We start from the raw sequence: 100,065 nt of genomic DNA, 5'->3' as shown, positions 1-100,065 counted from the left end.
TCGTGGTCGCTTGTTTATGCAGCTTGATGTCCATGAACTTGCTCCCGGATGAATTGCTGAAGAAGCTCTCTCGCTGCTAGCAGAGGATAACTTCTATAGGCGATCCTATCATCCGGGACCCTACAGTTAAGCATAACGGCGAGCAACTCGGGGTATCAGGCTACCGGCGCATGCTGGAGAGAGACTTCGCCGAGATCCCTGATCTATCTTTCAATGTTGAATTGCTGGTTTCCGATCCCCCCTACATAGCCAGCCGACTCTGCTTCAACTGCACACCAAAGGGAAAATTTCTTGGCCTGGGTGTTTACGGAAGAAGGGTGTCCTTTGTCGAGAACGTCTTCTATGAGTTCCGCGACGAAAAGATCGTGCAGGTGTGGTCTGTCATCGACAAAGCGGCTATCGAGGCGCAGCTACCACCCCCTGGCGCCCCGAGCCACGCTTAACCCCGCCATCGAACGGACGCTTACCGGCAGGCTTCGCCCGCCGGCAGCCACCGCTCATGCCGAACGTTATGTATTTTAGGGAAACGGATTGAACATTGGCATTTTTATTTACCATGAGGCTGAGGTGCTCGATTTTTCAGGGCCGTTTGAGGTGTTCTCCACCGCTTCGCGCTTGTGTGACGAAACCGACCCCTTCAAGGTGTTTCTAATTTCTTAACACAATACCGTGGTGACGGCTAGAGCCGGTTACAAAGTTCTTCCCGATTACTCTATTGAAGATCACCCGCCGCTTGACGTGCTGATTATTTCAGGTGGAGTGCATGCCTCTGAAATGAAGAACAAAGTGGTTACCGATTGGATCAAGAGCCAATCTCATTCCGTAAAACTCATTGCGACTGTTTGCACTGGTATCTTCCTCCTTGCGCAAGCTGTTCAGTCATTAAGCTGTAAAGTCACCACCCACTGGGAGGACATTCCGGATCTCCGGAAAATGTTCAGCCATCTCACCGTGATAGACGGTGTTCGGTGGGTCGATGAGGGCAACATCGTTAGTTCAGGCGGCATATCTGCTGGAATAGATATGAGTCTCCATTTGGTCAGTCGTTTGCACAGCGAGGATTTGGCGGCGAAAACGGCGCATCAGATGGAGTTCGCATGGACAAGAAACACATAACCAACCGCGTGAGGCGAACGATGGCCCTCCCCTGATAAAATTCGAAAACTTTCATTATGACGATTCGAAATGCCGAGGAGCAGGAGTTAGCGAGAGTCGTGGAAATCTACAATGCTGCGATCCCTTCCAAGCGGTCCACAGCTGAAACTGAGCCCGTCAGCATAGCATCCAAGTCTGAATGGTTTCGTAAGCACAACCCTGAGCGGCACCCACTCCTCCTCAGCAAGCCACGCGACGCTAGGCATGGCGGCAGCGCTTCGCTATGCTGCAAGACGCGAAAGTCAGGTCCGCTCACGAGGCGGTCCCATAACAACACACTGCAAACCCCGTAGAGAGCTTTCCATGAAAAAATTGCTGACCATGACCCTTCTCGGCAGCGCGCTGCTGGCCGGTAGTGCCTTCGCCCAGGACACCTTGCGCATCGGTGTCGACGTGCCGTACGAGCCCATGGAGTACCGTACTGCCGATGGCGAACTCACGGGTTTCGACATCGAGCTGGGCAATGCGCTTTGTGCCGAGATCGGGGCACAGTGCGAATGGGTCGTGCAGGCGTGGGATGGCATCATTCCCGGCCTGATGGCACGCAAGTACGACGCGATCATGTCGTCGATGACCATCAACGAGGAGCGTAAGCAGACCGTTCTCTTCTCCGATCCATACTTCACGCCGCCCTCCGCCTGGTTCACGCCCAGCGACAGCGAGATCGACTTCCCCGCCAAGCAGACGCTCGAAGGCAAGACCATCGGGGTTCAGCGCGGCACACTGCAGGACAACTACGCCACCGACATGTTCGGCGACGTGGCCGATATCAGCCGCTACACCACGGCGGACGATCTCGTGCTCGACATGGATGCCGGTCGTGTCGACATCGCCTTCCTCGACTTCCCGGTGGGCAAGTCCACGCTGCTGGACAGCGATGAAGGGAGCTACAAGGTCGTCGGTGAAATGATCACCGAGCCCAAGAAGTACTTCGGTGACGGCTTCGGGATTGCCTTCCGCAAGCGCGATCAGGAACTCGCGGACAAGTTCAACGAGGCCCTGGCCACCCTGAAAGAAAACGGTACCTATCAGGAGCTCTACAACAAGTATTTCGCGGAAAACGGCAAGTAAGCGTTACCGGAATCTTGTGTGTCATCGGGCGGCCTGCGGGCCGCCCGATGCGTTCATGGCGATGCCGATGACTTCATGGGACGCGCGAAGCGCGCGATGAAGCGCGCCATGGCCGGCCCCACCAGCACCACCGTGAAAAGCCGCAATGTCTGCAGCGCCACCACCAGCCCCACGTCGGCGTGCGTATCGATGGCGATGATGGTCATCGAGTCGAGCCCGCCGGGGCTCGTCGCCAGATACGCGGTGATGAACTGAGTATCCATGAGTCCCACCATCAGCAGCGCCGACAATGCGCACAAACCGATCAGCAGCATCGAGGCGATGACCATCTTGCCCAGCGAGCGTGCGACGGTCGTCAAGGCGGCGCGGTCGAAACGCAGCCCCACATAGACGCCGATACACCCATAGGCCAGCAACAGCAGCGGCGTGGGAATGGTCAGCGAGCCCCAGCCGCCGAGATGCAGCACGCTGCCGATGACCATCGGCCCCAGCAAGGCCCCGGCGGGAAAGCGCCGATCGCACAGCCAGACACCACCGACCACGACGGCCAGCGTGATGGCCAGATCGAACAGCCCGGCGAGATCGCCCGGCCAGCCGCTGCCATCGCTGCGTGCCGCAGGATCGCCGGCCCCCAGCCAGTGGCTCACCAGAGCGCCCACCAGTACCACGCACACCACCCGCACGTACTGCATGGCGGCCACGATGCGTGGATCGGTATCCTCGCGCTCTTCGGCCATGGCCACCATCGCCGCCGCCGCACCCGGCGTGGTCCCCCAGGCCGCCGTGCTTCCTGGCAAGCCGCCATAGCGTACCAGGCCGATCCCCACCAGCAGGCTCAGCAGCAACGTGATGGCGGTCGCGAGCAGCATCACCAGCCAGCCGTCGAGGATGGTCATCAGCACGCTCATCGTCATGGTATGGGCGATCAACACGCCGACCGTTCCCTGACCGAGCTTGAAACAGCGCCTTGGCAGACGCAATCCGCTGCCTCCGACCCCGAAGGCGATCCCCACCAGCATCGGCCCGATGAAGCCCCCGGCAGGCATGTGCCAATAGGTGAGCAGACCGCTGGCCGCGACGCACGCCAGCAGCAGTGCCAGCCACATGCCAAGGCGGCGCAGCCGGGAAGACAAGGAAGAAGACGATGAAGAAGGGGCCAAGGCCAATGCTCCGCAAAAGCTGAGCATTATAGCAAGCTAAAGATCCATCGCGGGATATCGGTGCCATGCATGTCACTGCCGAATCCGGCGAGTCACGCGCCGGCGACGGGTTACACTGATGGCGTCACCTTTCGAGGAGCCCTGTCATGCTAGACCCCGAACGCTGCCGAGTGGCCCGCCTGTCGCGCGACGCACGCTTCGACGGTCGCTTCTTCGTCGGCGTGGTCACCACCGGGATCTACTGCCGGCCGATCTGTCCCTCGCGGCCGCCGCGGGACGACAATGTGCGCTATTTCCCCAGCGCCGTGGCCGCCGCCCAGGCGGGGTTCCGCCCTTGCCTGCGCTGCCGCCCGGACAGCGCTCCGGAGTCGCCCGCCTGGCATGGCAACCACACCACGCTGCACCGCGCCGTGCGGCTGATCAACGAAGGCGCCTTGAACCAGGCCTCCCTGGGCGCGCTATGCGACCGGCTCGGCATCGGCGAGCGCTACCTGCGCCTGCTTTTTCAGCAGCATCTCGGTATCTCGCCCAAGGCCTACGCTCTGCACCGCCAGTGTCTGTTCGCCAAGCAGCTGTTGCATCAGAGCACGCTGCCGATTGCCGATATCGCCCATGCCAGCGGCTTCACCAGCCTGCGACGCTTCAACGACGCCTTCCGCCGCCATGTGGGCCAGGCACCGCGCACGTTGCGCCGCACGCCGCGAGCACCGAGCCAGGACGTCACGCTGATGCTGGCCTATCGCCCGCCGTACGCCTGGGAATGGCTGCGAGACTTTCTTGCCGCCCGGCGTATCGACAGGCTGGAATGGGGCGACGAGCACCGCTACGGGCGCCATATCCAGTGGGGCTCGGCAAGCGGCCATTTCACGGCCGTGCACGTACCCGAGCGACATGGCTTTCGCGTTACGCTGTCGCTCGACGATCTCGGTGCGCTCTTGCCGGTAGTACGTCACATCCGCCGCGTGCTCGATCTGGACGCCGATACGGCACTCATCGAGGCGCAGCTTCGTCGGGCGCTTCCGGCCACGTTCCCGCTTGTCGAGGGCTTGCGCCTGCCCGGCATGTGGACGCCCTTCGAGGCCGGGGTGCGCGCGGTCCTCGGGCAGCAAGTCTCGATATCGGCAGCACGTGGGCATGTCACACGGCTGGTCGAGGCGCTCGGCGAACCCACCGGCGATGACGGCCGCCAGTTCCCCACGGCCGCACGAATCGCCGCCAGCGACCTGGCGTTTCTGCGCATGCCCCAGGCGCGCCGCGACTGTCTGCGTGGCCTGGCGCAGGCCGCGTGCGATCGGCGCCTCGACGATGACCCGCGCCAGTGGACCGCGCTGAAGGGAATCGGCCCCTGGAGTGCCGGTTACGCCGCCCTGCGTGGCACCAGCCATCCCGATATCTGGCTGGGCGGCGACCTGGGCGTCAAGCGAGCGCTGTCGGCGCTGGGTACGGTCGAGCCGGCCCATGCCACGCCATGGCGCAGTTACCTCACCCTGCAACTCTGGAGCCTTTGACATGTCGTCCCTCGAGTCCGCCATCGACTACGTCGTCACGCCCGTACCGGCCTCGCCGCTGGGCACGATACGCATCCGCGCCAGTGCACGTGGCATTCGCGAAATCGCGTTCGTGGAGGCGCCCGACGAGACACCGCACCCTTCAGCGCTCACCGATGCCTGCCGCGCGCAACTGAGCGACTACCTCCAGGGCGAGCGTCGCGAGTTCGACCTCCCGCTCGACCCTGTCGGTACCCCGTTTCAACGACGGGTCTGGGCAGCCCTGGAAGAGATTCCCCATGGGCAGACACGCAGTTACGCGGACATCGCCCGGCACATCGGCAATCTCAAGGCCATGCGGGCGGTCGGCGCCGCCAATGGCCGCAACCCGATCGCCATCGTCGTGCCCTGCCACCGGGTCATCGGCCGCAATGGCCAACTCACCGGTTACGCCGGTGGGCTCGAGCGCAAGGCCTGGTTGCTGGCGCTCGAGCGTCACGGTCATGCAGACAGCGGGGCGCTCGCCGGCGTCCCCGGGCAAGGAGATCATCATCAGGATCATCGGAGGTAAGCCATGACGCAACAGCACGAAGACGCCCGGCAGGTACTGGATTTCTGGTTCGAAGAGGCGGGGCCCAAGCAGTGGTTCAGCAAGAGCACCTCATTCGATCAGGCGCTCACCGAGCGTTTCGGAGCGCTCCACGATGCGGCGTGTCGCTGCGAGCTTTACGCCTGGCGGCAAAGCAGTCGCGGCGCCCTGGCGGAAATCCTGCTGCTGGATCAGTTCTCGCGCAATATCTACCGGGACCAGGCTTCGGCCTTCGCTCAGGACCCGCTGGCGCTGAGCCTCGCCCAGCATCTGGTCGCTCGAGGGGGTGACCAGGAACTGCCGCCGGAACAGCGAGCGTTCGTCTACATGCCGTACATGCACAGCGAGTCGCCCCTGATTCACCAGGAAGCCCTGCGGCTTTTCGATCAGCCGGGGCTAGAGCGCAACCTGCACTTCGAGCAGCGCCACTGGGCGATCATCGAGCGATTCGGCCGTTATCCGCACCGCAACGCGATTCTGGGCCGGGAGTCGACGGAAGAAGAGCAGGCGTTCCTGCGTCAGCCGGGGTCGTCCTTCTAGCTGCGCGCCGATGCGCCCCATGCGGCACGAGCCCGCATGGGGCACCCGGTCCTTCAGGCATCACGCGGGATGGGCCGGCGCCCCGCCACCGGCGTCGTCAACATGCCGAGCAGCCGCCAGCTCAAATAGAGAAAACCGAGGGGAAACACTACCGTTTGCACGATGAACACCGCCGATAACGTCACCACGTTTTCGGTCATGCTATCGAGGCGTGCCAGCAGGTCGCGCACCGGATGCCCCACTGCGCTGTCCCACTTGTCCTTGAAGCGTTGCCAGAGCCCCTCATCGTCGCGCGCGCCGGCCTGCGTCTCGGCGACTTCCTGGAACACCGCGCGATCACGATCCAGGGACGCGTAGAGTCCGTCGCGCTGCTCGCCGATCAGTGCATCCCCCGTCCAGGCGCTCGCCAGGGCCGCGGCGAGGACCGCGAAGCGCAGAAACGCCATCAGCCAGAACGCACGTCGCGCCCACTCCCGCCAGCGCGACGCCGGCCACAGCAAGGTCAACGCCAAGGCGAGGCAACTCAGCGAGAACAATGCCTTGATCAGTGCGTGGCCGGCCACCTGGATCAAGACCTTTTGCATGGCCAGCGAGGCCGTGGACGCGAACATGATCCACGAAAAACGCTCGACGAGATCGTTGGCCGGGTCCAGGGCCTGGCCGAACTGCACCTGCACGACCATGGCATCGGCCGTGGCGCTCTGCATCACCGAGATCGCCGCATTGAGCGCCTTGGCCAGCGCGAAACTCTTGAATGCCGTGGCCAGCGACGCATCCAGCGTGGCGAGCGCGACCTCATGGGTGACGCTCAGCCACGACAGGGCCGACAAGAGCAGCAGCAACGCCACCGCCCAGCGATGACGCGCTACCTGAAGGGACAAGGACATGACACGGGCTCCGGGAACGATGCCAAGACCCTAACCGCTCGTCTCGACCGACGCCAGCCCGGCGCCGCCCATCGTCACATCAGCAGTTGATAGCTCAACGCCGAGCCCACCAGGGTGATGGACCCCATCAGGGCAACGATGAGCGCGTGACGCAGTGTATCGGGTTTCATGACGCGCATGACGATGACCTCGCGTGCGGAAAAGTGGCAACACCTCGTGCGGCGCGATAGCACCGCCATGGGATCTTGATAAGCGATCGTGCCACGACGCTCAATACGCCTTTGGGCGAATCGTTCCCGGTGTCGCCGCTACCGGCCACGCACCGCGAAGTGGTATCGTCTGCGCTTTCCTTCATAGCCACGAGACGAGGTTCGCCATGTCCAGCAAGGTCTACTGCATCGCCCAGTTCAAGCCCAAGCCCGGCAAGGAAGAGGCTGTCTTCAAGGCACTGCAGGCCCTCGAACCCAATGCCCACCGCGAGGATGCCTGCATCCAGTACACCGTGACCCGGAAAATCGACAACCCGTTCGCCGATGGCAGCAGCTACCCCATCGTCTTCCACGAGATCTGGGCCGACCGTGCCTCCTTCGAAGCGCATTGCCAACGCCGCGAGATCCAGGCGTTCTTCGCCGAGCAGGTCGAAGCCGAGGATGGCGATGTCGAGGACGCCAACGTCTGCGTGTACACCGATGAGCCGGTCGATTTCGACGCGCCCAGGCTATAACGCGCGGCGCCATCGGATGAGCGTTCTCGTCTCCCCCGTGTATCGCGAGGTGACATGAAAAGTCGCTGGGACGATCTGGCACTGTTGCTGGCCGTGGTCGATGCCGGCGGCTTCACCGCCGCCGCCGAGCGCCTGGGTACCAGCACGGCACGGCTCTCCCGTGCCGTGTCGCGCCTGGAGCGGCAGCTCGACACCACGCTCGTGCAGCGCACCACGCGACGACTGGACGTCACCGAGGAAGGGGCGTCGTTCATCGCCCAGGCGCGCCAGGCACTCGACACACTGGAAGCCGCCGAGGAAGCCCTCACGGTACGCCGGCGTGAGCCGGCCGGTCGCCTGCGCGTGGACGCCGCCACGCCGTTTCTGCTGCATCAGATCGTGCCGCATCTGGCCGCGTTCCATGCCGCCTACCCCAAGGTACGCCTGGAACTGACGACCCATGAAACCAACATCGATCTGATCGAACAGCGTACCGACATCGCCATTCGGATCGGTCGCCTGGAGGATTCGTCGCTGCATGCCCGTCCGCTGGGACACAGCCGACGCCGACTGGTGGCCAGCCCCGACTACCTCGCCCGCCACGGCACGCCGGCGACTGCCGAAGCGCTATCGGCCCATGTACTGCTCGGCTTCACGCACCTGCCGCAACTCAATCGCTGGCCCCTGCGCGGCGGATGCAGCGTCACGCCCACGCTCGCGTCGAGTAGCGGCGAAGCCTTGCTGCGCATGGCCGAGGCCGGGCTGGGCATTGCCTGCCTGGCGGACTTCCTGACCCGCGACGCCTGTCAGGCCGGACGCCTGTCGTTCGTGCTCGAGGATGCGATACTCGAGCGCTACGAGCCGATTCAAGCCGTCTATTACCGCAATACTGCCCTCGAAGGACGTATCGCGGCCTTTCTCGATTTCCTCGCCGGTCGGCTGACGCTCTAGGCTGATCAGTCGATGCTCTGACCAGACGCGATGCTCACGGCGCCATACCCGACAGCACCGCCTTTTTTGCACTTCCTGCAAGAATGTTTTGCAATTACACCACTTTATCGCAAGGCAGCGACTCGGCAGACTGCCCCACCTTTGAAATCATGTTCACACCGAGTCGAACCCTTCATGAAGATTCTATTGATCAACGGCGCCAAGGCCTTCGCGCATTCCGGCGGCCGCTACAACGACACCCTGCACGACGTGGCACGCGGCGAACTTGCCGAACTCGGCCACGAGATCCGCGAGACCCGTATCGATGACGGCTACGACACCGATACCGAAGTCGAGAAATTCCTGTGGGCCGACGCCATCGTCTACCAGATGCCCGGCTGGTGGATGGGCGCTCCCTGGACGGTCAAGCGCTATATCGACGAAGTCTTCACCGCCGGCCACGGATCGCTTTATGCCAGCGACGGGCGCTCGCGCAAGGACCCCAGCCGTCAGTACGGCAGCGGCGGCCTGCTGCAGGGGCGGCGTTACATGCTCTCGCTGACCTGGAACGCGCCACTCGAGGCATTCGACGAGCCCGGCAACTTCTTCGAGGGCCAGGGCGTCGACGGGGTGTACTTCCCCTTCCATAAATCCCAGGAATTCGTGGGCCTGGCGGCCATGCCGACCTTCATCGCCAACGATGTCATCAAGGCCCCCGACATCGACGGTCATGTCGATGCCTATCGCGCCCACCTGCGCGAGCACTTTGCCAACGCCTGAACGCCGACGACGACTCGCCCCCGGCCGGCGCTCCACGGCGCCGGCTACAATGTAGCTCCCCGGTCCTGCCGGGCGTTTCAGCCTTCAAGGCACGGCAAGCTTTTCAACGAGATGCTAAGATAGCGCGCCCGTTCGCTAAGAAAGCCCTTGCCCATGACCGATCGTCAAACCTCTCAGGCCCCCCTGCCGGCGACGCTGTGGCTGCTGGCGTTCGCCCTGGCGGCGATCAATCTGCGTGCGCCCATCGTGGTGGTGGGACCGGTACTGGAGTCGATCATGCAGACGCTGGCCATCGGCGCCGGCGTCGCCAGCCTGTTCACCACCGGCATGATCCTGTGCTTCGGCGTGCTGTCCCCCTTGGCTCCCGGCGTCGCCGCGCGGATAGGGCTGGATCGCGCCATCGCCCTGGCACTGGCCGCCATTACGCTGGGCGGGCTGCTGCGCGGGATCGAGAACCTTCCGGTGATGCTCGTCGGCACGCTGTTCGCGGGGCTGGGGATCGCCTTCGGCAACGTCTTCATGCCCAGCCTGGTCAAGCGCGACCGACCCGAGCGTATCGGTCAGACGATGGGGCTATATACGGTGGTGATGGGGATCGGCGCCACCCTCGGGGCCGGCACGGCCGTCCCCCTGATGAACCTCAGCGGTCACTGGTCGGTGCCCATACTGATGTGGGCAGGGGTCGGCCTGGTCACCGCGGCACTCTGGATCTGGCTGGCCTGGCGCCGTCCCCGGCGCGCCGACGAAGGGCAATCCACGCGGATCACGCGGCTGTTCAAGAGCCGCACCGCCTGGACCCTGACGCTGTTCATGGGCATGCAGTCGCTGGGCTTCTATACCCTGCAGACCTGGGTCCCCGCCGTGGCCTCCGCCGCCGGCGTCCCCAGCGCCGCCGCGGGCGGGATGCTGTCGATCATCAACCTGACCAGCATTCCCGCCAGCTACGTGATCGCACGCCTCGCCGCGCGCCTGCATCACCATAGCCTGCTGGTGCTGGGGCTTTGCCTGTTGATCGCGCTGGGGCTGGCAGGCTTGTGGCTGGCACCCACGGCGTCCCCCACGCTGTGGGCGATCCTGCTCGGCGCCGGCCAGGGCGGCTGTTTCAGCTTCGCCCTGACCATGATCGTGATGCGCACTCGACGTGCCGACCACGCCGCGATGCTCTCCGGCATGGCCCAGAGCCTGGGCTACCTCATGGCCGCCGGCGGGCCGCTGGTGTTCGGCGCCCTGCACGGCATCACCGGCGACTGGCGGCTGTCGTTGTGGCTGCTGATGGGACTGCTCAGCGTGCAGACCGTCGCCGGGTTGATGATCGGACGGCCCAAACTGGTCACGGTGCGCGAGGGCTGAGCCGCCGGCTCATGACGGTCACAGACTCGCCGCGATAGGTCAGCGCCTCGCGGTCCTCCCATCCCAGCCGGCGATACAGCGCCTGCTGATCGGGCGTGTAGAGATGGAAGTGGTGGATGCCATGGGCCAGCGCTTCCGCCTCGACCCGCTGCACCAGGCGCGATGCGATACCGTGGCCGCGCCATTCGGGCAGCACGAAGACCGATGCCAGCCAGGGCGTCAGCTCGCGGCGAATGCTCATGTCGTCGGCGACCAGGCTTGCCGTGCCCACCGGCGACGCCCCGTGCATCGCCACGAACACCGAGGGCACGCCACCCTCGCCGCACTGCGCATAGAATGCCCGACGATACTCCGCCGCCGAGGTATCAGGGTGCAGATGCCCCCAGGCGTCATGGGTCCAGCCCGCCACGGTCCTGGCGTGGGGCGAGTCGGCCTGCAGCCTGACGATAGCGATATTCTCGATCACGCACATGCTCCTGCTCGCTGGCAGCGGGCTCGCCCCGTGTCGGCGTCGCCCGCCCAGCCTCAGTTCAACTGAAACGGATACACCGCGCCGATGCCCAGCAGCTGCGTCAACTCGTCGAGAGCGGTGAGCGATTCCCGGACAAGCAGCGGATCGGCGAGATCCTCAGGCGCCAGCCGATCGCGGTAATGCCGCTCGACCCACGCCGCCAGGTCGTCGTGCAACGCCTCGTCGAGCAGTACACGACCGGTCAGCGCCTGGCGCTCGCGTGCCGCCAGCGCCACCCGCAGGCGCAGGCACGCCGGCCCCCCGCCGTTACGCATGCTCTGCTTGACGTCCTTGACCAGCACCTCGCCGATCGGGTTGTTCCCCCCCAGCAACAGGTCCTGGATCGTGCGCCAGACAGTCTCGTTCTCCTGGCACTCGCCGGGCACGACCAGCGTCATGCTGCCGTCAGGGTTGGAGAGCAACTGCGAGTTGAAGAGATAGGTCGCTACCGCATCCTCCAGGCTGACCGCCTCGCTCGGCACCCGCACCGGAATCAACGGCGTCGACATGCGGGCGCGCAGCGCCTCCAGCGTGGCCGTCTCGTCGCGGAACGCCATCTCGTGATAGAGCAGCACCGGGCCGTTGCCGACGGCGATGACATCGTTGTGGAAAACGCCGGCGTCGATGGCATCGGGATGCTGCTGGGCGAAGACCGTGCGGGTGTCGTCCAGGCCATGCTGCCGGGCGATCGCCTGGCTGGCCTCCAGCGTCTGGCGGGCCGGATACCGCTTGGGCCCGTGCTCGCCACCGAAGGCCTGGCGTCCGTATACGTAGAGGTGCACGCCCGGTTCGTCGTGATCGCCGCACAAGCGGGTGTGGTTGGCGGCCCCCTCGTCGGAGAACGTCGGCGTGGCCGGCAGCACCGGATGATGCGCGAAATGCGCCGGATCGTGGAACATCGCCGCCAGCACTCGCGCCGTGGTACGCGGCTCGAGATAGCGGTGAAAGCTCGACTGCAGATTCGCGGCGGTGAAGTGGACGCGCCCGTCCGGCGCATCCAGGCTGGGCGTGACGGTGGCGGCATTCGCCGTCCACATCGACGAGGCCGAACATACCGCGCGCAGCAGTTGCGGCGCCTGGCGTGCCGCCTGGGCGAGCACACCGGCGTCGTCGCCGGTGAAGCCGAGGTCGCGCAACGCCCCCAGATCGGGGCGCTGCTGGGGCGGCAGCACGCCCTGCGCGAACCCTGCCTCCATCAGCGACTTCATCTTGGCCAGCCCTTGCAGGGCCGCCTCGCGCGGATTGGCGGTCAGCCCGCCATGGCGCATCGAGGCGACATTGCCGTGCGCCAGCCCGGCATAGTTGTGGGTGGGCCCCACCAGGCCATCGAAATTGACCTCGCGCACGTCCTGGCTCATAGCACCACCCCCGGCGGCAGCGTCTCGGGCAGCACGAGGGTCTCGGCTTCCATCGAGGCCACCGGATAGGCGCAGTAGTCGGCCGCATAGTAGGCGCTGGGACGATGGTTGCCGCTGTCGCCGATGCCGCCGAACGGGGCGTCGCTGGAGGCGCCGGTGGTCTGGCGATTCCAGTTGACGATGCCGGCGCGGATGCGCAACAGAAAGTCATCCCAATCGGCGCGCTCGCCGCCGATCAGGCCGGCCGACAGGCCGTAGCGGGTATCGTTGGCCAGGGCGATGGCCTCGTCCCAGTCCCGGTAGCGATGCACCTTGAGCAGAGGCCCGAAATGTTCCTCGTCGGGGACGTCGCAGCCGGTGACATCGATCAGGCCCGGCGACAACAGGCTGGTGCCCGCCTGCAGACGGCGCATGCGACTCAGCGGCCGACCGCCGCGTGCGACCAGGTCGTCCTGGGCGGCCAGCAGCCCATCCGCCGCCTCGACGCTCGTCAGCCCGGCATAAAACGGCGCGGGCTCGCTGAACGGCGCCGCCACGCGCAGCTCGGCGATGGCGCTCGTCAGCGCGTCGATCAAGTCATCGCCCACCGCGCCATGCGGCACGATCAGGCGGCGTGCACAGGTACAGCGCTGACCGCCCGAGGCAAAGGCCGACTGCAGGATCGACAGTACCGCCGCCTCCCGGTCCGGCACGTCCTTGACCACCAGCGGGTTGTTGCCACCCAGTTCCAGGGCCAGGATCTTGTCGACCTGCCCGCCGAACTGACGATGCAGAAGGCCGCCGACCTTGGCGCTGCCGGTGAACAGCAAGCCATCGATGTCGGCGCTGCCGGCCAGCGCCTGACCGACCTCGGCCGCGCCCTGCACCAGGTTGATCACGCCGGCGGGCAGCCCCGCCTCGAGCCAGCACTGCAGGGTCAAGTCAGCGGTCATGGGGGTCTGCTCGCTGGGCTTGAAGACCACCGCATTGCCGGCCAGCAAGGCCGGGACGATATGCCCGTTGGGCAGATGCCCGGGGAAGTTGTAGGGGCCGTACACCGCCAGCACACCGTGTGGCCGATGGCGCAGTACCGCGCGCGCATCGCCGATATCCCGCGCGCGTTCGCCGGTGCGCTCATGATAGGCGGTGATCGAGATCGCCACCTTGCCGATCATCGCGCCCACCTCGGTCCGCGCTTCCCACAAGGGCTTGCCGGTTTCCTGCGCGATGGCAGTGGCCAGGTGCTCGCGGTGGGTTTCCAGGCATTCGCGGAAACGCTCGACCACGGCCTGACGCTCGGCGAAGGAACGCCGGGCCCAGTCGGGAAACGCCTGCCGGGCGGCGGCCACCGCATGCTCGACTTGGGTGGCACTGGCGGCGGTCGCCGTCCACAGGGTCTCGCCCGAGACGGGGTCGGTCTTGGCGAAGCGTGCCGCGTCGCCGTCGACCCAGGCTCCGTCGATCAGCAATTGCTGCTTGGCTTGCATAATGATCTCCTTGGCACCATGCGCCGAAACGCCGGCGCGTAATGGATGAGTCCGCGTCAGGTCTCGAGCAGGCGCAGCGTATCGCCCTCGCCGACCCCGAGCCGCCGGGCCTCGTCCGAGGTCAACGTGAGCATGCCGTCCGCCCCCGGCCCGCGTCCGATCCAGGCGGCGCGGAAATCGCGCATGCCCGAGGTCGCTACCAGCCAGGTGGGACGCTCGCCCTGCGGGGCGGCATCGTCGAGCTTCACCGGATAGCAGGCCGAGTCGCGCACGGCGCGCACATCGTCGATGTAGGCCTCGACCGTGGGCCCGCCATCGAAGATGTCGATATAGCCTTCCCAGCGCAGCCCTTCCTTCTTGAGCATCTCCAGCGCCGGACGAGTGTGCTCGTGAACGGCGCCGATGCAGGCGCGCGCTTCCTCGGAAAGAAACGGCGTGTAGATCGGGAACTTGGGCATCAGCTCGCCGATGAAGCTCTTCTGGCCGAGACCGGTGAGACGATCGGCCTCGTTGAAGTCCATGGGAAAGAAATGGCTGCCCAGGCAATGCCAGAACGCGCTGGTGCCGTTTTCATCGAAGCGGCCGCGCATCTCGGCCAGCACCTTGTCGGGGAAGCGGTCGCGAAACTCGGCGATGAACAGCCAGCGCGCCTTGGACAGCAAGGCGCCATTGCGATCGCGACGATACTCGGGACGCAGGTATAACGAGCAGACCTCGGCGTCACCGGTATGGTCAGAGCTGAGAAACAGCGTATCGATGGTGCGGTGCAGATCGAGCTGGACCGAGGAATGCGCCAGCGTGCCCAGGCGATAGTTGTAGAACGGCACCTCGCGACCGACCTGCGCCTCGATCGCGCAGCAACCCGCCAGCTCGCCGGTGGCGTCGTCCTCGAGCACGAAGAAGTACAACCGGTCGTCGATGGCGCTGCGTTCCTCGAAGGCGCTCACCGCGTGTTCGATCTTGGCGGCCAGGAAGTCGCGATTGTCGGGCAGCGACGTGAACCCCACGCCGGTCTGCCAGGCCAGGCTCTGCAGGCCGTCGATGTCACGGCGCTCAATGGGACGAATGCGCATCAGGCGTCTCCTTCGTCGACTTCATCCATGACGGCGGGCAACGCCAACGGCGCGGCCAGGACCGCACGCCCCTCCTCGACGCCCAGCAGTGCGGCGTGCTCCGGCGAAAGCATCAACTGCCCCGTGGGCGACAGCGCGTAGCGCGCCACCAGACAGCGGAAGTCGCCCAGCTGTTGGTTGGCGATCAGCGCCGGCTCGGCATCCGGCAAGACATGCCCAGGCCGCAGCCGCACCGGATGCCAGCTCGCCTGACGCACGCTCTGCAGACGATCGCGCTCGCCCCGCACGACGGGGCCGGCATCGAAGATGTCCACGTGGCGCGAGCGCACGAACCCCTCGGCCAGCATCTCCTCGAGCGCCCCTTCGTGATCGGGGTGCTCGCGCCCGATGGCGGCCCGTGCCTGGGGCGTGAGCAGGGGCAGGTACAACGGAAACTGCGGCATGACCTCGGCGATGAAGCTCTTCGAGCGCACGCCCGCCAGCAGGTTGATCTCCTGAAATCCCCGAGCGAAGAAGTGCCGCCCGACGCTGTTCCAGAACGGCGACTCGCCCTGGGCGTCGAGATAGCCCGGGAAGGCCACCGCCAGAAGCGATGCGAAACGCTCCGGGTATTGGGCGATGAACATCAGGCGCGCACGCCGCAGCAGGCTCTCGGCGCTGGTGCCCTTGTAGCGGGCGTCCAGCGACAAGGCGCACAGCAGCGTGGTCTCGGACGTCTCGTGCGAAAGCGACAGCGTCTGCACCTCGCGGCGCACGTTGAGCTGCTGCGAGGCGTGGATCAGGGTTTCCTGGCGGTAGGTGTAATACGCATCCTGCGCACCGGCCTGGGCGCGAATGCTGGCGGTCCCCACCACCTCGTCGAGGTCGAGATCCTCGAGCACGAAGGTGTAGGCCTCATCGCCGGGAAAATCGACCTCGCGTGCCATGGCACGCGTCGAGCGCGCGATGCGCTCCTCGAGACGGTCGCGATGCGCCGGCAGATTGGTCAGACGCGGCGTGGCGCTCCCCGCCAGGCGCTCCAGCGCCGGCAGGTCGCGCGGTTGAACGGGACGGACGACAAGCATGTCAGTGCCTCTTGGTTGCGCGCTCATGCGCCCTGCACGAAGCGGCCGATGGCACGTTCGAGGCGCGCCATCCCCTCGTTGACCTCGGTGTCGGAAATCACCAGCGACGGCGCCATGCGCAGCACGTTGGGACCGGCGACCAGCGCCATCAGTCCTTCCTCCATGGCCAGCGGCAGGATTTCCTTGGCTCGTCCCTCGTAGGCCGGTGCCATCTCGGCCCCGAGCAGCAGCCCCAGACCGCGCACTTCCTTGAAGACGCCATGGCGACGATTGATCGCCTCGAGATGCTCCTTGAACAGAGCATGCCGGCGCATGACGCCCGACAGCACCTCGGGCGTGTCGATGGTCTCCACCGCCGCCAGCGCCACCGCGCAGGCCAGCGGATTGCCACCGTAGGTGGAGCCGTGAGTGCCCACCGCCAGCGACGGCGCGACGCGGTCGGTGGTCAGCATGGCGCCGACGGGGAACCCGCCGCCCAGGGCCTTGGCGGTGGTCAGAATGTCCGGCGTCACGCCGTAATGCATGTACGCGTAGAGATAGCCGCTACGGCCCACGCCGGATTGCACTTCGTCGAAGACCAGCAATGCCTGATGCTCGTCGCACAGGGCGCGCAGTCCATGCAGGAAATCCGCCTCGGCAGGCACCACGCCGCCCTCGCCCTGCATCGGCTCGACGACCACCGCGCAGGTGGCGTCGTCGATCAGCTCGCGCACGCTGTCCAGATCGTTGTAAACCGCATGCTCGATGCGGCCGGGGATCGGCCCGAAGCCTTCGGAATACTTGGGCTGACCGCCGACACTGACCGTGAACAACGTCCGTCCGTGGAACGACTGACGGAAGGAAATGATCTTGTCCTTGTGGGCGCCGTACGTATCGTGGGCCCAGCGCCGGGCCAGCTTGAAGGCCGCTTCGTTGGCTTCGCCGCCGGAGGAGCAGAAATAGGCCTTGTCGGCGAAGGTCCGCTCGACCAGCGACTTGGCCAGGGCCAGGGCCGGCTCGTTGGTATAGACGTTGGAAAGGTGCCAGAGCTTGTCGGCCTGCCCCTTGAGCGCCGAGACCAGCGCGGGATGACAATGCCCCAGCGCGTTGACCGCGATGCCCCCGGCGAAATCGATGTATTCGCGCCCATCCTGATCCCACAGACGGCTACCTTCGCCACGCACCGGAATCGTCCGCTGCGGAGCGTAATTGGGCACCATGTAGCGTTCGAAATCGTCGCGGGTCGGTGACTGGGACATCGTGGGATCCTCCTGAGTGGGTCAACGAATACGGTAGGTTGGCATTGAGTATACGAGCGGGGAGGCCGCCGGGTCTTTCAGCGATGTGACGACGATTTACGAAAAGCGGTTGAGTTTTGCCCTGCTCGCCCCGACCAACTGATTTGCGGACTCACGATCGCGCCGCAGCGGGCGCGACACTCGCGTTAGACGACGCTCACGCAAGACAAGGAGGCTCGACATGCAGATCGATCTCAGCGGCAAATCCGCCATCGTCACCGGCTCCACCGCCGGTATCGGTTTCGCCATCGCCCAGGGACTGGCCAATGCCGGCGCCGAGGTCACCCTGACCGGACGTACCCAGGCACGCGTCGACAAAGCGCTGAGCGACCTGAAAGCCGCGGTCTCCGGCGCCAGGGTTTCCGGTGTCGCCGCCGACCTAGGCACCACTGAAGGCTGTCAGGCGCTGATATCCGCTCGCCCGGACACCGACATCCTGATCAATAACGTGGGAATCTTCGGTCCGCAGGATTTCTTCGAGACCGATGACGCCACCTGGGAACAATTCTTCCAGGTCAACGTGATGAGCGGGGTACGCCTGTCGCGTCACTATGCGCAGGGCATGAAGGCACGCGGCTGGGGACGCATTCAGTTCCTGTCCAGCGAATCGGCCCTCAACATCCCCGCCGAAATGGTGCATTACGGCATGACCAAGTCCGCCGTGCAGTCGATCTCGCGCGGCCTGGCCAAGGTGATGGCGGGCACCGGCGTGACCGTCAACGCGGTGCTGCCGGGGCCGACACGCTCCGAAGGCGTGGTCGACATGATCGCCAAGATGGCCGAGCAGGAAGGCGTGTCCCAGGAGGCCATGGAGGAACGCTTCGTCAAGGAAAACCGCCCCAGCTCGATCATCGGACGGCTTGCCACGCCCGAGGAAGTCGCCAACATGTGCGTCTATGCCGCATCGCCGCAGGCCAGCGCCACCACCGGCGCGCCGCTGCGCGTGGAAGGCGGCATCGTCGACAGCATGGCGTGATCGTGCGCGCATGGCCCGATGTGCCGGGCCATGCCTGCCCCAGACTCCAGGTTGCGCACGGATTGTCTCGCAAGCCCATTCCCGCATGGACGCCCCGCCGGCAACGTGCTAAGACGGCGTTATCCCCTTGCCGGAGCGCCGCGTCATGTTCAACACGACCGCCTGGAATCGCCTGCGATATTCGCTTTACGCACCGGTCTACGATCTGGTGGTCGCACGGGCGTTCCGGCGCGCGCGTCGCCTGGCGCTGGATGCAGTGCACTGGCGCCAGGGCCAGCGCGTGCTGCTGATCGGCGCCGGCACGGGGCTCGATCTGCCTTGTCTGCCGCGCGATGTCGAAATACATGCCATCGACATCTCGCCGCTGATGCTCGCGCGCCTCGAGGCAAGGGCCGATCGTTACGGCCTGGACGTCATCGCCTCGACCATGGATGCCGCCCGGCTCGACTACCCCGACGCGCATTTCGATGTGGTGGTCATGCACCTGATCGTCGCGGTCATGCCCGACCCGCAGGCTGGACTGCGCGAAGCGCACCGGGTGCTGGTGGAGGACGGTCAGCTCTGCGTGATGGACAAGTTCCAGAGCGATGCTCGCCCGGCCGGGGTGGTGCGCCGTCTGGTGAACGTGGTGACCTCGTTTCTGGCCACCGACATCACGCGTCAGGCGCGGCCATTGCTGGAAGGCGCCGGTTTCGTCGTGGAGCACGACACGCCGGTGATGATGGGGACACTGTTCCGCGCCCTGCTGGCCCGCAAGGCATGACACGTCGACGTTGCCTATAGGGCCTGGAGCGCCTTGCTGAGCCGAACGCGGGGAATCCGCTCGCCGGCACGCTCGACCCAGTCCTCTCCATCGTGACGCCAGTCACGGCGTACCAGGGCATCCGCCAGCACCAGACTGGCCTCGATGCGCAGGCAGGTCACACCGCGCTGGCGCATCTCGCCCTCGGCATACTCGAGCAGACTTTTGCCCACGCCTCGACGCGCCAGCGAGGGCCACACATAGAGTGTCTCGATACGTCCGGCTTCGGGGTCGAGCTCGCAGAAGCCGACACAGCGCCCATCGCAGATCGCCACCAGCGTCGGGTACAGCACCTGGCGCGCCGCCCAGGCCTCGGCGTCACGTGGCAGGGCCATGGCCCAGGCATCGCGCTGCGCCAGGGTGTAATACCCGGCGGCGCCCTGCATCACCGCATGGTGGAACACTTCCGCCTGATCGGCGGCATCGCGGGGCTTGGCGGCACGGTAGACGATTCGTTCGATCACCGGAGTCTCTCGTCTTGTCGAAATCGCATGACGGCGGTTCGCGGTCACGACGCATGACGGTTCCCGTCACGAAAAGGGCCGTCACGCGCAGCCTACACAAGCCACGTCCGCCACGCCAGCGCCCCCGTCAACCTCTCCCGAACGCCCTCTCGAACGCCTCGCCGAACGCGCCGGTATTGGGCATAATGCCGCGATGACCGATCGCGACCTTCCCCCTGCCGAACCGGCGGCCGTCACGCTCACGCCCATCGGGCGCATCGCCAGCGACTATCCGGACAAGTTCGGTATCCCGCGCCAGCCAGGGCTGGCCAGCGCCGCCCGCGCCACGCTGCGCTTGTTGCCGCCGTTCGACGACCCACTCGCCGTGCGCGGCCTGGAGGCCTTCAGCCATCTCTGGCTGACCTTCATCTTTCATCACAGTCCCGCCCGCTGGACGCCCCTGGTACGCCCGCCGCGTCTCGGCGGCAATGCCAAGCAAGGCGTCTTCGCGACACGCAGCACGCACCGACCCAATCGCCTGGGCCTGTCGCTGGTCGAGCTGGTCGAGGTCGATACTCGCCGAGGCGTGACATTGCACCTGCGCGGCCACGACCTCGTCGACGGCACCCCGGTGCTCGACATCAAGCCCTATCTGGCCTGGGCCGAATCGCGTCCCGAGGCCCGCAGCGGCTTCGCACCGGCGCCGCCCGCGTCATTGCCGGTGACGTTTTCCGCCGCCGCCGAGGCGACCCTGCTCGCGCGCGAGGATGGCGACTCGCTGCGCGACCTGATCCGCCAGGTGCTGGCCCAGGACCCGCGTCCCGCCTACCACAGGAAAGCGGCCGAGGCCGACGCCCGCCGCTACGGCGTGCGCCTGCGCGATGTCGACGTCCGCTTCCATGCGAGCCTCGCCGACGACATCGAGGCCCTGCACGTGGTGGCCATCGTCCCCGCAGCGCCTGCCGCCTGAACGACAGCGGGGCGCCCGAAGGCGCCCCGCAAGCATGGGTCGACGATACACGACGTTCAGAAGGTGATGCCGATCCGCCGCCCGACTTCTTCATAGGCTTCGATGACGCCCCCGAGTCCCTGACGGAACCGGTCCTTGTCCATCTTCTCGCGCGTATTGGCGTCCCACAGACGACAGCCATCCGGCGAGAACTCATCGCCCAGCATCACCTCGCCGTCGAACAGACCGAATTCGAGCTTGTAGTCGACCAGCAGCATGCCGCCATCCAGGAACAGCTGCTTGAGGACGTCGTTGACCTTGAAGGTCAGCGCCTTCATGGTCGCCAGCTGCTCGGGCGTCGCCCAGCCGAAGGTCTCGGCCAGCGACTCGTTGATCATCGGGTCGCCATGGGCATCGTCCTTGAGGAACAGCTCGAACGTGGGCGGCGTCAGCGTCTGCCCTTCCTCGACGCCCAGGCGACGCACCAGGCCGCCGGCGGCCACGTTGCGCACCACGCATTCGACCGGAATCATCTCGAGATTCTTGACCACGCACTCGTCATCGGCGATCAGCTTCTCGAAATGCGTCGGAATGCCCGCCGCCTGAAGCTTCTCCATGATGAAGGCGTTGAACTTGTTGTTGACCATGCCCTTGCGTGCCAGCGACTCCTTCTTCTTGCCGTCGAAGGCACTGGTATCGTCGCGAAAGTGCAGGATCAGGCGCTGCGGGTCGTCGGTGCGGTAGACGGACTTGGCTTTGCCCGCGTACAGCTCGTCACGTTTTTCCATGAGGTCTCCCCATTGGCCCTCGACGGGCCGGCTGGCTTGTCTGCGCGCGGCTCGCACGAACCCGCGTCGTATTCGAAACATTGTCGCCGTCGACAGGCACTGGCGCCGTCGGCTCGGCCCCTTGTGCCCACGGCCTCACGCGATGGTCTGCCATGCGAACCCATGCGCCTGCGCCGAGACCAGCAGCCGCGACTCATCGCCGGACAGCAAGGGGGTCAAGGCCTCCAGCGCCAACTCGGGACGGTTGTTCTCCTCCGAGATGTGCGAGCAGACGATGCGTTGCAGGCGGTCCAGCCCCAGGCGCGCCAGCAGCTCGGCGGCCTGCACATTGGCCAGATGGCCCCAGTGACCGCCGACGCGCCGCTTGAGCCGGGGCGGATAGGGTCCGACGTCCAGCATCCGGCGATCATGGTTGCATTCCAGAATCAGGGCATCGCATCCCTGGAAGGCCTCGACCACATGCTCGCTCGGATGGCCGAGGTCGGTGAGCACTCCCAGATGGCGGTCGTGGGCGCGAAAGCGAAATTGGACCGGCTCCCGGGCATCGTGCGGCACGGTGACCGGGTCGATGTCCAGGCCCTTGATCGCGAAACGGGACTGGGGCACGACCCATTCGTGACGCGGCACCTCGCCCAAACGGCCCGAGAGCCAGGTGCCCGCGGTCAGGTAGACCGGCATCGCATAACGCCGCGCCAACGGCCCCACCCCGCGAATGTGATCGCCATGCTCGTGAGTCAGCAGGATGGCATCGAGCTGACGCGGATGCAGCCCGAACTGAGCGAGACGTCGCTCGGTCTCGCGCAGGCCGAAGCCGCAATCGACCAGGACGTGCGTCTCGCCGTCGCTGACCAGGGTGGCGTTGCCCTTGCTGCCACTGCCCAGCGAGGCGAAACGAAGCGCCGGTGTGGCCGCGTGTCCCTCTGCCATCCCCGGCGGCCTCTTAGCGCAAGGTCGCCGCGACGGCGTCGAGCAGCTCTCGAGCCTCGCTCGAAGGAACGTCGCCGCCATTCCCGCCGCTGACACGCACCTGCGTCGTGTTCTCCGCCGCGGCACTGACGTCGAGACGATAGCGCTTGGCCGCATCGTCGCCGCCGAACCAGTCGAACCAGCCGCCATCGTCGTCACGCGAGGCGTATTCGATCACGAACTGGCCGGCACTGCGGTTCTGGTCGATCAGAGTGCCACGTTCGGTCTCGAAGTCGTTTTCCAGCTGATAACGCAACTCCGACCAGGCCCGCTCGAGGTTCAGCGACAGGTCGAGCTGCCATTCGCCGTCATGGTTCGACAGACGCACGCGCTCGTCACTGGCGAGCGGCTGCGCCGCCAGCGACACCCCGGCCTGACTGCCGGCATTGGCGGACAGATAACGCTGCAACGCATCCAGGCACTGGACTTCGTTCGCGCTTCCCTCGCAACGCACTTCGCTGGCGCCAGCGCGCAGCCCCTGACGGACGCTCAACGTGCCCTGATCGGTTTCGAGACGCCCACGGTCGACATCGGCACTTTCGACCTGCAACCCCTGCGCGCTCGCGAACCCTTGCAGCAGCGGCCAGACGCCGCCGGGCGACGCGTTGACCACCAGCCAGCGCTCCTGGCCGGCCTCGCGCGACTCGACGAAGGAGGTCTCGCCGTCCCGGCTGGACGCCAGGGGGCGCGGACGCGGCGCCTCGAAGTCGCCATCCGCTGCCACGAAGTCGCTGCTGGCATCGGGCACCGGCATGGCATTCTGGTACTTGGCGGCATTGCGGGAATCGGGCAACGTCAACGGCTCGACCATCTCGGCATTGATGTATTCGTCGTTGCGATCGTAGTAATAACCGGAACGACTGCAGCCGCTGACGACCAGCGTGGCGCCGATGATCAGCGGCATCCATTTCAGGACGGGGTTCATGCATTCACCTTCTTGATGCGTTGGTCGACGCCGAGGCATGCCGCGGGCGCCGTCGGCGCCCACACTCCTCGACGCCTCTCGACGATTGGTCAGCCTTCGGTCACGCCGGCGAGCTGCAGGGCTTCGCTCACCGTGGAGTGATACTTGTCGGAAAGCCATGTCATCGGCAGACGAATGCCCTGCTCGGCCAGCCCCATGCGATGCAGCGCCCACTTCACGGGGATCGGGTTGGCCTCGACGCCAAGCGCGGTATGCAACGGCATCAGGCGGGTGTTGATCTGATGCGCGCGCTCGTCGTCCCCGGCCACGGCGGCCTCGCACAGCTCGTGCATGGCACGCGGCGCGACGTTGGCACATACCGAAATGTCACCATGCCCGCCCATCAGCATGAAATCGCACGCCGTGGGGTCGTCACCGGAATACAGGGCGAAGTCGGTGCCTTTCAGACGATCAACCAGTTCCTCGGCACGCTCCAGGTTGCCGGTGGCATCCTTGAGCCCCACGATGTTTTCGAGCTCGGCGAGCCGGAACACGGTCTCGTTGTAGATATCCGAGCACGTGCGACCCGGCACGTTGTACAGGATGACGGGCAATCCGCCGCCCTCGGCAACGGCCTTGAAATGCTGGTAGAGCCCTTCCTGCGTGGGCTTGTTGTAGTACGGGGCGACGGAAAGACACAGGTCCGCGCCCACCTCGCGTGCATAGCGCGCCAGCTCGACGGCCTCCGAGGTCGCGTTGGCGCCGGTGCCGGCAATCACCGGGATGCGCCCGGCGACTTCCTCGACGACGCAGCGGATGACGTCGAAGTGTTCGGCGAAGGACATGGTGGTCGGCTCGCCGGTGGTTCCCGCCGCGACGATGGCATCGGTGCCGTTGTCGAGATGGAAGCCCACCAGGCGGCGCAGCGCCTCCCAGTCGATCTCGCCACTGGCCTTCATCGGTGTCGCCAAGGCGACGATGCTGCCTGTGATCATCCTGCGGTGCTCTCCTGTGAATCGGGCCAGCGTGCCACCGGCATGCGCGGGCGATAAGAACGGGATATCGCCAACCGGCCTTGCCAAGCGCCGAACCGGCCTGTCCTGTCATGATGTCGATAGGAATTAAATGGTACTCAGCCAGCTTCATCCTGTACAGAAGACACGCGCTTTGACAGTCGCGTCCGGCTGCCATGTAATCTTGCGACCGACCCAGGGTGGCGACACCCTGTCATTTCATGCCCTTCATTTCATGACCCAGGAGACTCCCATGAGCGTCACTATCGGCCACCCCGTTCCCGAGTTCACGGCCGCGGCCACCGGCGATCAGCAGGTATCGCTTTCCGACTATCGCGGCCGACAGCTCGTGATCTATTTCTATCCCAAGGACAGTACGCCGGGCTGCACCACCGAAGGCGGCGACTTCCGCGATCGCAAGGCCGACTTCGACGACGCCAACACCGTCATCCTGGGCGTCTCGCGGGACGGCCTGCGCGCCCACGAGAACTTCAAGGCCAAGCAGGGCTTCAACTTCGAGCTGATTTCCGACAAGGACGAAGCCCTGTGCCAGCTGTTCGACGTCATCAAGCTCAAGAAGTTGTACGGCAAGGAGCATCTAGGCATCGAGCGCAGTACTTTCTTGATCGACCGTGACGGCAACCTGGCGCGTGAATGGCGCAAGGTGAAGGTCAAGGGCCATGTCGAGGAAGTGCTCGAGGCCGCCCGCGAACTCAACGCCGCCTCCTGAGGTCACGCCTCTCCCGTGGGAGGTCGCAGGCCTGGGTCGCGCACGCCGCGCGGCCAGGCCTGCACCAGCGCCTTGAGCAAGGTCGCCAGCGGAATCGCGAAGAACACGCCCCAGAAGCCCCATATCCCGCCGAAGAACAGCACCGCCAGAATGATCGACACCGGGTGCAGGTTGACCGCCTCGGAAAACAGGATCGGCACCAGCACGTTGCCATCGAGCGCCTGCAGCACCGCATACGCGATCAGGACATACGCGAACTGCTCGCTGATCCCGAAGTGAAAGCCGGCCACGGCCGCCACCGGCAGCGTCGCCACCGCCGCGCCGATATACGGCACCAGCACCGAAAGCCCCACGATCAAGGCCAGCAAGGCGGTATAGGGCAGGCCGAACGCCCAGAACGTCGCGAACGCGGCCACGCCGACGATGAGAATCTCGATCGCCTTGCCGCGAATGTAATTGGCGATCTGGTCGTCCATTTCGTGCCAGATGCGGGTCATCAGGACACGTTTTCTGGGCAGCAGCGACAGCAGGAATTGCGTCAGGCGTTCGCGGTCCTTGAGCAGGAAGAACACCAGGATCGGCACCAGCACCAGGTAGATGAGCAGGCCCAGCAGGTTGCCCAGCGACGCCAGCGACAGCGTCAAGGCCCGCTGGCCGAGCTGGGTCGCCTCGCGCCCCGCCGTGGCGATCCAGTCCTCGATCTGCGCCGGCGTGATCAGGGTCGGGTAGCGTGACTGCAGGCCATCCAGCCACGCCTGGCCGCTCGCGAACATGCGCGGCGCTTCCTGTACCAGTTCGACCAGTTGGTTCCAGACCAGCGGCATGATAACCAATGCCAGAGCCAGCAAGGCACTGATGAAAAACAAGAACACCAGCAGCACCGACGCCAGACGCGGCAGTCCCCGACGCTCGAACCAGGCGACGACGCCTTCCAGAAGGAAGGCCAGCACCAGCGCCGTGAAGAACGGCGCCAGCATCTGGCCGAGACAAATGACGGCCGCGAAGCCCAGCACCAGCACGATGAGCAGCACCACGGCTTCCTCATCGGAGAAATAGCGCTCCATCCACCCCTTGAAGAGGCTCTTCATCGTCATGCAGTGCTTCCCTGTTGACCCTTGCGCAGCCAATAATGATACACGCCGTCTTTTTCCTCGCGTGCCTCGAGCCGGTGCGTGCCCTGCGCGGCGAAGGTCTCGAAATCCTGCCACGAGCCCGCGTCGGTCGCCTGGACCTCGAGCAACGCCCCGTCGTCGAGCGTCGACAAGGCCTGCTTGGCCTTGAGCAACGGCAACGGACAATGCAGGCCACGTGCATCGAGCACGCGATCGGGTTGCAACGCCATCTGTGCCCCCAGCAGTTCGGTAGTTGAAAACGCAACGATTTAAAGGCACTTTGCCAGACAGTTCAATGTCGAAACCACGGTAGCACGGCGCGCGTCACGGCGTCGGCCTTCCCGCTTCGTCACGTCACCACGAGGATGCCCATGCCACGCCGCTGGAATCTGCTTCCCGTTCTTTGTCTCGCCCTGGCCGCGTGCGTGGCCACCCCCGTTGCCATGGCGCAGGACGATTACGGGCTGCCCGAGCTCGGCGGGGCCAGCGCGAGCGTTTCCAGCGGCGAGGAGTATCGCCTCGGTCGCGCCTGGCTGCGCCAGTTTCGTGCCCAGACCGACGAGTGGGAAGACCCCATCGCCCGTGACTACATTCATGGCCTGGTCGCCCGCCTGCTGCCCTACACCGACGTTCACGACCCTGTCATCGTCACCCTGGTCGACAGTCGTCTCCTCAACGCCTTCGCCGTGCCGGGCGGCGTGATGGGGGTCAACAGCGGCCTGTTCACCTTCGCCGACAGCGAAGACACTCTCGCTTCGGTCATCGCCCACGAACTCGGCCATCTCTCGCAGCACCACTATGCACGGCGCATGCAGCGCGTGGAAGAAACCCAGTTGCCCACCATGGCGGCGATGCTGGCCGGCATGGTGCTGGCCGCCGGCGGCGCGGGCGACGCCGGCCTGGCCACCATGGTCGGGTCCCAGGCGGCCTTCATCCAGGACCAGCTCGCCTACTCGCGCCGCTTCGAGCAGGAGGCCGACCGCATCGGCCTGGACGCCATGGCCGATGCCGGCTTCGACCCGCAGGCCATGCCGGAAATGTTCCGCGCCATGCAGCACCTGGCCAGCCTGCAGGGCGGCAACCCGCCGGAGTTCCTGCTCACCCACCCGGTGACCGAATCGCGCATCAGCGACACCCAGACGCGCGCCAACCAGCTGCCATCGCCCGCACCGCATACCAGCAAGGTGTTCGCGATGGTTCGCGGCCGCGCGCTGCTCTCGCTCCATCGCAGCGACCCCGAACAGGCCATGACCCGGCTGCGCCAGGACGACCCGCCCGAGGCGGCGGTCCGCTACCTGCAGGCCTTGATCGACGCCCAGCGCGGCAATACCGCCAAGGCCCTCGCCACCCTCGACGCCCTGAGCGAGGCCCAGCCGGACCTTTCCATGCTGCCCGCCAGCGCCGCCGAGGTCGCCCTCGACGCCGGACAGCGCGACGACGCCCTGCGTCGCGCCCGGCGCATTCTCCGCCTGCAGCCGGACTACTACCCGGCACAGCGCATCGAGGCCGAGGTCCTGCTGCAGCAGGCGCCGGACCAGGCCTTCAATGTCCTGCGCGACATGAGCGATCAGTACCCCGAGGACCCGCACGTCTTCGCCCTGCTCGCCGAAGCCGCCGGACGCAGCGGCCGCGACCTGTGGGGCATGCTCGCGCGTGCCGAGCATTTGCAGCTCACCGGCCATATCGACCGCGCCATCAAGCAGATCGACATCGCCGAGCAGACCGCCCGCGACCGCGGCGACTTCGCCATGGCCAGCCGGCTCGGCGAACGTCGACAGGCGTATCTGGGATATCGACAGACGCTGCGCAATTTCTAGCGCCGGCAAGAAGAGAACGGTGCCCCGCCACGCGGCGGCAAGGGAATCAGTGGCGGGGAATGCGTTCGTCGCGGGGGCTGATGCCGAAGTGGTTGCGATACGCCGTGGAGAAATGCGCGCCCGAGGAAAACCCTGTCGCCAGCGCGATATCGCCGACGGCCTGATCGCTGTCACGCAGCAATCGGCGCGCCTGCTGCAGGCGCAGCTCCAGGTAATAGCGGCTCGGCACCGCCTGCAGGTATTTCTTGAACAGGCGCTCCAGCTGACGCCGCGAGATGCCCAGGTGCTCGGCCAGCTCGTGCGTCGTCAAGGGCTCCTCGATGTTGGCCTCCATCAGCGCCACGCCGTCGATCAGGCTTTGCGGCGCGTGGGCAAGCCGCGCGCGCAACGGTACCTGCTGCGGCTCGTCGGCCATGCGGATGCGCTCGCACACGAAGTGCTCGGAGACGCGCTCGGCCAGCCGATTGCCGTGCTGCTGGGCGATCAGCGTCATCATCATGTCCATCGCCGCCGTGCCGCCACCGCAGGTCAGCCGGTCGCGGTCGATCTCGAACAGCTGATGCGAGACACGCACGCCGGGAAAGTCGCGGCTGAAGGCATCGGTGCTGGCAACGTGCAAGGTGACACGATACCCCTCCAGCACCCCCGCCTGCGCCAGGACCTGCGTGCCGCCGGCCACGCCGCCGAGCATGACACCACGGGCGGCGAGGCGCTGCAGCCAGGCATGAAGACCGGTCAGTTCGCTCGCGGGCCCCGGGCTCGTGCCGCATATCACCAGCATGTCGAGCGGCCTGACATCGCTGCCCGCCACGCTCTCCGGCGTCAGTGACAATTCCGCCGCACTCTTCACCGCACGGCCGTCGAGACCGAAGGTACGCGGCATGTACAGCCGCCGCCCGGCCAGCAGATTGGCCACGTGCAACGGCTCGATGGCACACGCCTGCGCCAGCAACGAAAACCCCGGCAGCAGGAGAAACCCGACCTGACGCGGGGCGTCTTGAACGCCGTCACTGGCGAACATCGTGCAGGGCCTCCACCAGGGCGTCCGTCTCCCGATCGATACGCTCGGCGCGGGTCGTCAGCGTGGCCATCTCGTCACCCATGAGCGACACGCGGTCGCCCAGTGCCGCCATGTCACGGGCGTTCTCCTCGTGCTTGAGCAGCAAGGCGGCATCGTCGAGCGTGGCCGTCAACGGCTGCATCTGGTCGCGCGAGGCCCCCAGTGCATCGCGAAGCTCGGCATAACGCGCTCGGGACCGGGCCAGTTGCTGCTCGCTGAGTTCGCGATAGCGGTCATCGCGGTATGCGTCGAGTTCCTCCCGCCACTGGGAGAACACCGCCTCGGCGGCCTCATCCGCCTCCTCGAGCCGCCACGCCAGTTCACGCTGCGCGTCGCGACTCGTCTCGAGCGCCTGGGTCAAGGCCTCCCGCTCGCGGGAGAACGTGCTCGGCGATGCCGACAACGCCAGCTCGAGGCGCGACAAGGCACTGGAGAGAGCCTTCTGCGAGCGGCGCTGGGCGTCGCGCGCCGCATCGACACGCTCGGCCAGCACCTCGCCACGCGAGACGCCGAGACGCTCCATGGACGCGTAATACGGCGATACCTGGCATCCCGCGAGCATCGTCAGCAGCACCAGCAACGCCGTCACGCGCCACCGGTGCCGACCGACGCCGACCACGCGGGTCACAGTTGCACGACGTCGAACTCCGCGACCGGGTCGACGTCCGCTTCGTAATCGACATCGTCACGCTCGAAGCCGAACAGCTTGAGGAACTCGCGCTTGTAGCCGGCGTAGTCGGTGAGCGTGAAGAGGTTCTCGGTGGTCACCTGCGGCCACAGGTCCTGGCAGGCCTGCTGGACGTCATCGCGCAGCTCCCAGTCGTCGAGGCGCAAGCGGCCGGCCTCATCGGTGGCAAGCTCGCCGTTCCGGCCTTGCGTCGAATAGAGGCGCTCGCGGTAGAGACGGTTGAGCTGATCGATGGTGCCCTCATGCAGGCCTTGTTCCTTCATGACCTTGTAGACCATCGAGATATAAAGCGGCATGACAGGAATCGCCGCGCTGGCCTGGGTGACCACCGACTTGAGCACCGCGACATTGGCGCCTCCGCCATGCTGTCCCAGGCGAGCGTCGAGTTCGCCGGCGGCGCGATCGAGATCTTCCTTGGCCTTGCCCAGCGCGCCATGCCAGTAGATCGGCCAGGTGATCTCGGTGCCGATGTAACTGAATGCCACGCTGCGTGCGCCCGGTGCCAGCACGCCCGCCTTGTCCAGCGCGTCGACCCACAGCTCCCAGTCCTCACCGCCCATGACGGTGACGGTATCGGCGATCTCTTCCTCGGTGGCAGGCTCCACCGAGGCCTCGACGATGGCGTCCTTGTTGGTGTCGATGGCCGTGGCGGTGTAGGTCTCGCCGATCGGCTTGAGGGCGGAGCGCTTGAGCTCGCCGCTATCCGGCAACTTGCGCACCGGCGATGCCAGCGAATACACCACCAGATCGATCTGCCCCATGTCCTGCTTGATCAGCTCGATGGCCTTTTCGCGGGCCTCGTGGGAAAAGGCATCGCCGTTGATCGCCTTGCTGTAGAGGCCTTCCGCCTTGGCGAACTTGTCGAACGCCGCCGCGTTGTACCATCCGGCCGTGCCGGGCTTCTTCTCGGTGCCCGGCTTTTCGAAGAACACGCCGAGCGTCGAGGCGCCGTAACCGAAGGCCGCCGTGACACGTGCCGCCAGTCCGTAACCGCTGGACGCGCCGATCACGAGCACGTTCTTGGGACCCTTGTCGCGCTCGCTTTCCGGGATGTTGGCACGCGTGGTGGCGATCTGCTCGGCGACGTTGCGCTCGCAGCCCAGTGGATGAGTGGTGGTGCAGATGAAACCACGAACCTTGGGTTTGATGATCACAGGGGACCTCTTTGCTGACGTCATGCGTTGATCGCGGCCGGTGCCGCCGCTCGGGAAACCGCCAGGCGAACCAACGGTTTCGATATTGGGGGGCATTCTAGCGGGAGATGGCGCCGATGTCCGCACCCGCCCCTTGCTCGCCATCCCTGAGTGATCGAAGATGCCCTCTCACAGCGAAGGTCCGAGACATGCAAGATCCCAACGATCTAGAACGCTTGCTGGAACGCCGCGGCGCCCTGTGGCTGGCGCTGTCGCCGATCTGGCTGGAGCGGGAACCACGCGAGCATGAATACGCACGCATGCTCCAGGTGGTCGAGGCACAAGGCTACACGTCCCAGGAACTGGAAATGATCTACCGCCTGGAAATGGCGCCGGTCATGGCGCGTCGCCAGATGTCGGTCGCCGGCGAGTGGCGCCACTTCGACGAGGACCGCCTGCTGCTCGACCTGGCGCGCCACACGCGACGCCTGCATGGCTGGCGAAAGGGGTTCTGGCTGCTGTTTTCGGGACTGACCACGATGATGAGCCGGCATCGCTTCAATGTTCTGATCGAGCGGCTCCACGCTGCCTCGTCGTGAGGCCTCAGGCCGAGAAGGGAATATCCAGCGCGCGTTCGATGTCGGCCGTCAGGCGACGTGGCGAAACGCGCGGCGAGAAACGCCGGATCACGTGGCCGTCGCGTCCCACCAGGAACTTGGTGAAGTTCCATTTGATCGGCGTGCTGCCCAGCACGCCCGGCGCCTGGCGACGCAGCAGGGTGAACAAGGGGTGCGCCTCGCGGCCGTTGACGCGCACCTTCTCCATGATCGGAAAACTGACCCGATACTCTCGCGCACAGAAGGCACCGAAGCCTTCCGCCGACTCCGGAGTCTGACGCCCGAACTGGTTGCAGGGAAACGCCAGCACCGTGAATCCCTGGTCGCGGTAGCGGCGATACAGCCATTCGAGTTCCTCGAGCTGGGGCGTATAGCCGCAACGGCTGGCGACATTGACGATCAGCAGTACCTGGCCGCGCAGCGCACGCAGATTGAAGGGCTCCATCCGATTGGTGTAACAATCCTGGCTATACAGCGTCATGGCGGTCGCGCATCGCGTTCATGGTGGGTACCTCGTCATTGTCGTCCGCTCGGCGCGGGGCTTCAATCCTCGTGCGTGGCCAGCCAGCCTTGTGCCAGCATGCGCTCGAGCGCGACCCGGCTATCCGGCGTGGCATCTTGCAGGGCCAGCGCCGCCGAGACCGTGAGCCAGCTGGCATCGGCCACTTCGTCGGGCTGCAGCACCAGGGGCCCATCGTAATCGGCCACGAAGACACTGCCATGGATGAAGTTGCCGCCGTCGGCATAGCGAAAGGTGAAACACGGCGTCAGTCGCACGCCTTCGATGCCCAGCTCTTCGGCCAGCTCGCGGCGCGCGGCGACGTGCTCGGCCTCCCCCGCCCCCACCACGCCGCCCGTGGCCAGGTCGTGATAGCCGGGAAAGACCTCCTTGGTCAGCGTGCGGCGCTGCACGCACAATTCTCCCCGGCCGTTGCGCACGAAAACGTAGGTGGCACGGTGCCAGAAATGAAAACGCCGCATGAGCTTGCGCGAGGCACTGCCACAAGGCCGGTTGTGCGCATCGACGAGCTGGATGCGCTCGTCCTTGATCGACGGTTCCGGCAACGCCGGCGAGGCTGCGGAGGTCGGCGACGGGGCCATGGCGTGTCCTGTGGCATTCGGGTGGTGTCGGGGTGCGGTCACGCTTCAGCATGCCAGAGCCCGAGCATGCCGTCATGCCGAATTCGCTAATGGAAATGTCGGGCCGATACCGCGGGCCTGAGGTCACGCGCTGCGTCACGTCACGCCGGAAGGGGCGTATTGACCGTTCGGCACCGGGTGACCATGCTCCAGACATAGGGGTTTGCGCCCACTGGCCACTGGAGTCGCCCTCATGCCGGATCACGCACCTTGTACGCACCTCGCCACCCACGACGTCAGCAATCAACCGCCCGTCAGCGGCGATCGCGATCTGTTGCGCGAGGATCTCCCGCTCGCCGAGGGCCTGGCGCGCGAGGCACCGGCCTGGGTCGCCGAGCGTCTCGCCCCGCTCGCCCGCGACGCCGGCAGGGAGAGCTGGCAAGCGCTCGCCGACGAGGCCAACCGCCACCCACCGGAACTGCGCACGTTCGATCGTCATGGCCGCCGTCTCGACGAAGTGCACTACACACCGGCCTACCATCACCTGATGCACCTGGCATGCGATGGCGGCTGGCACGGCGTGGCCTGGGAACATGAAGGCGCCGGCGGCCATCAGGCACACATCGCCGCGCTCTATCTGCTGACCCAGGTCGAACCCGGCTTCTGCTGCCCGATCACCATGACCCACGCCGCCTACCCGGTGCTGCGCCAGGATTCGGCCGTGCTCGCGACATGGGGGCCGCGCCTGCTGGCGCACGACTACGACCCGCGCGCCCTGCCCGCCAGCGACAAGCGTGCCGCGACCTTCGGCATGGCGATGACCGAAAAGCAAGGCGGCAGCGACGTCCGCAGCAACACGACGCGCGCTACCCCGAACGCCGACGGCAGCGTTCAGTTGACCGGCCACAAGTGGTTCTGCAGCGCCCCGATGTCCGACGCCTTTCTCACGCTGGCCCGGGACGAGGCCGGCATCGGCTGCTTTCTGGTGCCGCGCTTTCGCCCCGACGGCGAGCGCAACGGCATCCTCCTGCAACGTCTCAAGGACAAGTGCGGCAATCGTGCCAACGCCTCGGCGGAAATCGAGTATGCCGATGCCTGGGCCCAGCCCATCGGTGCGCCGGGGCGCGGCATCGCCACGATCCTCGACATGGTGCAGCAGACCCGGCTCGATGCCGCGACCGCACCCGCCGGCATGATGCGTCAGGCCCTGCGCGAGGCCTGGCACCATGCCCAAGGTCGCGAGGCCTTCGGCAAGCGCCTCGCCGACCAGCCGCTGATGCAGCGCGTGATCGCCGACCTGGCGCTTGAAACCGAAGCGAGCCTGGCCTTGTGCCTGCGCACCGCCCGCGCCTTCGACGGCGCCGCCCACGACGACCACGAACGCGCCCTGGCGCGGCTGCTTCCGGCACTCGCCAAGTTCTGGCACAACAAGCGCGGGCCCGCGTTCATGGCCGAGGCCATGGAGTGTCTCGGGGGCATCGGTTACGTCGAGGAGGCGCCGCTCGCACGGCTGTACCGTGAAGCGCCGGTGAATTCCATCTGGGAAGGGTCGGGCAATGTCATGTGCCTCGATGTCATGCGCGTTCTGGGACGACATCCGGAATGCATCGTCGCCCTGCGCCAGGAGCTGGCGCTGGCGCGCGGCGCTCACCATGACTTCGACCGCGCGCTGGGCATGCTCGAGCGACGTCTCGACGCCACGCCGGAAACGCTCGAGGCACAGGCACGCTGGCTGACCCAGCGTCTGGCGCAGTGCCTGCAAGCGGCCTTGCTGTTGCGTCACGCCCCCAACGCCGTCGGCGAGACATTCTGTACGGCGCGTCTCGGCGACGAGGCCACGCCCTTGTTCGGCGTCCTGCCGGCGCAAGCACCGCTGGCGGCCATTCTCGCCCGCATCAACCCATGACGATGCGCAGCGCCAGGCCCAGCAGCAAGACGCCCGTGATGCGATTGATCCAGTGGGCGCGTGCTTGCAGCCAGGGCAACACCGCAGAATGCGAGAGCGCCAGCGCCACCAGCACGTACCAGCCGCCGTCGATCAGCGTCGCGGTCGCCACGATGGCGACCTTGGCGCTTGCCGCCATGTCGGCGCTCACGAACTGGCTCAACAACGCCACGAAAAAGAGAATCAGCTTGGGGTTGGCCAGTGCCACCAGGACACCGTCTCGCGCGGCATGCAGCGGAGGGCTGGCCACGGCACCCGCGTTCAGTGCGCCACCGCGCCCGGCGCGCAGCGCCTTCACACCCAGCCAGGCGAGGTACGCCGCGCCGCCCCAGGTAATCGCCGTGAACACCAGCGGCTGGTGTGCAATGACCGCGCCCAGCCCCCAGACGGTCAACGCCGCGTAGAATCCCACGCCCAGCGCATGCGAGAGCGCCGCGACGACGCCCGGCACACGCCCGCCACCCAGCGTGTGCCGCAGCACCATCGCCAGGCTCGGCCCGGGCGACATCGCGCCCATGGCGCACACGGCCGCCAGCGATAGCCATAGCGTCAGCGGCATGGCGCCCCCGTTAGCGCCCGACGGGCGGCCATCCCGCCCGGGAACCATCGTGACGACAGCCGCAGGTCGTGCTGGGTCGGCATCACGAGATCAACGGTCCGCGTTCTGCGCACGCCCCTGACAGGCTTGTTCGACGACGCGACGTTCACCGTCATCGTCGCGGTACAATGTGCCCGTATCGTCATCGAGCTGCCAGGTATAGGCCAGTCGTTCGTCATCGCTGGCATACTGCGATGCGCCGATGCGGTGCATGGGGATAGAATCGTTGGCGTAACTGAGCATGGCGCGGTCGGTGTCGCCGGCATACTGAAAATAGGTCACCGATAGTGACGTATCGCCTTCGCACTGGTAAATCTGAGTGTGTTGCTCGGCGCGGTCGGCATCGCCGCCTTGCATGGCGCACCCTGTCATCAAGGTGGCAAGCGCAAGCAGGGTAAGACTGGCAGATTTCATCGGAACTCCTTGTCCAGGAAGATCGTGCTCTTGGGTACAACGCCGTGCGCTCGACGACGCATCGCAGGCGCCTCAACATCATACAATACGGATAGAAGACACCCTATCTTAAACGACGCCCGACACGCCCGACACCCATGGCGCGCCAGGCATCGTGCAGGGGTCGAAACACGAGAACATGGAGGTAGGCATGACCCATTGCGCGCGCACCGACCATCACTGCAAGCGTTGCGACCACCCCTTGCCCTTCGCTTTCAGCATGGCCTTTCAGCCCATCGTCGATGTCGCCAGGCAACAGGTCATCACCCACGAGGCCCTGGTCCGTGGCCCCGGTGACGAATCTGCCTACCGGGTGCTCTCCCAGGTATCCGACAGCCTGCTCTACCGCTTCGATCAGGCCTGTCGCGTCAAGGCCATCGAGCTGGCCAGCGGGCTGGACATGAAAAGCGATTTGTCGATCAACTTCCTGCCCAATGCCGTCTACGCCCCCGAAGCCTGCATCCAGGCCACGCTGGACGTCTCCCGACGCGTGGGGTGGCCCACCGAACGCCTGGTCTTCGAAATTACCGAAGTCGAGAACGTGAGCGATCGCGGGCACCTGCGCAGCATCATCGACACCTACCGGCAGATGGGATTCACCACCGCTCTGGACGATTTCGGCAAGGGACACGCCAACCTCGACCTGCTCGCCGACCTGCGCCCCGACAAGCTCAAGATCGACCGCGCACTGGTCATGGGCTGTCATCAGGACACACGCCGCCAGATATTGCTCAAGGCGGTCGCCGATATTGCCACGCAACTGGAGATTGACCTCGTGGCCGAAGGCATCGAATGCCGTGAGGAAGCCAAGTGGCTGCATGAAGAAGCCGGCATCGTGCAGCATCAAGGTTTCTATTACGCGCGTCCGGCGTTCGAGGCCATGCCCGCCGTCGCGGGGTTCACCACGCCGTAAGACAAAACGCCCCGGCCATGGGGCCGGGGCGTTCATCTCGAGTTGCCGAAAACGCGATCAGGCGTCGTCGGGCAAGGCGTAGGCGATCACGTAGTCGCCACTGGGCGTCTGCATGAAGTGGTGCCCGGTGGCGACGATCACCAGATACTGGCGTCCATTCGCCTCGTAGACCATCGGATTGGCCTGACCGCCGGCGGGCAGCGGCGCCTGCCACACGGTTTCGCCACTCTCGATGTCGATCGCACGGATCAGGTCGTCTGTCGCCGCGGCGATGAAGATCAGGCCACCCGCCGTGACCACGGAGCCGCCGTTGTTGGGCGTGCCGATGTCGATGGGCAGCCCCGAGCGGATTCCCCAGGGGCCATTGGCGCGCGCGGTGCCCAGCGGGCGATCCCACAACGTATCGCCACTGGCCAGTTCGATGGCACGAATGTGGCCATAGGGAGGCTGCTTGCACAGCAAGCCCGTATAGGGCACCCGCCAGCCGGCGTTGACGTTGATCGCATAGGGCGTATTGGCCTGCGGATCGCCGGCACCTTCGGCACCGCCACTATCGCTTTCCAGTTCCTCGCGGGGCTTCCAGCCCTTGGCATCGGCCACCGCGCGGGGCACGAGTTCGTTGTAGTTGGGCATGTCGTTGTAGTTGGCGATCATCACGCCGCGGCGCGGATCGATGGCGACACTGCCCCAGTCGGAGCCCCCGTTATAACCGGTGTACTGAATCCACGGCTGGTCGGCGGTGGGCGGCGTGTACATGCCCTTCCAGCTGGCCTGCTGGTACTGAATGCGGCAGAAGAGTTGATCGAACGGCGACATGCCCCACATGTCCTTCTCGTCGATGTCGGGCTGACGCAGCGTGGCATAGTTCGAGAAGGGCTGGGTCTTGCTGCGTTCCTCCGGCTCGGCACCACCCTGGGGCACCGGACGCTCTTCGGCGCCACCGCCCAGCAGTTCGCCAGTCTCGCGATTGAAGACGTAGATCTCGCCCTGTTTGGTGGGCATGACCAGCGCCGGTACCTCACCCTCGTCGGTGGGAAAGTCGATCAGCGTCGGCTGCGAACCGGGGTCGTAATCCCAGACGTCCTTGTGGGCGGTCTGGAAGTGCCACTCGGGCAGCCCTGTCTCGACATTGAGCGCCACCATCGAACTGGCCCACTCATTTTCTTCCGGCGTACGCGAGCTGCTCCAGTAATCGGCAGCGCTGTTGGCCATCGGCAGATAGACCAGACCGAGCTTGCTGTCACCGGCGGCGGTGGTCCACATGTTGGGCGAGCCACGCGTGTAGGTCTCGTCACCGCTGAGCGGTTCACTCCGATCGGGACGTGCCGCGTCCCAGGCCCATTCGAGTTCCCCGGTCACCGCATCGAACCCTTTGATCACGCCGGAGGGCGGGTAACGCCGCTGCCCATCGAGCACCTGGTGACCAGTGACGACGACATCGCGCACCACCACCGGCGCGGAGTTGATGGAGACGTAGCCGTCCGGCGTCTCGCCCATGTTCTCTTTGATGTCGACCTGTCCATCGTCGCCGAAGCCGGTGCACGGCTTGCCGGTGGCGGCATCGACTTCCAGCATGCGGCCGTCGAGCGTCCCGGAAATGATGCGGGCACGGCAATGCTGCGTGTCGCCGTTCGTATCCGCCAGCTCGTCGAGGCGCTCGTCCGGTACTTCGTAGTAGGTGACGCCACGGCAGGCCGCCGTGTAGGGAATGGCATCCTCGGAGACTTGCGGATCGTAGCGCCAGTTTTCCTCGCCGCTGGCAGCATCGAGCGAGATCAGGATATTGCGTGAGGTGCACAGGAACACGTCGTCACCGACCTTGAGCGGCGTGGTCTCGGCCCCCCAGCGATGATCGAGCAAGTCACCGGTGCGATACTGCCATGCTACCTCGAGATCGCCGACGTTCTCCGGCGTGACCTGGTCGAGAGGCGAATAGCGCGTCGCCGCGCTGTCGCGCCCGTAGGCCACCCAGTCCCCGGCATCCGGCGTATCCGCCGGCTGGGCATCGCCGACATCGGTCGCCAACGAGCCATCGGCGACCGCGGGTACCTCCGCGAACTGCTGATAGCCACGCGGCACGAACGCCAAGGCGCCCGCGACGATCAACCCCAGACACAATACCCCCGCCACGGACAGGCCCGTCTTGCGCGACGGCCCGCCCTTGAGCGTCGGCATGATCAAGGCCACCAGAATCGCCAGGATCAACGCCACGTCGAGACGCGGAATCCAGCGCCAGTAATTGAGCCCGGACTCCCAGGCCGCCCAGATGAACGTCCCCACGAACGCGAGGCCATAGAGCCAGGCGCCGGACATACGGCCACGCAGCAATTGAATGCCGGAGACGAGCATCAGCGCCCCCGCGATCAGGTAGTACCAGGAGCCCCCCAGTACCGCCAGATAAAGCCCGCCGCCGCCCAGCGCGAGGCCGACGAGCGCAACGATGATACCCACGAGCTTGGCGAACAGGCCGCCAGCACCGCGGGAAGATGTCGAAGTAGCCAAGTCGTTTCTCCTTGAATGATCGTGATCCCTCACCTCACTCATGAAGGCGGGATACCACGCGGCCACGCCCCAGCGATGTGGTGGCCGCCCTCCACGTGACTCACTCTCAGGATAGAGGATCATTGTCGTCTCTACATTATTGCTTAATAAAAGATATTCTGATATTTGAGCGCACAGCAACGCCATCGCCGACCATGGAGAACGGTGCTCCAACGCGCAGCGGGTGCGGGTATCAAGGACAAAGAGGCAAGAAATATGGCCCGACCATCATCGATGCGGACAAAATGTGGACACTTGAGGAAAAGCAGGTGAAACCAAGCGAAGGAGGGAAATGCTAAGTGCTTGATTTCCTTGGTGCCCGGGGTCGGACTCGAACCGACACGGTGTCCCCACCGGGGGATTTTGAATCCCCTGCGTCTACCAATTTCGCCACCCGGGCAGCGGGGACGTATTATACGGAGCAGGCGGGCGACGTCAATCACCGGGCCTGACTTCGTGGCGCGTCTCGACTATCATAGGCCGCCTTCGTCGAGCGCACGCCGAGCGTGGCTCATTTCCGATGTCCGTTTTCCGATGCCAGGTCGTTCCCTTCAGCTCCCATGCAGCGCGCCGATTTCCATTTCGATCTCCCCGATGAGTTGATCGCCCGTTATCCGTCCGAGACCCGCAGCGATTGCCGGCTGCTGTGCCTGGACGATGCTACCGGCGATATCGCCCACCGCCGCTTCACCGATCTGCTGACGCATCTCGCGCCCGGCGATCTTCTCGTGTTCAACGACACCCGTGTCATCCCCGCCCGGATGTTCGGCCACAAGGCCAGCGGCGGGCGCGTCGAGATGCTGCTGGAGCGGCCGCTGGACGCGCATCGCGGCCTCGCGCACCTGCGTGCCAGCAAGGCCCCCAGGCCCGGGACCGAGCTGATCTTCGAGGGTGACGTGCACGCGGTCGTCGAAGCGCGCCACGACGCCTTGTTCGAGCTGCGTTTCCTGGGCGAGACGCCGATGATCGAGTTGCTAGAGAACCACGGCCACATGCCGCTGCCGCCTTATATCGACCGCGAGGACGAACTCGACGATCGCGAGCGCTACCAGACGGTCTACGCACGGCGCGAAGGCGCGGTCGCCGCGCCCACCGCCGGCTTGCATTTCGATACGCCGCTGCTGGAGGCGTTGCGCGAGCGCGGCGTGGACATGGGCTATGTGACCCTGCACGTCGGCGCCGGCACCTTCCAGCCGGTCCGCGTGGACGACATTCGCGAGCACCACATGCACAGCGAATGGCTGGAAGTCGACGAGACGCTATGTCGGCAGGTCGAGGTCACCCGGGCGCGCGGCGGACGCGTGATCGCCGTGGGCACGACCAGCGTGCGCTGCCTGGAAACCGCCAGCCAGGGGCAGGAAGATGGCCGCATCGCGCCCTTTCGGGGCGACACCGACATCTTCATCTATCCCGGCTATCAATGGCGGTGCGTCGATGCCCTGATCACCAATTTCCACCTTCCCGAGTCGACGCTATTGATGCTGGTCTCGGCATTCGCGGGCTACTCTCAGGTGATGCGCGCCTATCGCGCCGCCGTCGCCGAGCGGTATGCCTTCTTCAGTTACGGCGATGCCATGTTCCTGAATCGGTCGGCGTCCTCACATCCCTTTCCCGAGAACTCTCATGCGTAACGAATGTTTCATGCGTTTCGAGCGCCTGGCCCAGGATGGACAGGCGCGGCGCGGTCGTCTCTCCTTTCCGCGCGGCACGGTGGAAACGCCCGCCTTCATGCCGGTGGGCACCTACGGCACGGTCAAGGGCATGACGCCCCAGTCGGTGAAGGACATCGGTGCCGAGATCATTCTCGGCAATACCTTTCATCTATGGCTGCGCCCCGGCACCGAGGTCATCGAGACGCACGGCGATCTGCATGACTTCGCCCAGTGGGACAAGCCGATCCTCACCGACTCGGGCGGCTTCCAGGTCTTTTCGCTGGGCGACATGCGCAAGATCACCGAGGAAGGCGTGCACTTCCGCTCCCCCGTGGATGGCGCCAAGGTCTTCATGGGCCCCGAGGAATCGATGGCCGTACAGCGTTCGCTGGGCTCGGACATCGTGATGATCTTCGACGAATGCACGCCCTACCCGGCCACCGAGGCAGAGGCCAAGCGCTCCATGGAGATGTCGCTGCGCTGGGCCGAGCGCTCGCGCATCGCGCACGGCGACTCGCCCTCGGCGCTGTTCGGCATCATCCAGGGCGGCATGTACCCCGAGCTTCGCGAGCGCTCCCTGAAGGGGCTTTTGGACATCGGCTTCGACGGGCTCGCCATCGGCGGTTTGTCCGTGGGCGAACCCAAGGAAGAGATGCTCAAGGTACTCGACTATTTGCCGGGCTGGATGCCCGACGACAAGCCCCGTTACCTGATGGGCGTCGGCAAGCCCGAGGACCTGGTCGAGGGCGTACGGCGCGGGGTGGACATGTTCGACTGCGTGATGCCCACGCGCAACGCGCGCAACGGGCATCTGTTCACCGCCGAGGGCACCGTCAAGATCCGCAATGCCCAGCACCGTCACTCGACACAGGCACTCGAGGCGGATTGCGATTGTCATACCTGCCAACACTTCTCGCGCGGCTATCTTCACCACCTGGACCGCTGCGGGGAAATGCTCGGCGCGATGCTCAATACCATCCACAATCTGCGCTATTACCAGCGCGTGATGGCTGGTTTGCGCACTGCCATTGAAGCGGGTACATTGACTGCCTTTGTCGAGGACTTCTACGCACGGCGAGGCATGCCGGTGCCGCCGCTGGCAGCGTGAATGGACACCGTCGAGGCCTTGTCTCGCGCACTCACTTTTCACCCCACCACTATCCGGAGATAACAATCCATGCTGGAGTTTTTCATTCCCGCAGCTCATGCGCAGGACGCCTCCCCGGCGGGCGGCGGCATTGCCCAGATCGTCATGCTGGTCGGCTTCGTGCTGATCTTCTACTTCCTGCTCTGGCGTCCGCAGGCCAAGCGTGCCAAGCAGCACAAACAGCTGATCGGCAACCTTGCCAAGGGTGACGAGATCGTCATCGGGGGCGGCCTGATGGGACGCATCACCAATGTCGGCGATGACTTCATCAGCATGGAAATCGCCGAGGGTACCGAGGTGAACGTTCAGAAGAGCTCCGTTGCCGCGGTGCTGCCCAAGGGCACCCTGAAGTCCATCTGATCCCCTATCAGGAGGGGCGTGAGCGCTCCTCCTCATCGCCACCGGCCCCGGGTCGGTGGTTGTCTTCTGCGTCAGCAACAAGGACAGGGCTTCCATGCTCAACCGTTATCCCCTGTGGAAGTATCTGCTGATACTCGTCGTACTCCTCGTCGGCCTCATCTACGCGTTACCCAATCTTTACCCCGCCGACCCCGCCGTTCAGATCAGCAGCACCGCCAGCGGCGCCGCGCTCGACCAAGAGCGTCTCGACCGCCTGACTCAAGCACTCGAGGACAAGGACATCGCCATCAAGCAAAGCGAGCTGGATGGCAACAGCGCCCTGATTCGTCTCGAACGGGCCGGCCAGCAGGTCGCCGCCCGCGAGATCATCGACGAACGCCTGGGCGACGCCTACACCGTGGCACTCAACCTGGCCGACGCCACCCCCGGCTGGCTCCAGGCGCTTTCCGCCACGCCCATGAAACTGGGGCTCGACCTGCAGGGCGGGGTGCACTTCCTGCTCGAGGTGGACATGGATGCGGCCGTCGAGCAGCGCCTCGAAGCCAATGCCAGCGCCGTGCGCGACCTGCTTCGCGACGAGCGCATCCGGTATCGCGATACCAGCATCGACGGACGCGCGATCACCTTCCAGTTCGCCAACGCCGACGACCGCGACGCGGCGCGTGGCTTGATCACCGACCAGTTCCCGGATTTCGAATACAGCACGCCCGATACCGAACGTGGCGCCAGCCTGACGATGACGTTCACCGATCAGGCCGTGCAGGACCTGCAGGATTATGCCGTCAACCAGAACCTGACCACGATCCGCAACCGTGTCAACGAACTCGGCGTCTCGGAGCCTCTGGTGCAGCGCCAGGGCCCCAGCCGCATCGTCGTCGAGCTGCCCGGCGTGCAGGACACCGCCGCCGCCAAGCGCATCGTCGGCGCCACCGCCAATCTGGAATTCCGCCTGGAGGCACGGCCGGACACGCCGGAGCGCGAGATCGAAACGCTCCCCTTCCGCAATGATGAGGGCCGCAGCGCGGACCTGATGCGTGACATCATCGTGACGGGCGACCATGTGTCCAGCGCCAGCCGGAGCTTCGACGAAAACAACCGTCCGCAGGTCAACATCAACCTCGACGGTACCGGCGGCTCGATGATGAGTCGTGCCACGCGCGCCAATATCGGGCGCAACATGGCGGTCGTCTTCATCGAGCACAAGACCCGCACCCGCACGGTCATGGAAGACGGCGAGGAAGTCGAAAAGCGCGAGGCCTATACCGAGCGCGGCATCATCAGCCTGGCCACCATCCAGAGCACGCTGGGCAATCGTTTCCGCATCACCGGACTCGAATCCGCCAGCGAGGCCGGTGACCTGGCCCTGCTGCTGCGCTCCGGGTCTCTCGCGGCACCGATCTACTTCGCCCAAGAGCGCACCATCGGCCCGAGCCTGGGGGCGCAGAACATCGCCCAGGGCATCATGTCGGTGGAAGTCGGCCTGCTGCTCGTGGTGCTGTTCATGCTGGCGCGCTACAAGGCCTTCGGCGTGGTCGCCAACGTCTCGCTGGGCCTGAACCTGGTACTGCTGGTCGCCGCCATGTCGATGCTCGGCGCCACGCTGACCCTGCCCGGCATCGCCGGCATCGTCCTGACCCTGGGCATGGCGGTGGATGCCAACGTCCTGATATTCGAGCGAATACGCGAGGAGCTACGCGCCAAGATGCCGGTGCAACAGGCCATTCATACCGGCTTCGAGCGTGCCTTCACCTCGATCGTCGACGCGAACATCACCACCTTGCTGGTCGCGGTCATCCTGTTCTCGATCGGCACCGGCCCGGTCAAGGGCTTCGCCGTAACGCTGTCGCTGGGCATCCTGACGTCGATGTTCACCGCCATCATGGTGTCGCGCGCCATGATCAACCTCACCATCGGCGGGCGCCCGCTGAAGAAAATCTGGATCTGAGGAGAGCGAGCGATGCGACAGTTAGATTTCATGGGCAAACGCCGCATAGCCTTCATTGCCTCCGTGCTGATCACGGTGATTGCCGTCGGCGCGCTGGCGTTCAAGGGGCTCAACCTGGGCCTGGATTTCACCGGGGGCACCCTGGTGGAAGTCCGCTATCAGCAGGCACCGGAGCTGGACGAATTGCGTGGCCAGTTGGAAAGCGCCGGGTTCGAGGATGTTCAGGTCCAGACCTTCGGCGCCACCAACGACATTCTGGTGCGTCTCCAGCAGACCTTCGACAACGAGGTCGGCCAGCAGGTCGTCGACATCCTGAACACCGACACCAACTCGGTGCAGCTGGTCCGCGCCGAGTTCGTCGGCGCCCAGGTCGGCGATCAGCTCCGCGATCAGAGCGGGCTGGGCATGCTGCTGGCGCTCGCGGTGGTGATGGTATACGTCGCCTTCCGCTTCCAGTACAAGTTCGCCTTCGGCGCTCTGATCGCGCTGGGCCATGATGTGGTGATCGTGCTGGGGATCTTCGCGCTGCTGGGGCTCGACTTCGACCTCACGGTACTTGCCGCGGTGCTGGCGGTGATCGGTTACTCGCTCAACGACACCATCATCGTCTACGACCGTATCCGCGAGAATATCCGGCGGTCGCAGACCGATGACATGCCCCAGATCTTCAACGATGCGATCAACCAGACGCTGGCGCGCACCATGTCCACTTCGGGGACGACCTTGCTGGTCTTGCTGGCCCTGTTCTTCCTCGGCGGTGACATGATTCACAATTTCTCGATCGCCTTGATCCTGGGCATCGTGGCGGGGACCTTCTCGTCGGTCTATGTCTCCGCCGCCTTGCTGCTTGTGGTCAATCTGGAACGCAAGGACCTGATTCCGACCCAGAAGGAAGATGGCGAGGAAGAGGAACTGCCCTAGAACCGCGGTGGCGATAGCGCGTCGCCGCATCGAGGCAGAGGACGCCTCCCCCCGGGGAGGCGTCTTGCGTTGATCAGGCCGCGCGACGCGACCTTCTGACCATGCCGGTGCCCCGTACGGCTCTGTTATTCTCAGGTTTTTCCATCTTCATCAGGCGGCATGCTCTCATGACTGGCAGCTCCCACAAACGACGCCCCTACCAGGTGGCAGAAACCATCAAACGCTGGATCGTCGAAAGGCAGCTCAAACCTGGTGATCGGCTGCCCGGCGAGGCGGAACTGATGGAGCGGCTGGAGGTGTCGAAAGGTACCGTACGGGAGAGCACCCGAGTGCTGGAGGCCCAAGGGCTGGTGGAGACGCGTACCGGCCCCGGCGGCGGCGCCTTCGTACGTGCCATGAGCGAATCCAGGGCGATCTCGTTGCTGAGTCATTACCTGTTCTTTCAGGACATCTCGATACGCGATATCTACCAGATTCGCCAGGCACTGGAGCCGGAACTGGCGGCGTCACTGGCCGGCCAGGTCGATCCCGCGGACATGGCAAGGCTTCGCGCCAGTCTGGAAAGTTATGCCAATACCGCCCGCGATGCTGAGGAGGAGCGTCAACAGCATCTCGATTCGCTGAACTTCCACCTGATGCTTGCCGAGCTGTCAGGCGACAACCCTCTACTCTGCTTCATCATCCGCTTTACCATTCAAGTACTGTCGGATCTGACTATCTACCGGCGGCTCTATGAGCCCGCCACGCATGATCTCGGCCAGACCGGATGCCGCTTCCATGCCGAATTGCTCGATGCCATCGAGGCCGGAGACGCCGAGCGGGCCAGACGGATCATGCACGAGCACATGCTGTCGGCCCAGGCGGTGATGGACACTCAGGAGGCTCAGGTTCGCCGCGACTTCCTGCCCGAGACGTGAGGCGCATCAAATCCGCGCCGGAAGCCCGCACAGGAAAGCCATCATTACCCGCGTGGCCGCCTCGGCATCCTCGGTAGTGATGGCTTCGTCAGGATGGTGGCTCAAGCCACCGCGACAACGCACGAACAGCATGCCGATGTCGGTCACGTCGTGCATCGCAAGCCCATCGTGGCCGGCACCGCTGAACAATCGCTCAGCGGGCTGTCCACATTCTTCACAGGCTCCCTCGAGCGCCTCCACCATCCAGTCGGCGCAGTTCACTGCCTCGGCACTGTAGGTCGGCTGCATGTCGAGCGAAAGTCCGCGTACCTCGGCGATATCGGCAAAGGTGCCAAGCAGTTGCTCGCGCCCGACTCGCCGCACCCGAGGATCGGGCGAGCGAAGCTCCAGGGTGAAGGTCGCTTCGGCAGGAATCACATTCACGGCATTGGGTCGCACGTCCAGCTTGCCGATCACGCCGACCAGTTCCTGGGTGGCATTGAGCACTCGGTCGGCTTCCACCACCATTTCCGCGGCACCGACCAGGGCATCGTGACGCCCCGGCATCGGAGTGGTACCGGCATGCCCTGCCTTGCCTGTGAGCGTGATCCGATGGCGCTCGATACCAGTCAGCGCCGTTACCACGCCCACGGCGTGGTCCCGCTGCTCGAGCACGGGCCCCTGCTCGATATGTACCTCGCAGAAGCCCAGCACCTGCTCGGGCGCGCGTGCCAGGGCGGGAATGGCGCCGGGGTCACCGCCGAAGTCGCGTAATGCCTCGCCAAGGCTCACGCCATCGACATCCTTGGCATCCAGGGTTTCCACTTGAAAAGTACCGGCCAGGGCGCGACTGCCGATCAGGGTCGACTGGAAGCGGGTGCCTTCCTCGTCGCCGAAGGCCACTACCTCGATTCCGTAGGGAAGTTCGATGCCCTCCTCCTTCAGCGCCTGCAGGGCCTGCAGCGGCAGCGCCACGCCCAACATGCCGTCATATTTGCCACCTTCGATCACGGTGTCCTGGTGGGAGCCGAGAATCAGCGTTCTTTCGCCGGCCAGCGCCCGGGCGTTGCGGCCCACCAGGTTGCCCGAGGCATCGAGCTCCGGAGTCAGGCCGGCCTCGCGCATCCAGTCGCCGATCAACGTCAGTACCCGGCGATGCTCCTCGGAGCAGAACAGTCGCGTGACACCTGCGCCGGGCTGTGAATATCGCGCGGCTTCATCCAGACGCGCCATCAGTTGCTGACCCAGGCTTACCGGGTGCTTGGAATCGTTCATGGTGCCTCCTGGCATCATTGGCGGGGCAGCGAGGCGAGGAATTCGGCGAAGTCCGGTGCGCGCACGCGTCCCGCGAGTGAGCGAAGCGCCTCGACGGGACGTTCGTCCCAGTCCACGCGCAGGTCGATGGGCGCGACGTTGAAGGACTCGATCCGCAGGGCGGCCGAGCGCGTCCCGCGCCGGTCGCCGCCGGCGTCGAGCGCGGCGTCCAGGGCCTCGATCAGGGTCTCGAGAAGCCGCGATTCGTAATCGTCGCGGTAGCGCGGCGCAGCGCGGGACGCCCAGGCTTCGTGGGGGTTGTCGCAGGTCAGGGTCAGAAAGCGTTGCAGCAGCGTCGCGACGACCTGGCCATTGGCCAGCATATTGCCGGCCGCGGCCACCGTCGGGCGCAGTTCGGCGGCAACCACCGGCAGGTTGGCCTCGCCGCTATGCACCGCGGCCCGGCCGCTGGCGTCCATCACCAGACATTGGCGACGCGACGCGCCGTCATCCTGGCCCGTTGCCTGTTGCAGGGCTCGCTGTGCCGTATATCCCTGGGTCAGCGCGCGACGAACACCCTCCGGATACCAGGGATTGGTGGCCAACCCCTGGGTGGCGCAGGCGCCCAGGCCGCGCCAGGCATGATGGACGTAACCGCCCACCGCCACGCCAGCGGTGGCGGTCAGCGCAGCAACCGTGCCGGAAACCGGCTGCACGTGGATCAGTGACAGGGTCATGGCGGAGCTCAGTAACCGACGTAGTGGCCAATCGTCAGGCCGACCCAGGCGAGCATGTAGACCAGAACCATGAAGGGCAGGATGGCCTTCAGCCACTTCTCGTAGGAGACCCGCCCCAACGCCAGCATGGCCAGGGTACCGCCCGAGGTAGGCACGATCAGGTTGGTCAGGCCATCACCGACCTGGAAAGCGGTGATCATCAACTGACGGCTCATGCCAATCAGGTCGGCCACCGGAATCAGGATCGGCATGGTAACCAGCGCCTGGCCCGAGCCCGAGGGCACGAAGAGGTTGATCGCGCCCTGCACCACGCTCGCCATGATCGCCGCCAGCGCACTCGGGATCCCCTCGATGAGGCCGCTGAGCGCATGCACGATGGTGTCGATGATCTGGGCCTGATCGAGCAGCACCTGGATGGACGCGGCCAGCCCGATCACCAGTGCCCCGGGCGTGACCCTGGAGGCACCCTCCATCATCTGCCGGACGATCTCGTTGGCCGAGAGCCGGTTGACGATGCCGATCACGATGGCGATCAGCAGGAACATCCCGGCGATCTCGTTGATGTACCAGCCCAGCGTGAACACGCCCACCAGCATCGCCGCCAGGCCCAGCACGAACACCGCCAGGGTCATCTTGTCGCACCGGGAAAGCCGATACTCATGCAGCGCCTTGCTCATCATCCTGGTGTCGTCGGGCTCCTCGAAGTCCATCCTGACCACCCACTTGCAGATATAGAGCGACAGCAGTGCCAGCGACGAAACCACCATCAGAGTCCGCAGCCAGGCACCGGAGAATGTTGGCAGGTCGGCAATGCCCTGAGCCACGCCGACGGTGTAAGGGTTGATCGGCGAGAGCGCGAAGCCGATCCCGATACCGCCCACGGCCATGGTGGTACCGACCAGGCTGGAACAGCCGATCGCGCCGGCAATCAGCACCGCGATCGGCACCAGCGCGATGTTGTTCTCGAAGCCCACGGCGACGCCGAAGAAGCCGTAGATGAAGGTGCCCACGGTGATGATGAGATTGCGCCGCTCGACCCCGACCCGGTTGACCGCCACCCCGATGGCGTTCTCGAGTGCTCCGGTGCGCTGCAGGATGTGGAACAGTCCGCCGGCGATGAACACGATGAACAGATAAAGCGACGCCTCGTTGAGGCCGCGTGGCACGGCGACGAAGATATCGAAGGGCGAGATGGGGCTCACGTCGCTGAGGTATTCGAAGGAGCCAGGAACGACCCGGGTGCGGCCATCCGCCTCGACCCGCTGATACTCGCCGGCGGGCACCACGAAGGTGAGCGCATAGGTGGCCAGCAGGATCATGAAGATCAGCACCATGGGGTCGGGAACCGTGCGGTACCACTTCTTGTTGCGCTGTACCGGCGCCTGTTGATGAGTACTCATGGCATTGTCCTTGTTATGGTCATGGATCAAGCATCATCGTCAATTTATCATTATAAATTGGCAGGTCAAGGCACGCTCTCTTGCGAAGCCCCTTTCGGGAGAAGGACAGGAATTGCCGATCAGGCGAGCGTCCCAAAACACAAGACGCCGAGGTAATAGGGGGAGGGGCATGCGCTCTACTGCATGCCGGTTTTGCGTCCACAGGCGGTGCCATAGAGCATTTTAGGGTGATGGCTTGATGGTCAGACCATGCCGGCGCAGCTTGCGCACCACGCTGGGCTGGCTGATGCCCAGGCGCTCCGCGATCGAGTAGGTGCTCGGCAGGCGTGCGGCCAGGTCGGCGAGGATCTCGGCCTCGACGGCCGCCAGCGCCTCGCGCAGGGTGCGCCCTTCCACCAGCGGACTCCCCGCACCATGAGCCGTCGCCGTGCTCGCGGGGGCCGACAGGCCGGTATCGCCTTCATGGCTCTCGTCGACCGGGGCGCCAATCACGCCTCCCTCGGCCGAGAGCCAGGCGCGCTCGAGCCAATTCTCCAGCTCGCGCACGTTGCCCTGCCAATCGCCGCCCATCAGTTCCGGCCAGACCCGCGGGTGCAGGACCTTGTCCATGCCGTAGCGCTGATTGAGCCGGGCCAGCTGGCGCTCCGCCAGGCCGGGAATGTCCTCGCGGCGCTCGCGCAGCGGCGGCAGGGTCACGGGGATCACGTTCAGGCGATAGTAGAGATCGAGACGGAAACGCCCCTCCTCCACGCAGCGTGCGAGATCCTGATTGGTGGCGACCACCAGGCGAAAGTCGACGCGCCGCGAACGGGTATCGCCCAGTCGCGTCAGATAGCCGTCCTGGATGACGTTCAGCAGCTTGCTCTGCATGGCCAGGGGCAGCTCGCCGATCTCGTCGAGAAACAGCGTGCCCTTGTGGGCCTGTTCGAGCAGCCCCGCCTTGCCCATGCGTGCGGCGCCGCTGAAGGCCCCGGGCTGATACCCGAACATCTCGGATTCGAACAGCGATTCGGGAATGGCCGCGCAGTTGACGTCCACGAAGGCGCCCTCGCAACGGCGACTCCAGCGGTGCAACTGACGCGCGAAGGCCGTCTTGCCGACTCCCGACTCGCCCAGCATCAAGACCGTGGCGTCGGTCGGCGCCACGCGCTTGAGCAGCTGGGCCACCTCGTGCATGACCTGACTGCGCACCTCGAGGGACTCCAGCTCCAGCGCCTCTCCCGCCGTGGGACTGCCGCCGCGCTTGAGGTGCTCGTTGAAGCGCCGCTGGAGCAGCGCATACTCGTCCTGCAGCAACCGCAGATCGGTCATGTCCATCGAGCGGCTGATGACCCGCACCAGCCGGCCCCCCGCATAGACCGGGTGCGCCTCGGCGATCACCTGGCGTCCCGTCCCGGTACGTTGCATGACCTGAGCCGGCTGCCCCGTGCGTATCACTTCCAGCGATACCGACGGCGACAGCACGCCACGCGCTTCCAGCTCGTACACCGTGGTCTCGCACAGCGCCTCGCGGCTCATGCCGTATACCGCGGCGCTGCCGGGGCTGACATCCAGCACCTGGCCGCCGGCATCGACGATGAACACATGGTCGTGTCCGGTATGCACCAGCGCCTTCAGGGTCTGGGCCTCGATATCGTGGTCGGGCATGTCGTCTCTCGATTCACTATTGCATCGCAATTCAATAGTGAATCACCCAGGGCACGATAACAATACATTTTTGCATCGCCTTTTGTGCTAACCCATTGATTTTCCGTTGGCGAGACTTGGCATGTTTCGTGCAACTTCGTGATGGAGTACAGGCAAGTGCCACACAAAAACCGCGCTGACTGCCAGGAGAAATGCATGAGCGAGCACGACACCCCGCGCTTCAACCAACCGCTAGGTGGCAACGACATGCCACGCTTCGGCGGTCCCGCCAGCATGATGCGCCTGCCGACGCAGGAAAGCGCCCAGGGACTCGACGCCGCCTTCGTGGGCATCCCCATGGACATCGGCACCTCGAACCGGCCCGGCACCCGCCTCGGACCGCGCCAGATTCGCGATGAATCACGCATGCTGCGCCCCTACAACATGGCCACCCGGGCAGCCCCATTCGACAGCCTGCAGGTCGCCGATATCGGCGATGTGCCGATCAATACCTTCGACCTCAAGAAAAGCATCGGCATCATCGAGAACTTCTACCATGAGCTGCTCTCGCATGACGCCGTGCCCCTGACCCTTGGCGGCGACCACACCCTGACCTGGCCGATCCTGCGCGCCATGGCCCGCAAGCACGGCCCCGTCGGCCTGATCCACATCGACGCCCATGCCGACGTCAACGAGCACATGTTCGGCGAGGAAGTCGCCCACGGCTGCCCGTTCCGTCGCGCCCAGGAAGAAGGCCTGCTGGACAGCCAGCGCGTGGTGCAGATCGGCCTGCGGGGCACCGGCTACGCCGCCGACGACTTCGACTGGTGCCGCGAGCAGGGCTTCCGCGTCGTGACCGCCGAGCAATGCTGGCACAAGTCGCTGGAGCCTCTGATGGCCGAAGTCCGCGAGCAGATGGGCGATGGCCCGGTATACGTGTCCTTCGACATCGACGGGCTCGACCCTTCGGTGGCGCCCGGCACCGGCACCGTCGAGGCCGCCGGCCTGACCATGCCGCAGGGGCTCGAGATCGTGCGCGGCGTCCAGGGCCTCAACATGGTCGGCGGCGACCTGGTCGAGGTCGCGCCGCCCTACGACCCCAGCGGCAATACCGCGCTGATGGGCGCCACCCTGCTCTACGAAATGCTCTGCGTGCTGCCCGGCGTCAAGCGCCGCTGAGCCCATGCCCCCAATACCGGGGGCCATACAACAACAAGTGGTGACACCTATGTCTGCATCCCTCGATTCCACCGCCACTGGCGGCGGCGACCCCGATAACACACGGCTGACCCCGCGCGGGCTGCTGAAATTCCTGATTCCCTCGCTGATCGGCGTCGGCATGTTCCTGGTGCCTTTCTCGACGGGCGATACCATCAATATCGGCATGGGCATGCTCGCCGACGGGCTCCAGGCCTGGCTCGGCGATGCCCTGCCCGCCATCGCCACGCTGGTGCTCTGTCTCTCTGTCCTGCTGACGCTCTACGTCAAGGCCGCCAAGCCGGGCTGGTCCCGCGAGGGCGCCCTCAACGAACTGTTCGACGTGGCGCCGTTATGGACCGTGATGCGCGCGCTGGGGGCACTGTTCGCGCTGATGACCTACTTTCAGGTCGGCCCCGAGTTCGTGACCGCCTCCTTCACTGGCGGCGTCATGCTCAACGATCTGGCCCCGGTGCTGCTGACGTTCTTCTTCTTCGCCGCCATCCTGCTGCCGTTTCTGGTCGACTTCGGCTTCATGGAGTTCATCGGCAGCCTGGTACGGGTGCCGTTTCGCAAGATCTTCGGGCTCCCCGGCCGCAGCGCCATCGACGCCACCGCCTCGTGGATGGGCTCCGGCACGGTGGGGGTACTGATCACCACCCAGCAGTACGAACGCGGCTTCTACAACCGCCGCGAAGCCTCGGTCATCGCGACGAACTTCTCCATCGTCTCGATTGCCTTCGCGCTGCTGGTGACCAGCTTCATCGGCATCAACCACCTCTTCATCCCGTTCTACCTCACCGTCGTGGTCGCGGGCCTGGTGGCTGCCGTGATCGTGCCGCGCCTGCCGCCGCTGTCGCGCAAGCCGAACACCTACTACGAGCCGGTGGGCTGCCGCCTCGTCGAGGAACACAGCGGCTCGCAGGGCCTGTTCCGCTACAGCCTGGGCATGGCCGTCTCACGGGCCGACCAGGCCCCCGGCCCGCGCCAGCTGGTGCGGCACGCCCTGCTGAACGTGGCCGACATTTTCTTCGGCCTGCTGCCCCTGGTCATCGCCATCGGGACCGTGGCCCTGATCCTGGCCGAGTTCACGCCGCTGTTCACCTGGCTGTCCTATCCCATGGTGCCGGTGCTCGAATGGATGCGAATCCCCGAGGCCGCCGCGGCCGCCCCGGCGACCCTGGTGGGCTTCGCCGACATGTTCCTGCCCGCCGTGCTGGCCAGCGACATCGAGAGTGAACTGACCCGCTTCGTGATCGCCTGCCTGTCGCTGACGCAGTTGATCTACATGTCGGAAATCGGCGCCTTGCTGCTCAAGTCCAAGATCCCGCTCAAGCTCTGGGAGCTGGTGGTCATCTTCTTGCTGCGCACCGCCATCACCCTGCCGATCATCGTCGTGATGGGCCACTGGCTGGTCGCGTAAGGAGCGCTCCATGACACACGAGACATCCGCCTCGTCTTCGCCCCAGGTCAGCTGCGCCGAGGCCCTGGTCCGGCTGCTGCGTGACCGCTACGCCGTGGACACCGTCTTCGGGATCCCCGGCGTGCATACCGTGCCGCTCTATCGCGGCCTGGAGACAGGCGGCCTGCGTCATGTCACCCCGCGCCACGAGCAGGGCGCGGGCTTCATGGCGGACGGCTACGCCCGCGCCAGCGGCAAGCCCGGGGTGTGTTTCATCATCACCGGCCCGGGCATGACCAACATCGCCACCGCCATGGGCCAGGCACTCGCCGACTCGGTGCCCATGCTGGTGATTTCCAGCGTCAATCGTCGCGACACCCTGGGACGCGGCCAGGGTCGCCTGCACGAGCTGCCCAGCCAGCAGAGCGTGCTGGCGGGCGTCAGCCGTTTCAGCCACACCCTGCTCGACCCGAGCGCCTTGCCGGAGGTGCTCGCCCGCGCCTTCGCGGTGTTCCAGTCGGCACGACCCGGGCCGGTGCACATCGAGATCCCCATCGATCTCTTCGAGGCCCCCATCGACCTCCCCGACACCGCCGCGCCGACACGACTGTACCGTGCCGGCACGCATCCCGAAGGCATCGCCCTGGCGGCCGAATGGCTGCGCCAGGCGCAGGCGCCGCTGGTGCTGCTGGGCGGGGGCTGCGCGGAGGCATCAAAAGCGGCACGCACCCTGGTCGAGCATCTCGACGCGCCGACCGTGACCACGATCAATGCCAAGGGCGTGCTCGGGCGCGGGCATCCCCTCGACCTCGGCGCCAACGCCACCTGGCCCGAGGTACGCGCCCTGGCACGCGATGCCGACGTCATCCTCGCCGTGGGCACGGAGCTCGGCGAAACCGATTACGACGTGGTATTCGACGACGGCTTCACCTTGACCGGTCGCCTCATCCGCATCGACCTGGAGGCCGAGCAACTGGTGCGCAACCAGGCGACGGCCCTGGGGCTGGTCAGCGACGCCCAGGCCGCGCTGGAGGCACTGGCGGCGCATTTCCCCGCGCCGCTCGCGCGCCAGGGAGCGGCCCGCGTGCGCGCCGTGCACGAGGCGCTGGCCCTGCCGCAACGCCCGGACATGGCGCCTTTCGTGCCGCTTTACACGGCCCTCGACAAGGCACTGCCGGAGGCCATTCTCGTCGGCGACTCCACGGCGCCGGTCTATGCCGGCAATCACCTCGTCGAGCGCGCGGCGCCGCGGCGTTACTTCAACGCCTCGACCGGTTACGGAACCCTGGGATACGGCTTGCCGGCGGCGCTGGGCGCCCAGCTCGCCGCTCCCGGCACGCCGGTCGTGGCTCTGGTCGGCGACGGCGGCGCGATGTTCACCCTGAGCGAGCTGGCCACGGCCGTCGACGAAGGCCTGCCGGTCGTCGTGGTGCTCTGGAACAACAGCGGCTACGAGGAAATCCGCCGCTACATGGATGCGCATGGCGTCGCCCGCGTCGGCGTCGACCCCACGCCGCCCGACTTCCAGTGTCTGGCCGACGGGTTCGGCCTCGTCTCGCACCGGGTCGAATCCCCCGCCGCGCTCGACCTCGCGCTCAGCAAGGTCTCGCGCACCTCGCCGACGTTGATCGAGATCGACGCCGAACGCTGGCAGGCGGCACTCGACTGAGACGCCAACCGCGTCCCGAGAGCCGTCTCGGAAACAACGGTTTTCCAAAACACTACAAGGACAACACCATGGCTTTCTTCCATCGTCTGCTCGGTCAGGACACCCTCGACGACCACCAGCACAAGAGCCTCGGGGCGTTCGGCACTGTCGCCCTGTGGCTCGGCGCCAACGTCGTGGTCACCACCATCCTCACCGGCATGCTCCTGGTGCCCGATCTGCCCTTCACGACCGCCATGGGCAGCGTGCTGATCGGCTCGTTGATCGGCGCCATCCCGCTCCTGCTGGTCGGGCTGATGGGCCAGCGCACCGGCCTGCCTTCCATGGCGTTGACCCGGCGCGCGTATGGCCCGCTCGGCAGCCGGCTGATCTCGCTGGTCAACATGGGGGTACTGATCGCCTGGAGCTGGATCCAGGCCCTGCTCGCCGGCATGAGTCTCGACTACGCCATCCAGGCGACCACCGGCTACGCCAACCTGCCCTTGATGACCATCCTCTGCGAGACCGTGGTGGTCCTCATCGTGCTGCGTGGCCACCTGGGCATCGAGCGGGTCGAACGCTGGGCGGCGATGGCCATGGTGGCGCTGGCCGCCGTGGTGCTCTACCAGTTGAACCTCCACTACGATGTCTCGACCCTGCTGGACATGCCGGTCGAGGCGCGTAACGGCATCACCTTGGGCATCGCCTTCGACATCGTCATCGCCACCGCCTTCTCCTGGATCTCGTCCTCGGCGGATTACAATCGCAACTGCAAGAGCGGCGCCATCGCCGTCTGGGGCACCTACCTTGGCTACGTGATGGCCGCCATGATCGCCATGGGCCTGGGTGCCGCCGTTTCCGGGCTGTCGGTCATGAACGGCATGGAGCAGACCTACGACCCGACCCGGCTGCTCTCCGGTTTCGGCTTCGGCCTGCCCGCGGCCCTGGTCATCTTCTTCTCCGTGATGACCACCAATGTCATGGCCGTCTACAGCGCCACCCTGTCCTGCATGAACGTGTCGCCCGGCATGGCCTTCTGGAAGCCGGCGCTGATCATCGGGATCGTGACCGTCTTCGGCGCCCTGATTCCCGGCATCCTGGACCAGTTCCAGAACTTTCTGCTATTGATAGGCGCGCTGTTCATCCCGGCCTTCTCGGTGATCATCGTCGATTACTACCTGGTCGGTCGCGAGGGTTACAGCCCCGAACTGCTCAAGGCGCGTCACCAGCTGGGACGCCCCACCGCGCCGGTGGCCATCGGTGCCTACGTGATCGGCGCCGGGCTGGCCGCCTACTGGTCGCTGGTCGCGCCGCTGGCCTTCGGCGCCTCGCTACCGGTCTTCGTCATCACCGGCGGCCTCTACTGGCTCGGCGCCATGCTGTTGACCAAGTCCCGCGCCAACGCTTCACAGACCGCAGGAGAGTGACACCGATGAAACTGATGCTGGCGCAGACCGACCCCGTGTGCGGCGACGTGGCCGCCAACCTGGCGTCTCTTGCGCGCCAGTGCCAGCAGGCGGTGGCGGCCGGTGCGGACCTGCTGGTCCTCCCCGAGCTCGCCCTGAGCGGCTACAACATCTTCGAGCGACTGGAGGAACTCGCCGAGCCGGTGGGCGGCCCGATCGCCCAGCGGGCCGCCGAACTCGCCGCCGAGCACGAACTGTTCCTGCTCTTCGGCCTGGCCGAGCGGCAAGCCGACGGGCGCCTGACCAATTCCGCCGTGCTGATCGACGACCGGGGCGAGCGTATCGCCACCTACCACAAGCGCCAGCTGTGGGATCGCGAACATGCCTTCTTCGCCGCCGGCGAGGACTGCTGCGTGGTGGATACGCGCCTCGGCCGTCTCGGCCTGATGATCTGCTATGACAACGAGTTTCCCGAGGTGGCCAGGGCGCTCGCCACTCAAGGGGCTCAGGTCATCCTCTCGCCCACCGCCAACATGGTGCCCAATGCCGAGCGCCAGGCGCTGCAGATCCGGGCCCGGGCCCTCGACAACCAGTGCTTCGTCGCCTGCATCAACCGGGCCGGCGAGGAAGCCGAACTGCATTATTGCGGCAACAGCCTGATAGCGGGACCGGATGGCGAGGTTCTGGGGCGCCTCGGTGACGCGGCGGGCAGCCTGGTGGTCGACATCGACCTGAGCCGCATCGACGCAAGCCGAGCCCATCAGGACTACCTCCAGGACCTCAGGCCGATGCCGGAGACAATCGCATGAGCCGTTTCTCGCTTCCTCGAGGCGATGCCGCGAGCTGGTATCGCACCACCTCGCTCGATGACGGGATCACGCGGATCGACGAGCCCGCCATCAAGCCGTTCTACCGCTGCAATATCTGGCACGTGCGGGGCCGCGAGAGAGACTTGCTGGTGGACTTCGGGCTGGGTGCCGTGCCGCTGCGCCGGCAGGTCCCGCTGCTCAGCGAACGCGACCTGATCGCGGTGGCGAGCCACACCCACTTCGATCATATCGGTAGCGCGCACGAGTTCGACTGCTGCCATGTGCACGCCGCCGAGGCCGATATCCTGGCCGATCCGGACAACGCGCGCACCCTGGCCGACGCCTTTCTCGACGACGCCATGTTCGATGCCCTGCCGCCGGCCCCCTTCGAGCATCACCGCTACCGTATCGCCCCGCCGACGCGTATCGCCACGCTCGAGGACGGCGAGATCATCGACCTCGGTGACCGCCGTTTCGAGGTCATCCATACACCGGGGCACTCCCCCGGCGGCATCGCGCTCTGGGAGGCCGCCAGCGGCATCCTGATCTCGGGCGATCTCATCTACGACGGGCCACTGATCGAGGATGTCTATCACAGTAACGCCCGCGATTACGCCGCCAGCATGCGACGTCTGCGCGAGTTGCCCGCGCGCGTCGTCCACGGCGGTCATTTTCCCAGTTTTTCCGGGGCACGCCTGCACGCCATGATCGATGACTGGCTGCGCGACCACGCCCTCTGAAGGAGCCAACATGCAAGCACTCGACCACCAATTCATCGATAACCGCTGGGTCGCGAGTCACGGAACTCGACGCCTGGCGGTGATGGACCCGTATCATGAGCGCCAGATCGCCGAGGTCACGGCCGGCGATGCCCGCGACGTCGAGGCGGCCGTCGAGGCGGCACGCCGTGCGCTGCCCGGATGGCATGCCCTGGGCGGCGAACGTCGCGGCGCCTATCTGAATGCGCTGGCCGACGCCCTGACGGCCCGCCGCGAAGCCCTGATGGAGCTGTCCGCGACCAACAACGGCAAGGCGCTCGCCGAGGCCGGCATCGATCTCGACGACGCCATCGCCTGCTATCGCTACTACGCACGCCAGGCCGGCGACCTGGAAGCACGCCAGGGACGCCGCATCACCCACGACATCGAGGGCGTCGACGCCCACTGCTACGAAGATCCCGCCGGGGTGATCGGCCTGATCACGCCGTGGAACTTCCCGCTGGTGACCAGCGCCTGGAAGATCGCGCCGGCCCTGGCGGCGGGCTGCACGGTGGTCTTCAAGCCCTCCGAGGTCACGCCGCTGCCGGAACAGGCCCTCGCCGAGATCGCCCTGGAGATCGCCTTGCCGCCGGGCGTGCTCAACCTGCTGCATGGCGATGGCGACGGCATCGGCATACCGCTGACGCATCATCGCGGCATCGACAAGCTGTCGTTCACCGGCAGCAACGCCGTGGGCGAGCGTGTCATGCAGGCCGCCGCCGAGGGGAGCCGCGGCGTGTCGCTGGAACTCGGCGGCAAGTCGCCGATCCTGGTACTCGAGGATGCCGAGGTCGAACAGGCCGCCGACTGGGTCATGGCCGGCATCTATTTCAACAGCGGGCAGATTTGCTCGGCGACCTCGCGGCTGATCGTGCACGAGACTCTGGCCGAGGCGCTGTACGAGGCACTGGCCACGCGCATCGACGCCATACGCCTGGGCGATCCACTGGGCGAGAACACCGACATGGGACCGATGACCAGTCAGCGTCAGCGCGATCGAGTCCGCGACTACCTGGCCGTCGCCGAGCGCGAGGGTCTGGATGCGGTGCGCGACGCCCGCCATCGCCAGTTGCCGTCGCAGGGCTATTTCATCGCCCCGACGCTGTATCGCGACGTGCCCACCGACAGCCGCCTGTGGTGCGAGGAGATCTTCGGTCCGGTGCTGTGTGCACGCAGCGTCGCCTCCGATGACGATGCCATCGCCCTGGCCAACGACAACGAGTTCGGCCTGGCCGCCACGGTCATCAGCGGCGATCCGCAACGCGCCCAGCGGATCGGCCGCGCATTGCGCGCCGGCAACATCTGGTACAACAGCGAGCAGATCGTCATGCCCGAGGCCAGCTGGGGCGGCTTCGGGCGCAGCGGCATCGGCCGCGAGCTCGGTCCCTGGGGGCTGTCCACCTACCTGGAAGTCAAGCACCTGATCGGGCCGGCATAACCGGCGCCGCGCTCGACACGCACGACGGCCGGTCCCCTTGGGACCGGCCGAAACGCAAGACGCCCCCGCCGGCATTAGCCGACGGGGGCGTCGTTGTGTGGCGAGTCGAGCGTCGCCGGGGCGGTGTTACACCCGTGTCTTGAGCTGTTGCACCAGATTCTTGTAGAGGCGCGGGGTGGCAGCCATGAGGTTCTGCTCGGGGCCGACCGTGGGGCTGCCGTCCAGACCACCCATCAGGGCGCCGGCCTCCTTGAGCAGGAGACTGCCGACGAGCTGATCCTGCTCTTCGAGACCCAGCACGAAGGCGGTATCGACACGGCCGGCGGCCAGCTGTGCGAGATCCAGGAGGCCGCTCCCCGTGCTGAGGAAGCTCTCGACCTGAGGCCCCAGCGCCTGGGTCAAGGTCAAGTAGACGGGCAGATGGCGTGTGCGCAGCCAGGTCTCCGGCAAGCCGACGGCGACGCGCGCGCCTTCGACGTTGATGTGGCTCGGCACGCGGATGCGGCGGCCGTTGAGCTGCGCGCCGCGTCCGCGACTGGCGAGATACTCGTCGTCGGTGAAGGGACACACGATCACCGCATGCTCGGGCCGCCCCTTGACGAGGCAGACCAGCGAGATGGCAAAGCTGGGCGATGCCACCGCCAGATTGGAATAGCCGTGGAACGGCTCGATGCGCCAGTGGAAGTCGGCGCCCTCGCCTTCGCCGTCGCGGTGCGGCGTGTAACGGCCGGAAATGCCGTGCTGCGGGTAGCTGCGACGGAACTGCGTCGCGATCAGGGTTTCGGCGTTACGCGCGGTATCCTCGAGCAGCTGATCGAGCTGCCGGTCGCCACGCGCGACTTCGATACGATCACGAGCGCGCACGAACTGCTCGGCGGCACTACGCGCGGCGCGCAGTGCGAATTGAACCATGGGATGCATGATACGGGCCTGAATCTCGGAAACTGTTAAAGAACGTGGCGCATCCTAGCAGACGGGGCCCTGCACGGAAAGCGCCGCAGCCCGCAGCCCGCAGCCCGCAGCCCGCAGCCCGCAGCCCGCAGCCCGCAGCCCGCAGCCCGCAGCCATGATAGACTCGCCGTTCGTTCCTCAGTCCCGCGCCTTATTCATCATGCTCGACAAACTTCGTATCGTCCTCATCGGCACCAGCCACCCCGGCAACATCGGCGGCACCGCCCGTGCCATGCACAACATGGGGCTCGCCGACCTGGCCCTCGTCGCGCCGCGCTGCGAGGTGTACGGCTCGGAATCCCACGCGCGTGCCTCCGGCGCCGATGCGCTGGTCAGCAACGCCCGCGTGCATGCCACCCTCGAGGAAGCCGTCAGCGACTGCACCTTCGTGGTCGGCGCCAGCGCCCGTGTGCGCCACCTGCCCTGGCCCATGCTCACGCCCCGCGCGCTCGGCGAGCGTCTGCCCCGGGAGTGCGCGCCGGAGAACGCACGGGCCGCGCTGGTCTTCGGCCGCGAGGACAGCGGCATGACCAACGGCGAGCTGCAACGCTGTCATGCGCATGTGCACATCCCCACCAACCCCGACTTCAGCTCGCTCAACCTCGCCGCGGCGGTCCAGGTGCTCGCCTACGAGTGCCGTCTGGCGTTTCTGGGCAGCGACGCGGAAGATATCGAGACGCCCTTCGGCGTTGAATGGGACAACCCCCCGGCCACGCACGACGACCTGGAGCGTTTTTTCGAGCATCTGGAGCGCACCCTGATCGAAATCGACTTCCATGACCCGGACAATCCGCGCCAGCTGATGGCACGCCTGCGGCGGCTCTTCCTGCGCACGCATATCGACAGCATGGAAATGAACATCCTGCGCGGCATCCTCGGTGCCGTGAACAAGCAGAGCCGCGCTCTGACGGCACGCAAAGACGGCGACGGGAATGGTTGACCGCGTTACTGGGTTTTCCCATAATGCGATCACGCTTCAGGCGATGGGTCCCCCACGGATCGCATGTGCCGCCTGGTCAACCGCTCTTTCACCGCTGCCCGACCGACTCGACTTATGCGCTTGACGACCAAGGGACGCTACGCCGTCACCGCGATGCTGGACCTGGCGTTGCATGCCGATGCCGGCCCCATCAGCCTCGCCGACATCTCGAAACGCCAGGCGATTTCGCTGTCCTATCTGGAACAGCTGTTCGCCAGGCTCAAGCGCGCCGCGCTGGTCAAGAGCGTGCGCGGCCCCGGTGGAGGCTATCTGCTGGCCCACGGCGCGAACGCCATTTCGGTGGCCTCGGTGATCGGCGCGGTGGACGAGTCGGTGGACGCCACGCGTTGCCAGGGGCTGTCGGATTGCCAGCAGGGCGATACCTGCCTGACACACCACTTGTGGTGCGACCTGTCAGACAAGATTCACGGCTTTCTCGACGCCATCACGCTCGCCGAGCTGGTCGAGCGTCAGGAAGTCCGCGATATCGCCGCGCGCCAGCATCAGCGCGTGGCAACGGACACGATCAGTACCGATACCATCAGCATCGCCCCGCAGTGACCCTGCGTGGCGACAGGCGCCAGCGCCATCAGCGATACGAGCCGTCATGACCTCACCCGTGTACCTCGATTATGCCGCCACCACGCCCGTCGACCCGCGGGTCGCCGAGCTGATGGCACGTCACCTGACACTCGATGGCGTCTACGCCAACCCCGCCTCGCGCAGCCACATGCCCGGCTGGCTGGCCGAACAGGCGGTGGAAAGCGCCCGGCGTCAGGTCGCCGACCTGATCGCGGCCGACCCGCGTGAAATCGTCTGGACCAGCGGCGCCACCGAAGCGGACAACCTCGCGCTGATCGGCTTCATGCGGGCCAACCGCGCACGCGGCCGGCACCTGGTGACCTCGCGCATCGAGCACAAGGCGGTCGTCGACACCGCCACGGCCCTCGAGGCCGAGGGCTTCGAGGTGACCTGGCTGACGCCCGGCGCGGATGGCCGCGTGACGCCCACGCAGCTCAACGATGCCATGCGCGAGGATACCGTGCTGGTCTCGCTGATGGCCGTCAACAACGAGCTGGGCAGCATTCACGACCTGGCCGCGCTCGCCGAGGTGACCCATGCCGGTGGCGCGGTCCTGCATGTCGATGCCGCCCAGGCCACCGGCAAGATCGCGCTCGACGTCGGCGCCCTAGGCATCGACCTGATGTCGATGTCGGCGCACAAGACCTACGGCCCCAAGGGCGTGGGCGCGCTTTACGTCCGGCGCAGCCCCGACATCCGCCTCGAGGCCTTGATCCACGGCGGCGGCCACGAGCGCGGCATGCGTTCGGGCACCCTGCCCACGCACCAGATCGCCGGCATGGGGGAGGCCTTCTCCCTGGCGGCCGACGAGCTCGAGCGCGATCGCGACAGGAGCCTGGCGCTGCGGCAACGCTTTCTCGACGGGCTCGACGACTGCGCGGGCATCCATTGCAACACGGCACTCGACGTCTCGGTGCCCAACATCGTCAACCTGGCATTCGAAGGCGTCGATGGCGAATCGCTGCTGATGGCACTGCGCGCGCTGGCGGTCTCGACCGGCTCGGCGTGCAACTCGGCGAGTGTCGAGCCATCCTATGTATTGAAAGCCATCGGGGTGGATCGCATCCTCGCGCTGTCGTCCATACGCTTCAGCTTCGGACGCTTCACCACCGAGGCCGACATCGACACCGCGACCGCCGAACTTCGTCACGCACTCGGCGCCCTGCGCCAATGAATCGATGTCGCCGCGCCCACCGCGTGGCGACGCTCGCAAGGAGGTCATCATGGCTAACATTCGCATCAGCCCCGCCGCCGCCGACCAGATCCAGCACGTGCTCGCCGAGCGCGGCAATGGCCTGGGGCTACGCGTGGCCGTCAAGCCCAGCGGCTGCTCCGGGTACAGCTACGTACTCGACATCGCCGACGAGATCGGCGACAACGACGTGCCGTTCGAAGACCATGGCGTCAAGGTGCTCGTCGACAAGGAAGCCCTGACCATCCTCGACGGCACGGAAGTGGATTACGTCAGCGAAGGGCTCAACCGCTACTTCCGTTTCAACAATCCCAACGCCACCGACCAGTGCGGCTGCGGGGAAAGCTTCAACGTCTAGCACGTCGCAGGGACGTGCGCCACGTCCCACGACACGCTACAATGGCGCGATTTTTCGACATCCGTCGAGCGTCATGCAACGCGTCGCCCCGAGCGGCGCGTTGCCGTCTCGACCCAGACCATCGCTTTCCGTCACGGAGAATTTGACCTCATGGCCAACGAACGCACCCTGTCCATCATCAAGCCCGACGCCGTCGCCAAGAACGTCATCGGCGAAATCGAAAGCCGCTTCGAAAAGGCCGGCCTGAAAATCGTCGCCGCCAAGATGCTGCAGCTTTCCCAGGCGCAGGCCGAAGGGTTCTACGCCGAGCACAAGGAACGCCCCTTCTTCGGCGACCTGGTCGGCTTCATGACGTCCGGGCCGGTGATCGTGCAGGTGCTGGAAGGCGAGAATGCCATCGCCGCCAACCGTGACCTGATGGGCGCCACCAATCCCAAGGAAGCCGCCGCCGGCACCATCCGCGCCGACTTCGCGCAGTCCATCGACGCCAATGCCGTGCACGGCTCCGACTCGCCGGAATCCGCCGAGCGCGAGATTGCTTACTTCTTCGGCAACGAAGAGATCTGCGCACGCTGATCGCTTCGCGCGGGGGCCGCGAGGCCCCCGCACCGCCATCCACCGAGCGTACGACCCACCATGACCCTCGATACCGTCACGCCCCGTACCAACCTTCTCGGCCTTACCCGCGAGGAGATGGAGTCCTTCTTCGTTTCGCTGGGCGAGAAGAAATTCCGCGCCGCGCAGGTGATGAAGTGGATCCATCACGAAGGCTGCGCCGACTTCGCGTCGATGACCAACCTTTCGAAGGCGCTGCGCACGCGTCTCGAGGAGCTCGCCGAAATACGCGGGCCACGTGTGGTCTACGAGGGCACCTCGCAGGACGGTACCCGCAAGTGGGTGCTCGAGGTCGAGGACGGCAGCTACGTGGAAACCGTGCTGATCCCGGCCGAGGGCGGCAAGCGTCGGACGCTGTGCGTTTCCTCCCAGGTCGGCTGCTCGCTGGACTGCAGCTTCTGCTCCACCGGCAAGCAGGGGTTTCAGCGCAACCTCACCAGCGCCGAGATCATCGGCCAGGTGTGGGTGGCCAGCAACAGCTTCGGGGCACGCCGGGACACCACCAATCGTCCGGTCACCAACGTGGTGATGATGGGCATGGGCGAGCCGCTGCTCAATTACGACAACGTCGTGCCGGCCATGAAGCTGATGCTCGACGATAACGGTTACGGACTTTCCAAGCGCCGCGTCACGCTGTCGACCTCCGGCGTGGTGCCGAAACTCGACCAGCTCGGCGACGAGCTCGACGTGAGCCTGGCAGTGTCGCTGCATGCCGCCAACGACGAGCTGCGCAACGAACTGGTGCCGTTGAACCGCAAGTACAACATCGCCACCTTGCTCGACGCCTGCCGTCGCTATCTCGCCAAGTGCGACGACACGCGCATGCTGACGATCGAGTACACCCTCATCAAGGACGTCAACGATCAGCAGCATCATGCCGAGGAGCTCGCGGCCCTGCTTGCCGACCTCCCCAGCAAGATCAACCTGATCCCTTTCAATCCGTTTCCCCACTCGGGCTACGAAAAGCCTTCGCGCAATCAGGTCATGCGCTTCCAGCAATGGCTGTACGATCTCGGCTACACGGCCCTCGTACGCACCACGCGCGGCGACGACATCGACGCCGCCTGCGGCCAGCTGGTGGGACGCGTGAAGGATCGCACCAAGCGGCACGAGCGTTACATCCAGTCCATCCAGCTCGACGCTGATTGAGCCTTGCCTTGACTTCGCCAGGGTGCGGCGCTTTGATGGGACACTTCCAGACGACGAAATCCATCGCCTCGCACCGTTTGACGCCATTGTTTCGAGAGGGCCCCATGACGCGTCGCCATCGTCCACCTTCGATCCGCTCGTTGAGTGCCGCGATGTCGCTCGTCTGGCTATTGGGCGGCTGCGCCGTGCAGGTCGAAAGCGCATCGCCCTACGCACCGCCGGATACCGGCGAAGCGGTCGCCGCCTATACCGACCTGGGGCTGGCCTATCTCCGGCGCGACAACCTCTCTCGCGCGCGACGCGCGCTCGAACACGCCCTCGAACTCGGGCCTCATGACCCGCAGGCCCTGGAAGGCATGGCCCTCCTCCATCAGCGTCAGAAAGAACCCGCCCTCGCCGAGGAGTTCTTCGAACGTGCGCTGGAAGCCGACACTGATTATACTCGCGCGCGCAATAACTACGCCGCATTGCTGTACGATGAGGGCAAGCTCGACGCCGCCTGCCGGCAGTTGCGGATAGCGGCGCAAGACATGACATACGACAATCGCGCCCAGTTGCTCGCCAACCTGGGGCGCTGCCGATTCGAGCAGGGCGATATCGAGGCCGCACGGCGTCCGCTGGAACAAGCGCTGGCCTACGACTCGCGAGACACGCAAAGCCTGCTCCTGTTGGCGAGACTCGACCATACGCAGGGTCACGATGAACGTGCCTGGGAACGCCTGCAGCGTTTCTTTACCCTGGCCGATGCGACTCCGGACAGTCTCGAACTGGCGAGCGAAATCGCTCGCGCAAGAGGCGACCAGGAAGCCGCGGCCTTTTATCATCGGCAGCTCGACGGTTCCTGAGGCATGATCCGACCACCCGAATTCGAGAAGGATGCTCTGGCATGAGCGACACTCACGAACAACACGATCCCCACGCTCCCACGACCGGACACGAACCGCCGGGCACCCAACTCCGACGCGAGCGTGAGCGACAGGGATTGTCCCTCGAGGAAGTCGCCGAGCAGCTCAACCTGCGGCCCGCCGTGGTCAAGGGCCTGGAGGAAGACCAGTACGATCAGGTCCCGATCGCCACCTATCGGCGCGGCTACCTGCGCGCCTACGCCAAGTTGCTGGGCGTCGACGACAAGCGCGTGGCGCAGGCCTACGACGCGCTCCACGGCCGCGACGATCTCGATCGTACGGTGACCCCGGCCTATCGATCGCAGCCCCCGTCACGACTCGGTGCCTGGATCTTCAAGCTGGTCACGCTGCTGATCGTGCTCGGCCTCATCGGCCTGACGCTGCTGTGGTGGCAAAGCCGTGAAGGCAATGAGTTCTTCGGGCTGGGAGATAGCGCTTCCGTGTCGATGGAAACCACCCAGGATGGTGACGTCACCCAGGAAGGTGGCGACGATGCTGCGGTCACCGAAAGCGCCACCGGCGACGCCGGCGCCTCGCCGTCGGCCACCGCCTCCGGGGACGAGCAGGGGAGTCTGCCGCCATTGCCCGAGAATGACAGCGAACTGGGGCTGGTCGACGACGACACGACGGATGTCGAGGCAGAGGCACCAGCGGCCGACGCCTTGCCGGAGGCAGACACGGCCGGCACGGATGTCGCATCACCGGAGGCGGCCGAGCTGGCTACCACGGCGAATGCCGGCGTCCCGGAAGACACCGACACCGCGACGGACGATAGCGCCGCGGAAACCGCCGACCCCAACCGCTTGACGCTGACCTTCAACGAGCAGTCATGGACCGAGATCTATGATGCCGACAACCAACGCCTGCTGGCGGGATTGCAGGATGCCGGCACCCAGGCCCAGGTCGAGGGTACGCCACCGTTTCGCCTCACCGTGGGCAATGCCACCGGCGTCGAAATCAGCTATCGAGACGACAACGTCGACTTGAGCGAGCATACCGGCAGCAACAACGTCGCCCGCTTCACCTTGGGAGAGTGATACGCCCATGCATATGCAATCTCCGATCCAACGGCGCAAGTCGCGCCAGATTCATGTCGGGCACGTCCCCGTCGGTGGGGACGCCCCCATCGCCGTGCAAAGCATGACCAATACCGACACGCTGGATGTCGACGCCACCGTCGCGCAGATTCGTCAGCTCGAGGCAGCAGGCGCGGACATCGTGCGCGTCTCGGTGCCCACCATGGATGCCGCCGAGGCCTTCGGCCAGATCAAGCGCCAGGTCTCGGTGCCCCTGGTGGCCGACATCCACTTCGATTACAAGATCGCCCTGCGCGTGGCCGAGCTGGGCGTCGACTGTCTGCGCATCAACCCCGGCAACATCGGCCGCGAGGACCGCGTGCGTGCAGTGGTCGATGCTGCACGGCATCACGGCATTCCCATTCGCATCGGCGTCAACGCCGGGTCGCTGGAAAAGGACCTGCAGAAGAAATACGGCGAACCCACGCCGGAGGCGCTGGTCGAATCCGCCATGCGCCATATCGAGCACCTCGATCGCCTCGACTTCCAGGACTTCAAGGTCAGCGTCAAGGCATCGGACGTGTTCATGGCGGTGGCCGCCTATCGCCAGCTCGCCCAGCGCATCGACCAGCCGCTGCACCTCGGCATCACCGAGGCCGGTGGCCTGCGGTCGGGCACGGTCAAGTCCTCGATCGGCCTGGGGCTGCTGCTGATGGAAGGCATCGGCGACACCATCCGCGTCTCGCTGGCCGCCGACCCGGTCGAGGAGATCAAGGTCGGCTATGACATGCTCAAGAGCCTGCGCCTGCGCAGCAAGGGCATCAACTTCATCGCCTGCCCGAGTTGCTCGCGGCAGAATTTCGACGTCATCGGCACCATGAACGCCCTCGAGGAACGCCTCGACGACATCATGACGCCCCTCGACGTCTCGGTCATCGGCTGCGTGGTCAACGGGCCCGGCGAAGCCAAGGAGAGCGACATCGGTCTGACCGGCGGCGATCCGGCCAACCTCGTCTACATCGACGGCAAGCCGGCCAGCAAGCTGCGCAACGACCACCTGGTCGACGACCTGGAAGCACTGATCCGCGACAAGGTCCGCGAAAAAGAAGCCCGCGAACGCGATACCATCGCGCGCGAGGCATGACGCGCGCCGCTCGCGCCCCGTAACCGGTTCAGGAGTCAGCATTGAGCAACAAGATCCAGGCCATCCGTGGCATGAACGATCTGCTACCGGAGCAGTCGCCTGTCTGGCAGTATTTCGAGCGCCAGATCCAGCATCTCATGCAGCGCTATGGGTACAACGAGATTCGCACGCCGATTCTCGAGCAGACCGCCCTGTTCAAGCGCTCGATCGGCGAAGTCACCGATATCGTCGAAAAAGAGATGTACACCTTCGAGGACCGCAACGGCGACAGCCTGACGCTGCGGCCCGAGGGCACCGCCAGCTGCGTGCGCGCCGCACTGGAGAATGGCCTGCTGTACAACCAGACCCAGCGGCTGTGGTACCAGGGTCCCATGTTCCGCCATGAGCGTCCCCAGAAAGGCCGCTATCGGCAATTCCACCAGGTCGGCGTGGAAGCCTACGGCATGCTGGGGCCGGACATCGATTTCGAGATGATCCTGCTCAGTGCGCGGCTGTGGGATGCCCTGGGCCTGATGCCGCACGTCCGCCTGGAACTCAATTCCCTGGGGTCCAGCGAGGCGCGGGCCGCCTATCGCGACGCCCTGGTCGCGTATTTCGAGGCCCATGCCGAGGTGCTCGACGAGGACTCGCGGCGCCGCCTGACCAGCAATCCGCTGCGCATCCTCGACTCCAAGAATCCCGACATGGCCGAGATGCTCGAGGCCGCGCCGCGCCTCATGGATCATCTCGACGACGAGTCGCGGGCGCACTTCGAGCAATTGACCGCCATGCTCGACGCGGCCGGCATCGATTACGTCATCAACCCGCGCCTCGTGCGTGGGCTGGACTATTACAGCCGAACCGTGTTCGAGTGGACCACCCAGGCGCTGGGCAGTCAGGGCACGGTATGCGCCGGCGGACGTTACGATGGCCTGGTCGAGCAGCTCGGTGGCAAGCCCACGCCCGGCGTCGGCTTCGCCATGGGAGTCGAGCGCTTGATCCTGCTGCTCGAGACGCTGGACCTCGTGCCCGAGGCCGCGCGCTCGCGCCCCGACGTCTATCTCACGGCCATGGGCGACACCGCCAGCCGTGAGGCGATGCTGTTGGGCGAGCATCTGCGTGACGCCCTGCCCGAGATGCACTTGCAGGTCCATTGCGGGGGTGGCAGTTTCAAGAGCCAGATCAAGAAGGCCGACAAGAGCGGTGCCCGCATCGCCTTGATGCTCGGTGACGACGAGATCGCCAGCGGCAGCGTCGGCATCAAGTTCTTGCGCGAGGATCGCGAGCAGGAAAGCGTGGCTCGGGAGACGCTGGCGGCCCGTCTCCAAGCGCTTCTCGCCGAAGACTGAGGACGCCCCGGGGCGTATCGCACGAACAGCCATTGAAGGAGACCGCCCGTGGCGGAGCTTAGCACCGAAGACGAACAGCTTGAGACGCTCAAGCGCTGGTGGAAGGAATACGGCAAGTCGATCATCGCCGGGGTGGTACTCGCCGGAGCGGGCGTCTTCGCCTGGAATGCCTGGCAGGACTATCAGACCTCCCAGGCGGAAGCCGCCTCGCAGCGCTATCAGCAGCTCACGCTGCTGATGCAGCAGGACACCCTGAGCGACGCGCAGCGCGAACAGGCCACCGACATGATCGATGCCCTGGTCAACGAGCACGGCGGCACGCTCTATGCCGATTTCGCCGAGTTGATGCGCGCGCGCCTGGCCATCCAGGCCAACGAGCTGGAGAGCGCCCGCGACACGCTGCAGGCCTTTGCCGCCAACAGCGACGACGGCTATCTCACCGGGCTGGCGCGTCTCAACCTGGCCCGCGTGCAGATCGCCATGGACGACGCGCAGGGCGCACTGTCGACCCTCGAGAACGACGTGCCCGCCACGCTCAAGGCACAGGCCGCCGATATTCGCGGCGATGCCTACGTGGCACTCGAGCAGCCCGATCAGGCACGCCAGGCCTACCAGGACGCTCTCGCCCGCGCCGAGGATCAGGACCAGCCCCTGTTCGGCGTACGGCTCAAGCTCGACAATCTCGGTGTAGAGGACGCCAGTTGATGAAACCGACCCACTTTCTGTTACCGGCCGCGCTCACCTTGTCCGCCTTGCTGGCGGGGTGTTCAGGCAATGTCGAGCCGCAATATCCGCCCAAGGCCCTGCAGGACTTCTCGCCCTCGGCGACGCTCGACGAGCGCTGGTCGGCCTCGGTCGGCGACGGTCTGGGGCGTGCACGCTATCCCCTGATGCCGCTGCTGGCCGACGGCACGCTCTATGCCGCGGATGCCGACGGCCTGCTGCGCGCCTTCGACGCGGACAGCGGCGACACGCGCTGGGAAGTGCGCTTCGATACTCCGTTATCCAGCGGCATGACCAACGACAGTGCACGCCTCTACGCCGGCACCCGCAACGGCGAGGTCATCGCCATCGACCGCGACGACGGCAGCGAAGCCTGGCGCGCGAGCGTCTCCAGCGAGGTGCTGGCGGCACCGCAGGTCAACAGCGAACTGGTCGTGGTGCAGAGCGCCGACGGCACCGTGACCGCACTGGACCGTCTCTCCGGCGAGGAAGAGTGGACCTACAGCAGCAGCCAGCCGTCCCTGACCCTGCGCGGTACGGGCACGCCACGCGTCATCGAACCGGTCTCGTTCGTCGGCTTCGCCAATGGCCGCCTGGTCACCCTGGACAACCGCAGCGGCCAGCCGTTGTGGGACATGCGCGTCGCCGTGCCGCAAGGGCGCACCGAAGTGGATCGCCTCGTCGACCTCGACGGCCAGCCGGTTCTCTCGCAGGACGGCCGCCTGTTCGTCACCAGCTACAACGGGCGGGTCATGGCGCTCGAAGCCACCAGCGGCGAAGTGATCTGGTCACGCGACGAGTCCAGTTATCTGACGCCCCTGCGCGTCGGCAACTACCTCTTCACCGTCAACGAAGCCAGCCACGTCCTGGCGCTCGACGTCGACAGCGGCCGCGTGCTGTGGGAATCCGACGCCCTGGAAGGCCGTGACCTGACCGCCCCGGCGTTCGTCGACGGCAAGCTGGCACTGGGCGATTACCAGGGCTACGTGCACCTGCTGGACGCCACCGACGGGTCGGTCGTGGGACGCACCGAACTCGGCGGCGACGGTATCAGCGTACCTCTGCTGGCCGATTCACAGCGTCTCTACACGCTCGCCAACGATGGGGAACTCGCCGCCTACGACGTCGAGACCGTCGACGACTGAGCCGAGTCCGCTCCCTCTGCGTACCGGGCACCTCGACGCGAGGTGCCCGTGTCATTTGTGGGCCCCGCCGGCCAGCAATGCTAGAATCACCCCCAGCGACAGCGTGGCGCTCGCGTCACGCACTTGGCGCGCGGTATCGCGCGACAGCCTCACTCACCGCTTCCGTTCGCCGGTTTACGAGACAACATGAATCCCGTCATCGCCCTGGTAGGCCGACCCAATGTCGGCAAGTCGACCCTCTTCAATCGTCTGACCCGCACGCGCGACGCGCTGGTCGCCGACTTCCCCGGCCTGACGCGTGACCGCAAGTACGGCAACGGCGTTCTCGGCGACAAGACCTACACCGTCATCGATACCGGCGGCATCAGCGGCAACGAGGAAGGCCTCGACGCCGCCATGGCCGAGCAGTCGCTGCTGGCCATCGACGAAGCCGACATCGTGCTGTTCATGGTCGACGGACGCACCGGGCTCAATGTCGCCGACGAGGCCATCGCCAACCACCTGCGCGTCAATCAGAAGAAGACCTGGCTGGTGGTCAACAAGACGGACGGGCTGGAAGAGCACTCGGCAATGGCCGAGTTCTGGCGGCTCGGCCTGGGCGACCCGCGTCCCATCGCCGCCGCGCACGGGCGCAACGTCACCAGCTTGATCGACGAGGTCCTGGCGCCCTTCCCGCCGCGTGAAGCCAACGCCGCACCGCCGGATCTCAGCAATGGCATCCGCATCGGCGTCATCGGACGGCCCAACGTGGGCAAGTCGACGCTGGTCAATCGCCTGCTGGGCGAAGACCGGGTGGTGGTATACGACGAAGCCGGTACCACCCGCGACGCCATCGAGATTCCCTTCGAGCGCCGGGGCAAGCCCTACGTGCTGGTCGATACCGCCGGCGTGCGGCGACGCAAGAACGTCAGCGAGGCGGCCGAGAAATTCTCGATCATCAAGACGCTCGAGGCCATCAAGGCCTGCCACGTGGCCATCATGGTGCTCGACGCCCGTAGCGGCCTGGTCGAACAGGACCTGCACCTGCTCGATTACGTGCTGAGCAGCGGCCGCGCTCTGGTGCTGGCGGTCAACAAGTGGGATGGACTCGAGCAGGAAGCCAAGGACAAGATGCGCGCCGCGATCAAGCGACGCCTGGGCTTCGCCGATTATGCCGAGATGCATTTCATCTCGGCGCTGCACGGCACCGCGGTGGGCGATCTCTACCCGTCCATCACCCGTGCCTTCGATTCGGCCAACAGCCACTGGTCGACCAACCGCCTGACCACCATCCTGCAGGACGCGGTGAGCGAGCATCAGCCGCCCTTGATCCACGGCCGCCGCATCAAGCTGCGCATGGCCCACCAGGGCGGCAGCAACCCGCCGATCATCGTGGTCCATGGCAATCAGACCGGTTCGCTCCCCGAGGCCTACAAGCGCTACCTGACCAACACCTTCCGCAAGGTTCTCAAGGTGCGTGGCACGCCGCTGCGCTTCGAGTTTCGCTCGGGCAAGAACCCCTACGACAGCAACCCCGACGCGAGCGATCGCGAGAAGGCCAAGCAACGCGAACTGGGGCGCACGCGCGAGGCACGCAAGAACCGTCGCTGACGCCGATCAGCCCTCGGCGAGGACGCAATTGCGTCCCGCCAGCTTGGCGCGATACAGCCGACGCCCCACCACATCGAGCCCCGATTCGACGCTTTCCGCCTCATGCAGGCTCGCCACCCCGGCGGAAAACGTCACGTCGATGTCGGCATGCTCGCCGAGCGGCTGCGCCTGGAACTGCAGACGGATACGCTCGATGGCGCGCTGCGCGTCCTCGGGATCGCAATGCGGCAGGACCACGCAGAACGCTCCCCCGGTGTAACGCCCCACGTGATCGATGAACCGCAACTGCTGGGTCAGCCGCTCCGCCAGCTGACGAATCGCGTAGTCGCCACTGGTGTGACCGTGCCGGGCATTCAGCGCCCCCAGCCTGTCGAGATCGATCAATGCCAGGCTGGTCGGGGCCCCGCTGCGCCGGGCGCGAGCGAATTCGACCTCCAGCAGTTCCTGCAGGGCCTCGTAGGTCAGCACGCCGGTCATGCCGTCGCGCCCCATGGCCTGACGCGAGCGACGTGCGCGCTGGGCGTGGGACACCACCGTCGCGACCAGGGCGTCGTCATCCACCGGCTTGCCCAGGAAGTCATCGCCGCTGCGCGTCAGTGCCAGTTTGCTCACGTCGCTGCCCGCCGCGAGGTAGACGACGGGCAGATGCCGCCAGGCCTCCTCGAGCCGCATCACCTGGACCAGATCGCGACCGCTGCAGCCCGGCAGGCGCGTATCCACCAGCGCCAGGTCGGGCCGTTCCTCGCGCAGCACGGTCAAGGCGTCGGCGGGCGCATTCACGACCCACGACTCGATCCCCACCCCCGCCAGCACCAGGCGATAGTGCTCGGCCAGCTCGATATCGTCGTCGACGATCAGCACGCGCAGGGGCGACGCCACCGGCCCGGGCAGCAACTGTTGCACGCGTCGGTCGATCAACGACACGTCCAGCGGGGGCATGAAATACCCCTCGGCACCAAGACGCACCGCCTCCAGACGCGCGGTGAATGCATCGTCCCCGCCCATCACCAGCAAATGCGGTCGCGGTGCAGGCCAGGCGGTCCACTCGTCGCACCACCGCTGACGCGACATGCCTTGTTCGTCGATCACCAGCACGTCAGGCGCCCAGGCGATCGAGGCGGCGACCTCGTGCATGGCGAAGGTACGGCAGGTGTATCCCAGCGCGTCCAGCGACGCCGCCAGGGCTTCTCCCCGGCCTCTGTCCTCGCCCAGCAACGCCAGACGCGTGGGCAGCGTCTCGCCGGGCGCCGCCGAGACCGAGGCATCGCCCCGCTCGGGAAGCGTAGCGGCTCCCTGCTGCAAGCGCGGCAGCAATGCCGCCAGCGTATAGGGCGCCGGCAGCAGGTCGCCATCGAGCCAGTCACGGATCTGGCGTGCCACATTGCCACAGGTCTCGCTCAAGCTCTCATGCCCGAAGGTGCCGGCGGAGTCCGCGATACGCTGCAAGGCGTCGCAGAGCGCTTCCAGTTCCGCCATGGCGGCGGCGCCGGCGCGCGCGCTCATCTCGTCGACCTGCGCCAGCACCGTCTGCACGTCATCCTGCAGCCGCTCGGCATACCGAACCTGCAGTGCCTCGAGGCGCTGCTTGCGCTCGCTGTCGTGCATCGTGCTTCCTCCCTGACCATGGCGACGTCACGTCGGCGACGTCATGAACGCGCGTCTTCCTGTGCCGCTCCGACCCACTGGCAAGCGAACTGCCAGGCGGCGCGTCCACTACGTACTCCCCGCAAGGTAGCAAAGCGTACCGCTTCGACACGCGCCTGCTCGCTCCAGTCGGCCTCGCTTCCCAGATGATGCACCCAGTGTCGGCACGCATCGAGATAGGTGTCCTGATTGAACGGGTGAAAAGCTAACCACAAGCCGAAGCGATCGGAAAGCGAGATGCGTTCCTCGACCGCGTCGCCATGATGGAGTTCGCCGTCGACCAGCCGGGTATCCTGGTTGTCGGCGAGCGACTCGGGCAGCAGATGCCGCCGATTGGAGGTGGCGTAGAGCAGCACGTTTTCCGGCGGTCCCGTCAGGGTCCCGTCGAGCACGCTCTTGAGGGCCTTGTAGGCGTCATCGTGTCCTTCGAAGGAGAGATCGTCGCAGTAGACGATGAAGCGCTGCGGGGCGTCGCGCAGCCGCTGCACCAGGCCAGGCAGCCCCACGAGGTCGTGCCGGTCGACCTGGATCAAGCGCAGGCCTTCGGGCGCCAGGGTGTTGAGCAGTGCCCTCACCAGCGACGACTTGCCGCTGCCGCGGGCGCCCCAGAGCAGCGCATGGTTCGCCGGGCGGCCGTGCAAAAAGGCGCGCGTATTGGCCAGCAACGCCGTCTTTTGGCGCTCCACCCCCACCAGGTCGTCCATCGTGACGCCATCACGCGCGGCCACCGGCATCAACTGCCCGCCCAGGGCGTTGCGCTGCCAGAGCGCCGCCACATCGCGCGACCAATCGACGCTGGCAGGCTCCGGCGGCAGCCAGGCCTCGACACGATCCAACACCTTGAGCAGGCGCTGCGCTAGCTCGGCATCCATCCTCTCACTCCTGTCGCTGTTCGGTCCGGGGACATGCACCGCGAGGGAGGTTGACCCAACGCGGCATCGGGGTATCTTGGAGCCGTTTGGTCATCGGGTCCAGAACCCATCAGGAGACTCTCATGCAAAGGACGTTGCCTTCCCGTCTACGTACGCCGCTTGCCATCGGCCTCATCGGTGCCACGCTGGCCGCGTGCAGCACCTCGCCGCTGGGGCGCAACCAGTTGGCGTTCTTCTCCGACGAAGAACTCCAGCAGATGGGCCAGCAAAGCTTCGCGCAATATCAGCAGGAACTGCCGGAAGTCGGCGGCGCCACCTACGACTACGTGCAATGCGTCGCCGACGCCATCACCAACGAAGTCCCCGCCGATGCGGGCATCGCGACCTGGGAAGTCAAGGTCTTCAAGGACGATTCGGCCAACGCCTTCGCCCTGCCGGGAGGCTATATCGGGGTCAACAGCGGGCTGCTCGACGTCACCGAGAACCAGGATCAACTGGCCGCCGTCATCGGCCACGAAGTGGCCCACGTATTATCCGACCACGCCAACGAGCGCGTATCGACGCAGGCTGCCACGCAAACCGGATTATCGATCCTGCAATCCGCCGCCGGCCTGCAGGGTGCCACCGGCGAACAGCTCATGGGGCTGCTCGGCGCGGGCGCCCAGTACGGCGTGATTCTCCCCTTCTCGCGCAAGCAGGAATCGGAAGCCGACAAGCTCGGCCTCGACCTGATGGCCGAGGCCGGCTTCAATCCCAATGCCAGTATCGAACTGTGGCAGAACATGGCCGCGCAGAGTCAGGGCCAGCCGCCGGAATGGTTGTCCACCCACCCCAGCAACGAAGCCCGCATGCAAGGGTTGCGCGAGCGCATGAACGAGGCCATGCCGCTCTACGAACAGGCCCGGGCCAACGGCCAGCGGCCCGACTGCCGACGCTGAAAAGCGGCCCGGCATCGCGCTGCCGGGCCCGGTCGCATCATAGTTCGCGGCGCAGCGTTTCGCGTACCGGCGCGGTATCCGGACGCACCTGGCGCCACAGAAAGAACGATTCGGCGGCCTGCTCGATCAGCATGCCCAGGCCATCGATGCCGCGCCCGCCATGTGCCGCCGCCCACTGCAGAAAGACCGTCGGCTCGGCGGCATACATCATGTCATAGGCCACGCCGTCGGCGGCCAGCAAGGTATCGGGCAAGGGTGGCAACTCACCGCCCAGCGAGGCGCTGGTGCCGTTGATGATCACGTCAAAGGCGCCGTCGAGTTCCGCGTAGCCGCCGCCCGTCACACGCCCCTCCGGCGAGGCCTCCTCGGCGAGGCGCACGGCTTTCGATGCCGTGCGATTGGCGATGTGCAGGCAACGCGGGGCCTTGGCCAGCAACGGGTCGAGCACGCCGCGCACCGCGCCGCCGGCGCCGAGTATGAGAATCCTCGCCCCCTCGAGTGCCACCCCGTGCGCCTCCAGGTCGCGCACCAGTCCCACTCCGTCGGTGGTGTCGGCATAGGTGCGACCGTCCCGCCCCCGCACCAGCGTGTTGACGGCGCCCGCGCGGCGGGCGCGCTGGCTGAGCACGTCTGCCAGCCGGAAGGCGTCCTCCTTGAACGGCACGGTGACATTGGCCCCGCATCCGCCGGCCGCCACGAAGGCGTGCCAGGCCCCGGCGAAATCCTCGCGGGGCGCCTCGATGGCCTCGTAGGTCATGGCCTGCCCGCACTGCTCGGCGAACAGCGCGTGAATGCGCGGCGAGCGGGAATGCGCGACGGGGTTTCCGAAGACGCAGTAGCGATCATCGCTCATGCCTCTGCCTCCTCGAGCCACTCGCGCGGCGTCAGGAACTCGTCGGTCAGACGCGCCTCGGGGCTGCCCGGCTCGGGGGTCCAGCAATACTGCCACTGGGCCAGCGGCGGCATCGACATCAGAATCGACTCGGTACGGCCACCGCTTTGCAGGCCGAACAGGGTGCCCCGGTCCCAGACCAGATTGAACTCGACGTAGCGACCCCGCCGGAAGGCCTGGAAATCGCGCTCGCGCTCGCCATACTCGGTCGCTTGCCGCCGCCGCACGATGGGCACGTAAGCCTCGAGAAAGGCATCGCCGACCGCGCGCTGGAAGGCAAAGCAGCGCTCGAACTCCCACTCGTTGAGATCGTCGAAGAACAAGCCGCCGACGCCGCGGGTCTCGTCCCGGTGATGCAGGGTGAAATACTCATCGCACCAGCGCTTGAAGCGTGGGTAGACGTCGTCGCCGAACGGCGCGCAGGTTTCCTGTGCCACGCGATGCCAATGCACGACATCCTCGAACACCGGATAGAACGGCGTGAGATCGAAACCGCCGCCGAACCACCATACCGGCTCGGCTCCTTCCTTTTCGGCGATGAAGAAGCGCACGTTGCCATGCGCGGTGGGCACGTGCGGGTTGCGCGGATGCAGCACCCAGGACACGCCCACGGCGTGGAAGCTGCGCCCCGCCAGTTCCGGTCGCGCCGCCGAGGCCGAGGCCGGCAGGCGCTCGCCGAAGACGTGCGAGAAGTTGACGCCGCCTTTCTCGAAGACCTCGCCGTTCTCGATGACCCGCGAGCGACCGCCGCCGCCCGCCTCACGCGTCCAGCTATCCTCGCGGAACGCGGTGTCCCCCTCCTCGGCGGCCAAGCCGTCGCAGAGGCGGTCCTGCAAGTCGAGCAGATATTCCTTCACCTTGTCGAGATGGGGGTGCGCCACGTCGCTCTCCTCACATTGCTGGTTGATGGTGCAGGCACTTTTTCGGACAGGGCTAACGGCGCAGGGTCTCGCCGCTCTGTAGATCGCGGATCGTGCTCGGCCGCGCGTAGCCCCCCAGCGCCCCGTCGAGAAGCGTCACCGCCTCCCCGAAGGCGGCGCGCACGTCGGCGGCGCTCATCGCCGGCGGCTCGCCGGCGCGGTTGGCGGAACTCGACACCAGCGGCCCGCCAAAGGCGGCGCACAGTTGCCGTACCAGAGGGTGATCGCTGACGCGCACCGCCAGGCTGGTGTGCTCGCCGCGCAGCAGCGGCCGCGCCCGCCCGTTGTCGGGCACCAGCCAGGTATTGGGCCCGGGCCAGCTCTCGGCCAGGCGCGCGCGTTGCGGCGCATCGAGACCCGCCAGCCAGGGCTCGAGCTGGTCCATGTCACCTGCGATCAGGATCAATCCCTTGGCGGGGTCGCGTTGCTTGAGGGCAATCAGACGTGCCAGGGCGGCATCGTCATCGGGGTCGCAGCCCAGGCCCCACACCGCTTCGGTGGGGTAGGCCAGGAGCGCGCCGCGCCGGAGGGCGGCCACGGCGTCGGCGATACGATCGGCTGTTTCTTGCATGGCGAAACGCTTCGCTTCACGGCTACACAAAGTGCCTTCATCTTACCATGCTCATGCCGACGCACGCCGTGCCACGCTGTCGCAGGTGCTCAGTGAGTGGCGCGACGCACCCAGCCCCCGCTGACCTGCGCGGCCTGGCCGGCGAGTTCCAGCTCCAGCAACCGCATCTGACAGCCGCCGACATCCAGCTCGCTGCGCTCGACCAGCACGTCCAGCGGCGTGGGGGCAGTGTCCAGCAATGCCAGCAATGGGTCGGCCGGCGCGCTTGCCGCCTCTGCCGTGTCGTCGGTCGACGTCACGACGGCCTGCGGCGCCTGCCACTGACCCAGCTGTTCGAGAATGTCGTCGCGTCCACGCACCAGCCAGGCACCGTCACGAATCAGCCCCAGGTTGCCGCGTGCCTGAACGTTATGCAGCGACCCGGGGACCGCGAAGACCTCGCGATTCTGTTCGAGCGCCAGCCGCGCGCTGACCAGCGAGCCGCTTTTCTCGGCGGCCTCGACGACCAGCACGCCCAGTGACAGCCCGGTGATGATGCGGTTGCGACGGGGAAAGTGTCGCGCATGCGCCCGCGTATCGGCGGGATGCTCCGACAGCAGCAGGCCGCCCTCGTCGAGCAGGCGACGATACAGGCCGGCATGTCGCGGCGGATAGATCACCTCCACGCCGCAGCCGAGCACCGCCACGCTGCGACCGCCCGCATCCAGCGCCGTGCGCTGGGCCACGCCGTCGATGCCAAGCGCCAGCCCGCTGACGATGGAGAAGCCCGCCTCGACGAGCCCACGCGCGAACCAGGCGGCGTTGTCGGTGCCTTCGCGAGTCGGGCGCCGCGTCCCCACCATCGCCAGCCCCGGCGGTTCCAGTGCTGCCAGGTCGCCCTTGGCCCACAGCAGCGCGGGCGGATCGGCGATTTCATCGAGCAGCGCGGGCCAGGCGGGATGGCCGGGATACAGCAGGTGGTGCGATGGCGCGCTGCCCTCCCAGGCCAGTGCCTGGCTCACCGATGTCTCGAGGGGACTCTTGGCGGGGTGCTCGAGCCAGTACCTGAGCGTCTCGCGCGGGCCGGCGGGCATCGCCGCGAGCCAGGCCTGGGGCCAGGCGTCGTCAAGCCCTTGCGCGGCCAGCTCGCGGCGCAGGACCGCCAGACGCCGTGCCCCGAGTTTGGGCAGGTGCGCCAGGGCACACCACTCTCTCGCTGTCATCATGTGCGTATTCCTTGCCAACCGCCCGGCCTCAACGTCGCTGCCACGACGTCAACGCCTCCCGCCCGGGCGTACTCACCACATCGCCGACCTCCAGCGGCCGCGAGGCTTCCGTGACCAGCGCATAGCTGACCCGCGCAAAACTCTCGACGACCATCGCCAGTCCGGCCGGCGCGCTCGTCAGGCGCCGCGTGGCATCGTCGAGCGGGTCGCTCACTCGCGCCGGGGCTGCTTGCAGGGCCAGCAGCGTGCCCGGTGTCACGTCATCCGAGCGCCCCAGGTCGAGCGCCACGAGGGTATGGCGCCCAATGGCCTGCACGCCCTCGGGAACGCCCAGAATGTGCCCCGCGACCGAGCTCGACGGCAAGCGCGGCGTGAAATGCAGCGCCACCGGACCCGCCCGGTACGGCAGCAAGCGGTCGCCGGGGCGGATTTCCTGCCGCGCCTCGCGTATCGCGAAGACATCCAGCTCGCCTTCGCGTCTCACCCAGCGGGCGTCGCCCACGCGGCGCAGCTCGATGCCCAGCGGCTCGCCGCTGTCAGGAGATCGGTAGGTCTCGCCCGGTCGGTAGATGGCCAGCCGGGCACCCGAGCGCGCCGTGGCGCCCTCGGGCGTACGCACATAGGCGGTGTCGCCGGCCGCCATCAGTTGCTGCCCTTCTTCGCCGGCGACCACGTAGCGGGCGCGTTCCAGCACGGCCGGATCATCGACGATGCGATACAGGTTCAGAAACGGGGCAACCTCGCGGCGCGGCACGGGCGACACCCGATCCGCCGGGAGCTCGCGCACCGCCGGCGACAGGTGCACGACCTCCTTGGCGGCGACGTCACGCACCGCGAGAGACGCGACGACGAGCGCCCCGATCATCATCAGGCCGCCGGCCAGCCTGCCGCCATGCCGTCCCATCCCGCGCTTGCCATTCCCTGCCTGCATGATCGTCTCTTCTCGTTGATGCCCCACTCGTCGCCGCGCGACGCCAGGGCCGTCCTGCAAGACACCCGCCGGTTTTGCTATAATCGTACTACTATTGCAATGCGCCGATCCCTGCTCGGGCCTGAGGGCTCATTCTCATGGCCCTGGTTCCGTTACCATCGACCGCGCATTACACTAGAGGACAAACTTCACGTGACAGCATAACGGTTTTCTCAACGCCATGGCCAAGCTGACCATTCTCGAATTTCCCGACGAGCGCCTGCGCACCAAGGCGGCGCCCGTCGAGGCCGTCGACGACGAGACACGCAAGCTCGTCGACGACATGCTAGAGACCATGTACGACGCCCAGGGCATCGGATTGGCCGCCACGCAGGTCGACGTGCATCGTCGCGTCATCGTGATGGATGTCAGCGATGATCGCTCGCAGCCGCGCGTGCTGATCAATCCCGAATACACGCCACTGGGCGACGAACGCGAGCCGATGCAGGAAGGCTGCCTGTCGATCCCCGAGTATTATGCCGAAGTGCCGCGCGCCCTGCGCGTGTCGCTGAAGGCGCTGGATCGCGATGGCAATCCCTACGAGCTGGAGGCCGATGGCCTGCTCGCGCACTGCATCCAGCACGAATACGATCATCTCGAAGGCGTGCTGTTCGTCGACTACCTCTCGCCGCTCAAGCGCGACCGGGTACTGAAAAAGATGCAGAAACGCCACCGGGCCATGCAAGACGCCTGAGCCGGCACCGCGGTCGTTCGCCCGGATGCCATGCGGGCCGGCAATCGCCGGCCCGCCGCGTTTGCCGTCCCGGCGCCGCGCCCGCCTTCGCCACGCACCATTACCGCCGTCACGGAAGCCTTCTCGATGTCCCACTCCCTGCGCGTCGTCTTCGCCGGCACGCCCGATTTTGCCGCCGCGAGTCTCTTGGCGCTGCTCGACAGCCGTCACCAGGTGGTCGCCGCGTACACCCAGCCGGACCGACCGGCCGGTCGCGGGCGCAAACTCACGCCCAGCCCGGTCAAGGCGCTGGCGCAGGAGCACGGTCTGCCCGTCCATCAGCCCACCAGCCTCAAGGACACCGACGCCCAGCAGACGCTCGCCGCGCTCGAGGCCGATATCATGGTGGTCGTCGCCTATGGCTTGATACTGCCGCAGGCCGTTCTCGATATCCCGCGCCTGGGATGCCTCAACGTCCATGCGTCACTGCTGCCACGCTGGCGCGGTGCGGCGCCGATCCAGCGTGCCATCGAGGCCGGTGACACACGCAGCGGCGTGACCATCATGCAGATGGACGCCGGGCTCGACACCGGCGCCATGCTGCTGGTGCGCGAGACGCCGATCACGGCGACCACCACCGGTGGCGAGCTGCACGACCGCCTCGCCCCGCTCGGTGGCGAGGCCATCGTCGAGGCACTCGACGCCCTGGCGACGGACGGCCTGACGGCGACGCCCCAGCCGAGCGAAGGCGTCACCTATGCCGCCAAGCTCAGCAAGGCCGAGGCCGAGCTCGACTTCACGCGGCCGGCCCACGAGCTGGCCGCCCGCGTGCGTGCCTTCAACCCCTGGCCGGTGGCCTGGACGCGCTTGGCTGGCGAGCCGCTGCGGCTATGGCTGGCGGAGGCCGAAGCGGAGGCCGAGCGCCCCGGCGTCGCGCCCGGCACCCTGCTGCAGAGCGCCCCGGATGCCCTGCGCATCGCCTGCGGTCACGACGGCACCCAGGTGGTGCGCATTACCCGTGCCCAGCTGCCCGGCGGCAAGCCGCTGGCCGTGCGCGACCTGCTCAACGCACGTGGTGAGCGCTTTCCCGAGGGGCTTCGCCTGGGACAGGAGGATCGCGCGTGAGCACTCCGGACATGCGTGCCGTATGCGCCAGCGCACTGGCGCCACTTCTCGACGGCAAGGGCTCGCTGAGCGCCCTGGATGCACATCTCGACACCGCCGGTCTCGACGGCCGCGATCGTGCCTTCGCCAAGGCCTTGTGCTATGGCGTCTGCCGCACCCTGCCGCGCCTGCAAGCGTTGGCCAAGCTCCTGCTGCGCCAGCCCTTCAAGCGCCGTGACCTGGACGTGCAGGCACTGTTGTTGATCGGCCTCTACCAGTTGCTCTACATGCGTGTGCCGGCCCATGCCGCCGTGGGAGAAACCGCCGGTGCCGCCCGCGGGCTCGGCAAGGGCTGGGCCACGCGCGTGCTCAACGGCTGTCTGCGCCGCTTTCAACGCGACACCCAGACACTCCAGGCACAGGTCGACCGCGACCCGAGCGTTGCCCTGCTGCATCCCGAGTGGATGCTGACCGAGTGGCGCCAGGCCTGGCCCGACGACTGGCGAGCCCTGGCCGAGGCCAACAACTGCCCCGGCCCCATGACGCTGCGCGTCAATGTCCGCCAGGGCGACCGCGACGCCTACCTGGCCCGTCTGGAAGACGCCGGCACGTCGGCCTCGCCCACACCCTTCGCACCGCAGGGCCTGACCCTGGCCGAGCCCTGCGATGTGCGCGCCTTGCCCGGCTTCGCCGAGGGCGCCGTGAGCGTGCAGGACGAAGCCGCCCAACTGGCCGCCACCCTGCTCGCCCCGTGTCTCGCCGAACGCCCCGGCGCACGCGTGCTGGATGCCTGCAGCGCACCCGGCGGCAAGACCGCCCACCTTCTCGAAGCGTTCGATATCGCCCTGACCGCGCTGGACAGCGACGCCGAGCGGTTGGGCCGGGTCAACGCCACGCTGGAGCGTCTGGGACTCGACGCCACGACCACGGCCGCCGATGCCAGCCACCACGACTGGTGGGACGGCCATGCCTTCGATGCCGTCCTGCTGGATGCCCCCTGCTCGGGAACCGGCGTCATCCGCCGGCACCCGGACATCAAGCGCCTGCGGCGTCCGCGCGACATCCGCGAACTCGCCGCGTTGCAGGCGCGTCTGCTCGACGCCGCGTGGCACACCCTGGCCCCCGGCGGCACCCTGCTGTACGCCACCTGCTCGGTGATGCCCGAGGAAAACGCCGACCAGGTCGCGGCCTTCCTCGCTCGCACCCCGGACGCCCGCGCCGAGACCATCGAGGCCGCATGGGGGCGCCCGGCGGGCGACGGGCGTCAGCTGCTGCCCCGCATCGACGGCCACGACGGCTTCTTCTACGCCCGCTTGCGCAAGCAGTCCGAGTAACGCCGCCATCCCCCGCCGGTCGTCGACGCCCCTTGTCAGGGGCGCCGGCGGCTTCGATACTGAAGGCATCGCCTCAGGCCAGCGGGAGAGACCGTGTTGCAGGATGCCCTCGATATCGTCGACCGCCACTGCGCATTGATCGTCATCGACGTACAGCCCGACTTCATGCCCGGCGGCCCCCTGGCCTGCGCCGACGGCGACGCCATTCTCCCGGGGCTGACCCAGTTGCTCGGCGAGCGGCGCTTCGCGCATGTGGTGGCGACCCAGGACTGGCATCCGCCAAGGCACGTCTCCTTCGCCAGCCAGCATGCCGGACACGCCCCCTTCGACACCCTCGATCTCTACGGCGAGCCGCAGACCCTGTGGCCCGACCATTGCGTCCAGAACACCGCCGGCGCCCAGTTGCATCCCGAGATCGACTGGGCCCCGGTGGACCTCATCGTGCGCAAGGGCAGCGACCCGCGCGTCGATTCCTACAGCGCCTTTCGCAACAACCTGGGCCCGGAGGGCACGCGCCCCACCACCGGCCTGGCCGGCTGGTTGCGCGAACGTGAGGTGGAGACGGTCCATGTCTGCGGCCTGGCACGCGATGTCTGCGTGCTCTGGAGCGCCGAGGACGCCGTCGCCGCCGGCTTTCGTACGCGCTTCCTCTGGCCCCTGACGCGCCCCGTCACTCACGACACGGATGCCGCCACGCGGCAGCGTCTGACCCGGCTCGGGGTCGAGATCATCGGCGCCTGAGTCATTCCCATCGCACGACAAGCGCAAGGAGAACGCCATGAGCGATCATGTCTACAAGCACATCGAGCTGACCGGTTCCTCGCCCCACGGTGTCGAGGATGCCGTGAACAATGCCCTGGAAAAGGCCCGCGAGACGCTGCACGGCATGCGCTGGTTCGAAGTCACCGACATGCGCGGTCACCTCGAGGACGGCCGCGTGGGGCACTGGCAGGTCACCCTCAAGGTGGGCCTCTCCCTCGACTGACCGGGCGCATGCCCGAGCACCGCCGCGCCCCTGTCATTGGGGGCGCTGCCTGGTTTATGCTACGCGCCAGTCACTGAGCGCGGATTCCCCTCGCATGAAGATCATCATCCTCGGTGCCGGCCAGGTCGGCGGCACGCTGGCCGAACACCTGGCCAGCGAAGAAAACGACATCACCGTGGTGGATGTCGACACCAAGCGCCTGCGCGAACTCCACAACCGTCTGGACATCCGTACGGTGGTGGGTACGGCCTCCTATCCCATGGTCCTGCGCCAGGCGGGTGGCGAGGATGCCGACATGCTGATCGCGGTGACCAACTCCGACGAAGTCAACATGGTCGCCTGCCAGGTCGCGCACACGCTGTTTCGCACGCCGACCAAGATCGCGCGTGTCCGCGCCACCGCCTACCTGACGCGCAAGGGGCTGTTTTCCCACGACGCGATTCCCGTGGACGTGCTGATCAGCCCCGAGCAGGTGGTCACCGACCACATCCGCCGCCTGATCGAATATCCCGGCGCCCTGCAGGTGCTCGACTTCGCCGGCAGCCTGGCGCAGCTGGTGGCCGTCAAGGCCTATTATGGCGGCCCGCTGGTCGGCCAGGAGCTCGGCTTCCTGCGACGCCACATGCCCAACGTCGACACCCGCGTGGCGGCGATCTATCGCCGCAATCGCGCGCTCATCCCGCGTGGCGACACGGTCATCGAGGCCGACGACGAGGTATTCTTCATCGCCGCGCGCAAGGACATCCGCGCCGTGATGAGCGAGTTGCGCAAGGTCGATCGCGACTTCCGCCGGGTGATCATCGCCGGCGGCGGCAACATCGGCGAACGCCTCGCCGAGACGCTCGAACACAGCCACCAGGTCAAGATCATCGAGCATGAACTCGAGCGCTGCACGGTCCTGTCCGAGCGCCTCGACCGCACCGTGGTCCTGCACGGCAGCGCGACCAGCAAGCGCCTGCTGCTGGAAGAGAACATCGAGGATTGCGATATCTTCTGCGCGCTGACCAACGACGACGAGGTCAACATCATGTCGTCGATGCTGGCCAAGCGCCTGGGGGCCAAGAAGGTGCTGACCCTGATCAACAACGCCGCCTACGTGGACCTGGTCCAGGGCGGCGAGATCGATATCGCCATCTCGCCGCAACAGGCCACCATCGGCGGCCTGCTCACCCATGTGCGGCGCGGCGACATCGTCAACGTGCACTCGCTGCGGCGCGGCGCGGCGGAGGCCATCGAGGCCATCGCTCACGGCGACTCGCGCTCTTCCAAGGTCGTCGGGCGCACCATCGACGAGATCGATCTGCCGAGCGGTACCACCATCGGTGCCATCGTGCGCGGCAAGGAAGTCATCATCGCCCACGACGACGTCGTGGTGGAAAGCGGCGACCATGTCATCCTCTTCGTCATCGACAAGCGACGCATTCGCGATGTCGAGCGGCTCTTCCAGGTAGGGCTGACTTTCTTCTGATGAGTACGACGTCCCCCGCGCACCCGGCACCGACACGACGGACGCCATGAGTCTTCTGGTGATCCTGCGGATCGTCGGGCTGCTGTTGATGCTGTTCAGCCTGACCATGGTACCGCCGGTGGCGATTTCGCTGATCTTCGACGATGCCACCTGGGACGCCTTCGTCATCGGCCTGGGGATCTCTTTCGCCACGGGAATGGCGCTGTACTGGCCCACCCGCCACGCGCGACGCGAGCTGCGTACCCGTGACGGCTTCTTGATCACCGTGATGTTCTGGAGCGTGCTGGGGCTGTTCGGCTCGCTGCCCCTGATGCTCGCCGAGGACCCCTCGCTGTCGCTCACCGACGCGGTGTTCGAGTCCTTCTCGGGCCTCACCACCACCGGGGCGACGGTTCTCACCGGCATCGATCTGCTGCCCGAATCGATTCGCTTCTACCGTCAGCAGCTGCAGTGGCTGGGCGGCATGGGGATCGTGGTCCTGGCGGTGGCGATCCTGCCGACGCTGGGCATCGGTGGCATGCAGCTCTACCGCACCGAGATTCCGGGACCGCTCAAGGACTCCAAGCTGACGCCGCGCATCACCGAGACTGCCAAGGCACTGTGGTATATCTACGCCGCCCTGACGCTGGCGTGTTTTCTGGCTTACTGGCTCGCGGGCATGAGCTGGTTCGACGCCATCGGGCATAGCTTTTCCACCGTCGCCATCGGCGGCTTCTCGACCCACGATGCCAGCATCGGCTATTTCGACAGCGCCGCCATCGAACTCATCTGCGTGTTCTTCATGGTGATCTCGTCGCTGAGCTTCGGGCTGCACTTCGCGGTGTGGCGCGAGAAACGCCTGCGCCATTATCTGGTCGACCCGGAATTCCGCTTCTTCATCATCTTTCTGACGTTGCTGGTCACCATCACCATCGCCACGCTCATGCTCAGCGGCACCTACACCGACACCCTGGGGCTGCGCCACGGCCTGTTCGAAGTGGTCTCGGTGGCCACCACCACCGGGTTCGGGGTCGCCGACTTCACCGTCTGGCCGGGCGTGCTGCCGTTCATGCTGTTCATCGCCGCCTTCGTCGGGGCCTGCTCGGGTTCCGCCGGCGGGGGCATGAAGGTGATCCGCATCCTGCTGATCCTCAAGCAGGGGCTGCGCGAGATTCATCGCCTGATCCACCCCAACGCGGTGTTCTCGGTCAAGGTGGGCAAGATGCGCATTTCCAGCGGCGTGGCCGAGGCGGTATGGGGCTTCTTCTCCGCCTATCTGCTGCTCTTCGTGCTGATGCTGATGGTTCTGCTGGCCACCGGGCTGGACCAGGTCACGGCCTGGTCGGCGGTGGGCTCGGCGCTCAACAACCTGGGGCCGGGGCTGGGCAGCGTGGCCGCGCACTACGGCGACATGCCGGCGCTCGCCAAGTGGACCCTGGTGATGGCCATGATGTTCGGCCGTCTGGAAATCTTCACCATCCTGGTGCTGTTCACACCGGCCTTCTGGCGCCGCTGATCGAGCGCTGCCGCGCGACAACATCCACTGCCGAACCGCACGCCATCTGACGATTTCTCCCGCAACTCTGCCGAAACGGCACACTTCTTACCAAAGGATGAGCGCCAGAGGGGCGAATGCCCGGGTATCGCGTGGGCACCAATGCTACCATGCGCGCTTTCCGGCCCGCCGAGACGGGCCACGTTCGTCATTCTGCCGCGAGAGATCGTCATGTCCGCCACCCTTGCCAGTCCCCTGCGTGCGTTGCTGCGCCTCGGGCTCATTCCTCAGATCGTCATCGGTATCGCCCTCGGCGTGGGCGTCGCCATCGTCTGGCCCGATGCCGCCGCGTCGGTCGCCCTGCTCGGCCAGGTCTTCATTTCCGCCCTGAAAGCAGTCGCCCCGATTCTGGTCTTCTTGCTGGTGATGACGGCCATCGCCAATCACCGGCGCGGCCAGCCCACGCACATTCGCGGCGTGTTGCTGCTGTACGTGGTCGGCACGCTGTGCGCCGCGCTGGTGGCGGTGCTCGCCAGCTTCATCTTTCCCACGTCGCTGGTGATCGACGCGCCGCAGGCCAGCGGCGAGCCGCCGGGCGGTATCGCCGAGATCCTGCGCAACCTGCTGCTCAATGTCGTCGACAACCCCGTCAACGCGCTGCTGAATGCCAACTTCGTGGGCATCCTGGCCTGGGCGATCGGGCTGGGAATGATGCTGCGCGGCGCTTCCGAGACCACGCTCGGCGTGCTCAATGCCTTCTCCGATGCCGTCTCGAACATCGTCCAGCTGGTGATTCGCTGCGCCCCACTCGGCATCTTCGGTCTGGTCGCGGGCACCCTCGCCGACACCGGCCTGAACGCCCTGCTCGATTATGCCCACCTGCTGGCCGTCATCGTCGGCTGCATGCTGTTCGTGGCCTTGGTCACCAACCCCTTGATCGTGTTCCTGGCCACGCGCCGCAACCCCTACCCGCTGGTGTTCGCATGCCTGCGCGGCAGCGCCATCACGGCATTCTTCACCCGCAGCAGCGCCGCCAACATTCCGGTCAACATGGAGCTCTGCAAGCGTCTCGACCTGCACCCCGACACCTATTCGATCTCGATTCCCCTGGGCGCGACCATCAACATGGCCGGCGCCGCCGTCACCATCTCGGTGATCACCCTGGCCGCCACGCATACCCTGGGCATCGGCGTGGACTTCGCCACGGCGTTGCTGCTGTGCGTCGTCGCCTCGCTCGCCGCCTGCGGCGTCTCCGGCGTGGCCGGCGGCTCGCTGCTGCTGATCCCCATGGCCGCCAGCCTGTTCGGCATTTCTCCCGACGTGGCCATGCAGGTCGTCGCCATCGGCTTCGTCATCAGCGTCGTGCAGGACGCCACCGAAACCGCGCTGAACTCCTCCACCGACGTGCTGTTCACCGCCGCGGCGTGCCGCGCCAGGCGCTAGGCGTGTTGGCGGGCGAACCTGGCCCCGCTTGCAGACTGCCCCGCTCGCGCGATGCGCGAGCGGGACGGGTTTGGCCCACCCCTCGCCTTCGTGGATAATCGAGCTTTTCCGCCACCGAAGCGAAACCCCGCATGCCCGATACACCCGCCGGCCCGCGTCAGGTCATCGATCAGGGCGAGACCCGTTACACCCTGCTGGGCACTGCCCACGTCTCGCGCGCCAGCGCCGACGAAGTCCGCGAATTGATCCGTTCCGGCGAGTTCGATGCCGTCGCCATCGAGCTGTGCCCCACCCGCTACCAGAGCGCGACCCAGCCCGACGCCATGGCCAAGATGGATCTCTTCCAGGTCCTGCGCCAGGGCAAGGCCGGCATGGTCGCCGCCAGCCTGGCCCTGGGCGCCTTCCAGCAACGCGTCGCCGAGCAGTCCGGTGTGACGCCCGGCGCCGAGATGCAGATGGCGATCAAGGAGGCCCGCCGCGCGGACCTGCCGCTGTACCTGGTCGACCGCGACATCGGCGTGACGCTGAAGCGCATCTATCACAGCGTGCCCTGGTGGCAGCGCATGAGTCTGGTCTCGGGCTTGCTGGGCAGCGTGGTATCGCGCAAGAAGGTCTCCAGCGAGGAAATCGAGCGGCTCAAGGAAGGCGATGTCCTCGAGTCGACCTTCGCCGAGTTCGCCGAGCAGTCGGAATCGCTCTACACGCCGCTGATTCGCGAGCGCGATCGCTACATGGCCCTGCGCCTGCGCGAGGAGGTCAAAGGCGAGACGCCGCGCCACATCCTGGTGGTGGTCGGTGCCGGGCACCTGAAAGGCCTCGGGGAGCACATCGAGACGCTGGGCCAGCAACCGCCGAGCGCCGAAGCGCTCGACCAGGAGCGCCACGCCCTGGAAGTCACGCCGCCCCGCTCCAGGCTCTGGAAGATGCTGCCCTGGGTCATCGTCGCGCTGGTGCTGACCGGCTTCGCCATCGGCTTCTCGCGGGATACCGAGCTCGGCTGGTCGCTGGTCGGCGAGTGGTTCTTGATCAACGGCGTCCTCTCGGCGCTGGGCACCGCCATCGCGCTGGCCCATCCACTGACCATCGTCGCGACCTTCTTCGCCGCGCCCTTGACGTCGCTCAACCCGACCATCGGCGCCGGTTTCGTCGCCGCCGGCATCGAACTGGCCCTGCGCCGCCCCACCGTGGGTGACTTCTCGCGCCTGCGCCGCGACGTCAGCTCACCGCGAGGCTGGTGGAAGAACCGCGTCGCCCGCACGCTGCTGGTCTTTTTGCTCGCCACGCTGGGCTCCGCCGCCGGCACCTGGATCGCCGGGCTGCGCATCGCCGGGCAGCTTTTCGGGTAAGGTCGTTCCTCGCTCGACAAGCGTCGCCGTCTGGCCAGCGCGAGTTTTTGCACGATGCGGGGCTCTCTGCTAACCAGAAGGAGCAGCACCCGTTCAAAACGCTTTCTCGTACACAGGAGGTGACAGATGGCGACCTACGTGGAAAAAGGCGATATCTATTTCTTCTACCGGCCCAAGGTCGACACGGAGAAGGTCCAGGGGCTGGATGACGTGCAGCGCCTGCACCTGGTGCTGGTGCCGGACGACGAAGATACCGCTCGGCTGTTCGTGGTGGGCAAGAAGCGCATGCCGAAAATCATCCGGGGCAAACCGCAATCCACCACGCGCGAGTGGATGATGAACGACATGACGGGCAAGCCGAAGGAGATCGGCAAGGCCCTGGCGCCGCTCGAGTACGACACCAAGACCCGGGGCGAGCAGGAACAGGGCGAGGCCATCCCCGTCGGCGAGGGCCGCTACGCGATTTTCGAGCGCCACGACAGCACCCGCCTCGCCTATCGCCTTTCCAGCCCGGAGAGCCCCGGCAAGGCCCAGCGGGAACTGGGGATACTCGCCGAGGCGAGCTACATCATCTCGGTACGCAACCCCGACCTCGACGTGCCGGGTTTTCCCGATGCCAGACCGAACTACCCCAAGCGGTTGCAGGACAAGTTCGCCGAGAAGCGCTGGATCGATATCGACGACGGCAAACTCCTCGATTACGAGAGCGCCCAGTTCCTGCTGATCGGCGCGCATGACGCGTTGAGCGAGGAAGACATCACGCTCGGCGGCAAGCCGAACCTGTTCAAGACCCTGGGGCTCAAGAAGCGCGACTGGCCGACGGAAGCGCTCGAGGCAGGCAAGCTCGCGGCGCCGCAAATGGAACCCGAGGCCCATGAACCGGCGGGGGATCGCAGCAAGGGCGGCGAACGCGGCGGCAAGGCGGCGCGTCGCACTTCGTCGGCGGCCGGTGTCGCCCATGCGCTCAAGGGCACGGATTTCCCGTGCAGCAAGGCCGACCTGATCAAACAGGCCAAGGCCAACCATGCCAATGACGACGTCATCGAGCTGCTCGACGAACTCTCCCGGCGGCGATACGAGACCATGGCCGACGTCCAGAAAGCGGTCGGGGAGGTGCGCTGATGGCACAGTTTCGGTGTGAAATCTGTGGCGAAGAGTTCGAGCAGAAATCCCGCTACGAGCGGCACATGCAGACCTCCCACCCCCGGCAGGCGGTATCTGCCGCCGATATCGAAAAAACGCTGAAGGGCGTCGATTTTCCCTGTGCGCGTGACGAGTTGGTCGACGCTGTGAGCGACGAGGCACCGCAGGTGCGCGAGATCCTCGAGAACCTGCCCGATCGCGAATATCGGGATGCCGCCGAGGTGGCACGTGCCTTCGGCGAACTGCGCACGCACGAAAAAGCGCCCAGCAACCAGCCGAGCAAGACCGGTGGCCAACGGGCCATGCAGACCTCTTCGTCGGAGCCGTCGGCCGCACGCTTCGCCAGTCTGTTTTCCGGCATCGATTTCCCGGTCGATGGCGACGAGCTCAAACGCTATGCCCGTCCGAACGCCAGCGAGCAGGAAAAACGGATACTGGAGAAGTTCGGCGGGCACACCTACCACAGCATGGCCGACGTCACCCGGGAGCTGGAAAGGGTGAGCTGAGCCAGCCTTCCCCTCAGTCGCCCTGTTCCAGCACCTCGTCGATCAGCGCGACGAAATCGTCGAAGGCGGGGTGCGTCAGGCTCGGGGAACGGTGTACTTCGATCACGGCGGGGGGCAGCGACGGCAGGCCCTCCTCTTCCCCCAGCGCTTGCCAGTCCTCGGGCAACGAGCGACGGTCGGTCACGGTCAGTGTCTGGCCCTGATTGACGATGACGCGCAAACCGCTCGGACTCTGACTGGTGGAGTCGAGTTGCCAGTCGCGACCGATGCCGGCCAGCGCGGCTAGCGCCCGGCGCCGGTAAATGCACTGCTCCGGGAACAGCGCCAGCGGAATCGGCCGCCCGGGGTCGAGCGCAAAACGCCGATGCGCCGCCCAGACCACGTCCTCCGTGGCCACGGGCCGCCCTCCACTGTCCGCGGCGTGCTGCACCGCCAGCACGATATCCAGCGAGCCTTTCTCCAATTGTTCCAGCAGTTCCGTCGACATGCGGCAGTGGATATGCACATGAACGTCGGGATGCCGGGCGCCGAAGCGTTCGAGCAATGCCGGCAACCAGGTATCGGCATAGTCCTCGGGGATGCCGAAGCGCAGCGTCACCGGCTGGGAGCGCCCCAGCGCCGCGATCGCCTCGCGCTGCAGCTGCAGCAGGCGCCGCGCGTAGACGAGAAAGGTCTCGCCATCGCCGGTCAACGTGAGTCGACGGCTGCCACGCTCGATCAGCAAGGTGTCGAGGCGCGACTCGAGCGTGCTGATGCGCAGGCTGATGGTCGACTGCGTCTTGTGCAGGTAACGCGCCGCGGCGGTGAAACCGCCACTGTCGGCCACGGTGACGAAGGCCAGCAGCAGGTCGCTGTCCAGCGCGGCCAGCGCCGTGCTATCGGTAGTTCCGATGGCTGCCATTGAAATGACTCGTTTTACTGATGGGAGAGTTCTGTCCAGCATAGAGGACATCGACAGGCCGCCCAACCTTCACGGCGGCAACGTCCTGTCACCCGACACCTTGCTGATCGAGAGGACACCTGCCATGCCGACGACCGCTGCCGCGATCGACCCCGCCGTCGACGCCAAGCCGACCCAGCGCCGGCTCGCCGATGCCGAGCGCACCGACCTGAGCGAACTGGTCGACACCGACCGTTATCCGCTGCATGACGTCGACGACCCGCGCCTTCAGGCCGAGATCGCCCGGGTGCGCGAGGACCTGGACCGCGAAGGCTGCGCCGTGCTGCGCGGCTTCCTGCGCCCCGAGGCATTGGAGCAGGCCCGCGACGAGGGGCGTGAACTCTCGGCCAAGAGCTATTACTCCAGCTGTCGCGTCAACGCCTGGTTCACCAGCGACGACGAAAGACTCCCCGAGAGCGACCCCCGGCGGCATTTCATGGAGCGCACCAGCGGCTTCGTGACCCGCGACATGATCCCCGCCGATACGGTGATCCAGCAGCTTTACGTCTCGCCGGCGATGAAGCGCCTGGTGGCCGAGTGCCTGCAGGAGGACGAGGTCTACGAGTATGCCGACCCGTTCGCCGGCCTGGTACAGAACGTGCTTCCGCCCGGCACCGAGCAGCCCTGGCACTACGACACCAACGAGTACATCGTCACGATGATGACCGACGCCCCGGAAACCGGTGGCGAGTTCCAGTATTGCCCCAACATCCGCACCCCGGCGGGCGAGAACTACGCTGGCGTCGGCGCGGTGATCCGTGGCGAGGACACCACCACGCCCCGCACGCTACTGCTGCGTCCCGGCGACCTGCAGCTCTTCAAGGGCCGTTACTCGCTGCACCGCGTGACACGCGTCGGCGGCCAGCGCGAGCGTCACACCGCGATCTTCGCCTACTCGCAACAGCCGGGTGTGGTGGGGCGTCTCGAGCGCACTCGCCAGCTCTACGGCCGGGTCTCGGAAGCCCACATCGAGGCGGAAAAGCGCCGTGAAGTTCGCGCCGACGGGCTGCTCGACTGACCGAAATGCCTGGAACGGGCTGATTCAATTTCCATGACGGGACCGACGACCATGACCCGCTTGTCATCCACGCTGCCTTCCCTGCTGGAAGGCACCGATATCCTGGCGCCGACGCACGAACCCGCCGAGTGCGAGCCCACTCAGGCCGAGAGCCGCCAGATTCTGCTCGACCGCCTGGCCCGCACCCGGGCCGAACTGAAGAAGCGCGACATCGTCGCCGCCGTGCTGTTCGACCCGACCCATGTGCGCTACGCGACCGGCGCCCGCAACATGCAGGTCTACTCGGCGCGCAACCCGGCGCGTTACGCCTTCGTGCCGGCCGAGGGCCCGGTGGTGATGTTCGAGTTCTCCGGCTGCAGTCACTTGACCGAAGGGCTGCCGGGCATCGACGAAACACGCCCGGCGACGGCGATCTCCTATTATTTCTGCGACGATCACCTGAAGCAGACCACCGAGGCGTGGGCGGACGAGATCGACGAACTGGTACGCCAATGCGGCGGACAAAAAGGCGACAAGGTGGCCATCGAAAGCGCCACCTCGCATGCCGCCTTCGCGCTGGTCGAACGCGGCTGGCAGATCTGCGATGCCCAGATCCCGCTGGAGCGGGCGCGGGCGATCAAGGTCCCCAACGAGATCAAGATGGTGCGCAGCTCGCTGCGCGCGGTCGAGGACGGGGTCCGCAAGCTGGAAGCGGCGATTCGCCCCGGCGCCACGGAGAACGAGGTCTGGTCGCAGCTGCACCAGCACATCATCGCCACCGACGCGGACTACGTCGAAACCCGGCTGATGAATTCCGGGCCGCGCACCAACCCCTGGTTCCAGGAATGCTCCAACCGCGTCATCCAGGACGGCGAACTGGTGGCACTGGATACCGACGTCGTGGGCCGGTACGGTTATTATGCCGATTTCTCGCGGACCTTCCTGTGCGGCGACGACCAGGCGACGTCCACCCAGCGCGAGTTGTATCGCATGGCCTTCGATCAGGTACGCACCAACATGGCGCTGATCGCGCCGGGCATGTCGTTCAAGGAATACGCCGAGAAGGCCTGGCAGATTCCCCAGCCCTACAAGGCGCGCCGCTATTTCGCGCTGGCGCACGGGGTCGGCATGACCGGCGAGTATCCGTATATCGTTCACCGCGAGGACATCGACGACAAGGGCTACGACGGCATCATGCAACCCGGCATGACGCTTTGCGTGGAAAGCTATATCGGCCACGAGGCCGGCGGCGAAGGCGTCAAGCTCGAGGAGCAGCTTTACATCCGCGACGATGGCCAGGTCGAATTGCTTTCCGACTATCCGCTCGATACGCGGCTGCTGGCCGACTGAGGGCCAGTCGTCTCATCCCGACAGAAGCGAACGCCATGACCCAGACATCGATCCCGCATATCGATCTCACGCCACTTCTCGAAGGCGCCGGCGGCGACGATCCCGCGCACGCCGATAGCGTCGCGGCCATCGTCGATGCCGCCTGCCGTTCCGGCTTCATGACCGTGGGCATCGCGCCGGGGCAACTGGCTCTGCCCGACGACATCCATGCTCGGCTGCTGCGCTTTTTCGAGCTCGATGCCGCCGCCAAGCAACGCCTGGCGCGGCACAAGTTCGAACCGGCCAACCACAATGTGTATCGCGGCTATTTTCCGCCGCAGAACGAGGACCCGACCTGGAAGGAAGGCATCGACCTCGGCGCGGATGTCGCTCATCCCGAGCGCGCCGACGCGGCGAGCGGCGACCCGCTGCGCGAGCCCACGCCGCAGCCGCCGGCAGCGTCCCTGCCGGGCTGGTCGGACGATGTCGCCGCCTATTACACGGCGATGGAATCCTTGGGCGGCGTGATCGCCGCAGCGCTGGCCGAAGGCCTCGGCATGCCGCGCAACACGCTCATGCAGCCCTTCGAAAACGGCAATTCAACGCTACGCTTGATTCATTACCCGGAGCGTCCCGCCGAGACACTGGCCAGCATGCCGGCCGTCGATGGCCAGGGCGATGCCCGGCGCTGGATGGTCGGCGTGCCGCATTGCGACAACGGCTTCATCACCCTGCTCTGGCAGGACCGCGTCGGCGGCCTGCAAGTGCAAACGCCCGACGGCGACTGGGAAGACGTCGCACCGCGCGACAATGCCCTGGTGGTCAATTTCGGCCGCCTGCTGTCGGACTGGTCCGGCGGGCGGATCCAGGCCACGGAACACCGCATCGTCGGCGGCACACGGTCGCGACACTCGATTCCGTTTTTCTTCGAGCCCGCGGTCGAGGCCACCATCGAGGCCCCGAACGCCGATGGCGACGGCGGCTATGTCTACGGCGACCGGCTATGGCAGCGCATGCAGGCCTTCGTCGAATTCCAGGGGCTGGAACGCGCCCCCGCTGCACGAGACTGACACGGAATCGGCACCGCCGGACGTCCCTCGGCGACCGAACGATGCGACGACAACGTCGCCACCCTGACCGGGCCATGCTGTATAGACGCTTGCTTTTCCCACCACCCAACGAGGAATGACAACATGAAAACGACTTTGTGCTCCCTGGCCGCCGCGGCAATCTTCACGGCCGCCACGACCGCCCAAGCCGAGGACAAGACGCTGGTGATCGGCACCAACAACTGGGCCGAGAACATCGCGGTCGCCAACATGTGGAAGCTCATCCTCGAGAATCGGTACGACTACGATGTCGAACTCTCCGATGTCAGCAAGAACGCCCTCTACAGCGGCCTTGCCAACAGCGACTTCGACATCTCGCTCGAAATCTGGCTCCCCAACACCGATGCGCGCTATCTCGAGCCCTACAAGGATCAGCTCGAAATCAACGGCGCCTGGTACGAAGGCACCGGGCTAGGCCTGGTGGTGCCGAGCTATGCCGACATCGACACCATTCCCGAACTCAAGGAGCAAGCCGAGGAATACGGCTACCAGGGCAGCCCCAGCATTCTGGGCATCGACTCCGGCTCGGCGATCGCCGGTCTGACCGACGAGGCCATCGACGCGTACGACCTCCCCATGGAACAGGTCAACAGCTCCGGGCCGGCGATGATGGCCGCGCTGGATGCGGCCTACCAGCAGGAAGAGCCGATCGTCGTGACGCTGTGGAGCCCGCACTGGGCCTTTGCCGAGTACGACCTCAAGTACCTCGAGGATCCCAAGAACGTCTACGGCGACAACGAAACCATCTACTGGTTCTCGCGCCCGGGCTTCACCGAGGACGATCCCTGGCTCACCGAGGTGCTCAACGCCTGGCACATGGACGATGACAGCCTGGGCGGCCTGATGGCCGAGATCGAACAGGCCGGCGACCCGGTGGAAGGGGCCGAGACCTGGATCGAGGACAACCAGGACCTCATCGACGAGTGGCTCGCCGCCGGCGAATGACCTGCCAGTCACCGCGTCCGATCCACACGAGGCCTGATCCAAATGGGGCCTCGCCCGCAACGACAAGCGCCCCGGCATGCGATATGCCGGGGCGCTTTACATGCAAGGCATCGCCGCCGATTATGAGGTGACGATTCCCTGACGCCTGGCCATGGCCTGCGCGGCGCGCGGCCCCAGCCATAGCGTGGGCAGCAGCACCAGCGACACGGGGAACGCCGTGATCACGATGAATTGCTGCAGCACGCCGATCTGCCCGGCCCCCATGTAAAGTAGAACCGCCGCCATCAACGCCATGGCCACGCCCCAGAATGCGCGCAGCGCCGGCTGGGGGTCGTCGTGCCCGGCATTGACCACGGAAATCGCGTAGCTCATGGAGTCGCCGGTAGTGGCCACGAAGATCGTGGTCAGCACCAGCACCGCCAGCGCCATCAATTTACCGCCCGGCAGTGCCTGCGCCACCGCCAGCGTGGCGACATCGAACTGGAAATCGTTGAGCGCCTCGCCGAGATCGATGGCACCGCTCATCTGGTAGAAGATGCCCGAGCCGCCCAGCAGCGTGAACCACAACGAGGTGGCCACGGGAGCGAGCAAGGCCACGGCGACGACCAGCTGACGAATGGTGCGCCCTCGCGAGATACGCGCCACGAAAATCGCCATCAATGGCGCATAGCCGATGAACCAGGCGAAGAAGAATACCGTCCACCACTTCATCCACCAGTCCGGCGCGGTCTGCGAGGTCATGGTGGCCATCTCGAAGAACGATCCCAGATAGGTGCCGAACCCCTGGAACCAGCTATCGAACAGAAACTGGGTGGATCCGAAGAGCAGGATCACGGCGCCAATACCCAATGCCAGCATGACATTGAAACGGCTCAGCATCTGGATGCCACGATCGACGCCGGTGATCGCCGAACTCACATAGAGCCCGCCCAGTACGACGAGGATCATCAACTGGGTGCCGTAGCCCTCGGTCACGCCGAACAGCGTATGCAGGCCGAAGTTCATCTGGGTCGCCAGAAAGCCGATGGGCCCCACGGTACCGGCGACCACGGCGATGACGCAGACCGCATCCACCACCCCGCCCAGGACGCCGCGCATGCGCGCCTCGCCCAGCAACGGCGCCAGCAGCGTGCGCGGCTGTAGCGGCAAACCGCGATCATAGTGATGATGCGACAGCACGATGGCCGCCAGGGTGCCGAGCACCGCCCAGGCATGAAACCCCCAGTGCATGAAGGACTGTGCCAGCGCATTGGGCACGGCTGCCGGCGTACCTGGCTCACTGGAAAATGCCGGCGGCGTGACCACGAAATGGTAGATAGGTTCGCCGGCAGCAAAGAAGACTCCGCCTCCGCCCAGCAGCGTGCACAAGATGATCGACACCCACTTGAAGGTGCCCATGTCCGGGCGTTGCCGATCGCCGATGCGCGCGCGTCCCGCAGGCGATACCGCCACGCCCACGGCGATGAACAAGTTCAACAGCAGCAGCAGTTGGAAATAGGCCCCCAGATTCTTCGCCGTCCAGGCGAACCCCACGCTGATCGCCGCGGTCATTGCATCGGCGTCGATCAACGAAAACGCCACAAAAAGGATGATGAAGCCGATCGACAGCCCCATCACCGTCGGGTCGCCAAAATGCGTGCCCGAGCGCGTGGCGCTCGCCTCGTTTTGAGTCGTCAATGTCCAGTTCCGATCGTCGCGTGAGGCGCGCACACTACCGACCTTCGTCGAACACGGCAAATCGAAATTTCAACTTCGGGCACGCCCCGCACCGCAAAAGAAGACAAAGTCGTCGATCATGTACCATTCACATCGTTCGCATCACCCACTCAGATATCGACGAATGGCCGGGGCCAGCGCGTAAAACCCTGCGCCCAACGACAAGCGCCCCGGCATGCGATATGCCGGGGCGCTTTGCATGCAAGACATGCACGGCATCGCCGTCGATTACGAGGCGACGACCCCCTGACGCCTGGCCATGGCCTGCGCGGCGCGCGGCCCCAGCCACAGCGAGGGCAGCAGCACCAGCGAGACCGGAATCGCCGTGATCACGATGAACTG

98 protein-coding genes and 1 tRNA gene (1 of these 99 running past the window's edge) are annotated in these 100,065 nt (G+C 66.1%); 60 read left to right on the top strand and 39 right to left on the bottom strand.

Annotated features, from left to right (window positions below; genetic code table 11):
• Positions 1-86 precede the first annotated feature (86 nt).
• The 3 genes from ABGX75_RS06455 to ABGX75_RS06445 all read left to right on the top strand — a co-directional run bounded on the left by ABGX75_RS06455 (position 87) and on the right by ABGX75_RS06445 (position 2,226).
• Positions 87-443 carry an ester cyclase gene (locus tag ABGX75_RS06455; RefSeq protein ID WP_347411301.1) on the top strand — a complete coding sequence of 119 codons (357 nt, stop codon included), beginning with the start codon at positions 87-89 and terminating at the stop codon, positions 441-443.
• 229 nt (positions 444-672) lie between these two features.
• On the top strand, positions 673-1,116 hold the full coding sequence (locus tag ABGX75_RS06450) for a DJ-1/PfpI family protein (RefSeq protein ID WP_347411446.1): 444 nt from the start codon (positions 673-675) through the stop codon (positions 1,114-1,116).
• Between the two features lie 342 nt (positions 1,117-1,458).
• Positions 1,459-2,226: an ABC transporter substrate-binding protein gene (locus ABGX75_RS06445; protein WP_011508085.1), complete on the top strand. Its 768-nt coding sequence runs from the start codon at positions 1,459-1,461 to the stop codon at positions 2,224-2,226.
• A 53-nt stretch (positions 2,227-2,279) separates the two neighbouring features.
• Here the strand turns inward: ABGX75_RS06445 and ABGX75_RS06440 are convergent, their stop codons facing one another.
• Complete coding sequence (locus tag ABGX75_RS06440; protein WP_347411297.1) at positions 2,280-3,386, bottom strand: AbrB family transcriptional regulator; 1,107 nt, start codon at positions 3,384-3,386, stop codon at positions 2,280-2,282.
• A gap of 146 nt (positions 3,387-3,532) precedes the next feature.
• Between ABGX75_RS06440 and ABGX75_RS06435 the strand changes: the two genes are divergently transcribed.
• The 3 genes from ABGX75_RS06435 to ABGX75_RS06425 are packed head-to-tail and all read left to right on the top strand — an operon-like array spanning position 3,533 to position 6,002.
• Positions 3,533-4,894, top strand: coding sequence for an AlkA N-terminal domain-containing protein (locus tag ABGX75_RS06435; protein ID WP_347411296.1), 1,362 nt, complete (start codon positions 3,533-3,535; stop codon positions 4,892-4,894).
• A gap of 1 nt (position 4,895) precedes the next feature.
• The gene (locus ABGX75_RS06430) at positions 4,896-5,444 is read left to right on the top strand and encodes a methylated-DNA--[protein]-cysteine S-methyltransferase (protein WP_347411295.1); all 549 of its coding nucleotides are present in this window, start codon (positions 4,896-4,898) and stop codon (positions 5,442-5,444) included.
• A 3-nt stretch (positions 5,445-5,447) separates the two neighbouring features.
• The gene (locus tag ABGX75_RS06425; protein WP_347411294.1) at positions 5,448-6,002 is read left to right on the top strand and encodes a DUF924 family protein; all 555 of its coding nucleotides are present in this window, start codon (positions 5,448-5,450) and stop codon (positions 6,000-6,002) included.
• A gap of 53 nt (positions 6,003-6,055) precedes the next feature.
• Here the strand turns inward: ABGX75_RS06425 and ABGX75_RS06420 are convergent, their stop codons facing one another.
• Entirely contained in the window at positions 6,056-6,889 is an 834-nt protein-coding gene (locus ABGX75_RS06420; RefSeq protein ID WP_110061095.1) for a hypothetical protein, read from the bottom strand.
• Positions 6,890-7,265: 376 nt separating this feature from the next.
• On the opposite strand from ABGX75_RS06420, the gene ABGX75_RS06415 reads away from it, so the two are divergent.
• From ABGX75_RS06415 to ABGX75_RS06400, 4 genes are all read left to right on the top strand, one after another.
• Positions 7,266-7,613: a putative quinol monooxygenase gene (locus ABGX75_RS06415; protein WP_011508091.1), complete on the top strand. Its 348-nt coding sequence runs from the start codon at positions 7,266-7,268 to the stop codon at positions 7,611-7,613.
• A gap of 54 nt (positions 7,614-7,667) precedes the next feature.
• A complete protein-coding gene (locus ABGX75_RS06410) occupies positions 7,668-8,543 on the top strand; it encodes a LysR family transcriptional regulator (protein WP_347411293.1) in 876 nt (291 codons plus the stop codon).
• A 174-nt stretch (positions 8,544-8,717) separates the two neighbouring features.
• Positions 8,718-9,302 (top strand): NAD(P)H-dependent oxidoreductase, encoded by a 585-nt coding sequence (locus tag ABGX75_RS06405; RefSeq protein ID WP_347411292.1) that lies wholly within the window; start codon positions 8,718-8,720, stop codon positions 9,300-9,302.
• Positions 9,303-9,455: 153 nt separating this feature from the next.
• The gene (locus tag ABGX75_RS06400) at positions 9,456-10,652 is read left to right on the top strand and encodes an MFS transporter (protein ID WP_035413485.1); all 1,197 of its coding nucleotides are present in this window, start codon (positions 9,456-9,458) and stop codon (positions 10,650-10,652) included.
• On the opposite strand, the gene ABGX75_RS06395 is transcribed toward ABGX75_RS06400, so the two are convergent.
• From ABGX75_RS06395 to ABGX75_RS06370, 6 genes are read right to left on the bottom strand one after another with little or no spacing between them, the layout of a single operon-like run.
• On the bottom strand, positions 10,633-11,118 hold the full coding sequence (locus ABGX75_RS06395; RefSeq protein WP_224114308.1) for a GNAT family N-acetyltransferase: 486 nt from the start codon (positions 11,116-11,118) through the stop codon (positions 10,633-10,635). The genes ABGX75_RS06400 and ABGX75_RS06395 overlap by 20 nt on opposite strands.
• Positions 11,119-11,177: 59 nt before the next feature.
• Positions 11,178-12,521, bottom strand: coding sequence for an N-succinylarginine dihydrolase (gene astB, locus ABGX75_RS06390; protein WP_110061097.1), 1,344 nt, complete (start codon positions 12,519-12,521; stop codon positions 11,178-11,180).
• The gene (gene astD, locus ABGX75_RS06385; protein WP_011508097.1) at positions 12,518-13,987 is read right to left on the bottom strand and encodes a succinylglutamate-semialdehyde dehydrogenase; all 1,470 of its coding nucleotides are present in this window, start codon (positions 13,985-13,987) and stop codon (positions 12,518-12,520) included. Before astD ends, astB begins: the two co-directional genes overlap by 4 nt.
• Before the next feature lie 56 nt (positions 13,988-14,043).
• Entirely contained in the window at positions 14,044-15,060 is a 1,017-nt protein-coding gene (gene astA / locus ABGX75_RS06380; RefSeq protein WP_287124273.1) for an arginine N-succinyltransferase, read from the bottom strand.
• Positions 15,060-16,124, bottom strand: coding sequence for an arginine N-succinyltransferase (locus ABGX75_RS06375; RefSeq protein WP_347411291.1), 1,065 nt, complete (start codon positions 16,122-16,124; stop codon positions 15,060-15,062). Before ABGX75_RS06375 ends, astA begins: the two co-directional genes overlap by 1 nt.
• 23 nt (positions 16,125-16,147) lie before the next feature.
• Positions 16,148-17,362 carry an aspartate aminotransferase family protein gene (locus tag ABGX75_RS06370; protein ID WP_347411290.1) on the bottom strand — a complete coding sequence of 405 codons (1,215 nt, stop codon included), beginning with the start codon at positions 17,360-17,362 and terminating at the stop codon, positions 16,148-16,150.
• A 220-nt stretch (positions 17,363-17,582) separates the two neighbouring features.
• Here ABGX75_RS06370 and ABGX75_RS06365 point away from each other — a divergent pair, with 220 nt between their 5' ends.
• Both ABGX75_RS06365 and ABGX75_RS06360 read left to right on the top strand, forming a co-directional pair.
• Positions 17,583-18,377, top strand: coding sequence for an SDR family oxidoreductase (locus ABGX75_RS06365; protein ID WP_224114304.1), 795 nt, complete (start codon positions 17,583-17,585; stop codon positions 18,375-18,377).
• A 145-nt stretch (positions 18,378-18,522) separates the two neighbouring features.
• Complete coding sequence (locus ABGX75_RS06360; protein WP_011508102.1) at positions 18,523-19,140, top strand: class I SAM-dependent methyltransferase; 618 nt, start codon at positions 18,523-18,525, stop codon at positions 19,138-19,140.
• 14 nt (positions 19,141-19,154) lie between these two features.
• On the opposite strand, the gene ABGX75_RS06355 is transcribed toward ABGX75_RS06360, so the two are convergent.
• Entirely contained in the window at positions 19,155-19,643 is a 489-nt protein-coding gene (locus ABGX75_RS06355; RefSeq protein ID WP_224114302.1) for a GNAT family N-acetyltransferase, read from the bottom strand.
• 193 nt (positions 19,644-19,836) lie between these two features.
• Here ABGX75_RS06355 and tsaA point away from each other — a divergent pair, with 193 nt between their 5' ends.
• Positions 19,837-20,592, top strand: a complete 756-nt coding sequence (tsaA, locus tag ABGX75_RS06350; RefSeq protein ID WP_287124277.1) for a tRNA (N6-threonylcarbamoyladenosine(37)-N6)-methyltransferase TrmO — start codon at positions 19,837-19,839, stop codon at positions 20,590-20,592.
• Between the two features lie 56 nt (positions 20,593-20,648).
• Here the strand turns inward: tsaA and purC are convergent, their stop codons facing one another.
• The 4 genes from purC to dapA all read right to left on the bottom strand — a co-directional run bounded on the left by purC (position 20,649) and on the right by dapA (position 24,224).
• Entirely contained in the window at positions 20,649-21,359 is a 711-nt protein-coding gene (gene purC, locus ABGX75_RS06345) for a phosphoribosylaminoimidazolesuccinocarboxamide synthase (protein ID WP_224114301.1), read from the bottom strand.
• Between the two features lie 135 nt (positions 21,360-21,494).
• Entirely contained in the window at positions 21,495-22,286 is a 792-nt protein-coding gene (locus ABGX75_RS06340; RefSeq protein ID WP_011508106.1) for an MBL fold metallo-hydrolase, read from the bottom strand.
• A 13-nt stretch (positions 22,287-22,299) separates the two neighbouring features.
• Positions 22,300-23,250, bottom strand: coding sequence for a hypothetical protein (locus ABGX75_RS06335; protein WP_347411289.1), 951 nt, complete (start codon positions 23,248-23,250; stop codon positions 22,300-22,302).
• A gap of 89 nt (positions 23,251-23,339) precedes the next feature.
• On the bottom strand, positions 23,340-24,224 hold the full coding sequence (gene dapA, locus ABGX75_RS06330; protein ID WP_347411288.1) for a 4-hydroxy-tetrahydrodipicolinate synthase: 885 nt from the start codon (positions 24,222-24,224) through the stop codon (positions 23,340-23,342).
• 271 nt (positions 24,225-24,495) lie between these two features.
• Between dapA and ABGX75_RS06325 the strand changes: the two genes are divergently transcribed.
• Positions 24,496-24,972 carry a peroxiredoxin gene (locus ABGX75_RS06325; protein WP_035413464.1) on the top strand — a complete coding sequence of 159 codons (477 nt, stop codon included), beginning with the start codon at positions 24,496-24,498 and terminating at the stop codon, positions 24,970-24,972.
• A gap of 2 nt (positions 24,973-24,974) precedes the next feature.
• Here ABGX75_RS06325 and ABGX75_RS06320 read toward each other — a convergent pair whose 3' ends face one another.
• Positions 24,975-26,066, bottom strand: a complete 1,092-nt coding sequence (locus tag ABGX75_RS06320; protein WP_347411287.1) for an AI-2E family transporter — start codon at positions 26,064-26,066, stop codon at positions 24,975-24,977.
• On the bottom strand, positions 26,063-26,314 hold the full coding sequence (locus ABGX75_RS06315; RefSeq protein ID WP_110061107.1) for a sulfurtransferase TusA family protein: 252 nt from the start codon (positions 26,312-26,314) through the stop codon (positions 26,063-26,065). Before ABGX75_RS06315 ends, ABGX75_RS06320 begins: the two co-directional genes overlap by 4 nt.
• A gap of 141 nt (positions 26,315-26,455) precedes the next feature.
• On the opposite strand from ABGX75_RS06315, the gene ABGX75_RS06310 reads away from it, so the two are divergent.
• Entirely contained in the window at positions 26,456-27,901 is a 1,446-nt protein-coding gene (locus ABGX75_RS06310) for a M48 family metalloprotease (protein WP_347411286.1), read from the top strand.
• A 46-nt stretch (positions 27,902-27,947) separates the two neighbouring features.
• Here the strand turns inward: ABGX75_RS06310 and ABGX75_RS06305 are convergent, their stop codons facing one another.
• From ABGX75_RS06305 to fabV, 3 genes are read right to left on the bottom strand one after another with little or no spacing between them, the layout of a single operon-like run.
• Positions 27,948-28,922, bottom strand: a complete 975-nt coding sequence (locus ABGX75_RS06305) for a GlxA family transcriptional regulator (protein ID WP_347411285.1) — start codon at positions 28,920-28,922, stop codon at positions 27,948-27,950.
• Entirely contained in the window at positions 28,909-29,589 is a 681-nt protein-coding gene (locus tag ABGX75_RS06300) for a DUF2959 family protein (protein ID WP_347411284.1), read from the bottom strand. Before ABGX75_RS06300 ends, ABGX75_RS06305 begins: the two co-directional genes overlap by 14 nt.
• The gene (fabV, locus tag ABGX75_RS06295) at positions 29,586-30,803 is read right to left on the bottom strand and encodes an enoyl-ACP reductase FabV (protein ID WP_035413457.1); all 1,218 of its coding nucleotides are present in this window, start codon (positions 30,801-30,803) and stop codon (positions 29,586-29,588) included. Before fabV ends, ABGX75_RS06300 begins: the two co-directional genes overlap by 4 nt.
• Before the next feature lie 188 nt (positions 30,804-30,991).
• Here fabV and ABGX75_RS06290 point away from each other — a divergent pair, with 188 nt between their 5' ends.
• Positions 30,992-31,381, top strand: a complete 390-nt coding sequence (locus ABGX75_RS06290) for a hypothetical protein (RefSeq protein ID WP_035413455.1) — start codon at positions 30,992-30,994, stop codon at positions 31,379-31,381.
• A 4-nt stretch (positions 31,382-31,385) separates the two neighbouring features.
• Here ABGX75_RS06290 and ABGX75_RS06285 read toward each other — a convergent pair whose 3' ends face one another.
• A complete protein-coding gene (locus ABGX75_RS06285; protein WP_011508117.1) occupies positions 31,386-31,880 on the bottom strand; it encodes a glutathione peroxidase in 495 nt (164 codons plus the stop codon).
• Between the two features lie 62 nt (positions 31,881-31,942).
• Positions 31,943-32,500 carry an NUDIX hydrolase gene (locus ABGX75_RS06280; protein WP_011508118.1) on the bottom strand — a complete coding sequence of 186 codons (558 nt, stop codon included), beginning with the start codon at positions 32,498-32,500 and terminating at the stop codon, positions 31,943-31,945.
• 232 nt (positions 32,501-32,732) lie between these two features.
• Here ABGX75_RS06280 and ABGX75_RS06275 point away from each other — a divergent pair, with 232 nt between their 5' ends.
• Entirely contained in the window at positions 32,733-34,385 is a 1,653-nt protein-coding gene (locus ABGX75_RS06275; protein WP_347411283.1) for an acyl-CoA dehydrogenase family protein, read from the top strand.
• Here the strand turns inward: ABGX75_RS06275 and ABGX75_RS06270 are convergent.
• On the bottom strand, positions 34,375-34,983 hold the full coding sequence (locus ABGX75_RS06270) for a LysE family transporter (RefSeq protein ID WP_035413451.1): 609 nt from the start codon (positions 34,981-34,983) through the stop codon (positions 34,375-34,377). The genes ABGX75_RS06275 and ABGX75_RS06270 overlap by 11 nt on opposite strands.
• A gap of 90 nt (positions 34,984-35,073) precedes the next feature.
• On the bottom strand, positions 35,074-35,436 hold the full coding sequence (locus tag ABGX75_RS06265; RefSeq protein ID WP_035413450.1) for an MliC family protein: 363 nt from the start codon (positions 35,434-35,436) through the stop codon (positions 35,074-35,076).
• A gap of 190 nt (positions 35,437-35,626) precedes the next feature.
• Here ABGX75_RS06265 and ABGX75_RS06260 point away from each other — a divergent pair, with 190 nt between their 5' ends.
• A complete protein-coding gene (locus ABGX75_RS06260; protein WP_035413449.1) occupies positions 35,627-36,388 on the top strand; it encodes an EAL domain-containing protein in 762 nt (253 codons plus the stop codon).
• Positions 36,389-36,445: 57 nt separating this feature from the next.
• Here the strand turns inward: ABGX75_RS06260 and ABGX75_RS06255 are convergent, their stop codons facing one another.
• Positions 36,446-38,890 carry a membrane-bound PQQ-dependent dehydrogenase, glucose/quinate/shikimate family gene (locus ABGX75_RS06255; protein WP_347411282.1) on the bottom strand — a complete coding sequence of 815 codons (2,445 nt, stop codon included), beginning with the start codon at positions 38,888-38,890 and terminating at the stop codon, positions 36,446-36,448.
• A gap of 352 nt (positions 38,891-39,242) precedes the next feature.
• Positions 39,243-39,329: transfer RNA gene (locus ABGX75_RS06250), tRNA-Leu, on the bottom strand.
• A gap of 160 nt (positions 39,330-39,489) precedes the next feature.
• Here ABGX75_RS06250 and queA point away from each other — a divergent pair.
• From queA to ABGX75_RS06220, 6 genes are all read left to right on the top strand, one after another.
• Complete coding sequence (gene queA, locus ABGX75_RS06245; RefSeq protein WP_347411281.1) at positions 39,490-40,560, top strand: tRNA preQ1(34) S-adenosylmethionine ribosyltransferase-isomerase QueA; 1,071 nt, start codon at positions 39,490-39,492, stop codon at positions 40,558-40,560.
• A gap of 10 nt (positions 40,561-40,570) precedes the next feature.
• Positions 40,571-41,689, top strand: coding sequence for a tRNA guanosine(34) transglycosylase Tgt (tgt, locus tag ABGX75_RS06240; RefSeq protein WP_110061116.1), 1,119 nt, complete (start codon positions 40,571-40,573; stop codon positions 41,687-41,689).
• Positions 41,690-41,758: 69 nt separating this feature from the next.
• Positions 41,759-42,088 (top strand): preprotein translocase subunit YajC, encoded by a 330-nt coding sequence (gene yajC / locus ABGX75_RS06235; RefSeq protein ID WP_035413446.1) that lies wholly within the window; start codon positions 41,759-41,761, stop codon positions 42,086-42,088.
• A gap of 94 nt (positions 42,089-42,182) precedes the next feature.
• On the top strand, positions 42,183-44,033 hold the full coding sequence (secD, locus tag ABGX75_RS06230; RefSeq protein WP_347411280.1) for a protein translocase subunit SecD: 1,851 nt from the start codon (positions 42,183-42,185) through the stop codon (positions 44,031-44,033).
• A 12-nt stretch (positions 44,034-44,045) separates the two neighbouring features.
• Positions 44,046-44,954 carry a protein translocase subunit SecF gene (secF, locus tag ABGX75_RS06225; RefSeq protein WP_347411279.1) on the top strand — a complete coding sequence of 303 codons (909 nt, stop codon included), beginning with the start codon at positions 44,046-44,048 and terminating at the stop codon, positions 44,952-44,954.
• 167 nt (positions 44,955-45,121) lie between these two features.
• Complete coding sequence (locus ABGX75_RS06220) at positions 45,122-45,871, top strand: FadR/GntR family transcriptional regulator (RefSeq protein WP_224114298.1); 750 nt, start codon at positions 45,122-45,124, stop codon at positions 45,869-45,871.
• Positions 45,872-45,877: 6 nt separating this feature from the next.
• On the opposite strand, the gene ABGX75_RS06215 is transcribed toward ABGX75_RS06220, so the two are convergent.
• From ABGX75_RS06215 to ABGX75_RS06200, 4 genes are all read right to left on the bottom strand, one after another.
• A complete protein-coding gene (locus tag ABGX75_RS06215) occupies positions 45,878-47,125 on the bottom strand; it encodes a M20 family metallo-hydrolase (RefSeq protein WP_224114297.1) in 1,248 nt (415 codons plus the stop codon).
• 14 nt (positions 47,126-47,139) lie between these two features.
• Complete coding sequence (locus ABGX75_RS06210) at positions 47,140-47,841, bottom strand: DUF1028 domain-containing protein (protein WP_224114296.1); 702 nt, start codon at positions 47,839-47,841, stop codon at positions 47,140-47,142.
• A gap of 8 nt (positions 47,842-47,849) precedes the next feature.
• Positions 47,850-49,241: an AbgT family transporter gene (locus ABGX75_RS06205; protein WP_224114295.1), complete on the bottom strand. Its 1,392-nt coding sequence runs from the start codon at positions 49,239-49,241 to the stop codon at positions 47,850-47,852.
• Between the two features lie 222 nt (positions 49,242-49,463).
• Positions 49,464-50,888, bottom strand: a complete 1,425-nt coding sequence (locus ABGX75_RS06200) for a sigma 54-interacting transcriptional regulator (protein ID WP_347411278.1) — start codon at positions 50,886-50,888, stop codon at positions 49,464-49,466.
• Between the two features lie 195 nt (positions 50,889-51,083).
• On the opposite strand from ABGX75_RS06200, the gene speB reads away from it, so the two are divergent.
• From speB to ABGX75_RS06165, 7 genes are all read left to right on the top strand, one after another.
• Positions 51,084-52,046 (top strand): agmatinase, encoded by a 963-nt coding sequence (gene speB / locus ABGX75_RS06195; RefSeq protein ID WP_011508130.1) that lies wholly within the window; start codon positions 51,084-51,086, stop codon positions 52,044-52,046.
• Between the two features lie 49 nt (positions 52,047-52,095).
• Positions 52,096-53,487, top strand: a complete 1,392-nt coding sequence (locus tag ABGX75_RS06190; RefSeq protein WP_224114293.1) for a YjiH family protein — start codon at positions 52,096-52,098, stop codon at positions 53,485-53,487.
• A gap of 10 nt (positions 53,488-53,497) precedes the next feature.
• Positions 53,498-55,135 carry a 5-guanidino-2-oxopentanoate decarboxylase gene (locus tag ABGX75_RS06185; RefSeq protein ID WP_347411277.1) on the top strand — a complete coding sequence of 546 codons (1,638 nt, stop codon included), beginning with the start codon at positions 53,498-53,500 and terminating at the stop codon, positions 55,133-55,135.
• Between the two features lie 68 nt (positions 55,136-55,203).
• Positions 55,204-56,538 carry a cytosine permease gene (locus tag ABGX75_RS06180; RefSeq protein ID WP_347411276.1) on the top strand — a complete coding sequence of 445 codons (1,335 nt, stop codon included), beginning with the start codon at positions 55,204-55,206 and terminating at the stop codon, positions 56,536-56,538.
• A gap of 5 nt (positions 56,539-56,543) precedes the next feature.
• Positions 56,544-57,326 carry a carbon-nitrogen hydrolase family protein gene (locus ABGX75_RS06175; RefSeq protein ID WP_179152978.1) on the top strand — a complete coding sequence of 261 codons (783 nt, stop codon included), beginning with the start codon at positions 56,544-56,546 and terminating at the stop codon, positions 57,324-57,326.
• Positions 57,323-58,066, top strand: coding sequence for an MBL fold metallo-hydrolase (locus ABGX75_RS06170; protein ID WP_011508135.1), 744 nt, complete (start codon positions 57,323-57,325; stop codon positions 58,064-58,066). Before ABGX75_RS06175 ends, ABGX75_RS06170 begins: the two co-directional genes overlap by 4 nt.
• Before the next feature lie 10 nt (positions 58,067-58,076).
• Positions 58,077-59,522: an aldehyde dehydrogenase family protein gene (locus ABGX75_RS06165; RefSeq protein ID WP_347411275.1), complete on the top strand. Its 1,446-nt coding sequence runs from the start codon at positions 58,077-58,079 to the stop codon at positions 59,520-59,522.
• A 126-nt stretch (positions 59,523-59,648) separates the two neighbouring features.
• Here the strand turns inward: ABGX75_RS06165 and ABGX75_RS06160 are convergent, their stop codons facing one another.
• Complete coding sequence (locus tag ABGX75_RS06160; protein WP_110061123.1) at positions 59,649-60,443, bottom strand: inositol monophosphatase family protein; 795 nt, start codon at positions 60,441-60,443, stop codon at positions 59,649-59,651.
• Positions 60,444-60,633: 190 nt separating this feature from the next.
• On the opposite strand from ABGX75_RS06160, the gene ABGX75_RS06155 reads away from it, so the two are divergent.
• The 13 genes from ABGX75_RS06155 (at position 60,634) to der (ending at position 73,199) form a co-directional block, all read left to right on the top strand.
• Positions 60,634-61,413: an RNA methyltransferase gene (locus tag ABGX75_RS06155; RefSeq protein WP_347411274.1), complete on the top strand. Its 780-nt coding sequence runs from the start codon at positions 60,634-60,636 to the stop codon at positions 61,411-61,413.
• Positions 61,414-61,527: 114 nt separating this feature from the next.
• Positions 61,528-62,013 carry a Fe-S cluster assembly transcriptional regulator IscR gene (gene iscR, locus ABGX75_RS06150; RefSeq protein WP_035413434.1) on the top strand — a complete coding sequence of 162 codons (486 nt, stop codon included), beginning with the start codon at positions 61,528-61,530 and terminating at the stop codon, positions 62,011-62,013.
• A gap of 46 nt (positions 62,014-62,059) precedes the next feature.
• Positions 62,060-63,208: an aminotransferase class V-fold PLP-dependent enzyme gene (locus ABGX75_RS06145; RefSeq protein WP_035413432.1), complete on the top strand. Its 1,149-nt coding sequence runs from the start codon at positions 62,060-62,062 to the stop codon at positions 63,206-63,208.
• 49 nt (positions 63,209-63,257) lie between these two features.
• On the top strand, positions 63,258-63,584 hold the full coding sequence (locus tag ABGX75_RS06140; protein ID WP_011508141.1) for an iron-sulfur cluster assembly accessory protein: 327 nt from the start codon (positions 63,258-63,260) through the stop codon (positions 63,582-63,584).
• 150 nt (positions 63,585-63,734) lie between these two features.
• Positions 63,735-64,160, top strand: coding sequence for a nucleoside-diphosphate kinase (gene ndk / locus ABGX75_RS06135; protein ID WP_011508142.1), 426 nt, complete (start codon positions 63,735-63,737; stop codon positions 64,158-64,160).
• 60 nt (positions 64,161-64,220) lie between these two features.
• Positions 64,221-65,348 (top strand): 23S rRNA (adenine(2503)-C(2))-methyltransferase RlmN, encoded by a 1,128-nt coding sequence (rlmN, locus tag ABGX75_RS06130; protein WP_011508143.1) that lies wholly within the window; start codon positions 64,221-64,223, stop codon positions 65,346-65,348.
• Between the two features lie 104 nt (positions 65,349-65,452).
• Positions 65,453-66,193: a type IV pilus biogenesis/stability protein PilW gene (gene pilW / locus ABGX75_RS06125; protein ID WP_347411273.1), complete on the top strand. Its 741-nt coding sequence runs from the start codon at positions 65,453-65,455 to the stop codon at positions 66,191-66,193.
• A 41-nt stretch (positions 66,194-66,234) separates the two neighbouring features.
• Positions 66,235-67,290: a RodZ domain-containing protein gene (locus tag ABGX75_RS06120; protein WP_110061127.1), complete on the top strand. Its 1,056-nt coding sequence runs from the start codon at positions 66,235-66,237 to the stop codon at positions 67,288-67,290.
• A 7-nt stretch (positions 67,291-67,297) separates the two neighbouring features.
• The gene (gene ispG, locus ABGX75_RS06115; RefSeq protein ID WP_011508146.1) at positions 67,298-68,413 is read left to right on the top strand and encodes a flavodoxin-dependent (E)-4-hydroxy-3-methylbut-2-enyl-diphosphate synthase; all 1,116 of its coding nucleotides are present in this window, start codon (positions 67,298-67,300) and stop codon (positions 68,411-68,413) included.
• A 41-nt stretch (positions 68,414-68,454) separates the two neighbouring features.
• Positions 68,455-69,741 carry a histidine--tRNA ligase gene (gene hisS / locus ABGX75_RS06110; protein WP_347411272.1) on the top strand — a complete coding sequence of 429 codons (1,287 nt, stop codon included), beginning with the start codon at positions 68,455-68,457 and terminating at the stop codon, positions 69,739-69,741.
• Positions 69,742-69,789: 48 nt separating this feature from the next.
• Positions 69,790-70,446, top strand: a complete 657-nt coding sequence (locus ABGX75_RS06105; RefSeq protein ID WP_179152983.1) for a tetratricopeptide repeat protein — start codon at positions 69,790-69,792, stop codon at positions 70,444-70,446.
• Positions 70,446-71,609 (top strand): outer membrane protein assembly factor BamB, encoded by a 1,164-nt coding sequence (gene bamB / locus ABGX75_RS06100; RefSeq protein WP_347411271.1) that lies wholly within the window; start codon positions 70,446-70,448, stop codon positions 71,607-71,609. The genes ABGX75_RS06105 and bamB overlap by 1 nt, the downstream gene beginning before the upstream one ends.
• A 186-nt stretch (positions 71,610-71,795) precedes the next feature.
• The gene (gene der, locus ABGX75_RS06095; protein ID WP_035413418.1) at positions 71,796-73,199 is read left to right on the top strand and encodes a ribosome biogenesis GTPase Der; all 1,404 of its coding nucleotides are present in this window, start codon (positions 71,796-71,798) and stop codon (positions 73,197-73,199) included.
• 6 nt (positions 73,200-73,205) lie between these two features.
• Here der and ABGX75_RS06090 read toward each other — a convergent pair whose 3' ends face one another.
• Both ABGX75_RS06090 and ABGX75_RS06085 read right to left on the bottom strand, forming a co-directional pair.
• Entirely contained in the window at positions 73,206-74,804 is a 1,599-nt protein-coding gene (locus ABGX75_RS06090; protein ID WP_110061130.1) for a diguanylate cyclase, read from the bottom strand.
• 41 nt (positions 74,805-74,845) lie between these two features.
• A complete protein-coding gene (locus ABGX75_RS06085; RefSeq protein ID WP_110061131.1) occupies positions 74,846-75,715 on the bottom strand; it encodes an ATP-binding protein in 870 nt (289 codons plus the stop codon).
• 122 nt (positions 75,716-75,837) lie between these two features.
• On the opposite strand from ABGX75_RS06085, the gene ABGX75_RS06080 reads away from it, so the two are divergent.
• Positions 75,838-76,653, top strand: coding sequence for a M48 family metallopeptidase (locus ABGX75_RS06080; protein ID WP_347411270.1), 816 nt, complete (start codon positions 75,838-75,840; stop codon positions 76,651-76,653).
• A 37-nt stretch (positions 76,654-76,690) separates the two neighbouring features.
• On the opposite strand, the gene aroE is transcribed toward ABGX75_RS06080, so the two are convergent.
• The 5 genes from aroE to ABGX75_RS06055 form a co-directional block, all read right to left on the bottom strand.
• Positions 76,691-77,506 (bottom strand): shikimate dehydrogenase, encoded by an 816-nt coding sequence (gene aroE, locus ABGX75_RS06075; protein ID WP_035413412.1) that lies wholly within the window; start codon positions 77,504-77,506, stop codon positions 76,691-76,693.
• A complete protein-coding gene (hemF, locus tag ABGX75_RS06070) occupies positions 77,503-78,426 on the bottom strand; it encodes an oxygen-dependent coproporphyrinogen oxidase (protein WP_110061134.1) in 924 nt (307 codons plus the stop codon). Before hemF ends, aroE begins: the two co-directional genes overlap by 4 nt.
• Before the next feature lie 52 nt (positions 78,427-78,478).
• Positions 78,479-79,036 carry a Sua5/YciO/YrdC/YwlC family protein gene (locus ABGX75_RS06065; protein ID WP_035413410.1) on the bottom strand — a complete coding sequence of 186 codons (558 nt, stop codon included), beginning with the start codon at positions 79,034-79,036 and terminating at the stop codon, positions 78,479-78,481.
• An 89-nt stretch (positions 79,037-79,125) separates the two neighbouring features.
• Positions 79,126-80,241: a DNA-processing protein DprA gene (gene dprA, locus ABGX75_RS06060; RefSeq protein ID WP_110061135.1), complete on the bottom strand. Its 1,116-nt coding sequence runs from the start codon at positions 80,239-80,241 to the stop codon at positions 79,126-79,128.
• A gap of 28 nt (positions 80,242-80,269) precedes the next feature.
• Positions 80,270-81,172, bottom strand: a complete 903-nt coding sequence (locus ABGX75_RS06055; protein WP_347411269.1) for a peptidoglycan-binding protein — start codon at positions 81,170-81,172, stop codon at positions 80,270-80,272.
• A gap of 220 nt (positions 81,173-81,392) precedes the next feature.
• On the opposite strand from ABGX75_RS06055, the gene def reads away from it, so the two are divergent.
• From def to ABGX75_RS06000, 11 genes are all read left to right on the top strand, one after another.
• Entirely contained in the window at positions 81,393-81,905 is a 513-nt protein-coding gene (def, locus tag ABGX75_RS06050) for a peptide deformylase (RefSeq protein WP_035413408.1), read from the top strand.
• Between the two features lie 126 nt (positions 81,906-82,031).
• Positions 82,032-83,009 (top strand): methionyl-tRNA formyltransferase, encoded by a 978-nt coding sequence (gene fmt / locus ABGX75_RS06045; RefSeq protein ID WP_347411268.1) that lies wholly within the window; start codon positions 82,032-82,034, stop codon positions 83,007-83,009.
• 11 nt (positions 83,010-83,020) lie between these two features.
• Entirely contained in the window at positions 83,021-84,322 is a 1,302-nt protein-coding gene (gene rsmB / locus ABGX75_RS06040) for a 16S rRNA (cytosine(967)-C(5))-methyltransferase RsmB (RefSeq protein ID WP_347411300.1), read from the top strand.
• A gap of 93 nt (positions 84,323-84,415) precedes the next feature.
• The gene (locus ABGX75_RS06035) at positions 84,416-85,063 is read left to right on the top strand and encodes a nicotinamidase (RefSeq protein WP_347411267.1); all 648 of its coding nucleotides are present in this window, start codon (positions 84,416-84,418) and stop codon (positions 85,061-85,063) included.
• Positions 85,064-85,100: 37 nt separating this feature from the next.
• Positions 85,101-85,307 (top strand): dodecin, encoded by a 207-nt coding sequence (locus ABGX75_RS06030; protein WP_011508163.1) that lies wholly within the window; start codon positions 85,101-85,103, stop codon positions 85,305-85,307.
• Positions 85,308-85,401: 94 nt separating this feature from the next.
• Positions 85,402-86,775 (top strand): Trk system potassium transporter TrkA, encoded by a 1,374-nt coding sequence (gene trkA, locus ABGX75_RS06025; protein WP_035413403.1) that lies wholly within the window; start codon positions 85,402-85,404, stop codon positions 86,773-86,775.
• Positions 86,776-86,821: 46 nt separating this feature from the next.
• Positions 86,822-88,270: a TrkH family potassium uptake protein gene (locus ABGX75_RS06020; RefSeq protein WP_035413402.1), complete on the top strand. Its 1,449-nt coding sequence runs from the start codon at positions 86,822-86,824 to the stop codon at positions 88,268-88,270.
• A 210-nt stretch (positions 88,271-88,480) separates the two neighbouring features.
• Positions 88,481-89,692 carry a serine/threonine transporter SstT gene (gene sstT / locus ABGX75_RS06015; protein WP_347411266.1) on the top strand — a complete coding sequence of 404 codons (1,212 nt, stop codon included), beginning with the start codon at positions 88,481-88,483 and terminating at the stop codon, positions 89,690-89,692.
• Between the two features lie 131 nt (positions 89,693-89,823).
• Positions 89,824-91,038, top strand: a complete 1,215-nt coding sequence (locus tag ABGX75_RS06010) for a TraB/GumN family protein (protein WP_347411265.1) — start codon at positions 89,824-89,826, stop codon at positions 91,036-91,038.
• A 126-nt stretch (positions 91,039-91,164) separates the two neighbouring features.
• On the top strand, positions 91,165-92,160 hold the full coding sequence (locus ABGX75_RS06005) for a DUF2795 domain-containing protein (protein ID WP_287124300.1): 996 nt from the start codon (positions 91,165-91,167) through the stop codon (positions 92,158-92,160).
• Positions 92,160-92,687, top strand: coding sequence for a DUF2795 domain-containing protein (locus ABGX75_RS06000; protein ID WP_110061147.1), 528 nt, complete (start codon positions 92,160-92,162; stop codon positions 92,685-92,687). The genes ABGX75_RS06005 and ABGX75_RS06000 overlap by 1 nt, the downstream gene beginning before the upstream one ends.
• Positions 92,688-92,700: 13 nt before the next feature.
• On the opposite strand, the gene ABGX75_RS05995 is transcribed toward ABGX75_RS06000, so the two are convergent.
• Positions 92,701-93,588 (bottom strand): LysR substrate-binding domain-containing protein, encoded by an 888-nt coding sequence (locus ABGX75_RS05995; RefSeq protein WP_347411264.1) that lies wholly within the window; start codon positions 93,586-93,588, stop codon positions 92,701-92,703.
• 124 nt (positions 93,589-93,712) lie between these two features.
• Here ABGX75_RS05995 and ABGX75_RS05990 point away from each other — a divergent pair, with 124 nt between their 5' ends.
• From ABGX75_RS05990 to ABGX75_RS05975, 4 genes are all read left to right on the top strand, one after another.
• The gene (locus ABGX75_RS05990) at positions 93,713-94,645 is read left to right on the top strand and encodes a phytanoyl-CoA dioxygenase family protein (protein WP_347411263.1); all 933 of its coding nucleotides are present in this window, start codon (positions 93,713-93,715) and stop codon (positions 94,643-94,645) included.
• Between the two features lie 51 nt (positions 94,646-94,696).
• A complete protein-coding gene (locus tag ABGX75_RS05985; protein ID WP_201771147.1) occupies positions 94,697-95,974 on the top strand; it encodes a Xaa-Pro peptidase family protein in 1,278 nt (425 codons plus the stop codon).
• A 35-nt stretch (positions 95,975-96,009) separates the two neighbouring features.
• On the top strand, positions 96,010-97,023 hold the full coding sequence (locus ABGX75_RS05980) for a 2OG-Fe(II) oxygenase family protein (RefSeq protein ID WP_347411262.1): 1,014 nt from the start codon (positions 96,010-96,012) through the stop codon (positions 97,021-97,023).
• Positions 97,024-97,146: 123 nt separating this feature from the next.
• A complete protein-coding gene (locus ABGX75_RS05975; RefSeq protein WP_011508178.1) occupies positions 97,147-98,007 on the top strand; it encodes a glycine betaine ABC transporter substrate-binding protein in 861 nt (286 codons plus the stop codon).
• Between the two features lie 120 nt (positions 98,008-98,127).
• On the opposite strand, the gene ABGX75_RS05970 is transcribed toward ABGX75_RS05975, so the two are convergent.
• Together ABGX75_RS05970 and ABGX75_RS05965 are read right to left on the bottom strand one after the other, a co-directional pair.
• The gene (locus tag ABGX75_RS05970) at positions 98,128-99,621 is read right to left on the bottom strand and encodes a BCCT family transporter (protein WP_347411299.1); all 1,494 of its coding nucleotides are present in this window, start codon (positions 99,619-99,621) and stop codon (positions 98,128-98,130) included.
• 330 nt (positions 99,622-99,951) lie between these two features.
• A protein-coding gene (locus tag ABGX75_RS05965) for a BCCT family transporter (protein ID WP_179152995.1) crosses the window boundary here: on the bottom strand, positions 99,952-100,065 show its final stretch. It continues 1,440 nt past the right edge of the window; only the last 114 of its 1,554 coding nucleotides appear in the window; the start codon falls outside the window, past its right edge; it ends in the stop codon at positions 99,952-99,954.

The organism is Chromohalobacter sp., assembly GCF_039830575.1.
GTDB lineage: Bacteria > Pseudomonadota > Gammaproteobacteria > Pseudomonadales > Halomonadaceae > Chromohalobacter > Chromohalobacter israelensis.
Note: the sequence above shows the minus strand (reverse complement) of the source record. Positions and strands in the feature narration are given on the sequence as shown.

Bases quoted from the DNA above. Each gene is read 5' to 3' on its own strand.
- ABGX75_RS06445 (WP_011508085.1), top strand. From the start codon at position 1,459: ATGAAAAAATTGCTGACCATGACCCTTCTCGGCAGCGCGCTGCTGGCC.
- ABGX75_RS06435 (WP_347411296.1), top strand. From the start codon at position 3,533: ATGCTAGACCCCGAACGCTGCCGAGTGGCCCGCCTGTCGCGCGACGCA.
- ABGX75_RS06430 (WP_347411295.1), top strand. From the start codon at position 4,896: ATGTCGTCCCTCGAGTCCGCCATCGACTACGTCGTCACGCCCGTACCG.
- ABGX75_RS06425 (WP_347411294.1), top strand. From the start codon at position 5,448: ATGACGCAACAGCACGAAGACGCCCGGCAGGTACTGGATTTCTGGTTC.
- ABGX75_RS06420 (WP_110061095.1), bottom strand. From the start codon at position 6,889: ATGTCCTTGTCCCTTCAGGTAGCGCGTCATCGCTGGGCGGTGGCGTTG.
- ABGX75_RS06415 (WP_011508091.1), top strand. From the start codon at position 7,266: ATGTCCAGCAAGGTCTACTGCATCGCCCAGTTCAAGCCCAAGCCCGGC.
- ABGX75_RS06410 (WP_347411293.1), top strand. From the start codon at position 7,668: ATGAAAAGTCGCTGGGACGATCTGGCACTGTTGCTGGCCGTGGTCGAT.
- ABGX75_RS06405 (WP_347411292.1), top strand. From the start codon at position 8,718: ATGAAGATTCTATTGATCAACGGCGCCAAGGCCTTCGCGCATTCCGGC.
- ABGX75_RS06400 (WP_035413485.1), top strand. From the start codon at position 9,456: ATGACCGATCGTCAAACCTCTCAGGCCCCCCTGCCGGCGACGCTGTGG.
- astB (WP_110061097.1), bottom strand. From the start codon at position 12,521: ATGAGCCAGGACGTGCGCGAGGTCAATTTCGATGGCCTGGTGGGGCCC.
- astD (WP_011508097.1), bottom strand. From the start codon at position 13,987: ATGCAAGCCAAGCAGCAATTGCTGATCGACGGAGCCTGGGTCGACGGC.
- astA (WP_287124273.1), bottom strand. From the start codon at position 15,060: ATGCGCATTCGTCCCATTGAGCGCCGTGACATCGACGGCCTGCAGAGC.
- ABGX75_RS06375 (WP_347411291.1), bottom strand. From the start codon at position 16,124: ATGCTTGTCGTCCGTCCCGTTCAACCGCGCGACCTGCCGGCGCTGGAG.
- ABGX75_RS06370 (WP_347411290.1), bottom strand. From the start codon at position 17,362: ATGTCCCAGTCACCGACCCGCGACGATTTCGAACGCTACATGGTGCCC.
- ABGX75_RS06365 (WP_224114304.1), top strand. From the start codon at position 17,583: ATGCAGATCGATCTCAGCGGCAAATCCGCCATCGTCACCGGCTCCACC.
- ABGX75_RS06360 (WP_011508102.1), top strand. From the start codon at position 18,523: ATGTTCAACACGACCGCCTGGAATCGCCTGCGATATTCGCTTTACGCA.
- tsaA (WP_287124277.1), top strand. From the start codon at position 19,837: ATGACCGATCGCGACCTTCCCCCTGCCGAACCGGCGGCCGTCACGCTC.
- purC (WP_224114301.1), bottom strand. From the start codon at position 21,359: ATGGAAAAACGTGACGAGCTGTACGCGGGCAAAGCCAAGTCCGTCTAC.
- ABGX75_RS06340 (WP_011508106.1), bottom strand. From the start codon at position 22,286: ATGGCAGAGGGACACGCGGCCACACCGGCGCTTCGTTTCGCCTCGCTG.
- ABGX75_RS06335 (WP_347411289.1), bottom strand. From the start codon at position 23,250: ATGAACCCCGTCCTGAAATGGATGCCGCTGATCATCGGCGCCACGCTG.
- dapA (WP_347411288.1), bottom strand. From the start codon at position 24,224: ATGATCACAGGCAGCATCGTCGCCTTGGCGACACCGATGAAGGCCAGT.
- ABGX75_RS06325 (WP_035413464.1), top strand. From the start codon at position 24,496: ATGAGCGTCACTATCGGCCACCCCGTTCCCGAGTTCACGGCCGCGGCC.
- ABGX75_RS06320 (WP_347411287.1), bottom strand. From the start codon at position 26,066: ATGACGATGAAGAGCCTCTTCAAGGGGTGGATGGAGCGCTATTTCTCC.
- ABGX75_RS06315 (WP_110061107.1), bottom strand. From the start codon at position 26,314: ATGGCGTTGCAACCCGATCGCGTGCTCGATGCACGTGGCCTGCATTGT.
- ABGX75_RS06310 (WP_347411286.1), top strand. From the start codon at position 26,456: ATGCCACGCCGCTGGAATCTGCTTCCCGTTCTTTGTCTCGCCCTGGCC.
- ABGX75_RS06305 (WP_347411285.1), bottom strand. From the start codon at position 28,922: ATGTTCGCCAGTGACGGCGTTCAAGACGCCCCGCGTCAGGTCGGGTTT.
- ABGX75_RS06290 (WP_035413455.1), top strand. From the start codon at position 30,992: ATGCAAGATCCCAACGATCTAGAACGCTTGCTGGAACGCCGCGGCGCC.
- ABGX75_RS06285 (WP_011508117.1), bottom strand. From the start codon at position 31,880: ATGACGCTGTATAGCCAGGATTGTTACACCAATCGGATGGAGCCCTTC.
- ABGX75_RS06280 (WP_011508118.1), bottom strand. From the start codon at position 32,500: ATGGCCCCGTCGCCGACCTCCGCAGCCTCGCCGGCGTTGCCGGAACCG.
- ABGX75_RS06275 (WP_347411283.1), top strand. From the start codon at position 32,733: ATGCCGGATCACGCACCTTGTACGCACCTCGCCACCCACGACGTCAGC.
- ABGX75_RS06270 (WP_035413451.1), bottom strand. From the start codon at position 34,983: ATGCCGCTGACGCTATGGCTATCGCTGGCGGCCGTGTGCGCCATGGGC.
- ABGX75_RS06265 (WP_035413450.1), bottom strand. From the start codon at position 35,436: ATGAAATCTGCCAGTCTTACCCTGCTTGCGCTTGCCACCTTGATGACA.
- ABGX75_RS06260 (WP_035413449.1), top strand. From the start codon at position 35,627: ATGACCCATTGCGCGCGCACCGACCATCACTGCAAGCGTTGCGACCAC.
- queA (WP_347411281.1), top strand. From the start codon at position 39,490: ATGCAGCGCGCCGATTTCCATTTCGATCTCCCCGATGAGTTGATCGCC.
- tgt (WP_110061116.1), top strand. From the start codon at position 40,571: ATGCGTTTCGAGCGCCTGGCCCAGGATGGACAGGCGCGGCGCGGTCGT.
- yajC (WP_035413446.1), top strand. From the start codon at position 41,759: ATGCTGGAGTTTTTCATTCCCGCAGCTCATGCGCAGGACGCCTCCCCG.
- secD (WP_347411280.1), top strand. From the start codon at position 42,183: ATGCTCAACCGTTATCCCCTGTGGAAGTATCTGCTGATACTCGTCGTA.
- secF (WP_347411279.1), top strand. From the start codon at position 44,046: ATGCGACAGTTAGATTTCATGGGCAAACGCCGCATAGCCTTCATTGCC.
- ABGX75_RS06220 (WP_224114298.1), top strand. From the start codon at position 45,122: ATGACTGGCAGCTCCCACAAACGACGCCCCTACCAGGTGGCAGAAACC.
- ABGX75_RS06215 (WP_224114297.1), bottom strand. From the start codon at position 47,125: ATGAACGATTCCAAGCACCCGGTAAGCCTGGGTCAGCAACTGATGGCG.
- ABGX75_RS06210 (WP_224114296.1), bottom strand. From the start codon at position 47,841: ATGACCCTGTCACTGATCCACGTGCAGCCGGTTTCCGGCACGGTTGCT.
- ABGX75_RS06205 (WP_224114295.1), bottom strand. From the start codon at position 49,241: ATGAGTACTCATCAACAGGCGCCGGTACAGCGCAACAAGAAGTGGTAC.
- ABGX75_RS06200 (WP_347411278.1), bottom strand. From the start codon at position 50,888: ATGCCCGACCACGATATCGAGGCCCAGACCCTGAAGGCGCTGGTGCAT.
- speB (WP_011508130.1), top strand. From the start codon at position 51,084: ATGAGCGAGCACGACACCCCGCGCTTCAACCAACCGCTAGGTGGCAAC.
- ABGX75_RS06190 (WP_224114293.1), top strand. From the start codon at position 52,096: ATGTCTGCATCCCTCGATTCCACCGCCACTGGCGGCGGCGACCCCGAT.
- ABGX75_RS06185 (WP_347411277.1), top strand. From the start codon at position 53,498: ATGACACACGAGACATCCGCCTCGTCTTCGCCCCAGGTCAGCTGCGCC.
- ABGX75_RS06180 (WP_347411276.1), top strand. From the start codon at position 55,204: ATGGCTTTCTTCCATCGTCTGCTCGGTCAGGACACCCTCGACGACCAC.
- ABGX75_RS06175 (WP_179152978.1), top strand. From the start codon at position 56,544: ATGAAACTGATGCTGGCGCAGACCGACCCCGTGTGCGGCGACGTGGCC.
- ABGX75_RS06170 (WP_011508135.1), top strand. From the start codon at position 57,323: ATGAGCCGTTTCTCGCTTCCTCGAGGCGATGCCGCGAGCTGGTATCGC.
- ABGX75_RS06165 (WP_347411275.1), top strand. From the start codon at position 58,077: ATGCAAGCACTCGACCACCAATTCATCGATAACCGCTGGGTCGCGAGT.
- ABGX75_RS06160 (WP_110061123.1), bottom strand. From the start codon at position 60,443: ATGCATCCCATGGTTCAATTCGCACTGCGCGCCGCGCGTAGTGCCGCC.
- ABGX75_RS06155 (WP_347411274.1), top strand. From the start codon at position 60,634: ATGCTCGACAAACTTCGTATCGTCCTCATCGGCACCAGCCACCCCGGC.
- iscR (WP_035413434.1), top strand. From the start codon at position 61,528: ATGCGCTTGACGACCAAGGGACGCTACGCCGTCACCGCGATGCTGGAC.
- ABGX75_RS06145 (WP_035413432.1), top strand. From the start codon at position 62,060: ATGACCTCACCCGTGTACCTCGATTATGCCGCCACCACGCCCGTCGAC.
- ABGX75_RS06140 (WP_011508141.1), top strand. From the start codon at position 63,258: ATGGCTAACATTCGCATCAGCCCCGCCGCCGCCGACCAGATCCAGCAC.
- ndk (WP_011508142.1), top strand. From the start codon at position 63,735: ATGGCCAACGAACGCACCCTGTCCATCATCAAGCCCGACGCCGTCGCC.
- rlmN (WP_011508143.1), top strand. From the start codon at position 64,221: ATGACCCTCGATACCGTCACGCCCCGTACCAACCTTCTCGGCCTTACC.
- pilW (WP_347411273.1), top strand. From the start codon at position 65,453: ATGACGCGTCGCCATCGTCCACCTTCGATCCGCTCGTTGAGTGCCGCG.
- ABGX75_RS06120 (WP_110061127.1), top strand. From the start codon at position 66,235: ATGAGCGACACTCACGAACAACACGATCCCCACGCTCCCACGACCGGA.
- ispG (WP_011508146.1), top strand. From the start codon at position 67,298: ATGCATATGCAATCTCCGATCCAACGGCGCAAGTCGCGCCAGATTCAT.
- bamB (WP_347411271.1), top strand. From the start codon at position 70,446: ATGAAACCGACCCACTTTCTGTTACCGGCCGCGCTCACCTTGTCCGCC.
- der (WP_035413418.1), top strand. From the start codon at position 71,796: ATGAATCCCGTCATCGCCCTGGTAGGCCGACCCAATGTCGGCAAGTCG.
- ABGX75_RS06090 (WP_110061130.1), bottom strand. From the start codon at position 74,804: ATGCACGACAGCGAGCGCAAGCAGCGCCTCGAGGCACTGCAGGTTCGG.
- ABGX75_RS06085 (WP_110061131.1), bottom strand. From the start codon at position 75,715: ATGGATGCCGAGCTAGCGCAGCGCCTGCTCAAGGTGTTGGATCGTGTC.
- ABGX75_RS06080 (WP_347411270.1), top strand. From the start codon at position 75,838: ATGCAAAGGACGTTGCCTTCCCGTCTACGTACGCCGCTTGCCATCGGC.
- aroE (WP_035413412.1), bottom strand. From the start codon at position 77,506: ATGAGCGATGATCGCTACTGCGTCTTCGGAAACCCCGTCGCGCATTCC.
- ABGX75_RS06065 (WP_035413410.1), bottom strand. From the start codon at position 79,036: ATGCAAGAAACAGCCGATCGTATCGCCGACGCCGTGGCCGCCCTCCGG.
- dprA (WP_110061135.1), bottom strand. From the start codon at position 80,241: ATGATGACAGCGAGAGAGTGGTGTGCCCTGGCGCACCTGCCCAAACTC.
- ABGX75_RS06055 (WP_347411269.1), bottom strand. From the start codon at position 81,172: ATGCAGGCAGGGAATGGCAAGCGCGGGATGGGACGGCATGGCGGCAGG.
- def (WP_035413408.1), top strand. From the start codon at position 81,393: ATGGCCAAGCTGACCATTCTCGAATTTCCCGACGAGCGCCTGCGCACC.
- fmt (WP_347411268.1), top strand. From the start codon at position 82,032: ATGTCCCACTCCCTGCGCGTCGTCTTCGCCGGCACGCCCGATTTTGCC.
- rsmB (WP_347411300.1), top strand. From the start codon at position 83,021: ATGCGTGCCGTATGCGCCAGCGCACTGGCGCCACTTCTCGACGGCAAG.
- ABGX75_RS06030 (WP_011508163.1), top strand. From the start codon at position 85,101: ATGAGCGATCATGTCTACAAGCACATCGAGCTGACCGGTTCCTCGCCC.
- trkA (WP_035413403.1), top strand. From the start codon at position 85,402: ATGAAGATCATCATCCTCGGTGCCGGCCAGGTCGGCGGCACGCTGGCC.
- ABGX75_RS06020 (WP_035413402.1), top strand. From the start codon at position 86,822: ATGAGTCTTCTGGTGATCCTGCGGATCGTCGGGCTGCTGTTGATGCTG.
- sstT (WP_347411266.1), top strand. From the start codon at position 88,481: ATGTCCGCCACCCTTGCCAGTCCCCTGCGTGCGTTGCTGCGCCTCGGG.
- ABGX75_RS06010 (WP_347411265.1), top strand. From the start codon at position 89,824: ATGCCCGATACACCCGCCGGCCCGCGTCAGGTCATCGATCAGGGCGAG.
- ABGX75_RS06005 (WP_287124300.1), top strand. From the start codon at position 91,165: ATGGCGACCTACGTGGAAAAAGGCGATATCTATTTCTTCTACCGGCCC.
- ABGX75_RS06000 (WP_110061147.1), top strand. From the start codon at position 92,160: ATGGCACAGTTTCGGTGTGAAATCTGTGGCGAAGAGTTCGAGCAGAAA.
- ABGX75_RS05995 (WP_347411264.1), bottom strand. From the start codon at position 93,588: ATGGCAGCCATCGGAACTACCGATAGCACGGCGCTGGCCGCGCTGGAC.
- ABGX75_RS05990 (WP_347411263.1), top strand. From the start codon at position 93,713: ATGCCGACGACCGCTGCCGCGATCGACCCCGCCGTCGACGCCAAGCCG.
- ABGX75_RS05985 (WP_201771147.1), top strand. From the start codon at position 94,697: ATGACCCGCTTGTCATCCACGCTGCCTTCCCTGCTGGAAGGCACCGAT.
- ABGX75_RS05980 (WP_347411262.1), top strand. From the start codon at position 96,010: ATGACCCAGACATCGATCCCGCATATCGATCTCACGCCACTTCTCGAA.
- ABGX75_RS05975 (WP_011508178.1), top strand. From the start codon at position 97,147: ATGAAAACGACTTTGTGCTCCCTGGCCGCCGCGGCAATCTTCACGGCC.
- ABGX75_RS05970 (WP_347411299.1), bottom strand. From the start codon at position 99,621: ATGGGGCTGTCGATCGGCTTCATCATCCTTTTTGTGGCGTTTTCGTTG.